Genomic DNA, 111,493 nt, shown 5'->3' with positions numbered 1-111,493 from the left:
GCAAAAGAAAGCCCGCTTTTAAAGCGGGCTTTTCTTTGCCTGCTGTTTTATCCGGCCTTTAAGAAACACTCTCTTTTGCAGCATCCGAAGCTTGCATATTCGTCGGGGTATACACCATCACCTGCAAGACGTCGGAGTGAAACTCGCGGCGATAAAGCACCAATACCACCCCGCTGCTCATCAACATGAACAACCAAGGGCTGACAAACCAGGCCAGCATGGTCATGCCGAAGTAATAAGCGCGCAGCCCAAAGTTGAACTGGTTGGCCGCCATCGAAATCACCCGCGCCGCCCGCAAGGCAAATGCATTGCGCTCCTGCTCCGACACGTGCCGCTCACCAATCATCGGCGCCGAGCCCACCAGCACCGCTGCGAAGTTGTACTGACGCATGCACCAGCTGAAAGTAAAAAACGCATAGACAAATACCAGGGCCAGGCACAGCAACTTGATCTCCGACATGCCTTGGGAGGCCTGCTGCACCATAGGAATGTCTGCCAGCAACGACACCGCCCGCTCGGAAGCACCGAGCACGGTCAGAATACCCGCAAGGATGATCAAGGTGCTGGAGGCAAAGAACGAGGCATTACGCTCCAGGTTGCCGATCACGCTGGCATCGGCGATGCGGTTATCGCGCAACAACATGCGACGCATCCAGTCTTCGCGGTACAGGTGCAATACGCTGGCCAGGCAGGCCGTATCCCGGGCTTTCCAGGTGGCATAACGGGTGTAGCCACCCCAGCACAGGATGAACCAGAGGGCGGCAAGCAGATGGACTTGATTGGTTTCGACGAACGACATGCGGGTCCTTGTACACAGGATGATAGGGCCGACACGGTCCAAATGTGGGAGCTGGCTTGCCTGCGATAGCGTCTTTGCAGTCACCACCGCGCCAACCGATGTACCGCCATCGCAGGCAAGCCAGCTCCCACACCGACCGGTGTTTTCAACTTGAGATTTTTGACGCCATCCCCAAAAAAAAGACACTGCCATCGACTCAAAAAAAATGCCCCGTATCGTTTGATACGGGGCATTTCAGTGCAGCACAAACCGCGGGTTATGCGACGGCTTCGCTACGCTTGCCCAGCATACGATCGATCACCACGGCCACCACCAGCGTCATCACTGATGGCACCAACCACGCCAAGCCTTGCTCGCTCAGCGGCAAGTTTGCCAATTGTGTAGGCATCCAACCCGCCAGGCCCGCGCCCTTGAGTGCGTCGATACAACCAAAGATGAATGACACCAACATCACCGGGCCGACGATACGGCCCTGTTCCTGCCAGAAGCCTTTGCAGAAACTCAGGGCTACCAGCACGATGCACGGCGGGTAGATCGCTGTAAGCACCGGAATCGAGAACGCGATCAGTTTGGTCAGGCCCAGGTTGGACACGAACAGCGAGAACAACGCCAGAATCACCACCAGTGTCTTGTAGGACAGCGGCAGGATTTTGCTGAAGTACTCGGCGCAGGCGCAGGTCAGGCCGACGGCAGTGACCAGGCACGCCAGGGAGATCAGCACGGCGAGGAAGCCGCTGCCCAGGGAGCCGAATGTGTGTTGCACATAAGCGTGCAGTACGGCTGCGCCGTTGCTGGCACCGGCAGCCACGGCATGGCTGCCCGAACCCAGGCGGAACAGGCTGATGTACACCAGCGCCAGGCCCACGCCGGCAATCAGGCCGGCGATAATGGCGTAACGGGTGATCAATTGGGGCGACTCGACACCCCGTGAACGGATCGCGTTGACGATCACGATGCCGAACACCAGCGCACCCAGCGTATCCATGGTCAGATAACCATTGATAAAGCCCTGGGAGAACGGTGCGGCCACGTATTCCGGCGTAGCGACGCCCACTTCACCGGCCGGCAACGCAAACGCGGCAATGCCGAGGATGGCCAGGGCGATGATCTTCAGCGGCGCGAGGAAGCGGCCCACGGTGTCCAGCAGTCGACCTGGGTACAGGGACACAAAGAACACCACCAGGAAATACACCGAGCTGTAGAGGAACAGCGCCAACGGGCTTTCACCGGTCAGTGGCGCCAGGCCCACTTCGAATGACACGGTCGCAGTACGCGGGGTAGCGAACAGCGGCCCCACCGCCAGGTACGCCGCCGCCGCCAGCAGGCCACCGGCGATCTTGCCGATCGGGCTGCTCAGCGCATCCATGCCACCACCGACCTTGGCCAGGGCAATCACGGTGACCACCGGCAAACCGACCGCGGTGATCAAAAAGCCAAGCGCCGCCATCCAGACATGGGGCCCGGACTGCAAACCCACGATAGGCGGGAAGATGATGTTGCCAGCGCCCACGAACAGGGCAAAGGTCATAAAGCCCAGCGCCAGGATATCCTGGCTTTTCAACACTTTCATTTGAGGAAATACCACACTACTGAATCGGAATTTAGAGAGGGCTTCCCTATGGATGAGGGAAATGCTGCCGGCCCTTATGGGGACCGACCGGTCTAGCGCGCAGCTTCCTTTTGGGATGCGGACGCATAAAGAGGCGGCTAGAGTACAGAATCAGGCTGACAAACGCACTGTTGCGGGGCGAACTGTCCGATAAGCGACATTTGAATGTCGCGTTTTCATACTTAATTGGGCAATGCTGGCCCCTGTGGGAGCTGGCTTGCCTGCGATGGCATCGACTCGATGTGTCTGATGCACCGAGGTGCCTGCATCGCAGGCAAGCCAGCTCCCACACGGGACCAAGTACATCCTCACTCTATTTCAGAATGCACAAAGGCCACCCGAAGGTGGCCTTTGTGTGGTGAAGCGTCAGCTAAGCGCGAGGCTTACTTGACAGCCCAACCGGTCAGCTCGGCCAGGGCCTTGCCGATGTCTGCCAGCGAACGCACGGTTTTCACACCTGCGTCTTGCAGTGCAGCGAACTTCTCGTCTGCAGTGCCTTTGCCGCCAGAGATGATTGCGCCAGCATGGCCCATGCGCTTGCCCGCAGGGGCAGTCACACCAGCGATGTAGGAAACAACCGGCTTGGTCACGTGTGCCTTGATGTAGGCAGCCGCTTCTTCTTCAGCCGAACCGCCGATCTCACCGATCATCACGATCGCTTCGGTCTTCGGGTCTTCCTGGAACAGCTTCAGGATGTCGATGAAGTTGGAGCCTGGGATCGGGTCACCGCCGATGCCGACGCAAGTCGACTGACCGAAACCGGCGTCAGTGGTCTGCTTCACAGCTTCGTAGGTCAGGGTGCCGGAACGGGAAACGATACCGACCTTGCCTGGCAAGTGAATGTGACCTGGCATGATGCCGATCTTGCATTCGCCTGGAGTGATCACGCCTGGGCAGTTAGGGCCGATCAGGACTACACCCAGTTCGTCGCACTTAACTTTAGCGTCCAGCATGTCCAGGGTAGGAATGCCTTCGGTGATGCACACGATCAGCTTGATGCCGCCGAATGCCGCTTCCAGGATCGAGTCCTTGCAGAAAGGAGCTGGAACGTAGATCACGCTGGCAGTGGCGCCAGTGGCTTCTACCGCTTCTTTCACGGTGTTGAACACTGGCAGGCCCAGGTGCTCGGTGCCGCCTTTGCCCGGAGTTACGCCACCAACCATCTGGGTGCCGTATTCAATGGCTTGCTGGGTGTGGAAACTACCTTGCGAACCGGTAATACCCTGGCAGATAACTTTGGTGTCTTTATTGATCAGGACGCTCATTACTTGCCCTCCGCAGCTTTGACAACTTGTTGAGCAGCGTCGGTCAGGCTGGTAGCCGCGATGATGTTCAAACCGCTTTCTGCCAGTACTTTAGCGCCCAGTTCAGCGTTGTTACCTTCAAGGCGAACAACAACCGGGATTTTAACGCCGACTTCTTTCACTGCACCGATGATGCCTTCGGCAATCATGTCGCAACGAACGATGCCGCCGAAGATGTTGACCAGTACTGCTGCGACGTTGGAGTCGGACAGGATGATCTTGAACGCTTCGGTAACGCGTTCCTTGGTAGCGCCACCACCTACGTCGAGGAAGTTGGCTGGCTTGCCGCCATGCAGGTTGACGATGTCCATGGTACCCATGGCCAGGCCGGCACCGTTGACCATGCAGCCGATGTTGCCTTCCAGGGCCACGTAGTTCAGTTCGAACTTGGCAGCGTGCGCTTCGCGCGGATCGTCTTGCGACGGATCGTGGAAAGTCTTCAGCTTGGGCTGACGGTACATGGCGTTGGCGTCGATGTTGATCTTGGCATCAAGGCAATGCAGGTCGCCGTCAGCCTTGATCACCAGCGGGTTCACTTCCAGCAGGGCCAGATCGTGATCCTGGAACAGTTTGGCCAGACCTACGAAGATCTTGGCGAACTGGGCAACTTGCTTGCCTTCCAGACCCAGCTGGAACGCCAGTTCACGACCCTGGAACGGCTGTGCGCCAACCAGTGGATCGATAGTGGCCTTCAGAATTTTTTCTGGGGTTTCGTGAGCGATTTTCTCGATGTCCACGCCACCTTCGGTGGAAGCCATGAACACGATGCGACGGCTCGAACGGTCAACGACAGCGCCCAGGTACAGCTCTTTAGCGATATCAGTGCACGATTCAACCAGGATCTTGGTGACTGGCTGGCCATTGGCATCAGTCTGGTAAGTCACCAGACGCTTGCCCAGCCACTGCTGTGCGAAGGCCTTGGCGTCTTCTTTGCTGCGAACCAGCTTAACGCCGCCCGCTTTACCGCGACCACCGGCGTGGACCTGGGCTTTGACAACCCACTCGCTGCCACCGATTTTGTCGCAAGCTTCTGCTGCTGCTTCCGGGGTGTCTACTGCGTAGCCCTTGGAAACTGGCAGGCCGTATTCAGCGAACAGCTGCTTACCCTGATACTCGTGAAGATTCATGCTTTTTACCGTCTTCGTTAGGTACTGCGCATTCGGCGCTGCGCTCATTATGAGTGCCGCACCACCTGTGACTGCTGCTTGCGCAACTTGCGGGGCTTATGGCCCGTAAAGCTGCGCAAGGCTGCGTCCAGCGGATATTCCGCGGTGAGTCTTGCGCGCAAGGCTCACGACGGGCAACTCCGCCGTGGTTTCTTATTATCTCGCTTAGCGCTTCTTCTTGTTGGCGATGTGGATGGCACCGCCATTCACTGCCAACGCTGCTTCGTGCAACGCTTCGGACAGGGTCGGATGGGAGAAGACCATCATACCCAGGTCCTCGGCACTGGTGCCGAATTCCATACCGATCGCGCCTTGCTGAACCAGTTCTGCAGCGCTTGGGCCAATCACGTGGACGCCCAATACGCGGTCAGTCTTGGCATCAGCGATGACTTTGACAAAACCACCGGTGTCGTTGGCTGCCATGGCACGGCCGGAAGCGGCGAACGGGAAGGTGCCGACGTTAACTTCAACGCCTTCAGCTTTCAACTGCTGTTCGTTCTTGCCGACCCATGCGATTTCCGGGTGGGTGTAGATAACCGACGGGATCAGGTCGTAGTTCATCTGGGTCTTGTGACCCTTGATGCGCTCGACGACCATGATGCCTTCCTCGGAAGCCTTGTGGGCCAGCATCATGCCACGAACCACGTCGCCGATCGCATATACGCCCGGTACGGTGGTTGCGCAGTGATCATCAACGTGGATGAAGCCACGCTCGTCGATGTTCACGCCGCTGTCGGAAGCCAGCAGGTCGTTGGTCACTGGACGGCGACCAACGGCAACGATCAGCTTGTCGAAGGTGATGGTCTGCTCGCCGTCTTTATCGGTGTAGGTCACCACGACTTCTTCGCCGTTGACCTTGGAGCCGGTGACACGGGCGCCGAGCTTGATGTCCAGACCTTGTTTGGTCAGGGTTTTCAGCGCCTCTTTGGAGACTGCAGTGTCGGCCGCCAGCAGGAACGTGTCCAGGGCTTCCAGCACGGTGACTTCAGCGCCCAGACGGGACCATACCGAACCCAGTTCCAGACCGATTACGCCAGCGCCGATCACGCCCAGGCGCTTAGGCACAGCCTGGAATTCCAGGGCGCCAGTCGAATCAACGATCACGTTGTTGTCAACTGGAGCAGGCGGAATGTCGATTGGACGCGAGCCAGGAGCCAGGATCACGTTTTCGGCTTCGATGACTTCAACCGAACCGTCTGGCTTGGTGACTTCGACTTTCTTGCCGGCCAGCAGCTTGCCGTGACCCTGAATGGAAGTCACACCGTTGGCCTTGAACAAGGTGGCAACGCCGGAAGTCAGGCCTTTGACGATGTTGGCTTTACGGCCGACCATTGCTGGCACGTCCATGGTCACGCCAGCATGGTTGATGCCGTGGATCGCGAAGCCGTCTTGGGCTTCGTGGAATTTCCAGGAGCTGTCCAGCAGCGCCTTGGAAGGAATGCAACCAACGTTCAGGCAGGTACCGCCCAGCGCCAGTTTGCCTTCCTTGTCGGTGTACTTTTCGATGCAAGCAGTCGAGAGGCCCAGTTGCGCAGCCTTGATGGCGGCAACATAGCCGCCAGGGCCTGCACCAATCACTACAACGTCAAATTTCTGTGTCATGAAAATAGATCCTCTATTTGCGACAAGCTTCTAGCCACAAGCTGCAAGCCAAGCTGCTTTTTCCTACAGCTTGTAGCTCGCAACTTGCAGCTGCTTCTATCAGATGTCCAGGAGCAGGCGAGCCGGGTCTTCCAGCAGGTTCTTGATGGTCACCAGGAACGTCACGGCTTCTTTACCATCGATCAGGCGGTGATCGTAAGACAATGCCAGGTACATCATTGGGCGGATCACGACCTGGCCGTTGATGGCCATCGGACGCTGGATGATGTTGTGCATGCCCAGGATCGCGGCTTGCGGTGGGTTGACGATCGGCGTCGACATCATCGAACCGAAGGTACCACCGTTAGTGATGGTGAAGGTACCGCCGGTCATCTCGTCGATGGTCAGCTTGCCGTCACGGGCTTTCTTGCCGAAGCCGGCGATGCCGCCTTCGATTTCGGCCAGGCTCATCAGCTCGGCGTTACGCAGCACTGGAACCACCAGGCCACGGTCGCTGGACACGGCAACGCCGATATCTGCATAGCCGTGGTAAACGATGTCGCCGCCGTCGATGGAAGCGTTGACTGCCGGGAAGCGCTTGAGTGCTTCGGTGGCCGCTTTCACGAAGAACGACATGAAGCCCAGGCGCACGCCGTTGTGGGACTTCTCGAACAGGTCCTTGTACTTGGAGCGCAGGGCCATGACTTCAGTCATGTCGACTTCGTTGAACGTGGTCAGCATCGCCATGTTCGACTGCGCTTCAACCAGGCGCTTGGCCACGGTGGCACGCACGCGAGTCATCGGTACGCGCTTCTCGGTACGGTCGCCGGCAGCGAACACCGGGGCAGCAGCCGCTGGAGCAGCAGCCTTGGCAGGCGCGGCAGCCGGAGCGTTCTTCTTGGCTTCAACCGCAGCAACCACGTCTTCCTTGGTCACGCGGCCGTCTTTGCCGGTGCCCTTGATGGAAGCCAGGTTGATGCCGTTCTCTTCAGCCAGTTGACGCGCAGCTGGTGCAGCGATTGGATCTTCGCCACCGGCTGCCGGTGCAGCGGCAGGCGCCGAAGCAGCCGGTGCAGCAGCAGCGGCGGCAGGAGCAGGAGCTGCAGCAGCGCTGCCCTCTTCGATCGAACCCAGTACCTGGTTCGACAGAACGGTAGCGCCCTCTTCAGCCACGATCGCGCCCAGCACGCCGTCAGCTTCGGCCAACACTTCCAGTACGACTTTGTCAGTCTCGATGTCGACGATCAGGTCGTCACGCTTGACGGCCTCGCCTGGTTTCTTGTGCCAGGTGGCAACGGTGCCATCGGCAACCGATTCCGGGAATGACGGGGCTTTGATTTCGATAGCCATTATCTGTAGGTCCTTAAAATTCGGTTTCAGTCAGCGCGAAGGCGTTAAACAGTGAAAGCATCTTGCAGCAGTTTTTCCTGCTGCTCGGCGTGCATCGACGCATAGCCACACGCAGGTGCAGCAGAAGCATCACGACCGGCGTACTCAAGGACCAGGGCCTTGTTGTGGTTGCCGATGCTGCGACGCAGATGATGCTGGCTGCTGTACCAGGCGCCCTGGTTCATCGGTTCTTCCTGACACCACACCACGTTCGTGAGGTTGGTGTAAGGCGCGATGATCTCCATGAGGTCATCTTCCGGGAACGGGTAAAGCTGCTCGATACGCACGATGGCGATGTCTTCGCGGCCTTCGGCACGGCGTTTTTCCAACAGATCGTAGTAGACCTTGCCGCTGCACAGGATCAGGCGAGTGACCTTGGCGGCGTCCAGTGTATCGATCTCTGGAATCACGGTCTGGAACGAACCTTGGGCCAGATCTTCCAGGGTCGAAACGGCCAGTTTGTGACGCAACAGCGATTTCGGGGTCAGCACGACCAGCGGCTTGCGCAGCGGGCGGATCACCTGGCGACGCAGCAAGTGGTAGATCTGCGCCGGGGTGGTCGGCACGCACACCTGGATGTTGTGCTCGGCGCACAATTGCAGGTAACGCTCCAGACGGGCCGAAGAGTGCTCCGGACCCTGGCCTTCATAACCGTGTGGCAGCAGCATGGTCAGACCGCACAGGCGGCCCCACTTGTGCTCGCCGCTGGTGATGAACTGGTCGATAACCACCTGGGCACCGTTGGCGAAGTCGCCGAACTGGGCTTCCCAGATCACCAGCGCATTAGGCGTGGTGGTGGAGTAGCCGTATTCGAACGCCAGTACGGCTTCTTCGGACAGGAACGAATCGTACAGGTCGAAACGTGGCTGGCCTTCGTACAGGTTCTGCAACGGGATGTAGGTGCCCGCGTCTTTCTGGTTGTGCAATACAGCATGACGGTGCGAGAACGTACCGCGGCCGATGTCCTGGCCGGTCATGCGGATTGGGTGACCTTCGAACGCCAGGGTCGCGTACGCCATGGTTTCGGCGTAACCCCAGTTGATCGGCAGGCCGCCGGCTTGCATCTTCTGACGATCTTCGTAGATCTTCGCCACCTGGCGCTGTACGACGAAGCCTTCGGGAATTTCCAGCAGCTTGGCGGACAGTTCCTGCAACGTCTTCAAATCGAAGGATGTATCGTGACGTGCAGTCCAGGTGTGGCCCAGGTACGGACGCCAGTCAACGAACAACTCTTTGTTCGGCTCCTTGACCAGGCTTTTCACTACATGCAGGCCATTGTCCAGCGCGTTGCGGTATTCATCGACTTTCGCCTGAACACGCGCATCGTCAACCACGCCGGCCTTGGTCAGGCTTTCGGCGTACAGCTCACGGGTGGTGCGCTGCTTGGTGATCTGCTGGTACATCAACGGCTGGGTGCCGCTTGGCTCGTCCGCTTCGTTGTGACCGCGACGGCGGTAGCAAACCAGGTCGATCACCACGTCACGCTTGAACTGCATGCGGTAGTCGACTGCCAGTTGGGTCACGAACAGCACGGCTTCCGGATCATCGCCATTCACATGGAGGATCGGCGCCTGGATCATCTTGGCAACATCGGTGGCGTACTCGGTGGAGCGCGCGTCCAACGGGTTGCTGATGGTGAAGCCGACCTGGTTGTTGATGACGATGTGAACGGTACCGCCGGTCTTGAAGCCGCGAGTCTGCGACATCTGGAACGTTTCCAGGACCACGCCTTGACCGGCGAATGCCGCGTCACCGTGGATGGAAATCGGCAGAACCTTCTCACCGGTGGCATCGTTACGACGATCCTGGCGCGCACGTACCGAACCCTCGACCACTGGCGAAACGATTTCCAGGTGGGATGGGTTGAACGCCATGGCCAGGTGAACTTCACCGCCGGTGGTCATCACGTTGGACGAGAAGCCCTGGTGGTATTTAACGTCACCGGAACCCAGCTCGACCTTCTTCTTGCCTTCGAACTCGTCGAACAGCTCGCGCGGGTTCTTGCCGAAGGTGTTGACCAACACGTTCAGGCGACCACGGTGAGCCATGCCGATCACGATTTCCTTGGTGCCGTAGGAACCGGAACGCTGGATCAGCTCGTCGAGCATCGGAATCAGGCTTTCGCCGCCTTCCAGGCCGAAACGCTTGGTGCCCGGGTATTTGGTACCCAGGTATTTCTCGAGGCCCTCGGCCGCGGTCACGCGCTCCAGCAAGTGGCTGCGGACATCGGCGGACAAGACCGGACGGCCACGCACGCCTTCCAGGCGGTGCTGGAACCACTGGCGCTGCTCGGAATCGGTGATGTGCGTGAATTCAGCGCCGATGGTGCGGCAATATGTCTGCTGCAACGCTTCGTGAATTTCGCGTAGGCTCGCTTCCTCTTTGCCGATGAACAGGTCGCCGGCACGGAAGGTCGTATCAAGATCGGCATTGGTCAAGCCGTAATGATTGATCGACAGGTCTGCAGGTGCAGGACGCTGCCACAGCCCCAGCGGGTCAAGCTGGGCTGCCTGGTGGCCACGCATACGGTAGGCCTGGATCAGTCGCAGTACTTCAACTTGCTTCTTCTCGTGCTCACTGCTCACGCTGCCGGCGGAAACCGGTTGGGCGCGGCGCTGGTTCTTTGCCAGCAGCACGAACTGATCGCGAATTGTTGCGTGCGATACATCGGTGGCAGCGTTGCCGTCTGAAGACAACGTCTGAAATTTGGTGCGCCATTCTTCTGGCACAGCGTTAGGGTCGTGCAGGTAGAGCTCATAAAGCTCTTCCACATAGGCAGCGTTACCACCTGAAAGATAGCCGCTGTTCCACATGCGCTGCATCACGCTTTCTTGCATGCTTGGTCACCCTCGATTTGGGGACACCACCGGCGAAAACACCGAGTTTGCTTGCAAAAGGCCAAGTGCAGCGACCAAAACAAGCCACTTAGGATCACGCTGATAGTTCGGGTACCAACCCGAATGCCCCTGCTTGTCTCATTTCTTCAAAATAAGAGCCGCGGCTTTGTAAGTCGCTGCTCAAGTTAAAACTACGGCGCCGGTTGAAGCCTGCGCCGCAGCATTTACGGGCACAACGGTCCTGCTTTACTACAACGTCAGTTACACGCCGCTGTGCAGCAGCATGTTACGGATGTGACCAATGGCCTTAGTCGGGTTCAGGCCTTTGGGGCATACGTTGACGCAGTTCATGATCCCGCGGCAGCGGAATACGCTGAACGGGTCATCCAGCGAAGCCAGACGCTCGGACGTCTTGGTGTCACGGCTGTCTGCCAGGAAGCGGTACGCTTGCAGCAGTGCAGCAGGACCCAGGAATTTGTCCGGGTTCCACCAGAAAGACGGGCACGACGTCGAGCAGCAAGCACACAGGATGCACTCGTACAGACCGTCAAGCTTCTCGCGCTCTTCCGGGGATTGCAGACGCTCGATGGCCGGAGCCGGCGTGTCATTCTGCAAGAACGGCTTAACTTTCTCGTATTGCTTGTAGAAGATGCTCATATCGACGACCAGGTCACGGATAACCGGCAAACCTGGCAGAGGACGAACGATCAGCTTGTTGCCTTTGACAACAGCAGACAGCGGCGTGATGCACGCCAGGCCATTCTTGCCGTTGATGTTCATGCCGTCGGAGCCGCAAACACCCTCACGGCAAGAGCGACGATAGGAGAAACCTTCGTCCTGCTCTTTGATCAGTGCCAGTACATCCAGCACCATCAGGTCTTTACCACCGGTATCGACCTGGAACTCCTGCATGAACGGCGCAGCGTCCTGATCAGGGTTGTAGCGATAAACACTGACTTTCAACATGGCAGCCACCCTTAGTAAGTCCGAATCTTCGGTTCAAACGTCGGCACCGTCTTCGGCGAGAAGTTCACGGCACGCTTGGTTACGCGCTTGTCACCCGGGAAGTACAGGGTGTGGCACAACCAGTTTTCGTCATCGCGATCTTCAAAGTCTTCACGAGCGTGAGCACCACGGGATTCTTTACGAACCTCGGCGGCGATCGCCGTCGCTTCAGCCACTTCCAGCAGGTTTTGCAGCTCAAGGGCTTCGATACGAGCGGTGTTGAACGCCTGGCTCTTATCGTTGATCTTGACGTTGGCGATACGCTTGCGCAGGTCAGCCAACTGGGCGATACCTTTCTGCATGTATTCGCCGGTACGGAACACACCGAAGTAGTTCTGCATGCAGTTTTGCAGCTCGCGACGCAGGGTTGCCACGTCTTCGCCATCTGTGCGCTCGTTCAGAGCGTTCAGGCGCGCCAGGGCCGCTTCGATGTTGGCGTCGGTGGCGTCATCGTATTCGATGCCGTCGGTCAGCGCCTTTTCCAGATGCAGGCCGGCCGCGCGACCGAACACTACCAGGTCGAGCAACGAGTTGCCGCCCAGGCGGTTGGCACCGTGAACCGATACACAAGCCACTTCACCTACCGCGAACAGACCATGGATGATCTCGTCCACGCCTTCGGCATTCTGGGTGATCGCCTGGCCGTGAATGTTGGTCGGTACGCCGCCCATCATATAGTGGCAGGTCGGAACGACCGGAACCGGAGCAACCACTGGATCAACGTGAGCAAAGGTCTTGGACAGTTCGCAGATACCTGGCAGGCGGCTGTGCAGCACTTCTTCACCGAGGTGATCGAGTTTGAGCAGTACGTGGTCACCATTCGGGCCACAACCGTTACCGGCGATGATCTCTTTAACCATCGAACGGGCCACGACGTCACGACCAGCCAGGTCTTTGGCGTTCGGAGCATAACGCTCCATGAAACGCTCGCCGTGCTTGTTGATCAGGTAACCACCTTCACCACGGCAACCTTCGGTTACCAGTACACCGGCGCCGGCGATGCCGGTGGGGTGGAACTGCCACATTTCGATGTCTTGCACCGGTACGCCAGCACGCAGTGCCATGCCGACGCCGTCACCGGTGTTGATCAGGGCATTGGTGGTCGAGGCGTAGATACGGCCTGCACCGCCAGTCGCCAGCACGGTAGCCTTGGCGCGGATGTAGGTGGTTTCACCGGTTTCGATGCAGATGGCGATCACGCCGACGAACTCGCCCTTGCCGTTCTTCACCAGATCAACAGCGTAGTACTCGTTCAGGAACGTGGTACCGGCTTTCAGGTTGCCCTGATAAAGGGTGTGCAACAGCGCGTGACCGGTACGGTCGGACGCAGCGCAAGTACGGGCAGCCTGCCCGCCTTTACCGTAATCCTTCGACTGGCCGCCGAATGGACGCTGGTAGATACGACCTTGCTCGGTACGCGAGAACGGCAGACCCATGTGGTCCAGCTCGAACACTGCGGCCGGGCCTTCCTGACACATGTACTCGATAGCGTCCTGGTCACCGATGTAGTCGGAACCCTTGACGGTATCGTACATGTGCCAGCGCCAGTCATCGTTCGGGTCGGCGGAGGCGATGGCGCAGGTGATGCCACCCTGGGCCGATACGGTGTGGGAGCGCGTCGGGAACACCTTGGTGATCACGGCAGTCTTGTGACCACCCTGAGCGAGCTGCAGCGCAGCGCGCATGCCCGCACCGCCGCCACCAATAATGATGGCGTCGAATGAAATAGTTGGAATGTTAGCCATGAATCAGATACCCCAAAGAATCTGCACACCCCAGACGAAGTAAGCGAACATCGCGACGCCGCATACTGCCTGGAAGAGGAAACGTACTGCAGTCGCGGACTTGCCAAGCGCCATAGGCGTCAGGTAGTCGGTCGCAATGGTCCACATGCCAACCCAGGCGTGTGCGCCCAGGGCTACAAGGGCCAGCAGACTGAAGATTCGCATCGCATTGTGGGAAAACAGGCCGTGCCACTGCTCATAGCCGATGCCCGGGTTTGCGACGAGGTATCCGATCAGAAAAATGAAATAAGCCGCGAGAACGACCGCAGACACACGCTGTGCCATCCAGTCATAGAGGCCCGAACGCGACAGATTCGTTACGCTGGTTACCATATCCAAACTCCTGCCAGAACGATCAGCACCACGGAAATGGCGATGATGATTTTCGAGCCCAGGCGGCCGCCTTCCAGCGTCTCACCGATGCCCATGTCCATGATCAAGTGGCGCACACCGGCTACCAGGTGATACAGAAGAGAGGACAGGAGGCCCCATGCTACGAACTTGGCCAGCGGGCTGGTCAAGCATGCCTTCACCTCGGCGTAACCTTCCTCGGAACCCAGGGATTTGCTCAATGCATAAAGCATGATGCCCAAGCCCAGGAACAGGATGATGCCGGAAACACGGTGCAGGAACGACGTAACGCCGGTGATGGGGAGTTTGATGGTCCTTAGGTCTAGGTTTACAGGTCGTTGGCTATTCACGGCTTTTTTTCACACTGAAGAGCCCCTAACAATCAGGGCAAAGTTGTTGGGGAGTGCGACTGGTCAGGTAAGCACCACCCAGGGAGTGCGACCCCCAATGAAAGCAAGCCCAAAAGCCCTTGGCGGTCGGTGGCCGAGTATAGACAGTTAGGTTACTAATGACAACGCGCACACCTCACCCTAATAGCTGATTGCGCTGGCGGGATAAAAGGCGTAAATGGCAGGCAATTTCGACGAAAAAGTACGGTTAAAGCCTTCTGGCGCAAGACTTTAGGCAAATTGACATCTGGATTTATATCAATATAGTGGTGCGGGCCCTGCGTGGGGGGTCTGTCTGATGATTTGAAGCATAAATAGGAGGCCACATGGCTGACAAAAAAGCGCAGTTGATCATCGAGGGCGCAGCCCCCGTCGAGCTGCCCATTTTAACCGGCACCGTTGGTCCCGATGTTATCGACGTACGGGGCCTGACGGCCACGGGCCGTTTTACTTTCGACCCAGGCTTCATGTCGACCGCTTCCTGCGAGTCGAAGATCACCTATATCGATGGTGACAATGGCATTCTGCTTCATCGCGGCTACCCGATCGAACAACTGGCTGAAAAGTCGGACTACCTGGAAACCTGCTACCTGCTGCTAAATGGCGAATTGCCAACAGCCGAGCAAAAGGCCCAGTTCGTCAGCACCGTGAAGAACCACACCATGGTTCACGAGCAGTTGAAGACCTTCTTCAACGGCTTTCGTCGCGACGCCCACCCGATGGCCGTCATGTGCGGCGTGGTCGGTGCCCTGTCGGCCTTCTATCATGACTCCCTGGACATCAATAACGCCGAGCATCGCGAAATTTCCGCGATCCGCCTGGTTGCCAAGATGCCGACCCTGGCCGCAATGGTTTACAAGTACTCCATGGGCCAGCCCATGATGTACCCGCGCAACGATCTGACGTACGCGGAAAACTTCCTGCACATGATGTTCAACACCCCGTGCGAGATCAAACCGATCAGCCCGGTGCTGGCCAAGGCAATGGACCGGATCTTCATCCTCCACGCCGACCATGAACAAAACGCCTCCACTTCTACCGTCCGCCTGGCCGGCTCTTCGGGTGCCAACCCGTTTGCCTGTATCGCCGCCGGTATCGCCGCACTGTGGGGCCCTGCCCACGGCGGTGCGAACGAAGCCGTATTGACCATGCTCGATGAAATCGGCGATGTATCCAACATCGATACGTTCATCGCCAAGGCCAAGGACAAGAACGATCCATTCAAGCTGATGGGCTTCGGTCACCGGGTCTACAAGAACCGCGACCCTCGCGCGACCGTCATGAAGCAGACCTGCGACGAAGTGCTGAAGGAACTGGGCATCAAGAACGATCCGCAACTCGAACTGGCCATGCGCCTGGAAGAGATCGCCCTGACCGACCCGTACTTCATCGAGCGCTCGCTGTACCCGAACGTCGACTTCTACTCGGGGATCATCCTCAAGGCGATCGGCATTCCAACCAGCATGTTCACCGTGATCTTCGCCCTGGCGCGGACCGTGGGCTGGATTTCCCACTGGAAAGAAATGCTCTCCAGCCCGTACAAGATTGGCCGCCCACGCCAGCTGTACACCGGCTACGAGTCGCGTGACATTACCAAGCTGGAAGATCGCAAGTAAGCACTTAGCGGCTTGCTTGTAATGAGAACGGCCTTCCTTAGTGGAGGCCGTTTTTGTTTGTGTGGCCTGATCTACCGCCATCGCAGGCAAGCCAGCTCCCACAGTCGATCGGGTTCACACAGTCAACCTGTGGGAGCCGGGCTTGCCCGCGATGAGGCCAGCCCAGGCAACACAAAAGACCCAGGCAAAAAAATACCCCGGCCTTGCGACCGAGGTATCTCTTATGCATCTGACGACTTAGTGATTAACCGCCCCACTCGCCCCCAGGCCAGTCTGCGAACGCACAAACTGCGGGAAATACAGCGCACGCTCCTTCTCTGCCGCCGCCGACTTGTCGGTGATGGAGAAGAACCAGATGCCGATGAACGCAATGATCATCGAGAACAGCGCCGGATACTCGTACGGGAAAATGGCTTTTTCATGGTGCAGGATCGAGACCCAGATGGTCGGGCCGAGGATCATCAGGCCCACGGCACTGATCAAGCCCAGCCAGCCGCCGATCATGGCGCCGCGGGTGGTGAGGTTTTTCCAGTACATGGAAAGCAGCAACACCGGGAAGTTACAGCTGGCGGCAATCGAGAACGCCAGGCCGACCATGAACGCAATGTTCTGGCTTTCGAACAGGATACCCAAGCCAATCGCCAGCACCGCCAGGGCGATGGTGGTGATCTTCGATACGCGAATTTCATCCTTCTCGTTGGCCTTGCCTTTCTTGATCACGCTGGCATACAGGTCATGGGACACCGCCGAAGCGCCGGCCAGCGTCAAGCCGGCAACCACTGCAAGAATGGTGGCGAAGGCCACGGCCGAGATGAAGCCCAGGAAGATACTGCCGCCCACCGCGTTGGCCAGGTGCACCGCCGCCATGTTGTTACCGCCAAGCAAGGCGCCTGCTGCATCCTTGAACGCCGGGTTGGTGCTGACCAGCAGAATCGCGCCGAAGCCGATGATGAACGTCAGGATGTAGAAGTAACCAATGAAGCCGGTCGCATACAGCACGCTTTTACGCGCTTCCTTGGCGTCGCTCACCGTGAAGAAGCGCATCAGGATGTGCGGCAGGCCGGCGGTACCGAACATCAGGGCCAAGCCAAGGGAGAATGCCGAGATCGGGTCTTTCACCAGCCCACCAGGGCTCATGATCGCTTCACCTTTAGGGTGAACCTTGATCGCCTCGGCAAACAGCGTGTTGAAGTCGAAGTTGACGTGCTTCATCACCATCAGCGCCATGAACGAAGCACCGGAGAGCAGCAGCACTGCCTTGATGATCTGCACCCAGGTGGTCGCCAACATGCCGCCGAACAACACGTACAGGCACATCAGGATGCCGACCAGGATCACCGCCACATGGTAGTCCAGGCCGAACAGCAGCTGGATCAACTTGCCCGCGCCAACCATCTGCGCGATCAGGTAGAACGCTACCACTACCAGCGAGCCACAGGCCGACAGGCTGCGGATCTGGGTTTGCCCCAGGCGATAGGACGCCACGTCGGCAAAGGTGTACTTGCCCAGGTTACGCAGGCGCTCGGCGATCAGGAACAGAATGATCGGCCAGCCCACCAGAAAGCCGATCGAGTAGATCAGGCCATCGTAGCCGGAGGTGAACACCAGCGCGGAAATCCCCAGGAAGGACGCGGCCGACATGTAGTCACCGGCAATCGCCAAGCCATTCTGGAAACCGGTGATCTTGCCGCCTGCCGCATAGTAGTCAGCCGCCGACTTGTTGCGCTTGGACGCCCAATACGTGATGCACAGGGTGGCGCCGACAAACGCGACGAACATCACGATGGCCGAGACGTTCAGCGGTTGCTTGTGCACTTCACCGGTCAATGCGTCCGCCGCCCAGACGGCCGGAGCAAACAGCGAAGCGCCGAATATAGCCAATAGACGCCGGATCATTGCGCAGCCTCCTTGAGAATCGCATTGTTCAGGTCGTCAAATTCGCCGTTGGCCCGGCGTACGTAGATGCCAGTGAGAATGAAGGCAGACACAATCAGCCCGACGCCAAGGGGAATGCCCCAGGTAATCGAGGAACCGGGGCTGATCTTGGCCCCCAGTATTTGTGGCCCGTAGGCAATCAACAGGATGAAAGCGGAGTAAAGCCCTAGCATGATCGCCGAGAGAATCCAGGCGAATCTTTCCCTTTTCCTGACCAGCTCCTTGAAACGCGGGCTGTTTTGAATCGAGAGGTAAATGCTGTCGTTCATTGTTTTTATCCTCGCAGCACAGCTTTTTTATTATTTTGGAACATATCCACTGTATGCGGCTGCGGAAGAGGTTCCAGACGACCTTAGTAGTAGATCGAGTGTAGCGAGGGATTGCCAAAGCGCAGGAAGATTTGAGGCGGTGCGAAACCAATGTGGGAGGGGGCTTGCTCCCGATAGCGGTGTGCCAGTCAAAAAATCTGTGGCTGACCTACCGCTATCGGGAGCAAGCCCCCTCCCACAGGGGTGCATCAGTGGCTTTTATTTAGCGGTCCACTCAGCGACGCGCTCAGGGTGCTTGGCCACCCAATCCTTGGCCGCGGCGTCTGGTTTGGCGCCTTCCTGGATAGCGAGCATGACTTCACCGATTTCATCCTTGGAGGCCCACTGGAATTTTTTCAGGAAAGCTGCCACTTCCGGCGCTTTCTTTTCCAGGCCCTTGCTGCCGATGCTGTTGACGGTTTCAGCAGCACCATAAATCCCTTTTGGGTCGTCCAGGAAACGCAGTTTCCACTTGGCGAACATCCAATGGGGCACCCAACCGGTTACCGCAATGGATTCCTGCTTGTCTTCGGCACGTGTCAGTTCGGCGATCATCGCCGCGCCCGAGCTGGCTTGCAGTTTGTAGTCCAGGCCGTATTGCTTGATGGCGTCGTCGGTCTTGAGCATCACGCCTGAACCGGCGTCGATGCCGACGATCTTGTTTTTGAAGGTGGTGTCGGTCTTGAGGTCTTCGATGGATTTGGCCTTGACGTACTCCGGTACGATCAAGCCAATTTTTGCATCCTTGAAGTTGGGGCCGTAGTCGACCACCTTGTCCTTGTTCTTGGTCCAGTATTCACCATGGGTCACCGGCAGCCAGGCAGACAGCATGGCATCGAGCTTGCCGGTGGCGACGCCCTGCCACATGATCCCCGTGGCGACCGCTTGCAGTTTCACGTCATAACCGAGCTTTTGCTTGATCACTTCCGCCGCCACATGGGTCGTGGCAACGCTGTCGGACCAACCGTCCACGTAACCGATGCTCAGGGTTTTGCTGTCGGCACTGACCAGTGTGGAGCCCATCGCAACTACCAGCGTGGCAGCTGCGCCCAAGAGTCGTCGCATCTTCATATGTACTTCCCCGAAAGTGCTGCGCCCGACGGATGCCGAGCGACATCAACCTGTTGTTATGCGGTGCACCGCGCCCCCTTCACGCGCATCGATCCGGTTGCTGAGGCATCAGTGGAGTACTGACAGTTTTATCATCAACCTGCGTAGGCCTTTGCCCTGCTCTGTGGGCGACCTTGGTTGAGCAAGAAACGACATCACATCGCCAGCAGGACGTTTTGTAGGAGTTATCTTCAGAATCCCGCCCGAAGTTTGCATGTCAAAATTATGCAGCCGCACTGGCACGCGCCAAATCCGGGTAAGATGCGCGCCTTTGCTCCCCCAGATAAGCCGACCATGCCTGCGACTGCCCGCTTTCCTGCCCTGCCCTATTTTCTTGCCTTGATCCTTGGTGTGCTTGCACTCGCTGGCTACTGGTATGGCCTCGGCCGGCCGGTAGTGCTGCCGGATGTAGCGAGCGCCAGCCACAAGTTGCAGTGTGCGTCCTACACGCCCTTCGACAAGGACCAGTCGCCGTTTGACCAGCCATTCAAGCTGCGTCCCGAACGCATGGATGCCGACCTGGCCTTGCTGGCCACACGCTTTGAATGCATCCGCACCTACTCCATGACCGGCCTGGAAGCCTTGCCGGACATGGCGCGCAAGCATGGTTTGAAGGTCATGGCCGGCGCCTGGGTCAGCAGTGATCCGGTGGCGACCCAGAAAGAAATCAACGAACTGATCGCGGCGGCCAACACCAATCCCGATATCGTCACTTCGGTGATCGTCGGCAACGAGGCGCTGCTGCGCAAGGAAGTCACGGCCAAGCAACTGGTGGCGCTGATCCATCAAGTCAAAAGCCAGATCAAGCAACCGGTCACCTATGCCGATGTGTGGGAGTTCTGGCTGCAACACCCGGAAATCGAGCCGGCGGTGGACTTCCTGACCATTCACCTGCTGCCGTACTGGGAAGATGAGCCGTCCGGCATCGACCAGGCGCTCAAGCATGTAGGCGACGTACGCCAGACCTTCGGCCACAAGTTCGCGCCCAAGGACATCGTGATCGGCGAGACCGGTTGGCCCAGCGAAGGCCGTCAGCGCGAGACTGCCGTGCCGAGCCGGGTGAATGAAGCCAGGTTCATGCGCGGCTTTGTCGCCATGGCCGAAGCCAATGGCTGGCGCTACAACCTGATCGAAGCGTTTGACCAGCCATGGAAACGTGCAAGTGAAGGCGCAGTGGGCGGGTATTGGGGGCTGTTCGATGCAGACCGCCAGGACAAGGGCATCCTCGCAGGGCCGGTGACCAATGTGCCGTACTGGTCGTTGTGGCTGGGCGTAGGCGCCGTGATTCTGCTCGGTACCCTGGCGCTCGGTGGCCGCATTCGCAGCAAGCGCTCCGCGGTGCTCCTGCCACTGCTCGGTGCGGTTGCTGCCTGCTCCATCGGCACCTGGGCCGAACTGACCCGCGTCACTGCGCGTTTCAACGATGAATGGGTATGGGCAGGCTTGCTGGTGGCCTTGAACCTGTTGGTGCTGGCCCACGCCGCCCTGGCCCTCAGCGCCCGTGACGGCTGGCGCGAGCGTGCATTCAACTGGCTGGAGCAGCGCGCTGGCTGGCTGGTGGCGATTGCCGGGTTTGCGGGGGCGGTGATGATGCTGGCGCTGGTGTTTGACCCGCGTTATCGCAGCTTTCCAAGCGCGGCGCTGGTGCTGCCAGCCCTGGTGTACCTGGTGCGCCCGGTGACCGGGCCGCGTCGGGAGATTGCGCTGCTGGCCTTCATTATCGGTGCCGGCATTGCGCCGCAGTTGTACCGCGAAGGGCTGTTGAATCAGCAGGCCTGGGGTTGGGCTGTGGTCAGCGTGCTGATGGTTGCGGCTTTGTGGCGTTGCTTGCGAGTGCGCAAGGCTTAAGATCGCTATCGCAGGCAAGCCAGCTCCCACATTTGACCGTGCTCACAGATAGAAATGTGTGAACCCAATCAACTGTGGGAGCTGGCTTGCCTGCGATGAGGCCACATCAGGCGCAGCCAGGCTTCCTGACCAACCGCAATCCCGCAATCACCACCGCAAACACCGCAAACGTCGTGTTGTACAACGCCAGTGCCGGCAACCCGAACACCAACCCCACTACTGCCAACGCCCATCCCGCACGCCCCGGTACAAAAAAGCCCAACACCGAGGTGATCAACGCCGCCCAGCCCAGCACCTTGAAGTGAATCATCAACCCAAGGTTCGCACGCACCTGGCACTCCCAGCGGCTGGCCTCCTCTGCGCAGAGGCCGACCCACTGCCCATCCTCCATAAAGCCATAACGTGCGGCATAACTGGCAGCCAGCCATAACGGCAGAGCAACAAGCAGCAAAATCAACGGCAAGCGGCGGGACATGGGGCACTCCGATAGGCAAAAACGGCGCTCAGCTTAATCCCACCGCGGCCGTTAGCAAGGTGTTCGCGCAGATATCTGTTCAACAATGCATGGCAAAGTGTATCGTCTGGCTGCTATTACCCCGATTCCGACGTTTTTTCCGACTTTTCGTGCCGCTGCCTGGCACTTCGGTGGCAACGCGGTGGTCATAGCCTGCGAATTTCATTCAGCACGTTTCCTCTTAGGGATTAAGTCATGCTCCGTTCCTTGCGCTGTGCTGCCTTGCTGGGCAGCCTATTTTTGAGTGCGTCAGCACTGGCCGTCGATATCGACCAGGCCAGCTATGGCTACCCTTTGACCAACCCGTTCGAAGCGACCATCGCCACCACGCCTCCCGACCTTCGGCCAACCTTGCCGACCGATGATGAGATCAACCAATCCGATTACACCCTGAATATGCGCCCCGAGCGTGAGTTCAGCCTGCCCGATAACTTCTGGGCAGTGAAGAAGCTCACCTATCGCATCGCCAAGCAGGACCGCGCCGCGCCGCTGATCTTCCTGATCGCGGGCACCGGTGCGCGGTTCGACAGCAGCATCAACGAATACCTGAAGAAGCTGTATTACCAGGCCGGCTACCACGTGGTGCAGTTGTCATCGCCCACCAGCTTCGACTTCATCAGCGCTGCCTCGCGCTTCGCCACCCCGGGTATCACCCAGGAAGACGCCGAAGACATGTACCGCGTGATGCAAGCCGTGCGCGCGCAGAACGCCTCGCTGCCGGTCACCGACTTCTACCTCACCGGCTATAGCCTGGGGGCGCTGGATGCGGCGTTCGTCAGCAAGCTCGATGAGACGCGCCGCACCTTCAATTTCAAGAAAGTGCTGCTGCTCAACCCGCCGGTCAACCTCTACACCTCGATCACCAACCTCGACAAGCTGGTACAGACCGAGGTCAAGGGCATCAACAACACCACCACTTTCTATGAACTGGTGTTGAGCAAACTGACCCGCTACTTCCAGCAAAAAGGCTACATCGACCTCAACGATGCGCTGCTCTATGACTTCCAGCAGTCCAAGCAGCACCTGAGCAACGAACAGATGGCCATGTTGATCGGCACCTCGTTCCGCTTCTCGGCTGCCGACATTGCCTTTACCTCGGACCTGATCAACCGCCGTGGCCTGATCATTCCGCCTAAATACCCGATCACCGAAGGCACCAGCCTCACGCCGTTCCTCAAGCGTGCCCTGCAATGCGACTTCGACTGCTACCTCACCGAGCAAGTGATCCCGATGTGGCGCGCCCGCTCCGACGGCGGCAGCCTGCTGCAACTGATCGATCAGGTCAGCCTGTACGCCCTCAAGGACTACCTGCGCGACAGCCCGAAAATCGCCGTAATGCATAACGCCGATGACGTGATCCTCGGCCCTGGCGATCTGGGTTTCCTGCGTAAAACCTTCGGCGATCGCTTGACCGTCTACCCGCTGGGCGGCCACTGCGGCAACCTCAATTACCGCGTCAACGCCGACGCCATGCTGGAGTTCTTCCGTGGCTAAATATCTTCTGCTGCTCGCCGCAATGTTGTGCGCAGGCGTGGCCAATGCCGACAACAGTAAGGCTCAAGAGCCCATCAAGGTCGATGCCGACGGCTTCAAGGAGCCGCTGACCAAGCTCAAGTTCAACCCGGGCCTGGACCAGCGTGAATTCGAGCGTTCCACGCTTACCGCGCTCAACGTCTACGACCCGCTGGAGTCGTGGAACCGCCGCGTTTACCACTTCAACTACCGCTTCGACCAATGGGTGTTCCTGCCGGTGGTCAATGGCTACCGCTACGTCACGCCGAGCTTCCTGCGCACCGGTGTGAGCAACTTCTTCAACAACCTGGGCGATGTGCCCAATCTGTTGAACAGCCTGTTGCAACTCAAGGGCCATCGCTCCCTGGAAACCACCGGGCGCCTGCTGGTCAACACCACCATCGGCGTCGCCGGCCTGTGGGACCCGGCAACGGCCATGGGCCTGCCACGCCAGAGTGAAGACTTCGGCCAGACCCTGGGCTTCTACGGCGTACCGGGCGGTGCCTATGTGGTGTTGCCGATCTTTGGCCCGTCGAACCTGCGTGATACCACCGGCTTGCTGGTGGACTACACGGCAGAATCGCAGATCAACTTCCTCAACGTGTCCGAAGTCAGCTCCAACCATCCGGAAGTCTGGGCCCTGCGCGCCGTCGATAAGCGCTACCAGACCAGCTTCCGCTACGGCCAGATGAACTCGCCGTTCGAGTATGAGAAGGTGCGGTATATCTACACCGAATCGCGCAAGTTGCAGATTGCCGAGTAATTCGCCCCCATGAAAAAGGCCATTCGATTGAATGGCCTTTTTTGTACGTGCTACGTCATGCCCTGAGTGCTTTCCAGCCCTTGCCCACGATGCTGACCGCCGCCAGCACCACAGCCCCGGCAATAATCCCCGCCACCGCATTCAGCAACGTCGGCATCAACCATGCCAGCGCCCCCGTGCTTTGGCTTACCGTTTCGATCCAATGATGCACCACAGGCACGCCATGGGTGAGGATGCCGCCACCGACCATGAACATCGCCGCCGTGCCGATCACTGACAGGCTCTTCATCATGTAGGGGGCCGCACTCAGGATCGCGCCGCCAATACTGCGCGCCACCTGACCCGGCTTCTGCGTCAGCCACAGCCCCAGGTCGTCGAGCTTGACGATACCGGCCACCAATCCATATACGCCGATGGTCATGACAATGGCGATACCCGACAGCACGATCACTTGCTGCGTCAGTTGCGCATCGGCGACGATGCCGAGGGTGATGGCAATGATCTCGGCCGACAGAATGAAGTCGGTACGGATCGCGCCCTTTATCTTGTCTTTCTCGAACGCCACCAGATCGGTTGCCGGGTCGGCCACCGCTTCAGCCAACTGCGCGTGTTCGGCTTGATCTTCAGCCTTGCTGTGCAGGAATTTGTGGGCGAGTTTTTCGAAGCCCTCGAAACACAGGTAGGCGCCGCCGAGCATCAACAGTGGTATCACCGCCCACGGAGCGAAGGCGCTGATCAACAGGGCCGTCGGCACCAGGATCAACTTGTTGATAAACGAGCCCTTGGCCACCGCCCACACCACCGGGATTTCCCGCTCGGCGCGCACGCCGGAGACCTGCTGGGCGTTCAGTGCAAGGTCATCGCCCAGCACGCCCGATGTCTTCTTGGCGGCCATTTTTGTCATCAGCGCGACGTCATCGAGTACCGCCGCGATATCGTCAATCAACACCAATAAGCTGCTTCCTGCCATGAACCGGACTTCCGTTAGAGAGAGATGACGCGAGCATAGCCCGGCGCACGGCCTTGCGGCCAGATTGTTGAGGCCTGCTGATGGCCGGTGCTACCATGCGCAACCGCCTGTCATGGCAAGGAAACGTCTGGTTTATGAGCAGCATTCGCGAGCGCAACAAAGAAAAAATCCTGCGGGCGGCGAGCGAGGAGTTTGCCGACAAGGGCTTCGCCGCGACCAAAACCAGCGACATCGCCGCCAAGGCCGGGCTGCCCAAGCCCAACGTCTATTACTACTTCAAGTCCAAGGACAACCTCTACCGCGAGGTGCTCGAAAGCATTATCGAGCCGATCCTGGCCGCTTCCACGCCGTTCAACCCCGAAGGGGAGCCCAAGGAAGTATTGAGCAACTACATCCGCTCCAAAATTCGCATCTCCCGCGACCTGCCGTTCGCCTCCAAGGTGTTCGCCAGCGAAATCATGCACGGCGCCCCACACCTGAGCGCCGAGCAGGTTGAACAGCTCAATGCCCAGGCCAAGCACAATATCGATTGCATCCAGAACTGGGTGGATCGTGGGTTGATCGCGACTATCGACCCTAATCACCTGATGTTCAGCATCTGGGCGGCGACCCAGACCTATGCGGACTTTGACTGGCAGATCTCAGCCGTTACCGGCAAGGCCAAGTTGGATGAAGCCGATTATGAGGCGGCGGCGCAGACGATTATCCGGCTGGTGCTCAAGGGGTGTGAGCCGGATTGATAGACCGCGGCGAGGCTATCGCAGGCAAGCCAGCTCCCACACGGATTTGCGCCGAACACAAAATGTAAAGTGGTCACAATCCCCTGTGGGAGCGGGCTTGCCCGCGATAGCGCCCATCCAGACACATCCTGCTAAAAGCATGCCGATCAGCCTTCGCCCCTCAGTCTAGCCTCTCAGAACACCATCTGAAGAGAGGCCAAGGAATGCCCGATCTCCCTGCTTCAAATCGCCTGCGCATCGGACGCTATAACGAATCCAACCGCATTTACCTGCTCACCACCAACACCCTTGAACGCGAGCCCATCTTCAGCGACTTCAAACTCGGCCGCCTGGTCGTACAACAATTCAGGATCGCTCAATATAAAGGGCTCGCAACATCATTGGCCTGGGTAGTGATGCCTGATCATTTCCATTGGCTTGTTTCTCTGGAGAAAGGTTCGCTTGCCGACTTGATGCGCCAAGTTAAATCCAAGAGCACCCGAGTGGTGAATGCGGTGGCGGGCCGCCAAGGTCGCCTCTGGCAGCCGGGCTTTCATGATCATGCCGTGCGTCGAGAGGAAAGCCTTGAGGGGATTGCACGTTACATCGTAGCCAATCCACTCAGGGCCGGGCTGGTAAAGAAATTTGGCGACTATCCGCTATGGGATGCCATTTGGGTTTGACTGTAGACCGAGTCGACTGCATCGCAGGCAAGCCAGCTCCCACACTGAGTGGGCTCACACAGTTAGATCTGTGAACACCGTCAATGTGGGAGCTGGCTTGCCTGCGATAGCTTACTCACAGTCAGAACGACTCAAGCCGACACCCCCGCATCCGCCATCAACCCCACCCCCTCAATCGCCGTGATCGCACACTGCTCGTCAATATCCGACGTATCCCCGGTGATTCCAATCGCTCCCAACACCACCCCCGACTGATCCCGTATCAACACACCGCCCGGCGCCGGCACCACACTGCCCTGCCCCAGGCTGTTCAACGCTGCGATAAACGCCGGCCGCTGCTGCGCATCCAGTGCCAGTAAACGTGAGCCCTTGCCCAAGGCAATCGCCCCCCAGGCCTTGCCGATGGCGATTTGCGGGCGCAGCAGGCTGGCGCCGTCTTCGCGCTGCAAGGTAATCAAGTGCCCCCCGCTATCGAGTACCGCGATGGTCAGCGGCGCTGCAGAAATCGTGCGACCTGCGGCGATGGCCTGGCCGGCCAATTGGGTGGCGAGTTTCAAGGTTAAAGCGCTCATGGTGCCGTCCTTCTTTTGTTATTGGAAAGCGGTGGAGTTCTGTTTGATCAGATGCTCGATCGAATAAATAGAACACAATGAAATTTGTTTTTGTATACAATATTTTCAAACAAAGGCTCCATACGTCGAAAAAAGCCGTTCCGACGAACGCAAAGGCCGTTTCATAAAATGCATTGACCTGCGCCGTCCGCCGTGAATACACTTTGAACAGAAACCACTTGTATACAATTACAAAACGCAAGAGGCACCAAAACCATGAGCAAAATGAGAGCAATCGAAGCCGCTGTCCTGGTGATGCGCCGTGAAGGTGTGGATACCGCCTTCGGTATCCCGGGCGCCGCGATCAACCCGCTGTATTCAGCCTTGCAGAAGGTGGGTGGCATCGATCACGTCCTTGCTCGCCACGTTGAAGGCGCCTCGCACATGGCCGAGGGCTATACCCGCACCAAGGCCGGCAATATCGGCGTGTGCATCGGCACTTCGGGCCCGGCGGGCACTGACATGGTCACCGGCCTGTACAGCGCCTCGGCCGACTCGATTCCGATCCTGTGCATCACCGGGCAAGCGCCACGTGCACGGATGCACAAGGAAGACTTCCAGGCCGTCGATATCACCAGCATCGTCAAGCCCGTGACCAAGTGGGCCACCACCGTGCTCGAACCCGGCCAGGTGCCCTACGCGTTCCAGAAGGCTTTCTATGAAATGCGTTCCGGGCGCCCAGGCCCGGTACTGATCGACTTGCCGTTCGACGTACAAATGGCCGAGATCGAATTCGACATCGACGCCTACCAGCCACTGCCCCTGGCCAAGCCCTTGGCCACCCGTATCCAGGTCGAGAAAGCCCTGGCGATGCTGGACCAGGCTGAACGCCCATTGCTGGTGAGCGGTGGTGGCGTGATCAACGCCGACGCCAGCGAGTTGCTGGTGGAGTTCGCTGAGTTGACCGGCATCCCGGTGATTCCGACCCTGATGGGCTGGGGCACCATTCCCGATGACCACCCGCTGATGGTAGGCATGGTCGGCCTGCAGACGTCCCACCGTTATGGCAACGCGACGATGCTCAAGTCGGACGTGGTGCTGGGTATCGGCAACCGCTGGGCCAACCGTCACACCGGCTCGGTGGAGGTGTACACCGAAGGGCGCAGATTCATTCACGTTGACATCGAGCCGACGCAGATTGGCCGCGTGTTCACCCCGGACCTGGGTATCGTCTCCGACGCCGGTTCCGCGCTGACGATGTTCATTGAAGTCGCCCGCGAATGGAAAGCCGCCGGCAAGCTTAAGGATCGCAGCGCCTGGTTGCATGACTGCCAGCAACGCAAAGCCACGCTGCACCGCAAGACGCACTTCGACAACGTGCCGGTCAAGCCGCAACGCGTGTACGAAGAGATGAACCAGGTGTTCGGCAAAGACACCTGCTACGTCAGCACCATCGGCCTGTCGCAGATTGCCGGCGCGCAATTTTTACATGTGTACAAGCCACGCCACTGGATCAACTGCGGCCAGGCGGGCCCGCTGGGCTGGACCATTCCGGCGGCACTCGGCGTGGTCAAGGCCGACCCGAGCCGCAAGGTGGTGGCGCTGTCAGGCGACTACGACTTCCAGTTCATGATCGAAGAACTGGCGGTGGGCGCGCAGTTCAAGCTGCCGTACATCCACGTGGTGGTGAACAACTCTTACCTGGGGCTGATCCGCCAGGCCCAGCGCGGCTTTGAAATGGACTACTGCGTGCAGCTGTCTTTCGACAACCTCAACGCCCCGGAACTCAACGGTTATGGCGTCGATCATGTGGCCGTCGCCGAGGGCCTGGGCTGCAAGGCGCTGCGTGTGTTCGAGCCGGGCCAGATCCAACCGGCCCTGCGCAAGGCTCAGGAAATGATCGAAGAATTCAAAGTGCCGGTGATCGTTGAGATTATTCTGGAGCGAGTGACCAATATTTCCATGGGCACCGAGATCAACGCCGTCAACGAATTCGAAGACCTGGCCCTGGTCGGCAACGATGCGCCGACTGCCATTTCCCTGCTCGATTAAGGAGAACCCTATGCCGCGCTTTGCCGCCAACCTGTCCATGCTGTTTACCGAACAGGACTTCCTTGCTCGCTTCAAGGCAGCCGCCGATGCCGGCTTCGAAGGTGTGGAATACCTGTTCCCGTACGAATTCAGCTCTGCCGATATCAAGGCACAGCTCGATGCCAACGGCCTGACCCAGGTGCTGTTCAACCTGCCGGCCGGTGATTGGGCCAAGGGCGAGCGCGGCCTGGCCTGCCACCCGGACCGGGTCGAGGAGTTCCGCGCCGGGGTCAAGCTGGCCATCGCCTATGCCCAGGTATTGGGCAACACCCAGGTCAACTGCCTGGCGGGTATCCGGCCACAAGGCGTCGATGACGAGACCGTGGAAAAAACCTTCGTCGCCAACCTCAAGTACGCCGCCGAGAAGCTGCAGGCGGCGGGTATCAAGCTGGTGATGGAGATGATCAACACCCGCGACATTCCGGGCTTCTACCTCAACAACACGGCGCAGGCTCTGTCGATTCGCGAGCAAGTGGGCAGCGCCAACCTGTTCCTGCAATACGACATCTACCACATGCAAATCATGGAAGGCGACCTGGCGCGGACCATGCAAACGCACCTGGGTGAGATCAACCATATCCAGCTGGCGGACAACCCGGGGCGCAACGAGCCAGGTACCGGTGAGATCAACTACCGCTTCCTGTTCGAGCATCTGGACCGCATTGGTTACGCAGGTTGGGTCGGCTGTGAGTACAAGCCGTTGACCACGACCGAGGCGGGTTTGGGTTGGCTCAAGACCCATAACGCCATCTGACAACTGACACAACATAAAACAATGTGGGAGCTGGCTTGCCTGCGATGCAAACACCTCGGTGTATCAGTCAGGTCCGGTTGATGCCATCGCAGGCAAGCCAGCTCCCACATTAAAAGAGGATTTTGATCATGGCTAAAATCGGATTTATCGGCACCGGCATCATGGGCCAACCCATGGCCGCCAACTTGCAGAAAGCCGGTCACCAACTGTTTCTCTCCGAGCACCACGGCAAAGCGCCCCCCGAGCTGCTTGCTGCCGGCGCCATCGCCTTGGCCAACCCGCAGCAGGTCGCCCAGGAATCGGAATTCATCATCGTCATGGTGCCCGACACCCCACAGGTCGAAGACGTGCTGTTGCGCGCCGATGGCGTGGCCGCCGGTCTGTCACCCAATAAAGTAGTGATCGACATGAGCTCGATCTCCCCCACCGCCACCAAGGCGTTCGCGGCGAAGATCAACGAAACCGGCGCGCAGTACCTGGATGCACCGGTGTCTGGCGGTGAAGTCGGCGCCAAGGCCGGTACCTTGAGCATCATGGTCGGTGGTGAACCGCAGACGTTCGAACGCGCATTGCCGCTGTTCCAGGCCATGGGCAAGAACATCACCCTGGTGGGCGGTAACGGCGATGGCCAGACCGCCAAGGTCGCCAACCAGATCATCGTCGCGCTGAACATCCAGGCGGTGGCCGAAGCCTTGCTGTTTGCCTCGAAAAACGGTGCCGACCCGGCCAAGGTGCGTGAAGCGTTGATGGGTGGCTTTGCGTCGTCGAAGATTCTGGAAGTACATGGCGAACGCATGATCAAGGGCACCTTCGATCCGGGCTTCCGCATCAACCTGCACCAGAAAGACCTGAACCTGGCATTGGCCGGCGCCAAGGAACTGGGGATCAACCTGCCGAACACCGCCGGCACCCAGCAAGTGTTCAGCACCTGCACGGCGATTGGCGGCGGTAACTGGGACCACTCGGCACTGATCAAGGGCCTGGAGCACATGGCCAATTTCTCCATCCGCGACAAGTAACCCACCTTGGAATGCAATCCAGTGTGGGAGGGGGCTTGCTCCCGATAGCAATCGGTCATTCAGCCACTATGTCGACTGATACACCGCTATCGGGAGCAAGCTCCCTCCCACATTTTGACCGCATTTCAAATCTGAAATGGCTGCACTCCTAACAACAAGAATCCCCCGGGAGCCCGCTTATGTCGGTCGATCCGCAACACCTGCTTCGCGAGCTGTTTGCCACAGCCATCGACGCCGCCCACCCCCGGCAAGTCCTTGAACCCTACCTGCCTGTTGACCGCAGTGGCCGAGTGATCGTGATCGGCGCCGGCAAGGCCGCGGCCGCCATGGCGCTGGTCGTCGAAGACTGCTGGCAGGGAGAGGTATCGGGCCTGGTGGTCACCCGCTACGGGCACGGTGCGCCGTGCAAAAAAATCGAGGTGGTCGAAGCGGCCCACCCGGTGCCGGATGCTGCCGGCCTGGCTGTGGCCCAGCGCGTACTGGCGCTGATCAGCAACCTGGGCGAAGAAGACCGTGTGATTTTCCTGCTGTCCGGCGGCGGTTCGGCGCTGCTGGCCTTGCCCGCCGAAGGCATCAGCCTGGCCGACAAGCAAAGCATCAATAAAGCCCTGCTCAAATCCGGTGCCACCATTGGCGAGATGAATTGCGTGCGCAAGCACCTCTCGGCGATCAAGGGCGGGCGACTGGCCAAGGCCGCTTGGCCGGCTACCGTGTACACCTACGCAATTTCCGATGTGCCGGGCGACCAGGCCACGGTGATCGCCTCGGGCCCAACCGTCGGTGACCCGAGCACTTCGCAACAAGCCCTGGCAATCCTCAAGCGCTATGGCATCGACGCTCCCGCCTCGGTGCGCAGTTGGTTGCAAAACCCCGCCTCGGAAACCGTCAAGCCTGGCGACCCGATACTTGCCCGCAGCCACTTCCAATTGATCGCCCGCCCCCAGCAATCCCTGGAAGCCGTGGCCGTGAAGGTCCGCCGGGCAGGGTTCAGCCCACTGATCCTCGGTGACCTGGAAGGTGAAGCGCGGGAGGTGGCCAAGGTGCATGCCGGCATCGCCCGGCAGATTGTGCAGCACGGCCAGCCCCTGGCAGCGCCGTGCGTGATCCTTTCGGGCGGCGAAACTACCGTCACCGTGCGCGGCAACGGCCGTGGCGGACGCAATGCCGAATTCCTGCTCAGCCTCACCGATAGCCTTAAGGGCATGCCCGGCGTTTACGCCCTGGCCGGCGACACCGACGGTATCGACGGCTCGGAAGACAATGCCGGCGCGATCATGACCCCCTGCAGCTACCGCCGTGCCGAAGCCCTCGGCCTGAGCGCCAGCGACGAGTTGGATAACAATAATGGCTACGGCTATTTCGCCGCCCTGGGCGACTTGATCGTCACCGAGCCGACCCGCACCAACGTCAACGATTTCCGCGCCATCCTGATCCTTGAGACTGCCAACCATGACGCCTGACAAGAAGGTCAAAATCCTCGCCACCCTGGGCCCGGCCACCGACGGTATCGATGACATTCGCGAGCTGGTGCAAGCCGGGGTGAATATCTTCCGCCTCAACTTCAGCCACGGTGAGCACGCCGACCATGCGCAGCGTTACCAGTGGATTCGCCAAGTGGAACGCCAGCTGAATTACCCGCTGGGCATCCTCATGGACCTGCAAGGGCCGAAGCTGCGGGTCGGACGTTTTGCCGAAGGCAAGGTACAGTTGATTCGCGGCCAGGCCCTGCGCCTGGACCTCGACCCGACACCCGGCGACCAACGCCGCATCAACCTGCCCCACCCAGAGATCATCGCGGCCCTTGAACCGGGCATGGACTTGCTGCTCGACGACGGCAAGCTGCGCCTGCGGGTGATCACCAAACACGCCGATGCCATCGACACCACCGTGCTCAACGGCGGCGAGCTGTCCGACCGTAAAGGCGTAAACGTCCCACAAGCGCTATTGGAACTCAGCCCGCTCACCGCCAAGGACCGCCGCGACCTGAGCTTTGGCCTGGAGCTGGGCGTGGACTGGGTGGCGCTGTCCTTTGTGCAGCGCCCGGAAGATATCCGCGAGGCCCGCGAGCTGATTGGCGACAAGGCCTTCCTGATGGCCAAGATCGAGAAGCCCTCAGCCGTGCAGCGCCTGCAGGAAATCGCCGAGTTGAGCGATGCGATCATGGTGGCCAGAGGCGACCTGGGCGTGGAAGTGCCGGCCGAAAGCGTGCCGCAGATCCAGAAAGACATCATCAGCACCTGCCGCCAACTGGGCAAGCCGGTAGTGGTCGCCACGCAGATGCTCGAATCCATGCGCTTCTCCCCGGCGCCGACGCGTGCCGAAGTCACCGATGTCGCCAACGCCGTGGCCGAAGGCGCGGACGCGGTGATGCTGTCGGCCGAAACCGCGTCGGGCGAGTACCCGCTGGAAGCGGTACAGATGATGAGCAAGATCATCCGTCAGGTGGAAAATGGTCCGGATTACCAGGCGCAACTGGACGTCAGCCGGCCCAAGGCGGATGCCACAGTGTCGGACGCCATCAGCTGCGCGATCCGGCGCATCAGCAGCATCCTGCCGGTGGCGGTACTGGTGAACTACAGCGAGTCTGGCAGCTCCAGCTTGCGCGCCGCAAGGGAGCGCCCGGTGGCGCCGATCCTCAACCTCACGCCGAACCTGTCCACGGCGCGACGCTTGAGCGTGGCGTGGGGCGTGCATTCGGTGGTCAATGATCGTTTGCGCCAGGTCGACGAGGTGTGTTCCACCGCGCTGGAAATTGCCCAGGCCCAGGGTATGGCGCAGCGTGGGGATACCTTGGTGATTACCGCAGGGGTGCCGTTCGGGCAGCCGGGGTCGACCAACTCGCTGCGTATCGAGACATTGCTCTAGCGCCTGTAGGGGCCTCATCGCAGGCAAGCCAGCTCCCACATTTGGATGTGTGAACACCGTCAAATGTGGGAGCTGGCTTGCCTGCGATGGGGACAACTCGGTCTCATTGAATACCTATCATGCACAACCACACCTGCCCCGACTGGGCCGAAGCCCTGCTCAACGGCTTCAGCCAGATTTTCCTGCAGCGCCACCCGCTGTGCGGCCTGCTGTGCCTGCTGGCGATCCTGATCGGCGCCCCGGACTTGCTGGGCGGTGCGTTGCTGGGCGGTGTCGCGGGGTTGCTCACCGCCCAGCGCCGTGGGTATCCCAAAGCTGAGCGTCAGGCCGGGCTGTATAGCTACAACGGCGTACTGCTGGGCTTGTTGATCAGCCAGCACTTTGCCTGGTCGGCGCTGGTGCCGCCGCTGATCCTGGCGGGCGGCGGCTTGAGCGCTATCCTCACCCGGCAATGGTTGAAACACGCCAGCCGGCCCCACAATTTGCCCGCCTACACTGCCCCCTTTGTTGGCCTCGGCTGGCTGCTGCTCGGCCATGTACCTCAAACTACGCTTGCGCCGGCCCAGGCCGACATGTTCGCGGTACTCACGGCGCCCTTTTCCGGTCTTGGGCAAATCATGCTGCTGGAGCAGCCCCTGGCGGGTCTTTTAATCGCCCTGGGTTTGCTGCTGGCTGACCGCCGTGCCGCCGCATGGGCCATAATCAGCGCCAGCATCGGTGTGCTGGCCGGCCTGTGGTTGAATGAGCCTTCAGGTGCCCTGCTCGGTCTGCACAGCTATAACCCGGCATTGGCGGCCCTGGCCCTGAGCCCGTTACGTCGCCAGCCCTGGTTACCGCTGCTGGGCATCGGCCTGGCCATCCTGCTCACGCCGGGCTTCACCGCCCTGCACCTGCCCGCACTGACTGCACCGTTTATCCTCGCCTGCTGGCTGGTGCGCGCCGGTCACCGGTTGCTTCACAAACCCCGCATGGACAGCCCGTTCGAATCCCCCTAGGCTTGCTCGATATTCGCTTCAGGCAGGATTTATGGACAGCAACAACGACTGGCGCCAGCGGCTCTACATCATGGTGTTTCAAAGCGATACCGTCGCCGGGCGGCGCTTTGACGGCATCCTGCTGCTGATCATCCTCGCCAGCCTGGTGATCGTGATGCTCGACAGCATCGACCAGATCCACCAGAACTACGCGGACGTGCTGGCCTATATCGAATGGGGCTTCACGCTGATCTTCGCCATCGAGTACGGCCTGCGCCTGTATTGTTCGCCCAAGCCGCTGCGCTATGCCTTCAGTTTTTATGGCCTGGTGGACCTGCTGGCCATCGTCCCCGGCATCCTCGCCCTGTACTACAGCGATGCGCAGTACCTGCTGATCATCCGCATCATCCGGATGCTGCGAATCTTCCGCGTGCTCAAGCTCAGCCCGTACCTCAAGCAAGCCAATTATTTGATGGCAGCGCTGCGCGGCAGCAAGCAGAAGATCGTGGTGTTCCTGGTCAGCGTGTGCACGCTGGTGACGGTGTTCGGTACCTTGATGTACGTGATCGAAGGCCCGGAACACGGGTTTACCAGCATTCCCAAGGGCATCTACTGGGCCATCGTGACCCTGACCACCGTGGGCTTCGGCGATATCGTGCCCAAGACACCGCTGGGCCAGGTGATTTCATCGCTGGTCATGATCACCGGTTATTCGATCATTGCCGTACCCACGGGCATTTTTACCGCCGAGCTGGCCAGTGCCATGCGTGGTGAACAGCTGCGTACCGAGTGCCCGGCGTGCAAGAAAGACAGCCACGAACCCAACGCCGCGTTTTGCTCGCGCTGTGGCAGCAATCTTTTCCATAAACTGGAATAAGCAAAGTTCGTTTTAATCTTTAAAGGTCTATGCAGGCCCGGCTATAGTCGCTGGCAAATTGCCTCCCCTCTTCTCGAACAACAAGGAATGAGCAGTGAAAAAAATCCTCAGCGCCTCTCTTCTGGCCGCCGGCCTGGCCCTGGCGGGCTCTGCCCAGGCAGCGACCACCCTGCTCAACGTCTCCTACGACGTGATGCGCGACTTCTATAAGGACTACAACGCCGCTTTTCAGAAGCATTGGGAAGCCGAGCACCCGAACGACAAGTTGACCCTGCAGATGTCCTTCGGCGGCTCCAGCAAACAGGCGCGCTCGGTAATCGACGGCCTGCCGGCTGATGTGATCACCATGAATATGGCCACCGACATCAATGCCCTGGCCGACAATGGCAAGCTGGTGCCGGACAACTGGGTCACGCGCCTGCCGAACAACAGTGCACCCTTTACCTCTGCGACCGTATTCATCGTGCGCAAAGGCAACCCCAAAGCCCTGAAAGATTGGCCGGACCTGCTCAAGGACGGCGTGCAGGTGATCGTGCCCAACCCGAAAACCTCGGGTAACGGCCGCTACACCTACCTGTCGGCTTGGGGTTATGTGCTCAAGAACGGCGGCGACGAAGAGAAGGCCAAGGCCTTCGTCGGCAAACTGTTCAAACAAGCGCCCGTGCTGGACACCGGTGGGCGTGCCGCGACCACCACGTTCATGACCAACCAGATCGGCGACGTGCTGGTGACCTTTGAGAACGAAGCAGAAATGATCGCCCGTGAGTTTGGCCGCGATCAGTTCGAAGTGATCTATCCAAGCGTTTCCGCCGAAGCCGAGCCGCCCGTTTCGGTGGTCGACAAAGTGGTCGAAAAGAAAGGCACCCGTGCTGCCGCTGAAGACTACCTGAAGTACCTGTGGTCGCCAGAGGGTCAGGAAATTGCGGCCAACAACTACCTGCGCCCACGGGATCCGAAGGTGTTGGCCAAATACACCGACCGCTTCCCGAAGGTGGACTTCCTGTCGGTGGAGAAAACCTTTGGTGACTGGCGCACGGTGCAGAAGACTCACTTCAACGATGGTGGGGTGTTTGACCAGATCTACTCCGGCCAGTGAATGATCTTGACTGAATAGACTCGATCAAAATTGTGGGAGGGGGCTTGCTCCCGATAGCGGTGTGTCAGCCAATGCCTGTGCTGACTGACACACTGCTATCGGGAGCAAGCCCCCTCCCACATTGGGTTTTGCATTGAGTCATTATTTCGCGGCATGACAGTTATCACGCCAAGCGGCCTACTCACTGCCGGCCCTTGCCTTTACTCTCTCACCCCATCGTCCTTCGCCTTACGAGCACGCCATGAACGCTACCTCTCACGCCACAGGCACCATGACCCGGAGCATGGTCATGCTGTTCGCGTTTTGCTGCGGCGCCATCGTCGCCAACATCTACTACGCGCAGCCAATCATCGAACTGATTGCCCCGGACATCGGCCTGACGCCGGCGATGGCCAGCCTGATCGTGTCGCTGACGCAAATCGGTTATGCCTTGGGCCTGTTCTTCCTGGTGCCGTTGGGTGATTTGCTGGAAAACCGCAGGCTGATGATCTTCACCACCGTGGTGGCTATCGCGAGCCTGTTGGGCGCAGCGTTCACCGAACAGCCCAACCTGTTCTTGCTGGTGTCGCTACTGATCGGTTTCAGTTCGGTATCGGTGCAGATCCTCATCCCGCTCGCCGCGCACCTGGCCCCTGCCGAGTCCCGTGGTCGTGTGGTCGGCAGCATCATGGGCGGCTTGCTGCTGGGCATTCTGCTGGCGCGGCCGGTGTCCAGCGTGGTGGCCGACCACTTCGGCTGGCGTGCGATGTTTATGGCCGCCGCCGCCTTGATGGCGTTTATCAGCGTGGTGCTGATGCTGACCATTCCAAAGCGTCAACCCGATCACAGCGCCAGCTACGCCCAATTGCTGCGCTCCCTGGGCACCTTGCTGCGTAAGCAGCCGGTATTGCGCCAGCGTGCGTTTTACCAGGCGTGCATGTTTGCCACCTTCAGCCTGTTCTGGACCGCTGCTCCACTGGAGCTGGCGCGCAACCATGGCCTGAGCCAAAGTGAAATCGCGCTGTTCGCCCTGGTGGGTGCCCTGGGCGCCATCGCCGCGCCCATCGCCGGTCGCCTGGCCGATGCCGGCCACACCCACCGCGCCTCGCTGCTGGCAATGCTGTTTGGCGCGTTGAGTTTCCTGCCCGCGTTCGTGCATCCGGTGTACAGCGTGATCGGCCTGGCAGTGACCGGCGTGGTTCTGGACTTCTGCGTGCAGATGAACATGGTCCTCGGCCAGCGCGCTGTATACGCCCTCGATGCCCACAGCCGCAGCCGCCTGAACGCGCTGTACATGACCAGCATCTTCATCGGCGGTGCGTTCGGTTCGGCAATTGCCAGCAGCGTGTATGAACACGGCGGCTGGCTGAGCGTGATGCTGGTGGGCAGCGCTTTCCCACTGGTGGCGTTGTTGCGTTTCCTTTCTGCATCGCGCCAGGTGAAGGTGGCAACCGCCTAAGAGCGCACCAACTTCTCCAGCGCCGCATCCGCCAGAAAGGAGGACCGGCTTTTGACCTTGTGCTCGCGCACATAACGGTCAATGCGCTGAATGACATAGCCGGGCAAGGTCACATTGACCTTCTCGGTCTTGCCAAGATAAGGCGAGATGTCCAGTTCCAACATGCCCCAGCCCATGCCCAGATAGTCTTCATGAGCGTGATGAGTGGCGACCGAGGTTGGCATCGGAATCACCCCACCCTCTGCGGCGATTTCCTGCAAAAGGATATGCGCCACTTCCACGGCGGCATTGTAGGCTTCTTCGAAACTGTCCCCGGCAGTGACCGCGCCTGGGATATCAGGGATCTGGATACCGGTGGCGGTGAAATCATCGCCCCATTCGATACAGATTGGGTATTGCATGAATGCTCTCCTTAAAACTGAAACAACCCGGCGCGCTTCCTGCAACTCCTTGATCAATAGCCTGCTCTGCACCGCTGCCTCCGTGGCTTGGCCTGAATAAAAGTAACCCTAGAGTTACCATTATTCAGGCGCAAAAAGCATCGCCCGGACTGGCGGCTGTTTTACCGAATGTTGAAAACTCAGGAAAAAATCGAAAACAGCCTGCTTATAAAACCCGTGAACGATGAAAAAACGTTCTGGATAAAGCTCCCCCCTGGCCTGGGACCCGGTTCGTGCGGCTGGTCTGTGTCTGGAGTCGGTTCTGGAATAGGCGTCGGGAGAGGTTCTGGAACAGGCGCGACAATGGTTTCAGGGGTGGGGAAAGGAATTACCGTTGGGGCCTGCCCGCTCCACACCACATCCGTCTGTTTGATCTGGCCTTGGCTGGTCACCAACAGATCAGCTGTGCCAGTGCCAGTCGTATCCACCGCCAGGGTGAAACGCCCCGTCGCCGAGTCATGCCCGAGCACCGCATCCCCCGCCCGGCCTTTGAATCGGTCGGAGAAATTCAGCGACTTGAGCTGCGCAGTCTGAAGCACTCCGGTCAGGTCAATCTTGTCGATCCCGCTTTGGAAGTCCTGGATGATGTCCGGGTTCTGCGGCGTTGAATCGACGACACGGTGATAAACGAACGTGTCCGCCCCAGCACCACCGTGAAGCTTATCCGCACCCCGGCCGCCCGTAAGACGATTGCCAGCTTCGTTGCCTATCAATGTATCGTCGCCGGAACCACCAATGGCATTCTCCACGCTCACGCCCTTGGCAATCGACACATTCCCCCGCAAGCCACCTACATCCGAGAACGTTTCGGCCTTGAGGCTGATGGTTTGGTTCTGGGTGAACCCGGAGAAGTCGAGCGTGTCGTTACCACCGCCGTCCCAAACGGTGAAAATCGGTTTGTCACTCCCGCGCTTGAGGCTATAGAACTCCCGAGCGGAGTTGGAGTTGAAGCCGTAGGTGGTATCGGTATTGCGGGTTTTGCTATTCGCCCCGTAAAGCCGCTGGGCCGCGGCGATATCATCCATCATCGGCGCTACCGGGCTGTGCCTGGCAAAATTATGCCCAGGCTGATAAGTCTCCGCCCAATAACTCATGACACTGCGTGCCTTGGTGTCCTGGGCATATTCGGCAGAGCGCTCGTAATTGAAGCCACCACCATCGTATCCACCCGGATGACTCAACCCGAGGGTGTGCCCCAGTTCATGGATCAACAAACCCAGGAAGTGGCTGCCCATGGTCGGGTTATGCGCACCGCTGGTGCCGATGTTGGCCTGGACTCTGGAGTAATGCCTGTTAGGCAGCCTTGCCCAGCCCGACGAACCCGACGTGCCCTTGATACTGATGGTGCCATCGGTGTTTGAGCCGTTTTCGACAAATTCGATATTGGCGACATCCGCCCAGTATTGCAGGGCTTGTCTGGCTCGCTCTTTCTGCGCGGCATTGAAACCGCCAGCAAAATTAAAGCCGACGACAACCTTGCCATCTTTATTGAGATCATGAAACTTGGATCCACTGCGCGTAATATGTTTCGCTGCCTGATCCGTGGTGAAGGTTTTTTTATTGTTTGCCCAGAGAACAACTGCGTTCTCAGCGGCTGATAACCGGGACTGCGACATCGCCGGAGCGCGCGTACGGGCAGAATGCCTAACAGGGATTTGCATGGTGTATTGATACTCTGAACAGTGAAGAGTTAACCGTCCATACATGAATTACCGACACTGACTTATCCGTGGCCAGCCCGATAAAAATCCCATATCAAAAACACCTTAACTACCGTTATTTTTTTGCGAAAGCATTTATTAAACACAACAGCAAAAAGTCCGTACAAGTATTAATCGGATCGACACACCCCTACATACCAATCGCCACAAAGGCGTTAAGCCACAGAAGAAACAGTTTTCAACAAATCAACTTAATTCAATCAAGAATTTTACTTAACAACATCAAGAAACCCACTCAAACATACCGAAGAAAACACGCTTGAGGTGAAGGCTTTTATCTGATCTGAAACATGATCAATGCCTACACACCTTGATTGCCCGCAGCTACCGAGTGCGCCTGATCCAGGCAGCACAGCAAGCGTTCGACGGTATGCACCAAGGGCCCGGAATTATCCAACACAAACAAACCCGCGCCGTTTCCGGCAATCAGCTCAGCGGTAAATCGCGCGTTGCGCGCCAATCGCTCTTCGATGTCCGCCAATGACTCACGCCCGCGTGCGATCAAACGTTGGCGCAATACGGCTTGATCGACCGTCAGCAGCAACACCAACAATGTCGGGTAACGCTCACGGGTCTGCGCCAGGTGGGCGCGAGAGCCATTGACCAGCACATCGTCCCCTGCGGCCAGCCACTCGTCGATTTCCCTGGGGATGCCATACGACAAGCCATTGGCCTGCCAGCTCAAGGCAAACGCGCCCTCGGCGTCCATCCGCGCAAACTCCTGCGGGCTCACCCCTTGCGCCGCTTCGCCGACTGCCTCCGCCGAGCGTGTGATCACCCGGCGCACCATGCGACAACCACGCGCCTGCAAGCGCAGGCGTGCGGCATCCAGCAGGCTGTCCTTGCCCGAACCCGATGGCCCGATGAGATAGATCAACCTGCCCGTCATCAAAACACCCTCTTGGCTTGTCTCCAGGCTTGTTGCGCCCCCGGCAACGCTTCGCAGCAACCGACCTGCGCCAGGTAGCGGCCACTGGAAAGTATATCCAGCAATTTTTCGCCAGCCAGGCCGGCGGCGGCCACATTACCCGAGTGCGCGCTGCCGCGCACCTGTGGGAGGGGGCAAGCCCTGCTGCAAGTCAGTTAAGACAGAACTGGCAACTGTGGCGAGGGAGCTTGCTCCCTCGCCACAGGTCATTGCGCGTACTGCTTGCTCAACCCCGGCGGCACGCCTTGCACATTGGTTTCTTCCCAGGGCCCGTTGGGGCTGATGGAACGGCTCCAGCCGTTGCTCCAGCGGTAGTAGGTACGCTGCCGGTAGAAGGTGTCGGGCTGGTCGTCGAGCACGTACACCTGCATCTTGCCGTCCCAGTGGCTGGCAGCCCCCGGTGGTGGAGCAAAGGTGGGTGACTTGCTTGGCAGTGGCTTTGGCGGCGGGGTCACCGGGCCGGAAGGCTTGGTACTCGGCTGAGTCGACGGGCCCGATGGCGGGATGGTCGGGCCGGTGGGTGCCGCAGGTGGGCGGTGGACCGCACAGGCGCTCAGGCCGAGTACCAGGCTGAGCAGGGTGATGCGTGCAAATGCGGTCATGGGCGTTTCCTCAGAATGACTTGTCCGGAGTGTCGATGGTCAATTGCTGCAGCGCAGTGGTGCTGCTGGCCAGCGGTTGGCTGCGGCCGATCCATTCGCCAGTGGTCGGTTGGCCGGCCCGGGATATGCGCGCAACCAGTTGGACTTCGGGGAAGTTGGACAGTTTCAACTGCGGCATCATCGCGTCGGCATCGCCCAGTTCGACGGTGATGGGCAGTTCGGCAACGGTGACGCGCTTGGCCGCCAAGGGTGCCGGTGGGCCGCTGACTGCACGGGCGAAGATGAACACAGTGTCGGTCGGCAAGGCTTTGGCTTTCGCTTCGGCGGACAGGTCTACACGCACGGTCATTACCGCCTTGTGCGCGACCGTACCGCCGCTCTCTTTAAGCTTCTCGCCAGCCCGGTCAATACCGCCTTGCAGCGCTACACGGGAGTTGTCCTGCGGTGGCAGTTGCGCCAGCAGACGGTTCCAGTAATCGATCGCTTCCTGATAACGCTGGCCTTCAAAAGCCGCGATCCCCAACAGGCCAAGGCTGGTGACTTCCTTGGGATCGAGCTTTAACGCCTCGTCGGTCAGCGCCTGCACCTTGGGCGACCACTGTTTATTGTCGGCAAAGTATTGTGCCTGGGCCCACTGGCCAAGCAATTCCGGCTGGCGCCCGGCTAAGGCTACGGTGCGTTCAAAGACTTTGGCGGCATCGGCGGAACGGTCCTGAGCCATGTAGGCGCGCCCCAGGAAATACAGGCCCTCGGCCGAATCCGGCTGGGCTGCCGCGGCACGCTCCAGGCGCTGAGTCATGTCGGCCATGGACACCGGAGGCTGTGAGAATTCACGGGTCAGTTCGACCTTGTCGCTCGCCCCATAATGCAGGTACAGCGCAACGCCAAGCACCGGCACCAGAAACGCCGCCAAAAACGGCAGCGGTTTGCCCAGGCGCGATTCACGGGGCTTTTCCACGCCCTCGGTATCGGCCAGCAACTCGCGAGCCGCCTCGGCGCGGCCCGTATCCAGTTGCACGGCGTTCAATACACCTTCGTCCTGCTGCACTTGCAGCTCGGCGACGCGTTCCTGATACAGCGCCACGTTCAGCGCGGTACGATCCTCTTCACGCTGGGCGCGACGGTCACGCAGTACAGGAATCAACAGGAAACTCAGGGCAATCAGAAGCAGCAAGCCGGCTGCGAGCCAGAAATCAATCATCAGTCTTGGTGTCCAGCAATTGGTCGAGGCGTTTGCGCTCTTCAGGGGACAGCGCATCGGAGCCATCAGTCGGCGCGGCGCGGCGACGGCGTACGATCACGGCCATGACCACAACGCCGGCCAGCAGCAGCCCGGCGGGGCCGAACCAGAGCAGCGCGGTTTTGCCGGTAAGGGCCGGTTTGTAGCGCACGAAATCACCGTAGCGGTCGACCATAAAGTCGATGATCTGCTGGTTATCCTTGCCCTCCCCCAACATGCGGAAGATTTCTTTGCGCAGGTCAGCGGCGATGGGCGCGTTGGAGTCGGCGATGTCCTGGTTCTGGCACTTGGGGCAGCGCAGTTCCTTGGTCAGGTCGCGGAAACGCTCACGCTCGGCGTCATTGGCAAATTCATAGGTGTCGATGGCGGCATGGGCCACACCGGCCAGGCCCAGGGCTAAAACAGCAGCGGTCAACCAACGCTTCATGGCTTGGCCTCATCGACCAGGGCCTGGTACTTGGCGGCCAGTTGCTCACGCCAGACTACCTCGTCGATCACGCCGACGAACTTGTCACGGATCACGCCCTTGGCGTCGATGAAGAAGGTTTCCGGCGCGCCATAGACGCCCAGGTTCAAACCCAGGTTGCCGTCTTCATCACGGATATCGAGCTGGTAAGGGTTATGAAACTCGGCCAGCCATTTCAAGGCCGCCGCATTGTCGTCCTTGTAGTTGATGCCGTAGATCACCACGCCCTTCTCGGCCAGTTTGTTCAGCACCGGGTGTTCGACGCGGCAGGAGATGCACCAGGTGGCCCACACGTTGACCAGCGCCGGCTTGCCCTGCAGGTCGGCCTGGGTCAGGGTCTTGTCACCCTGCACCGTCGGCAGGTTGAACGCGGGAAACGGCTTGCCGATCATCGCCGAGGGTAACTCGGCCGGGTCCAGGTACAGCCCGCGATACAGGAACACTGCCATCAGCAGAAACAATGCCAGCGGCACCACCATCAACCAACGTTTCATACCGCAGCTCCCGAAAGGCCCAATGCTTCACGCACACGGCTGCTGACCTTGACCCGATAACGCCGATCCAGCGCGGCGAGCAAACCCCCAAAGCCTGTGAGCAACCCGCCGAACCAGATCCAGCGCACGAAGGGTTTGACATGCACCCGCACAGCCCAGGCGCCGTCGCCCAAGGGTTCACCCAGCGCCACATACAGGTCACGGGTGAAACCGGCGTCGATACCGGCTTCGGTCATCATTGAACTTTGCACTGTGTACAGGCGCTTTTCAGGGTGCAATACGGCGATTTCCTTGCCATTGCGCACTACGCGCACGGTGCCTTTATCCGAGGTGAAGTTCGGCCCTTCGAAGTGCCTGGCACCTTCGAAGATGAACTGGTAACCGGCCAGGTCCATGGACTCACCTGGCGCCAGGCGCAGGTCGCGCTCGGCGCTGTTCTGGCTGGAGAGCACTACGCCCAAAGCGCACACGGCGATGCCAATGTGAGCGATCTGCATGCCCCAGTAACTGCGGGTCAGGGTGGGCAAGCCTTTGATCAGGCCTTTGTGGCGCGTCTTGTCGAAGATGTCCCGCACGCCGGCCAGCAACACCCAGGCTGCCAGCAGGAACGTGGCGAGTACCGCCCAATTGAAGTCGCCGTAGGCGAACCCGGCGATCACTGCCAGGGCCACGCTGCCCAACAGCACCGGCATCAACATGCCTGCCAGCCATTTCACCGGGGTGTCTTTCCAGCGCACCAGCACACCGACCGCCATCACTACCATCAACAGGCCCATCAACGGGATGAACAACGCATTGAAGTACGGCGGGCCCACGGACAGCTTGGCGCCGCTCAAGGCATCCAGCACCAGCGGGTAGAGGGTGCCGAGCAGGATCATTGACGCGGCTACCACCAGTACCAGGTTATTGCCCAGCAACAGGGTTTCGCGCGACCACAGGTTGAAACCGACCTGGCTCTTGACCACCGGCGCACGCAGGGCGAACAGGGTCAGGGAACCGCCCACCACAAACAGCAGGAAGATCAGGATGAACACGCCGCGTTCGGGGTCGGAGGCAAACGCATGCACTGACGTCAGCACCCCCGAACGCACAAGGAACGTGCCGAGCAGGCTGAGGGAAAACGCGGCGATGGCGAGCAATACCGTCCAGCTTTTGAATACGCCACGCTTTTCGGTCACTGCCAGGGAGTGAATCAGCGCCGTGCCCACCAACCAGGGCATGAAGGACGCGTTTTCCACCGGATCCCAGAACCACCAACCGCCCCAGCCGAGTTCGTAGTAGGCCCACCACGAACCCAAGGTGATACCGATACCGAGGAAAGCCCAGGCGACGATGGTCCATGGCCGTGACCAACGCGCCCACGCCGCATCCAACCGCCCGCCAAGCAAGGCCGCGATGGCAAACGCAAAAGCTACGGAGAAGCCCACGTAACCCATGTAGAGCATCGGCGGGTGCACGATCAGGCCGATGTCCTGCAACAGCGGGTTGAGGTCATGCCCGTCTGCGGGGATCTGCGGCAGGATGCGGCTGAATGGATTGGAGGTCATGATCAGAAACAGCAGGAAGCCGATGCTGATCATGCCCATCACCGCCAGGACTCGCGCCAGCATCACTTGCGGCAGTTGGCGCGAGAATACCGACACGGCAAAGGTCCAGCCGCCGAGGATCAGCGCCCACAGCAGCAACGAACCTTCGTGGGCGCCCCACACGGCGCTGAACTTGTAGTACCAGGGCAAGGCGCTGTTGGAGTTGTTCGCGACATAGGCGACGGAAAAGTCGTCGGTCATGAAGGCATAGGTCAGGCAACCGAAGGCGAACAGCAGGAAGGCAAACTGACCCCAGGCGGCCGGCTGCGCCAGGCTCATCCACAAACGATCGCCGCGCCAGGCACCGAGCAACGGCACCACGGCCTGGACCACGGCAAAGCACAGGGCGAGGATCATCGCCAGTTGGCCCAGTTCAGGAATAAACAATGCGGACGTCATCACTTAGCCCTCCTTGGCTGGGGTCGCGGGCGCGGACTGGCCACTGTCTTTCAGGGCCTTGGTGACCTCGGGCGGCATGTACTTTTCATCGTGCTTGGCCAGCACTTCGTCCGCCACTACCACACCATCGGCGTTGAGTTTGCCCAGAGCGACGATGCCCTGGCCTTCGCGGAACAGGTCCGGGAGGATGCCGCGGTAAGTGATGGTCACGGCCTTGTTGAAATCGGTGACCACGAAGGTCACGTCCAGAGAATCGCCGGAACGCTTCAACGAGCCCTGCTCCACCATGCCGCCGGCGCGGATGCGCGTGTCCAGCGGGGCTTCGCCGTTGGCGATCTGGGTGGGGGTGTAGAACAGGTTGATGTTCTGCTGCAGGGCGCTCAAGGCCAGGCCCACGGCAATGCCGACGCCGACCAGGATGGCAAGGATGATCAACAGACGCTTTCTACGCAGCGGATTCACTTTTCGGTCTCCCGGCGCAGACGTCGCGCCTCTTGTTGCAGGTAACGCTTGCGGGCCAGGATCGGCGCGGCAACGTTGAGGGCCAGCACTGCCAGGCAGATGCCGTAGGCGCTCCAGACATACAGGCCGTGGTGGCCCATGGCGAGAAAATCACTGAAAGAAGCAAAGTTCATCCCCGCGCTCCCAGGCTGGTTTGCACTTGGGCTTTGACCCAACTGGTGCGGGCTTCACGCTTGAGCACTTCAAGGCGCATGCGCAGCAACAGCACGGCGCCGAAGAAGCAGTAGAACCCCAGCACCATCAGCAGCAGTGGCGCCCACATTTGCACGGGCATCGCCGGTTTTTCGGTGAGGGTGAAGGTGGCGCCCTGGTGCAGGGTGTTCCACCACTCTACCGAGTATTTGATGATCGGGATGTTGATCACACCGACAATCGCCAGCACCGCGCAGGCCTTGGCGGCACTATCGCGATTGCTGATGGCGTTGCCCAGGGCAATCAGGCCGAAGTACAGGAACAGCAGGATCAGCATCGAGGTCAGGCGTGCATCCCACACCCACCAGGAACCCCAGGTCGGCTTGCCCCAGATCGCGCCGGTGACCAGCGCCACGGCGGTCATCCACGCACCAATAGGTGCAGCGCATTGCAGGGCCACATCGGCCAGTTTCATCTTCCACACCAGGCCGACGATGCCGCAAACCGCCAGCATCACGTAGCAGGACTGGGCCAGCATCGCGGCTGGGACGTGGATATAGATGATGCGAAAGCTGTTGCCTTGCTGGTAGTCCGGCGGCGCGAAGGCCAGGCCCCAGACCAGGCCGGTGCCGATCAGCAATACGGCGGCGACGCTCAACCACGGCAGCAGCTTGCCACTGATGCCATAAAACCATTTGGGCGAGCCGAGCTTGTGAAACCAGGTCCAGTTCATTGCATTTTCCATCACGGGTGCTTTTCGTCGTGGCGAAAAGCTTAGGGTCTTTACTGACTCAACGTCATTAACGCCGAGTCAGACCTCATTATTCACCGACGCTGATTTTCAGGCCGGCGGCTATAGCAAAGGGTGTCAGGGTTACCGCCAGGGCGGTCAGGCTACCAAGCCACAAGAGGTAACCGGTCGCCGGCATCCCCATGAGCGCGGCTTGCAAAGCGCCGCTGCCCAGGATCAACACCGGGATATACAAAGGCAGAATCAACAGGGCCAGCAGCAGGCCACCCCTTTTCAGGCCCACAGTCAAGGCGGAGCCCACCGCCCCCAACAGGCTGAGCACCGGCGTACCGAGCAACAAGGACACCAGCAACACGGGCAGGCATTCGACGGGCAAGCCCAGCATCATCGCCAGCAGCGGCGAGAGCAAGACTAGCGCCAGGCCGGAAAACGCCCAGTGTGCCAGTACCTTGGCCAGTACCAGAAGTGGCAGGGGGTGCGACGAAAGGACCCACTGCTCCAGGGATCCGTCTTCGAAATCACTGCGAAACAGCCCGTCCAGCGAGAGCAGGACCGATAAAAGCGCCGCGACCCACACCAGTCCCGGGGACAAGGTTTGCAACAGTTTAGTCTCCGGGCCGACCGCCAACGGAAACAGCGCGATCACAATCGCAAAGAACACCAGCGGGTTGGCCAGCTCGGCCGGGCGACGGCACAACAGCCGCGCTTCACGGGCCACCAACAGGGCAAACACACTCATGCCGACCACCGTCCGAGATCCAGCTCCCGGTAACCACCCGGCTTGCGCGCCAGGGTATGGTGGGTGGTGAGCACCACCAGGCCGCCCTGCTCGCAGTGCCGGGCCAAGTGCTCTTCGAGTTGGGCTACGCCCTGTTTGTCGAGAGCGGTGAAGGGTTCGTCGAGAATCCACAGCGGCGGGCCGGACAGGTACAAACGCGCCAGGGCCACGCGGCGCTGCTGGCCGGCTGACAGCGTGTGACAGGGCACATCTTCAAAGCCCTTGAGGCCAACGGCGGCCAGGGCCTGCCAGATGCTATCGCGGGTAGCAGGGTGATGCAGGGCGCTGAGCCAGCTGAGGTTTTCTTCGGCGCTGAGCACGTCCTTGATACCGGCGGCGTGGCCGATCCAGACCAGGTTGCGTGCCAGCTCGGCACGTTGTTCGTGCAGGGGCTTACCGTTGAGCCGAACAACACCCGCCGTGGGCTGCATCAAACCGGCCAGCAGACGCAGCAAACTGGTCTTGCCGCTGCCATTGGGGCCGCTGATTTGCACCATGTCGCCAGCCGCCAGACGCAGGTCGAGTTGCTCGAACAACAGGCGCAGGTCGCGTTCACAGGCAAGCGCTACGGCTTCAAGAAGAGGGCTGGTCAAGAGATCGCGGGCCTTTACGGTTCAAGTCGGCGGTGCAGCGGCCGTTATAGAGAGATGCACAATAACGACTTTGGCGACCGATTTTAGAGAGCTGGATCAAATAGTTGTGAGGTTTTTACCGCTCTCTTTGCAGACGGGCGGCATTATACATGCGATGCCCTACTCTAAAGAGGGCAATTTCCCCAGAGACGATGCGCACGATGACCGGTGAGATCAATCTTCCTCCACTGCCTCCAGCCTCAGCACCCAAGGCTGCCCCGCTGCCTGCGGCTGGCGAGTTGCTCAAGCTCCTGGAGCCACAGGCCGGGTTGATTGGCGCCGGAAAAACCGTAAACGCTGAAGTCATCGCGCTGAAACAAGGCAGTGAAGCCTTTCAGCTGTTGCTCAAGCTGACCCTTGAAGGTGGTCGCCAGACCCTGGTTCAAGCCAGCAGCGCCCAGCCCTTGCCCCTGGGCAGCAATGTGGCAGTGAGCCAAACGCCTGCGGGCAACCTGGCCATCAGCTTGCAGCAAGCCATGAGCGCCAACGTGGCCGCCCTCACCCGCCTCGACACCACACAAATGCCGGTGGGCACCCTGCTGCAAGCCAAGGTGCTGACCACCCAGATGCTGCCTCAAGGCTCAGCGCAAGCGGCGATCTATCGCTCGCTGGTGAGTGTGCTCAATAATGCCCTGGCCGGTACCACGCTGACGCTGGAAAGCCCTCAACCCTTGCGGGTCGGCAGCTTGCTCAGTGCCGTGGTGCAGAACGCGCAAACCCTGAATTTTGTGCCGCTGAGCGGGCTGAAAGACCAACTGGCCGTGACGCAGCAACTGGCGACCCAGCAAAGTCGCCAAGGCTCGCTGGATGCGGTGTTCACTGCCCTGCAGAACCTGCCCCGTGGCGACAACACCTCGGCCGAGCTGCGGGCCGCTGCCGAGCGTTTACTGGCAGCCTTGCCCGATCTGGCGCAAGTCAGCAATCCCAAGGTACTGGCACAAGTGGTGCAAAACAGCGGCGCCTTCCTGGAAGCCAAATTGCTCGCTGGGCAGAACCCACAAATCCCACCGCTGGATATGAAAGGCGCGCTGTTGCGCCTGGTCGCGGACCTGCTGCCCGCCCTGCCCGCCAACACCAACCTGAATGCGATCCTCGCCGCCAATACCCTGGCCCAGGTGCTGCCGCACTTTGTGCGCAGCCCGTTGAACACTCTCGGCCAGGTTGGCGCTCGGCAGATACCTGCCGGTTTCCCCTTGCCGGAGCGGCTGATCGCGAAACTGGAAGGTGAAGGCGACCTGGAAAACCTGCTGCGCCTGGCCGCCGGGGCGATCTCGCGCTTGCAGAGCCACCAACTGTCGAGCCTGGAACAGACCGGCACCACCGCCGATGGCCGCCTGCAAACCACGTGGCAGTTGGAAATCCCCATGCGCACCCTGCAAGACATCGTGCCGTTGCAGGTCAAGTTTCAGCGCGAGGAGCCTGCGCCCGACAAGGATCAGCCCGAGCGCAAGGATAAAAAAGATCCGAAGCAGATGCTCTGGCGCGTCGAGCTGGCCTTCGACATGGAGCCGCTGGGGCCGCTGCAAGTTCAGGCGCAGTTGTCCCAGGGCAAACTGTCCAGCCAGTTGTGGGCCAGTCGCCCTTTCACCGCCAGCTTGATCGAAAGTCACCTGGGCAGCCTGCGCGAGCGCCTGGTGTCATCCGGACTTAACGTCGGCGACCTGGATTGCCACCTGGGCACCCCGCCACGCGGTGCAAAAACCGGATTGGAACAACGCTGGGTGGATGAAACCGCATGAAGAACGCCGCCCCACCCCGTCAGGCCATCGCCCTCAAGTACGACGGCCAACAAGCCCCCACCCTGACCGCCAAGGGCGATGACGCCCTGGCCGAAGCGATTCTCAAGCTGGCACGGGAGAATGAAGTACCGATCTATGAAAATGCCGAGCTGGTGAAGCTGCTGGCGCGTATGGAACTGGGGGACAGTATTCCAGAAGAGCTCTATCGCACGATTGCCGAGATCATTGCGTTTGCATGGACGTTGAAGGGCAAGTTCCCGGTGGGCTACGACCCGGATGCGGGGCCGATGGAGCGGGATGTCACTGAGCGTGGCGACGATTACTGAGTAGCCACAGGCATACCAAGATCCACTGTGGGAGGGGGCTTGCTCCCGATAGCGTCATTACAGCCAACCTATCTGGGGCTGATACACCGCTATCGGGAGCAAGCCTCCTCCCACATTTTTTGATCTGTGTTCAGTTCAGGACTTCACTCAGAGGAATGAAATTGACCCGGTCGCCAATGGCCAATGTGGTCCCCTCCATCACCTCCACAAACCCCTCCGCCCACGCCGCACTGCGCAGCACCCCGGAGCTCTGGTTGCGATAGATAATCGCCTTGCCCTGCTCGATACGCCCGCGCAGGTATTCGCGGCGGTTGCCAGGCTTGGGCCAGTCGAATCCTGCCGGCACCTCGAAACGCAGCGGCTGCACCTGCGCCACGCCTTGGCGGCGCAGCAGGTACGGGCGCGCCAATAGCGCAAAGGTCACCAGGGTCGAGGCCGGGTTACCTGGCAGGCCGATCACCGGCACGCCACGAAAATGCCCGAAGGTCAGCGGTTTGCCTGGCTTGATCGCCAGCTTCCACAACGCCAACTCGCCCTCTTCACGCAAGGCAATGCCGAGGAAGTCCGCTTCGCCCACCGACACACCGCCGGTAGACAAGATCAGGTCGACGCTACCCAGGCCGGCCAAACACGTACGGGTCTGTTCCAGATCATCCGGCAGAATCCCCGCATCGATCACTTCGCAGCCCATGCGCGCCAGCCAGCTGCACAGCACGCGACGGTTGCTGTTGTAGATCTGCCCCGGGCCCAACGGAAAGCCTGGCTCGATCAATTCGTCGCCGGTCGACAGCACGGCCACGCGCGGGCGACGCACCACATCGAGCCGATCCCGCCCCAGAGACGCAGCCAGGCCCAACTCGATGGGCCCCAGGCGCGTTCCGGCGCTGAGTACGCACTCACCCAACGTAGTCTCCTGGCCCTGTGGTCGGATGTTGTCGCCCACCCGTAACGGCTCGGTGAAACTCACGCGCTGATCGGCATGAACCACCGCGTTTTCCTGCATTTGCACGCAGTCTGCGCCTTCGGGTACCGGCGCGCCGGTAAAGATCCGTGCGCAGGTGCCGGCCGCCAGCGGCTCGGGCGCAGTGCCAGCGAAAATCCGTTGGCTCACCACCAGCGGTTCCCCGGTCCAGTCCGCCAGGCGCACGGCGTAGCCGTCCATGGCACTGTTGGGCCACGGCGGCAGGTCGAGCGTCGAGATCAGGTCCTGAGCCAGTACGCGGCCATCGCACTGCGCCAGGGGCAGCACATGCTGGTCACGGATCGGCGCCGATTCCGCCATGGCGAGCAGCCGCTGCAAGGCTGCTTCCACCGGCATCAGTGCGCCGGTCTTGCCCGGCTTATCCACGGGATTCACAGGGTTGGGCCTGCTTCAGGTGCGGGACGAAATTGCATGGGCGGTGACGATTATCCAGTTGCTCGGCGAGGATGCCATCCCAACCGGTGCGCACGGCATTGGTGGAGCCCGGCAGGCAGCACACCAGGGTGCCATTGGCCAGGCCGGCCAGGGCGCGCGATTGCACGGTGGAGGTGCCGATATCGGCCACGGAGATCTGGCGGAACAGTTCGCCGAAGCCATCGACCTGCTTGTCGAGCAGGCAGCTCACGGCTTCAGGGGTGCTGTCACGGCCGGTGAAGCCGGTGCCCCCGGTGATCAGCACCACTTGCACCACGTCTTCGGCGATCCAGTGGGCAACCTGGGCGCGAATCTTGTAGAGGTCGTCCTTGAGCAGCACGCGCTCGGCCAGGTGGTGGCCGGCGGCGGTCAGGCGATCGACGAAGACCTGGCCGGAGGTGTCGGTGTCCAGGGTGCGGGTGTCGCTGACGGTCAATACAGCAATATTCAGGGGTACAAAGGGCGCATCGGCCTTGGCTTTCATGGCTCGGTCCAGTTGTCGAAAAAACAGCCCGATGTTATATCACAGGCCCCTCTTTACCTGCCGCAGTGGAACCGCCATGTCTCTTGAATCTTCACCCCTGCCTTGTTCGATTCTGTTGTTGGCCGGTGGTCGTGGCCAACGCATGGGCGGCCAGGACAAGGGGCTGCTTCAATGGCGGGGCGAGCCCTTGATTGCCCACCTGCAACGGCTGGCCAGGCCGCTCACGGATGACCTGATCATCTCGTGCAATCGCAACCTTGAACACTACGCGCCCTATGCCGACCAACTGGTCAGTGATGACAGCCCGGACTTTCCCGGCCCGTTGGCGGGTATCCGAGCAGGACTCTTCGCTGCACGCCATGAACATCTGCTGATCTTGCCGTGCGATGTGCCGCAGATTGATGAGCGACTGCTGGCCGACTTGCGTCAGATTGCCCAACGCAATCCGCAGGTTCCCGTCATGGTGCGTCATGGCGAGTTCTGGGAACCCTTGCTGTGCATTATCCCAACAGACCTGAAAGATCAGGTGGAACGGGCCTGGCAAGCGGGTGAACGCAGCCCGCGCAAGGTCCTGCTGCAACTGGGTGGCGTCGGCCTGGAATGCCCGGCCGATGACCCGCGCCTGGCCAATCTTAATACGCCCGAGCTGTTGCACCCACGGGCTGGCGTGTCAGAATGAGCCTTTCACAAGGAACTTTGCCGACGTCCCATACGTCACAAGGTCAGCAATTTAAAAGTATTTTCTCGGAGACAAACTCATGACTCAACGGACCATCGCCGCTCTCATGCTTGCACTGGGCCTCGCCACCCTCGCCGGTTGCGCCTCGCCAACAGTGATCACCCTGAATGACGGTCGCGAAATCCAGGCCGTCGACACCCCGAAATTTGACGAAGATTCGGGTTTCTACGAATTCCAACAGCTTGACGGCAAGCGCACCCGCATCAATAAAGACCAGGTTCGCACCGTTAAAGATCTGTAAGCCTTAACGCTTGCCAACAAGGCCCGCCTAGCGCGGGCCTTGTCGTTTGCGGCGTTTACCAGTCGAGGGTGATACGGCTGTGAAAACTGCGTTCTTCACCATTTAGCGGGTCGATGAAACGCACGCCCTGGGCCAGCAGCTTCAGGGGGTGGGCGTAGTCGTCCTCGGCGTCCTTGACCACAACGGGATAGAACGGGTCATTGCAGATACTCGCCCCGAGGGCAGTCATGTGTACGCGCAGCTGGTGTTTCTTGCCGGTCACCGGGAACAGACCGTAACGCCACAAACCACCCTTTTTCTCGCGCACTTCAACGGCCGTCTCGGTGTTGCTGGCGCCCGGCCCTTCCTGCATCCGAAAGAAGGGTTCGCCATCCACCAGGCGGCTTTTATGCACCAGGGGAAAGCTCAGATTCGGCAGGGCCGGGGCGATGGCTTCGTAGAATTTGTCGATACGCCGCGTGGGAAACAGTTGCTGGTACGCCGAGCGGCTTTGCGGGTTGGCCGAGAACAGCACCAGCCCCGCCGTGTGCCGGTCAATGCGGTGCAACGGCACCAGGGCGGGGTTGTCCAGGCGACGGATCAGGCGACGCAACAGGGTTTGCTCAACGTACTCGCCGGCGGGAGTCACCGGCAGGAAATGCGGCTTGTCCGCCACCACCAGATGTTCATCGGCGTACAGGATAGTTTCCTGTACCGGAATCACTTTTTCGTTGGGTACTTCGCGAAAGTAATAGATGCACAGGCCTTCCTTGTAGGCCAGGCCCAGGCTGATCGGGCTGCCATTGATATCCAGCACTCGTTCCCGGGCAATGCGGTCCAGCCACTGCTCACGGCCAATGGCCGGGAAGTGATCGCACAGGCAGTCGATCACCGTTGCCCAAGGCCCCGGTGGCAGATACAACGTGCTGGCTTGGTGCTGGGCGGCGGAAAAACCGGAAGTGGACATGCAAATGCTCGAACCTGGAAACAGGCGGGCATTATCCCGCATGGAGCGCGATTGAGCCTAGGGCCGTTCTCATGCCTTGGCCAGTTGGGCCCGCAGCACCGGCGAAGCGCTCGCCGCCTCGGTGAACTCCTTGAGCCAGCGCAGTACGTCCACTGCTTCCCAACGGCCCGGATCATAGAGCGCGTAGAGCAAGCCTTGATAACCCACCACATCCAACTGTTTGTGATAACCGGCACGCTGGAACAGCGCCTCGATTTCCGCAAAGCAGGTGTTGAAATGCACTTTGTTGAAGGGCGTCTTGCCTTCCGTGACCAGCCCATCGAGGCGCAGCTCGTTGACCGCGTCGCGCACCACATCGGCGGACATGCGATTGACGCTGCTTTTCAATTGTTCAACATTCACCACGGGCGTTCCCTCTATTCAATCGCTGTACGAATATACAGTAACGTAATATTCGCAAGCCCGCCATCGGATAAACGTCAGCGCAGAAAGGCAACGACCTGGCCGGTGTCGAACGGCCAGTCCAGTTCCGCCCCGGTGTCCATGCGGCGAAGCACCGGAATCCGCAGGCCGTAGTCTTCTGTCAGGTCATCTGGCTCAGTGATATCCACCAACTCCACCAGCAGCCCGTGCTCGACGAGCGGCATGATTTCGGCTTCGGCAATTTCACACAGATGGCAACCCAGGGTGCCGAACAGCTGGCATTCAGGAGGCATGACGAAAGAACCCGGTCAGAAAAACAAGTGACCATTCTAAACCCGCTCGCGCCGTGAAATCCCATTGCCGACAAAACACCTGACCCAGGTCACCATGGCCTATAACTGATTCAGCGATTCTCGCGGCTTTTTGCCCGTCCACCTGCAATGGAGATGCCTGTGTTTGCCAACCTGCTGATCATCCTGGCCTCATCCCTGGTGGTGATTGCGCTGTTTCGCCGGCTGCAACTGCCGCCCGTGCTGGGCTACCTGTGCGTGGGCCTGGCGGTGGGGCCGACTGCTTTGGACTGGGTGAACGACAACGAGGACCTGCCGGACTTGGCCGAGATGGGCGTGGTGTTTCTGCTGTTCTCCCTGGGCCTGGAGTTTTCCCTGTCGAAAATGTTCGCCCTGCGCCGCGTGGTGTTCGGCCTGGGCAGTTTGCAGGTGTTGGGATGCGGCGCCCTGCTCGGCGCTGCGCTGATGGGCTTGGGCCTGGCGCCGGGCATCGCGCTGTTACTGGGTGCAGGGTTGGCGTTGTCGTCCACGGCCATCGTCAGCAAGGAACTGACCAGTCTTGGGGAGATCTTCAGCAGCCACGGCCAGAATGCGATAGGCGTGCTGCTGTTCCAGGATGTGGTGGCGGTATTGCTGCTGACACTGGTGCCGGTGTTTGCCGGCAGCAGTGACCAAGCCTGGTACTGGGCATTGCCGCTGACCCTGGGCAAAACCGTGGTGTTGTTCGTCGGCCTGTTATTCGCCAGCCGCTGGTTGCTGCCGCGGTTGTTCCATGAGGTCGCCGCGTCCCATTCCGCAGAGTTGTTCGTGCTGCTGGCGCTGGTAATTGTCTTGCTCACCGCCTGGCTCACCCACCTGCTCGGCCTGTCCCCTGCCCTTGGTGCGTTTCTGGCCGGTATGTTGCTGGGCGAGAGTCATTATCGTCACCAGATAGAAGCGGATATCCGGCCGTTTCGCGACATTCTGCTGGGGCTGTTTTTCGTCAGCATCGGCATGTTGATCGACCTGCAGTTATTCGTCAGCCACAGCCTGTTGATCCTCGGCCTGACCCTTACGCTGATGTTGGTCAAAGGCTCTGTGGTGGCCGTACTGGTCAAGCTGCGTGGCAGCGACACTGAAACCGCCTGGCGCAGCGGCCTGGCCCTGGCCCAGGGTGGCGAGTTCTGTTTCGCGCTGATGGCGCAGATGCAGCAGAGCCGGTTGATTCCGGATGAGTTCAACGGCCTGCTACTGGCCGCCACGTTCTGCTCGATGCTGTTGACGCCGCTGCTGTTGCGCGCAGCGCCGGCCATTGCCCTGCGCCTGCATCGCAAGCCCAACCAGCAAGTGCAACTGGAGCACATCACCGCGCTCAACGCTCAGTTGCACGGGCACGCGGTGATTTGCGGTTATGGTCGGGTGGGACAATCGATCGGGCGGTTTTTGCGCCGCGAGCACCAGGCGTTTATCGCCCTGGATGACGACCCCGAACGGGTGCAGGAGGCCGCCACCGAGGAAAGCAGCGTGCATTATGGCGACTGCCGCCGGGGTGCCTTGCTCAGTGCCGTGGGCCTGGAGCGCGCGCGGTTGGTGGTGATCGCCGTCGACAACAGCGATGTCGCGCTGGTGGTGCTCAAGGAAGCGCGACGGATCAACCCACAGGTGCCGATCCTGGTGCGCACCCGTGATGACAGCCAGTTGGCTGAACTCAAGGCCGCGGGGGCCAGCGAAGTGGTGCCCGAGTTGCTTGAGTCAAGCCTGATGCTCGCGTCCCACGCCCTGATCCTGCTGGGCCTGCCGGACCAACAGGTACAGGCTCGGGTGGATGAAGTGCGGCAGAACCACTATCGCTTGCTGCACGGGTTTTATCCGCCGCCACACACTGATGAACAAGCGCCGATCAATCCTGACTGACCGCACCGATCTTGTGGATCGACAGGTCCGCGCCGTAATACTCCTCTTCCTGACTCAAGCGCAGCCCTTGCACGCGCTTGATCACGCCGTACACCAGCAAGCCGCCACCAAACGCCACCGACACGCCCAGGCCGGTGCCGATCAACTGGCTGATCAAGCTGACGCCGCCAAGCCCACCCAGGGTGGCCTGCCCGAAGATGCCGCAGGCGATGCCGCCCCACACGCCACACAAGCCGTGCAACGGCCATACGCCCAGCACATCGTCGATCTTCCAGCGTGCCTGGGCGGCGATAAAGCACCACACAAACAAGCCGCCTGCGACTACTCCGGTGACCAGCGCGCCCACCGGATGCATCAGGTCGGAACCTGCGCAGATCGCCACCAGCCCGGCCAAGGGGCCGTTGTGCAGGAATCCTGGGTCGTTACGGCCGATCACCAGCGCGGCCACGGTACCGCCAACCATGGCCATCAACGAATTGACGGCCACCAGGCCGCTGACCCCGTTGAGGGTCTGCGCACTCATCACGTTAAAGCCGAACCATCCCACGATCAGGATCCACGACCCCAGCGCCAGGAACGGGATGCTCGACGGTGCAAACGCCACCAGGCGCCCTTCGCGATAACGTCCATTACGCGGCCCCAGCAGCAACACCGCCGCCAGCGCCAGCCAGCCGCCCATGGCGTGCACCACCACGGAACCGGCAAAATCGTGAAAACTGGCGCCAAAGCTTGCAAGCAGCCAGGCTTGCAGACCGAAATTGCCGTTCCACACCATGCCCTCGAAGAACGGGTAGATAAACGCCACGATCAGTGCAGTGGCGCACAACTGCGGCGCAAACTTCGCACGTTCGGCTATGCCACCGGAAATGATCGCAGGGATCGCCGCGGCGAAGGTCAGCAGGAAGAAAAACTTCACCAGGCCATAGCCATGATCGGCGCTGATGACGGCTGCCGGTTGCATGAAGCTCACACCGTATGAGATCCAATAGCCTATAAAGAAATAGGCCAGGGTGGAGATGGCGAAATCGCTGAGGATTTTCGACAGGGCGTTGACCTGATTCTTCTGGCGCACCGTGCCGACCTCAAGGAAGGCAAAGCCGGCGTGCATGGCCAGGACCATGACCGCGCCAATCAGGATAAACAGGGTGTTGGAACTGTGGACGAGTGTATCCACCGCACTTTGCAGATTTTCCATGGAGGTTGGCAGGCCTGCATCAAGGCAAAAAGCACCAAATCGGTTCAAGCTGAGGGTTGGCGCACTAAATGGGTACCACCGGTTTCGTCCCTGTTGGGAGGGCACGAACCGCTTTAGCGCAGCGATCAACACAACTGACCGTTGCCGACAGGGTTTTTCCGCGGGTTTTAGTTATTTAGGGTAAGGTTTTTCAAGGCTTGCGCCCCGACCGCCCATATTCGGCGCGGGCCTCTGAGCCTGCGCACCAATGCAAAGCAAAAGCTGTACCACACAATTGCAGTGAACCTTCAGCGAACGCCGCGACTCGAAACCACACGTACAGATCAGCCACACACGGAGACAACCATGGCCGGTAAAACAGCAAAGACTGCTCAAGAGATACTGATGGCGGATTTTCAAACCCTGGTCAGTGATACCGAAAGGTTGCTGGACGACACCGCAGTGCTGGCCGGCGATCAGGCCGACGAACTGCGCACCAAGATCCACGAGAGCCTGCTCAAGGCCCGCGAGACCTTGCAACTGACCGAAGACTCCCTGCGCGAGCGCGGTCAGGCGGCCATCACCGCCACCGAAGACTACGTGCAAGCCAACCCATGGCAGTCAGTCGGCATCGCTGCCGGCGTGGGCTTTTTGATCGGTCTGCTGGCTACAAGGCGCTAATCATGTCTATCGGCGAATCCAGCTCATCAACGAGCGCACATTCTTCGGCAAGCGGTTCCACCTCCCGACGCCTGGGCGCCGCTGTGCTGGGCTTGCTGCACAGCCATGTCGAGTTGTTTGGCATCGAATTGCAGGAGCAAAAGGCCCGCACTGTCAGCCTGTTGTTGTTTGCCGGTCTGGCGTTGGTGTTCGCCCTGCTGTTGCTGGTAGGGTTGTCGACGCTGGTGATGATCCTGGTGTGGGATACCGGCTACCGCCTGACGGGGATCATCTGCCTTTGCGTGTTCTATAGCCTGGCCGCGGCCTTCTGCGGTGTGCGCCTGAAAGCGGCGGTGTTCGATGAATCCACGCCCTTCCACGCCACGCTCGAAGAGCTGGCCAACGACCGGGAGCGCCTGCTGCCATGAGCATGACCGAGATCCCGAAAAATACCTCCCGCCGGGAAATGCGCAAGACGCTGATCCGCCTGCGCATGGAAATGCACCGCCAGGAAATCCGTCATGAGTCCCAGCAACTGATGGCCCCTCTGCAGAAAATGCGCAACATGCGCCACAACTGGCAGGACAGCCTGGGCATCAAGCACGCGCCACTGTGGGGCGTGGCGGCGGTGACGCTGATGGGCTTTTTCACCGGCAAGGGCGCCAAGGGCGGCAGTATCAGCAGCGTGACACGTCTGGTGCGGCTGGGTGCAGGGTTGATCCCATTGATCAAATTGGCCATGCAAGGCTCGCGCAAAAGTTAAACCTTTGCCGGCGGTTAGCTTGCCGATACCAGTGGCCCGGCCCTCGTCAACGGGTGCCGGGCCTTTTTTCGCCCGCACCGCCGACCTGTAGATTTTTGCTTGCTCCGCCACGCCGGAAACGGGAAGCTGGCGGATGTCATTCACCGAACGGAGAGTAGTTGCCTTGGATTGGCCCACCCTGCTGAACCGCGAACGCCTGGGAAAACCTCTGCACAGCCCTGAAGAACTGGGCCGCAGCCCCTTTCACAAAGACCACGACCGCATTATTTTCTCCGGCGCGTTCCGGCGCCTGGGCCGCAAGACCCAGGTGCATCCGGTATCGAGCAACGACCATATCCACACGCGCCTGACCCATTCGCTGGAAGTCAGTTGCGTCGGCCGCTCCCTGGGTATGCGCGTGGGTGAAACGTTGCGCGGCGCCCTGCCCGACTGGTGCGACCCGAGCGACCTGGGCATGGTGGTGCAATCGGCTTGCCTTGCCCACGATATCGGTAACCCGCCGTTCGGACACTCTGGCGAGGATGCCATTCGCCACTGGTTCCAACAGGCCGCCGGGCGCGGCTGGTTGGACGACATGAGCAGCGCCGAACGCAATGACTTTCTCAACTTCGAAGGCAATGCCCAGGGCTTTCGGGTACTGACCCAACTTGAATACCATCAGTTCGACGGCGGCACGCGGCTGACCTACGCCACCTTGGGGACGTACCTCAAGTACCCCTGGACCGCCCGCCACGCCGACTCGCTGGGCTACAAGAAGCACAAGTTCGGCTGTTACCAGAGCGAGCTGCCGATTCTGGAGCAAATCGCCCATAAGCTCGGCCTGCCCCAGCTTGAAGAGCAACGCTGGGCCCGTCACCCGCTCGTATACCTGATGGAAGCGGCCGACGACATCTGCTATGCGCTGATCGACCTGGAAGACGGCCTGGAAATGGAGCTGCTGCAGTACGCCGAAGTCGAGTCGCTGTTGCTTGATCTGGTGGGCGATGACTTGCCGCAGACGTACCGCCAATTGGGCCCGCTTGACTCTCGGCGCCGCAAGCTGGCGATCTTGCGCGGCAAAGCGATTGAGCACCTGACCAATGCAGCGGCGCAGGCCTTTGTCGAACAGCAGGACGCCCTGCTCGCCGGCACGCTGCCGGGCGATCTGGTCGAGCATATGCACGGGCCGGCGAAGCGCTGTGTGCTGGATGCCAAGGACATGGCGCGCAAGAAGATCTTCCAGGACAAGCGCAAGACACTGCACGAAATCGGCGCCTACACCACCCTGGAAATCCTGCTGAACGCCTTCTGCGGCGCGGCCCTTGAACAACATGGCGGGCGCACGCCGTCATTCAAGAATCGGCGCATTCTGGACTTGCTCGGCAATAGCGCGCCGGATCCGGCCTGGCCGCTGCACGCCTCATTCCTGCGGATGATCGACTTCATCGCCGGTATGACCGACAGCTACGCCACTGAAATGGCACGGGAGATGACCGGGCGCTCCAGCCCTCAATAACGATCCGATCAAGCCGCCCGTTCCCTGAAACGAATCGCCCTACGATGGGAACAGAGCGGCCTGATCGAATTCGTACAGGCACCCGAAGAATAATCACGCACGCTCCTAACGGGCCAGCCGCGCAATTCCTACCGCCCCCATCGACGCTTGCATCACTGTGTGCACTTTTATGCCCAGACACTCTCTTCGTATTCTTTTGGTGGAGGATCACCCTTTTCAACTTCTGGCCACCCAGTGCCTGCTCAAAAGCTTCGGCTTCGAGCAACTGACACCTGTGGAAAATGCCGAGCAGGCCATACACACGATGAGTCGGTCCGAACACCCCTTCGACCTGATGCTGTGTGACCAATGCCTGCCTGACCTGCCGGGGCTTGAACTGATCGAAATCGCCAACCGCCAGCGCTTCATCACTGGCGCCATTCTGTTAAGCGGCTTACCCACACAGGAATTGATCAACCTGAGCAGGCAAGCCTTGCAACGACGTCTTCCACTGCTTGGCTATTTGTCCAAGCCCTTGAACAAAGATGAGCTGGAAAGGCTAATAGGTTAATTTTTAACTCTCTCATGTAGGAACTTAAACATCATTTTCAATGAAAAACACTATAAGGCCCGTCGTAAAATCCAAGGCCCCGTTTATTGGCGCAACCACCTTCAAATTGTTGATATACCCTGTAACGTCCCCCTAACAACTTGTAGGCTTTTGCCTTATTAAACGTAGGAACTTTCCTGTTTTGCATTTACTCCCTGTGAGCTTCATGCTGAGCCCTCATCTTCTGAGCTAATGTGCCCGCTTTATTTGCACCAGCATGGAATGTGATTATGAACTCAGTTTTTATTATCGATGACCACCGGTAATCCGGCTTGCCATTCGAATGTTACTGGAGCATGAGGGTTACAAGGTCGTCGGCGAAACAGACAATGGGTGCGATGCGATACAGATGGTCCGCGAATGCCTTCCAGACCTGGTGATTCTCGACATCAGCATCCCGAAACTCGACGGCCTTGAGGTGCTCTGCCGATTCAACGCCATGAACACCTCGATGAAAACCCTCGTGCTCACGGCGCAATGCCCTACGCTGTTTGCCACGCGATGCATGCGCTCGGGTGCCGAGGGCTATGTGTGCAAGGAAGGGGACTTGAGCGAGTTGCTGAGCGCCATCCGTGCGGTCCTGTCCGGCTACAACTACTTCCCCAGCCAGGCGTTGAACGGCCCCGGAACGGAAGGCCTGGATGTACAAGAACTGGAACTGTTCAAGACAGTCAATGACCGGGAGCTGATGGTCTTGCAACTTTTTGCACAAGGCCGCACTAACAAGGAAATAGCCAAAGGCATGTTTTTGAGCAACAAGACTGTCAGTACTTATAAAAAGAGGTTAATGCAAAAACTCAAAGCCAAATCCTTGGTAGAACTCATCGAGATGGCAAAACGAAACGCGCTAGTGTGAGAAAGCGGATGCCCAGGCGTATAAAGGACTATCTGATTATATTGAGTGCCGGTCTGTACTTCAGCACTGCCGTGCTCGCAGAGCACCAAACAAACCCGGAACGCTTCACCTTATTGAGTCGTGCGGGAGCCGTTCAACTCGGCACTCATTTTGACAAGGCTCAGCACCACTGGCTACAAAACAAACGCGAACTGGTGCTGGGCACCTCCGCGCCCGATTACCCGCCATTCGACCTGACGTCCAGCGGCTATGATTATGAAGGGCTGACCGCCGATTACGCGGGGTTGTTGGCCAAAGCACTCTCCTTGCCGGTCAACGTAATGCGCTACCCGTCCCGGGATGCAGCCATTCGAGCCTTGGAAACCGGGGAAATCGACTTGTTGGGCTCATCCAACGGTTTTGAGGCTGCGACACCGAACCTTATCCTCTCTGAACCCTACGCCGTGGACCAACCGGTACTGGTCACCCGCGAGGGAGAAACCCGTAGCCTCAACGAGGGCCTGGACGGGCTGCGCTTAAGCCTTGTCTACCATTACCTGCCGCTCAATGAGGTAGAAAAGCTGTACCCCAAGGCCATCATCCGCGCCTATCCGTCTTATCAGAACGCCTTGAATGCGGTGGCCTTCGACCAGGCGGATGTGTTTCTGGGTGACACCATTTCCACCCACTACATGATCAACAAGGGTTATCTCAAAAACATCCGCATGGCCAATTTCGGCAAGCATGAGGCTTATGGTTTCAGCTTCGCCATGCGTGAAGATAACCGCGTGCTGCTGAGCATTGTCGACGCGGTCCTGGCTGCGGTCCCCATCACCGAACGAGACAGCATCGCCAAACGCTGGAGCGCCGGCAGCGATATCCTGCTCACCGACAAGAAATTGCAACTGACCCAACGCGAAGAGCGCTGGCTTAAAGAGCATCCGGTGGTCAAGGTGATCGTCAATGAAACCTTCGCGCCTCTCACGTTCTTCGATGCGGACGGCAACTTTCGCGGCATTACCGCCGATCTCCTGGAGCTGATTCGCCTGCGCACCGGCCTACGCTTTTCGATTGTACGCGGGCGTGATGTCAACGCGATGATCGATCAGGTCACCAGCCAGAAGGTCGATATGATCGGGGCCATTGTGCCGAGCAACACAAGGGACTCGCAGCTCAATTTCAGCCGACCCTACCTGGAAAACTCCTACGTATTGTTGACACGCAAGGAGCCAGGGCCACCCGCGAACATCGCACAAATGGCAGGAAAGCGCCTGGCGATAACCCAGGGCAACCCCTTGATCGAGACCTTGACCAACGATTTCCCCCAGGTTCACCTGGTCGAAACCAGTGATACTTTCAGGGCATCGGAGTTACTCGCACAGGGCCAAGTGGATGGCGCAGTGAGCACACTGGTGATCGCCAACTACCTGCTGTCTTCCAAGGCTTTTCAGGACAAGCTGCAGATCAGCGCCAGCATTGGCACTACGCCGGCAACTTATACCCTGGCGACATCGCGCCACGCCACGGAACTGAGCTCAATCCTCGACAAGGCGCTGCTCAGCATCGCCCCGGATGAAATGGGCGTGATCAACAGTCGTTGGCGGGGTTACACCGCCGCGTCCGACAGCTACTGGCGCAACTACCATCAATTGATATCTCGAATCATCATCGGTACCGGGCTGTTGCTACTGATTTCCCTGACCTGGAACGCCTACATGCGGCGCCAGATAAAACACCGCAAAATGGCCGAACGGGCCCTGAACGACCAATTCGAATTCATGCGTGCGCTGGTCAATGAAACCCCCCATCCGATCTACGTGCGTGACCGCAACGGCCTGCTGCAAACCTGCAACGACAGCTACCTGCAGGTATTCGACGTCAAACGCGAAGACGTGATCGGCAAAAGCGTCACCCAGATGAGCATGGCCCTGGAGTCGGAGGCGGCGCAATACCATGCCGACTATCTGCGCGTAGTGGCCGAGGGCATTCCGCTGATCCTGGATCGCACATTGCATATCCACGAGCGCAAACTGACGATCTATCACTGGATCCTGCCGTACCGCGACTCCACAGGCGAAGTCCAGGGCATCATCGGCGGCTGGATCGACATCAGCGACCGACGCGAGTTGTTTGATGAGCTACGCGCCGCCAAAGAGCGGGCCGATGAGGCCAATCGCGCCAAGAGCACGTTCCTTGCCACCATGAGCCACGAGATCCGTACGCCCATGAACGCCGTGATCGGAATGCTCGAACTGACGCTCAAGCGCGCCGATCAAGGGCATCTCGACCGCCCAGCCATCGAAGTGGCGTACAACTCGGCCAAGGATCTGCTGGAGTTGATCGGTGACATCCTGGACATCGCACGTATCGAATCCGGCCGTCTCAGCCTGGCGCCGGAGCGCGTCAACCTGCGCGAGGTGATTGAGTCGGTGGTGCGTGTCTTCGACGGTCTGGCACGCCAGAAAACCCTCAGCCTGCTGCTGGAATTCAAGCCCGACCTGAACGATATCGAAGTGCTGATAGACCCTCTGCGCTTCAAGCAAGTACTGTCGAACCTGGTGAGCAACGCGATCAAGTTCACCGAGCAAGGCCAGGTGAAGATCAAAGTGGAAGTACAGCCGACCCAGGCACCGGAGCAGATCGAGCTGAAGCTGGTGGTGGAAGACACCGGCATCGGCATCAGCAGGGAGGATCAACTGCGTCTGTTCGAACCCTTTGCCCAAGCGGACAATTCCGGTCAACTGGCCAGGAGCGGCGCGGGGCTGGGGCTGGTGATCTGCCGCAGCCTGTGCGCCATGATGGGCGGCCAGTTGAGCCTGAGCAGCGTGCCCATGGTAGGTACCCAGGTGCACGTCAACCTGAGCGTACCCCGCCTGCAAACGATCACGGTGGTGGGTGAGCAACAGCCTGAAGCACCGGCCGCCACTCGGGTGCTGAATGTACTGGTGGTAGACGACCACCCGGCGAACCGCCTGCTGATGTGCCAGCAACTGGGCTACCTGGGTCATCAATTCACTGCCGCCGAGCACGGTGCTGCAGGGTTCCAGGCCTGGCGCAAGGAGCATTTCGACCTGGTGATCGCCGATTGCAACATGCCCATCATGAATGGCTATGAGCTGAGCCGTTCAATCCGTGAATATGAGCAACGCGAGCAATTGGTACCTTGTGTGGTGCTGGGCTTTACTGCCAACGCCCAGCCAGAGGAAAGACAACGTTGCGTGCAGGCCGGCATGGATGACTGCCTGTTCAAGCCCATCAGCCTGACCGTACTGGAACGGCAACTGGCGCAAATCGCTCCCAAACCTGCGAACCAGCGCCTGAACCTCGAGTGCCTGCAAGCGTTGACCGGCGGCGACCCGCAATTGAGTCGACGCCTGCTGGAGGAGCTGCTGAGCAGCAGCCGTGACGACCGTCAGGCGCTTGTCACGCTGTTGAACCGGCAGGCCCACCCCCCCGAGATCATTGAACAAGCCCACAAAATCAAGGGCGCTGCCCGTATCGTTCAGGCCCATTCATTGGCTGGGCAATGCGAAGCGCTGGAGCAAACCTGCGCTCGCAATGAAGAGTGGGCAACCATTGAAACCGGCATCAAGGCGCTGGAGCATCTCATGCTGGAACTGGAGAGGATGCTGCAGATTCAACTGGCCGAGCTGCAAGGCCAATAAACGCCCGGGCCCGCAACGGCAGGAGCGAGTCACTCGCTCCTGCACTCCTCTGCCTTGGCTTGCAGGTTCAGCAGTCGGTCAGCCGCAGGAAAATCGCCGCCAGCCGTTCAATCCCTGCCTGGTCCTGAGGTGTAAAACGGGCCAGCGAGGGACTGTCGAGGTCAAGCACGCCAATCAGCTGACCGTCTTTGACCAATGGCACCACCAACTCACTGTTCGAGGCGCTGTCACAGGCAATATGGCCTGGGAACGCATGCACATCCTCTACCCGCTGGGTTTGTCGTGAAGCCGCAGCAGCGCCACATACGCCACGGCCGAACGGGATGCGCACGCAGGCTATCTGGCCCTGGAACGGCCCAAGCACCAGTTCTTCATTGCGATTAAGGTAAAAGCCTGCCCAGTTCAGGTCATCGAGCTGGTTGAACAGAAACGCAGAAAACTGTGCACTGTTGGCAATAAAGTCACGCTCATCAGCCAGCAATGACTCCAGTTGTGCACACAGCATGGCGTAGCCATCGAGACCGCTGCCGGCCTGTTGTAAATCGATCATGGTTGACGTTCCAGCAATTTAAGACCTACCCAGTAACGGGCAAACTGATAGGCACAACGGCCATTGCGGTTGCCGCGCCCTGTGGCCCAGCGCACCGCGAGTACATCAAGCTGCTCATCGCGCTGCCACTGCAAGCCGGCCTTGCCGGCCAACTCGCCGATCCAGTGTTCCACCACATCCAGGAAATGCTCCTGGGAAAACGGATAGAACGACAGCCACAAGCCAAAACGGTCCGACAAGGCAATCTTGTCCTCTACCGCCTCGCTCGGGTGCAACTCGCCATCCACACGTTTCCAGTTGTCGTTGTCGCTCTGGTTCTCCGGCACCAGATGACGGCGGTTGGACGTGGCATACAGCAGCACGTTTTCCGGCGCCTGCTCCAGGGAGCCGTCCAGCACGCTTTTGAGCACGCGATAATCGCCTTCGCCGGCTTCGAACGAGAGGTCATCGCAAAACAAAATGAAGCGCTGCGGCAGTTTTATCAACTGTTCGACCACGCGCGGCAGGTCGGACAGGTGGTCGCGTTCGATTTCGATCAAGCGCAGACCCGCCGTGGCGTGCTGAGCCAGCAAGGCGCGCACCATGGAAGACTTGCCGGTGCCGCGAGAACCCCATAGCAGCGCATGGTTGGCGGGCAGGCCATCGAGGAACTGCTGGGTATTACGCGCCAGTTGTTCACGTTGCTTGTCGACGCCAATCAGGTCCGACCAGCGCATATCCAGGCTCACTTCCAGCGGCAACAGGAAGCCACTACGACCTTCGCGCTGCCAACGAGCGGCCAGGCATTGGCGCCAGTCGATAGCTTGGCGCGGGGCCGGCAATAAGGGTTCAAGGCGAGCAAGTACGGCGTCGGCCCGCTCAAGGAAGGCATTCAATCGAGAATCCATGATTATTCCTCTGGCAAGTTCTTGTAAAAGATGGCGTATTGGCAACCCTGCGGCAGACCGCATGAGGCTGCGTCAAAAAACGATTCGTGCCCGGCAAGCTGAAGCTTGGGGATGTTCAGCTATGCTTGCCGGGCGAAAGGAAACGTGAAGTGGTTCAACACTCGATGGATATCAAGTTCGCCCACCGCTTGTCTTATAAACAAGCCAGATTGACTGTGCTGGTCGGTTTCGTGTTGGGAACCTTGCTCAGTCTGATCCAAATCGGCATTGATTATGCCAGTGAAGACGCATCCATCAACCGTGAAATACGCTCACTGATCGAAATCAGCCATAACCCCGCGTCGCGTATTGCCTACAACATCGATGCCGAACTCGCCCAGGAGCTGACCCTGGGCCTGCTGCACTCCCCTGCCATCACCCGTGCGCAGCTGATCGACAACAATGGCGCGGTGCTGGCCGACGTCAACCGCCCGCGCAAAGAAAGCAACTATCGTCCGGTCAGCGATTTTCTGTTTGGCGCCAATCGTCAGTTCGAGGACCGACTGTTTCTCAACCATATGCCCAACGAATCCCTCGGCGTATTGCGCCTCGACGTTGATACCTATGCCTTTGGCAGCCGTTTCCTGCATCGCGCCGAGATCACCCTGCTCAACGGATTTACCCGCAGCCTGCTGCTGACCGGGATCTTGCTGGGCTTATTCTACGTAATGCTCACGCAACCGCTGGTACGTATTATCCGAGAGTTGAGTACCCGCAAACAGGCACGCCTGGATTGCCCGCCGGGGCATGAGCACGACGAAATCGGCGTATTGGTCGACGTCGCCAACCAGCAATTTGAAAACATGGAAACCGAGATCCATCAGCGGCGTCACGCCGAGGACCGCCTCACCGAATACCTGGGCCAATTGGAAAATATCGTTTCGGCGCGCACCCTTGAACTCAAGGCCAGCAACCAACGCTTGAGCCAATCCAATGATGAACTGGAAGCAGCCAGGATGACCGCGCTGGGGATGGCACAGGCACGGGCCGCGTTCCTGGCCAATATGAGCCATGAAATCCGTACGCCGCTCAATGGTTTGCTGGGGATGATTGCACTGTCGCTCGACAGCCCACTGAATGCCGAGCAGCGCCAGCAACTGTCGATCGCCCATGACTCGGGCAAAGTGCTGGTCGAATTGCTCAACGATATTCTCGATCTGTCCAAGTTCGATGCCGGCCAACTGGAACTGGAACATATCCCCTTCGACCTGGGCTCACTGGTGGAAGACACTGCCAACCTGCTGTCGCAGAATGCGGCGCCGAGTGTCGAGCTGACGTGCCTGATTGATCCACAGTTTCCCGCCCAGGTCATCGGCGACCCGACCCGGGTGCGGCAAATCGTCAGTAATCTGCTTTCCAATGCCTTGAAGTTCACGCGCTTCGGCCGGGTCGATGTGCGCCTGCGTGCCCTGGAAGGCAGGGTCAATATTGAAGTCTGTGATACCGGCATCGGTATCGCCCAGGAAGCCCAAGTGAAAATCTTCCAACCCTTCACCCAGGCCGGTGCGGGCATCACCCGTCAATTTGGCGGTACGGGTTTGGGACTGGCCTTGACGCACAATCTGTGTGAAGCCATGCAAGGCCGCTTGAGTATCAGCTCGGAGGTGGGCTTTGGCAGCCAGTTCTGCGCCGACCTCCCGCTACCCACCCATTTACCTGCCACGCGCTATACACCGCTCACAGGTGATGTAATCGCCATCACCCATGCCGGTGGCGGGTTGACAGAGCTGCTCACCACCCTGCTGCCCTCTTGGGGGCTGACACCAAGGTGCTATTCCCAAGACGATGATTTGAGCGCACTGGCCCCTGACCTGTTGATTACCGACTGCCCTGAATGCTTGTTCCGCTTGCGCCCGGCAATCAGCGCGCCGATTCTGCTGGTCACCGCCTATGGCAACTTCATGCCCAGTGAAGAAGTCGCGGCGCTGGCACCGCTGCAGCAACAAGCACGCCCATTGAGCCGTAACGCGCTGTACCAGATCCTGCAACGCAACCTGCGCAGCAGCACGCAACCGATCCTCGACCCGATCCAGATGGAAGCCGCGCCGCTGGCTCACCGCGCGCGCATCTTGTTGGTGGAGGACAACGCGGTCAATCAACTGGTGGCCAAGGGGATGCTCAGCAAGCTGGGGTGCGAGGTGATTGTGGCTGCCCATGGTGGGGAAGCGCTCAAGCTGCTTGAGGACCAGCGCTTCGATATGGTGCTGATGGACTGCAACATGCCGGTGATGGATGGCTACGAGGCCAGCCGGCAAATTCGCCGTAGCGGGCGCTGGCCAGACCTGCCCATTGTCGCCTTGACCGCCAATGCCCTGTCCGAAGAGCGCGAGCGTTGCCGGGCGGCGGGCATGAACGATTACCTGGCCAAGCCGTTTCGCCGCGAAGAGCTCCATGCGCTGCTGGAGTTGTGGGTACCGACGACGACAAGCCTCTGAGGCTGCGCCCGCACTATCGTGGTCATTTGAGCAAGGCTTCGATCTCCTGGCTCAGGTCCTGTGGCTTGGTCGTTGGCGCAAATCGCTTGACCTGCTTGCCGTCGGGGCCGATGAGGAACTTGGTGAAGTTCCACTTGATATTCTTGGAGCCCAGCAGCCCCGGGGCCTGCTTTTTCAACTGTACGAACAATGGGTGGGCATCGCTGCCATTGACGTCGACCTTCTTGAACAGCGGAAAACTGACACCGAAGTTCAGCTCGCAGAACTCGGCTATCGCGCCTTCGTTACCCGGTTCCTGCTTGCCGAACTGGTTGCAGGGAAACCCCAGCACCACCAGCCCCTGGTCCTTGTAGCGCTGCCAAAGTTGCTCCAGGCCCTTGTACTGGGGGGTGAAGCCACATTTGCTGGCGGTGTTGACCACCAAAATGGCCTTGCCGGCGAAATCGGCCAGGGTCTTTTGCTCACCCTTGATGGTGGTGCAAGGGATGCTCAGCAGGGAGTCGCTCATGGCAATGCCTCAATTCAGGGGAAGAAGTGATACGCGTACGCTTGACCGACTGGCATTCGGGCCTGTTTATCGCTTCAAGCCGAGCGCGGCACCAGGTCCAGGCACACCGAGTTGATGCAGTAGCGCAGGCCCGTCGGCGGCGGGCCGTCCGGAAACACATGCCCCAGGTGTGCGTCGCACTTGGCGCAGGTGACTTCGGTACGAATCATGCCGTGGCTGACGTCACGAATTTCGATCATCGCGCTGTCGGCAATCGGCTCATAGAAGCTCGGCCAGCCGCAGCCAGAGTCAAACTTGGCCCTGGAATCGAACAGCGGCTCATTGCAGCAGATGCAGTGATACACGCCGTCGGTCCTGGTGCCGTTGTACTTACCGCTGAAAGGCCGCTCGGTGCCCTTGAGGCGGCACACGTTGTACTGCTCAGGGTCGAGCATGGCCTTCCACTCATCAACGGTTTTCTGCAACTTTTCCATCGGTACACCTCGGCAACTGAAAAACCCTGATCTGTGTCTTTTCCATGGATCAGGCGGCACGTATGATTGCGCCTCTTCAAAACGCCAGTCTGGCACCCGCGCCAACGGCATTCAAACGTATTTATGGGGGCGAACCGCGCAGGATTCACCCTACGGTAGTGCCTACGCCGTCTGAATCGTTCATTTTCAGGATCACATCGCCATGCAGGTCAGCAAATCGAACAAGCTCGCCAACGTCTGCTACGACATTCGCGGCCCAGTGCTCAAGCACGCCAAGCGCCTGGAAGAGGAAGGCCATCGCATCCTCAAGTTGAACATTGGCAACCCGGCGCCGTTTGGTTTCGAAGCGCCGGACGAAATCCTCCAGGACGTGATCCGCAACCTGCCGACCGCCCAAGGCTACAGCGACTCCAAGGGCCTGTTCAGTGCACGCAAGGCGGTAATGCAGTACTACCAGCAGAAGCAGGTCGAAGGTGTCGGCATCGAGGACATCTACCTGGGCAACGGCGTGTCCGAGCTGATCGTGATGTCGATGCAGGCGCTGCTCAACAATGGCGATGAAGTGCTGGTGCCGGCACCGGACTATCCGCTCTGGACCGCTGCCGTGACCCTGGCTGGCGGCCATCCGGTGCATTACCTGTGTGATGAAGGCGCCGACTGGTTTCCGGACCTGGCCGACATCAAGGCCAAGATCACCCCCGACACCAAGGCGCTGGTGATCATCAATCCGAACAACCCTACCGGCGCCGTGTACTCCAAGGAAGTGCTGCTGGGCATGCTTGAACTGGCACGCCAGCACAACCTGGTAGTGTTCTCCGACGAGATCTACGACAAGATCCTCTACGATGACGCCGTTCACATATGCACCGCCTCCCTGGCTCCGGACCTGCTATGCCTGACCTTCAACGGCCTGTCCAAGTCGTATCGCGTGGCGGGCTTCCGCTCCGGATGGATCGCCATTTCCGGCCCCAAGCATAATGCCCAGAGCTACATCGAAGGCATCGACATGCTGGCCAACATGCGCCTGTGTGCCAACGTGCCGAGCCAGCACGCCATCCAGACCGCCCTCGGCGGCTACCAGAGCATCAATGACCTGATCTTGCCCCAGGGTCGCCTGCTGGAGCAGCGCAACCGCACCTGGGAGTTGCTCAACGCGATCCCCGGTGTGAGCTGTGTGAAGCCTATGGGCGCGTTGTATACGTTCCCGCGGATCGACCCGAAAGTCTGCCCGATTCTCAACGACGAGAAGTTCGTGCTCGACCTGCTACTGTCGGAAAAGCTGCTGGTGGTCCAGGGCACTGCGTTCAACTGGCCATGGCCGGATCACTTCCGCGTGGTGACTTTGCCACGTGTGGATGACCTGGAAATGGCCATCGGTCGCATCGGCAACTTCCTGAAGTCCTATCGCCAGTAAGGAAATTGACGCTGTACGACTCACATTGGGTCGTACAGCGATTATCTGGCAACACTTCTTTCTCGCTTACGCGCGGTGGTAGTTCACTCAGCCCCTGCCTGAGGCGTGCCCCCTGTAATCACGGGGCGGCAAGGCAAACTCACGCCGGTCATGGCCGACAATACAGGTCGGAAAATCCCTTCAGGGCCTTACGTTCACGCTGTAGGACACAGTTTGAAATAGTCGCTCGGTTGAATCACCCCATGCGGCACCTTATATACCCCGCAGTACGCGACATATTAAGCATGAGGAGAACCCTACAACCATGATGCGCATCCTGCTGTTCTTGGCCACTAACCTGGCGGTCGTGCTGATTGCCAGCATCACCCTGAGCCTGTTCGGCTTCAACGGGTTCATGGCGGCCAACGGGGTTGACCTGAACCTCAATCAGCTGTTGGTTTTCTGTGCGGTCTTTGGTTTTGCCGGCTCGCTGTTTTCGCTGTTCATCTCCAAGTGGATGGCGAAGATGAGTACCAGCACCCAGGTCATCACTCAACCTCGCACTCGCCATGAACAATGGCTGATGCAAACCGTGGAGCAGCTATCTCAAGAAGCAGGCATCAAAATGCCCGAAGTGGGGATTTTCCCTGCCTATGAGGCCAACGCCTTCGCTACCGGCTGGAACAAGAACGACGCGCTGGTGGCCGTAAGCCAGGGCTTGCTGGAGCGTTTTTCGCCCGATGAAGTCAAGGCGGTGCTGGCCCACGAGATCGGTCACGTGGCCAACGGCGACATGGTCACCCTCGCGCTGGTACAGGGCGTAGTGAACACCTTCGTGATGTTCTTTGCGCGGATCATCGGCAACTTTGTCGACAAGGTCATCTTCAAGAACGAAGAAGGTCGCGGCATTGCCTACTTCGTGGCGACCATCTTCGCCGAGTTGGTGCTGGGCTTCCTGGCCAGCGCGATCACCATGTGGTTCTCGCGCAAACGCGAGTTCCGCGCAGATGAAGCCGGCGCACGCCTGGCGGGCACCAGCGCAATGATCGGCGCGCTGCAACGCTTGCGCTCCGAACAGGGCCTGCCGGTGCATATGCCGGACAGCCTGACGGCCTTTGGCATCAACGGTGGCATCAAACAGGGCATGGCTCGCCTGTTCATGAGCCACCCGCCGCTGGAAGAGCGGATCGACGCACTGCGTCGTCGGGGCTGATAACCCAGGCAAGACAAAAAAGGGGCGATTGAATCGCCCCTTTTTCGTGGACGTGATTTACCGCCTGGTCAGCCGATAAACACGCTCATCAAGCCGAGTAACGCCGTCCGCCTTGAATTTGCTGCTTTCACTCAAAATGTCCCGCTCTTGCAGCGTGACCACATTCCAGTGCGGGCCCAGCAACGACTGCACTTCCTCATCCGGGACGGCGAAAGGCGGGCCAGCCCTTTGTGCCTGGTCGTAGTCGACAGTGATCAACAACCCCTCACAGACGGGGGTCAGCAGGGTATCGAGATGCTCGGTGTATCGCGAGCGCATTGGCTGCGGCAAGGCGATCAGTGCCGCACGGTCATACAGCGCTGTGCAATCAGCCACGGCACTTGAGTCAAGGGCGAAGAAGTCACCGCACCACACTTCGACCAGACCCGCCTGATACACCTTGAACACGCCTCTCTGATCGATCTGCGGCGTAAGCCCCTGCTCGCTGAAGAACGCCTCAACGGCTTGATCAGACACCTCCACACCCATCACGCGATGCCCGCGATCCGCCAACCACTTCATGTCCAGGCTCTTGCCACACAAAGGCACGAAAACCCTGGCACCATCAGCCAGGCCCAACGTTGACCAATGCCGCTGCAAGTAAGGATTAACGTCGGACTGATGAAAACCGATCTGATTGGTTGCCCAGCGTTCCTGCCAAATTTTTGCGTCCATGCATCACCTTGAAAAAATCGATCAAAAGACACTAAATCTTATATTAGATCTCGATTAATGATCTGAATGAAGATAGCCCCATATTAATCTTGAGGGCCCCTCTTATGTTCCCCAGCCTGTTTATCTCCCATGGCTCCCCGATGCTGGCCCTGCAACCCGGTGCCAGCGGCCCGGCGCTGCAGGCCCTGGCAGCCGCGTTGCCACGGCCCAAGGCGATTGTGGTGGTATCGGCGCATTGGGAAAGCCACGAGTTACTGGTGAGTGGCAGCGCCGCGCCCGAAACCTGGCACGACTTCGGCGGCTTCCCTCGCGAACTGTTTGCGGTGCAATACCCTGCGCCGGGTGATCCACAGCTGGCAAATGAAATTGTCGAGTTATTGCAGGCTGACGGCCTGACTGCACGCGTCGACAACCAACGGCCCTTCGACCATGGCACCTGGGTGCCCCTGTCGCTGATGTACCCGGCGGCGGATATTCCGGTGGTGCAAGTCTCCCTGCCAAGCCGCATGGGCCCGGCTTTTCAAACCCGGGTTGGACACGCCCTCTGCAGCCTGCGCGATCAAGGTGTGCTACTGATCGGCTCCGGCAGCATCACCCATAATCTCGGTGAGCTGGACTGGCGCGCCGGGCCGGAAACCATCACGCCATGGGCGCTAGCCTTTCGCGACTGGGTGGTCGAAAAACTCGCTGCCGGTGACGAAACAGCCTTGCATGACTATCGCCTCCTGGCGCCCCATGCAGTGCGCAGCCACCCCAGCGACGAGCATTTGTTGCCGCTGTACTTTGCGCGGGGTGCCGGAGGTGATTTCAGCGTGGCACATCAGGGCTTCACCCTCGGCGCCTTGGGCATGGACATCTACCGCTTTGGCTAACGCAAGTGCACATCCTGAAATCCCAGGCAAAAAAAATCCCCGAACCAGTCGGGGATTTTTTATGTGCGATCAATCAGCCCAGAGGCGGATCAATCTTCGCGGTAGCGACGCAGTTTGAGCTGCTTACCGGCAACGCGAGTGTCTTTGAGCTTGGCCAGCAGTTTTTCCAGGCCATCCTCCGGCAGCTCCACCAGGGAGAAGCTGTCACGTACCTGGATGCGACCGATGGCTTCACGCGCCAGGCCACCCTCGTTGAGGATAGCGCCCAGCAGGTTCTTGGCAGCGATACCGTCACGCGCACCCAGCGCGGTACGGCAACGAGCACGACCTTCAGCCAATGGAACCGGAGCACGACGTTCACGATCGCCACGCTCTGGACGGTCGCCGGAACGCTCTGGACGATCACCGCGCGGGGCGTTGTTCGGTACCAGTGGGCGCTCTTTCTCGATGGCAGCCAGGGTCAGGGCTTGACCATTGGTCGCTTTGCGCAGCAGGGCTGCAGCCAGGGCACGCGGGGTGCAACCGATATCGGCGGTCAGGCGGTCCAGCAGGTCGCCGTGGGTCGATTCAGCGTCAGCCACCAATGGCGCCAGGCTGTTGGTCAATTTCTTGATGCGAGCATCAAGAACGGCCTGGGCATCCGGCAGGCGTACTTCGGCAACTTTCTGACCGGTGACACGCTCGATCACTTGCAGCATGCGGCGCTCGCGCGGAGTCACCAGCAGCAGTGCACGACCTTCGCGACCCGCACGGCCGGTACGGCCGATACGGTGAACGTAGGACTCTGGATCGTACGGCATGTCAACGTTGAACACGTGGGTGATACGTGGAACGTCGAGGCCACGGGCAGCAACGTCGGTCGCCACAACGATGTCCAGACGGCCATCCTTGAGGGAGTCGATCACGCGCTCACGTTGGTTCTGGGCGATGTCACCGTTCAGCGCAGCGGCTTTGTAGCCTTTGGCTTCCAGGGCACTGGCCAGGTCCAGGGTCGCTTGCTTGGTGCGCACGAACATGATCAGGGCGTCGAAGTCTTCGACTTCCAGCAGGCTCAATACAGCCGAGGTCTTCTGGTCAGCGTGAACCAACAGGTGAGCCTGTTCGATCGCGGTAACGGTCTGGGTCTTGGTCTGGATCTTCACGTGTTGCGGATCGCGCAGGTGGCGTTCGGCAATGGCACGGATCGACTGCGGCAGGGTAGCCGAGAACAATACGGTCTGACGGGTCGGTGGCAGTGCCTTGAAGATGACTTCCAGGTCATCCATAAAGCCCAGCTTCAACATTTCGTCAGCTTCGTCCAGAACCAGGTGGTTCACGGTCGACAGGACTTTCTCGTCACGACGCAGGTGGTCGCACAGACGGCCCGGGGTGGCGACAACGATCTGTGCGCCGTTACGGATAGCCTTGAGTTGTGGGCCCATCGGCGCGCCGCCGTAAACGGCCACAACGGTTACGCCTGGCATTTGCTTGGCGTAGGTTTCAAAAGCGGTTGCTACTTGCAGCGCCAACTCTCGGGTTGGCGCCAGAATCAGGGCTTGCGGCTCGCGCTTGGCAGGATCGATGCAATGCAAAATAGGCAGTGCGAACGCGGCGGTTTTACCGGTACCGGTTTGCGCCTGGCCAATCATGTCCTGGCCGGCCATGATGATCGGGATCGATTGCTGCTGAATAGCCGAAGGTTCTTCGTAGCCAGTCGCGATGACAGCGGCGAGAATGTTCGGGTTAAGATTAAAAGCGGCGAAGCCGCCGGTTTCCTGGGTCATGGGTCTGCCTCTAAGTGCATCCGCAAAGACCCATGCTCCAAAGCTGCGCATGCCGTGTTGAGACTCAAGAGTCGCCCTGGCTGCTTTGTCGGCGGGGATTTGCGAAAACGAATGAATGAAAAAGATTCGTCAAGGGAGAGTCCGCTGTGCGGACGTGCAGCCGAAGCTGACTTCGGGGAATTGCGCTACCTAAACGCGGCCCGATTAAAGGCCGGCGCGCACTATACCGGAAATAGCTGAAAAAGGGAGCTTTTTTTATCGCAGCGCACTGATAAACCGCGCTGCGTCGCGGGCTTTGCAGATCTGTGCGCCAGGGTCTATTTTTCAAAGGCCCGGCCCTGCTGGTCATCAAGCTTAAACGGTTCACCCACCCACTCAGGCCCTTCGGTCTGAAACCCTACCCGCGCCCGAGGGCACACCCGATGAAACAAGCCAGCAGTAGCCGCGTCAGCCGTGCACTTGAGGGCCATGTTCTGTTGCTGGGCCTGGACCGCGTGGCCAAACGCAATGCCTTCGATCTGGATTTACTCAATGAGCTGAGCCTGGCCTATGGCGAATTTGATCGAAACGATGACGCCCGGGTGGCCGTGGTATTTGCCCACGGCGATCACTTCACGGCGGGGCTGGACTTGGCCAATGTCAGCGGCGTGATGGCGGGCGGCTGGCAACCGCCGCTGGGCGGGTGCGATCCCTGGGGCGTATTCGCAGGGCCCAGGGTCAGCAAACCGGTGATCGTCGCGGCCCAGGGCTACTGCCTGACCATTGGTATCGAGTTGATGCTGGCGGCGGATATCAACCTCTGCGCCAGCAATACACGCTTTGCACAGATGGAAGTGCAACGTGGGATCTTTCCGTTTGGCGGCGCGACAATGCGCTTGCACCAGATCGCGGGCTGGGGCAATGCGATGCGCTGGCTGCTTACCGGAGACGAGTTCGACGCCCATGAAGCCCTGCGCCTGGGCCTGGTACAGGAAGTAATGGCCAGTGAAGACCTGTTGCCCCGCGCCATCGAACTGGCCAACCGCATTGCTCGTCAGGCGCCGCTTGGCGTGCAGGCGACGTTGATGTCGGCGCGTCTGGCGCGTATGGAAGGCGAAGCTGTCGCAGCCGCCGCCCTGCCACCCATGGTGGATAAATTGCTCAACAGCGAGGATGCCAAGGAAGGTGTGCGGGCGATGATCGAGAAGCGACCGGGGGTGTTCAAGGGGATTTGAGTTGGCAATACCGTCGCGATCGGGGGCAAGCCCCCTCCCACATGTGTACGTGTAAACGGATCTGAAATGCGGTCGAATGTGGGAGGGGGCTTGCTCCCGATCGCGCCGGAGCACACAACTAGGTCGCCGGCCGAATAGCCTTGATCAACGGCTGCAACGAGTACCCCAATCGCGGCGCCAAGGCTTCGGCGCGGGCTGACAGGGCATCGAGGTCCAGTTCCTGATCCAGCTCGGAAGGCACCAGCAGAATCACATTGCCCTCCTTCACCGGCAGCTCCCAGTAGTGTCGGTGATACAACCCACGCAGCAATGCCGCGCCCAGCGGTTTACCATCATCGGTGGCCCACTGGTTGATCACCAGCCAGCCGCCGGGGTTGAGTTTCTTCTGGCAGCTTTCCAGAAAGGTCCAGGCCAGATGCCCCACACCGGGGCCGACATCGGTGTAGAGGTCGACGAAGATCAGGTCGGCCGATTCAGCGGTATCGAGCAATTGCAGGGCGTCCCCCACTCGAATGTACAAGCGCGGGTCGTCATCGAGCCCCAGGTATTCGATGGCCAGGCGCGGTACATCAGGGCGCAGTTCAATGGCCTCGACGTCTTCCAAAGGCAGAAACCTGAGGCATGCCTGGGTCAACGTGCCCGCCCCTAAACCGAGGAACAACGCGCTCTCCGGCTGCTCATGGCACAGCGCACCGATCAACATGGCCCGGGTGTAGTCATACTCCAACCAGCTCGGGTCGGCGGTGAACACGCAGCTTTGCTCGATGGCGTCGCCGAATTCGAGAAAGCGGTAATCGGCTACTTCGAGCACACGGATCATGCCGAAATCATCATGGACTTCGGCCAGCAGGCGCTCGACACGCTCCTCGGTCATCACTACTCCTAAGGGGTTACCGCTTGGCAAAGGCGCGATTGTCGGCCAACCGGCAGCAACAGGTCACGCACTAATTGCTGATAACATCAGCGTTATCCGTCAATCACCCAATCGAGTTCATGATGAGCCAACCTTGGAGCCCCGACAGCTGGCGCGCCCTGCCAATCCAGCAACAACCCCAGTATCCGGACGCTGCACACCTGTTGCAGGTGGAGCAGAACCTGGCCAGCTACCCGCCGCTGGTGTTTGCCGGGGAAGCCCGTGAGTTGCGTCGCCAGTTTGCCGAAGTGACCCAAGGCCGCGCCTTCCTCCTGCAAGGTGGCGATTGTGCCGAGAGTTTTGCCGAGTTCTCCGCGGCAAAAATCCGCGACACCTTCAAGGTGCTGCTGCAGATGGCGATTGTCATGACCTTCGCTGCCGGTTGCCCGGTGGTGAAAGTCGGACGCATGGCCGGCCAGTTTGCCAAACCGCGCTCGTCCAACGATGAGACCATCGACGGTATCACCCTGCCTGCCTACCGTGGCGACATCGTCAACGGCATCGGCTTCGATGAAAAAAGCCGTGTGCCGGACCCGGACCGCCTGTTGCAGTCCTACCACCAGTCCACCGCCACCCTCAACCTGCTACGCGCGTTTGCCCAAGGGGGGTTCGCCGACCTGCACCAGGTGCACAAGTGGAACCTGGACTTTATCGCCAACTCAGCCCTGGCCGAGAAGTACAGCCAACTGGCCGACCGCATCGACGAGACCCTGGCCTTCATGCGCGCCTGTGGCATGGACAGCTCGCCGCAATTGCGCGAAACCAGCTTCTTCACCGCCCACGAAGCGTTGCTGCTCAACTATGAACAAGCCTTCGTGCGTCGCGACAGCCTGACCAACGACTACTACGACTGCTCGGCCCATATGCTGTGGATCGGCGACCGTACACGCCAGTTGGACGGCGCCCACGTCGAATTCCTGCGCGGGGTGAACAACCCGATCGGCGTGAAAGTCGGGCCGAGCATGAACCCGGACGATCTGATCCGCCTGATTGATATCCTTAACCCGAACAATGACCCTGGTCGCCTCAACCTGATTGCGCGCATGGGCGCAGGCAAAGTCGGCGACCACTTGCCCAACCTGATCCGCGCCGTACAGCGCGAGGGCAAGCAGGTGCTGTGGAGCTCCGATCCGATGCACGGCAACACCATCAAGGCCAGCAGCGGCTACAAGACCCGCGACTTTGCGCAAATCCTCGGCGAAGTGAAGGAGTTCTTTCAGGTGCACCACGCCGAAGGCAGCTACGCCGGCGGTATTCATATCGAGATGACCGGGCAGAACGTCACCGAATGCATCGGCGGCGCACGGCCGATTACCGAAGACGGGCTGTCGGACCGCTATCACACCCATTGCGACCCACGGATGAATGCCGATCAGTCGCTGGAGCTGGCGTTTCTGATTGCCGAGACCTTGAAACAGGTCAAACGCTGATCAACATCGCCGCCCTTAATCGGGCGGCATCGGGTCGCTGGCAATTGAGCTGGACCTGCTCCAGCCCCAGCCAGGCGGCCATTCGCCGCAGGTTGACGGCCAGCGCCAACATGCCTTCGTCATCCAGCCCCGATTCTTCTTCGTGCACTGCATGCACCGCCAGCCGCCCGTGGGCACGCTCGGCGCGCAGGTCGACGCGCGCAGCGATCCGCTCATTGTGCAAAAACGGCAGCACGTAGTAGCCATACACCCGCTTGTCTTGCGGGGTGTAGATCTCCAGTCGATAGCGGAAATCGAACAGGCGCTCGGTGCGGCTGCGCTCCCATATCAATGAATCGAACGGTGACAGCAAAGCGCTCGCCGCCACTTTGCGTGGCACTTTGGGCTCCGGCAGACAGTACGCTGGTTGCTTAAAGCCTTGCACCTGGCACGTCAGCAACTGCCCGTCCTCGACCAGTTCGGCCAAGCGCGGGCGGCTGTCCGCGGGGTCGAGACGGAAATAATCGCGCAGGTCCTTTTCGGTGGCGATACCCAGCGCCGTTGCGCTATGCATCAGCAAGCCGCGCTGGGCTTGAGCCTCGCTCATGGACGTTTGAAGAATCTCGCCCGGGATCACACGCTCCGGCAAATCATACAGTCGCTCAAAACCTCGGCGCCCCGCGACGGTGACCAAACCGGCGGCGAACAGCCATTCCAGTGCGTGCTTCTCATCACTCCAATCCCACCAGGGCCCAGCACGCTCCTCTCGGGTCGACAAACTGCCCGCACCCAAGGCGCCCTGTTGCTCGACGCTGTGCAACACACGCCCAATAGTCGCCTGCTGCTCACGGCCAAAACGCGCCATCTGCGCATAGATGCCCTGCCCTTGCCTGGCCCGCTCCATGCGCCAGCGCATCAGCGGGTACATCGCCATCGGCAACAGCGACGCCTCATGCCCCCAATACTCGAACAATGAACGCCGCCGCCCCTGGCTCCAGGCTGCTTGCTCAAGGAGCAACGGAGTGTACTGGCCAAGGCGGGAGAACAACGGCAGGTAGTGGGAACGCACCAATGCGTTGACCGAGTCGATTTGTATAACGCCCAGGCGTTCGATCAGCCGGTTGAGGTGCGCAGCTTTTATCTGGGCAGGCGCCTGGCGCCCCGAGAAACCCTGGGCGGCCAGCGCCATGCGTCGAGCTTGCTTGAGTGAAAAGGACAGGTCGGCGGGCATGGCAATCTCCATAAAAGCTCGCTCCCTACCCTACTGCATCCTGGCTTACTTTCGCAGCGGGTCTTCCCAGAAATGCCGATGGCTTTCCTGCTCGACGTCGGCGCGGTTGAGCCCGATATCCTTGAGTGCGTCATCGCTCAAGGTCGCCAGCAAGTTGCGCTCCTGATGCAATAACTGCCAACGCGCAAACCTGTGGAACAGCTCGGCAAACGCCCCTTTATTCAGCAATACAGAACCTTTCTGGCCTTTCATCTTCTCGCCCTCCAGTGGGGATGACGAAAGTGTGTGCCTGCCGCTATGATCAATCCAACGAATGTTTCTTATGCAATACATCTCGGAGATTGATCCATTGTCCGGCTACCCGAGTATCGACACTGACGTGCTACGCACCTTCGTGGCCATTGCTGACCAAGGCGGCTTTACCCGCGCCGGTGAGTTGGTCAACCGCACTCAATCGGCGGTGAGCATGCAGATGAAACGCCTGGAGGAGGATGTGTTGCAGCGCAAGCTGTTCGAGCGTGATGGCCGACAGGTTCGCCTCACGCCCGAAGGCCAGGTGCTGCTGGGGTATGCGCGGCGCATCCTGAAACTGCACAGCGAGGTGTTCAATACCCTGCGCGAGCCACATATGGTGGGGCTGGTACGCATCGGCACGCCGGATGACTACGTCATGCGTTTTTTGCCGGGAATCCTGAAGCAGTTTTCCAAAGCTTACCCACTGATTCAGCTTGAGATGCACTGCGAGGCGTCGTCTGTATTGATGCAACGGCGGGACCTGGCGCTGACCGTCATCAGCCGCGAGCCTGGTAATGATATCGGTGAGTTGCTACGCACTGAACGCATGGTGTGGGCTGCGTCACCGTGCTTCTGTGCCGATGAGCACGATGCCCTGCCACTGGCGATTTCCGGCGATGACTGCCTGTACACCCATTGGGCACGCGCCGCACTGGATGCGGCCGGACGGGATTATCGCCTGGCCTATCACAGCTCCAACGGCGCGGCGATCCAGGCGGTGGTCAGTGCTGGCCTGGCGGCGATGGTCAGCATGGAAAGCCTGATCACCGACGACCTGCGAGTGCTTGGCAGCGAAGAAGGCTTTCCCCCGCTGCCGTCGATGAATCTGCGCTTGCTGCGCAACCCGCAGATGACGTCGCCGATCACGGAATGCCTGGCGGAGTACATCGTTGAAGGCTTCAAACTTTAAAGGTCAGCATCACCGCGCACACCACTAAAAAACCACAGAACAGGCCGCGCAACAGGCGCTCCGGCATGGCGTGCGCGACTTTCACACCCCAACTGATACTGAGCAGGCCACCTACCGCCAGTGGCAGGCCGATCATCCAGTCCACCTCGTGGTGCCAGGCATAAGTGACCAGGGTCACGCTGGTGCTGGGCAGCGCCAAGGCCAACGATAAGCCTTGGGCAACCACTTGGGTGGTGCCGAACACACTGGTGAGTACCGGCGTGGCGACCACCGCGCCACCCACGCCGAACAATCCGCCCATGGAGCCGGACGCCGCGCCCAATACCCCAAGCCACGGCCATGAATAGCGCATCTGCGCCGTGGGCGGCGCGTTGCGGGTGAACATGCGCAGCAGGTTGTAGGCCGACAGCGCCACCAGGAACGCAATAAAGCCGATACGCATTGCGCCCGCATCCAGCCCCACCGCCCAGATAGATCCCAGCCAGGCAAAGCAGAATCCCATCACGCCCAATGGCAAGGCGTGACGCAATTCGATGCGATTACGCTGGTGATAGCGCCACAGGGCAAGCATCACATTGGGCACCACCATGACCAAGGCGGTGCCCTGGGCGATCTGCTGATCCAGGCCGAACAGCACGCCCAGCACCGGGATAGCAATCAGCCCGCCGCCAATGCCAAACAGCCCACCCACCGTGCCCAGGGCCGCGCCCAATATCAGGTACATCACTAAATCCAACACCGTGCTACTCCGTCATCCCAAGCCTTGCATGCTACGCAGTCGGCTCTAGCGCGGAAACGCACAGCAACGCACAATGGCTATGCCAATCTCGCACAAGCGCTAGCCAATGAACCCCAATACCCTCACCGAACAACTGGGCCTGTTTCTGGACGTATTGGAAACCGGCAGCTTTTCCGCCGCCGCACGGCGCCATCCGCTGACGCCCTCCGCGGTGGCTAGGCGTATCGACAGCCTGGAAAGCTCAGTGGGCAGCCAGCTGTTCCAGCGCAGCACCCATGCGGTGCTGCCGACACCGGCGGGTTTGGCCTTTGCCGAACGGGCCCGGCGGATCGTCAGTGAGTTGCAACTGGCGCGGGCGGAAGCAGTGTCCCTGAGCCACGCGCCGGAAGGCTTGATCCGGGTGGATGCACCTGCGGCATTCGGTCGACGGCACCTGGCACCGGTGATTGCGGATTTTTTGAACGTGTACCCGGGCCTGGACGTGCACCTGCACCTGATCGACAGCTTTGTCGATATGCAGGGCGCACACCTGGGCAAGGTCGACCTGGTGCTGCGCGCCGGGCATATCGTAGACACGCGGTTGATCGCTACCCCGCTGGCGAGCATCGTGCGTATCGCCTGTGCCAGCCCGGCCTACTTGAAGAGCCGCGGCACACCGACCCATCCTCGAGAACTGAGCGAGCATGACGGCCTTGACTGGGATGGCCTGGCGCCGATGTTTGCCTGGCGCTTTGAGCATGACGGGCGCCGCACCACTTATCGTCCGCGGCGTATCCGCCTGAGCGCCAACAACGCTGAGGCCCTGCTCAGCGGTGCGCTGGCGGGGCTGGGCATCGCGCATTTGCCTACCTGGCTTGCCAGTGAATACCTGGTACGGGGTGAGCTGCTGCCGCTGTTTTGTGAAAACGGCCTGCCCAGCCCGGAGACCGCCGGCATTTATGCGCTGCGCCTGGAACAACAACCCAACGCCCGTAGCCGATTACTCCTTGAATACCTCAAGTCGCGCTTCAGCCCAGTGCCGCCTTGGGATTTGGCCTTGCAAAGCGGCCTGATCTGACCCGCCAGGCAAAATTACCTGGCGCATTAAAGATTTGCCCGCTAGATTCCAGCGCAGACACGCTTTTACGAGGCACCCCAATGAGTAAAAACCCTGATCCCTGCCAATCGCTGCTGCTGGACAATCAGCTGTGCTTCGCCTTGCATTCCACCTCGTTGCTGATGACAAAGGTGTACAAACCCTTGCTCCAGGCGCTCGGCCTGACCTACCCGCAGTACCTGGCCATGATGGTGCTGTGGGAAGAGGATGGTTTGACCGTCAGCGAAATCAGCAGCCGCCTGCTGACGGACCCCGGTTCACTCACGCCATTACTCAAACGCCTGGAAGCCGAGGGCCTGCTTAGCCGCACCCGTAGCCGCGAAGATGAGCGGGTGGTGGTGGTAGAGCTGACCGACGCCGGGCGTGCCTTGCAGGGCAAGGCCAAGGATGTGCCCCAATGCATCCTGGGCGCCAGCGGGATGCAGCTTGCGCAATTGCGCAAGCTGCAGGCCGACCTGATCGCGTTGCGCGGCAATCTGCAAAGCGCTATTTAGAAAACAGCAAATCACTTGAATGTGGGAGGGGCGGTGCGCCCTTCCACATTAAATTTCAGCAAGTCAAAAACATTTATCTTGCGCGCAAAACATTAGCGCTATACATTGGCCCTACCAACTACTTAGCGCGCAAATATTTAGCGCTAACAATCAAAGAGGAACGCCCCATGCAAACGCTCTATACCGCTGTAGCCACCGCCACTGGCGGCCGTGATGGTCGCGCTGTTTCCAGCGATAACATCCTCGACGTCAAACTCTCCACCCCCAAGGAACTGGGCGGTGCTGGTGGCCAGGCTACCAACCCGGAGCAACTGTTCGCCGCGGGCTACTCCGCTTGCTTTATCGGGGCGCTGAAATTTGTCGCCAGCCAGACCAAACGCAAAATCCCGGATGACGCCTCTATCACCGCCCACGTTGGCATCGGTCAGATCCCCGGCGGTTTCGGCCTGGACATCGACCTGCACGTCAGCCTGCCGGGCCTGGCCCAGGAGGATGCGCAAAGCCTGGTCGACGCCGCCCACCAGGTATGCCCTTATTCCAACGCCACCCGTGGCAACGTGGATGTGCGCTTGCATGTAACAGTCTGATAAACAGACGCCCACAAAAAAGCCCGACACCAGGTCGGGCTTTTTGCGTACCGCCGGGGCCAGAATTACTTCTTGGCGCGACCTTTGTACGAACCACCTTCGCGGGTGTCGATCTCGATCAGGTCGTCGATTTCGATGAAATCGGCCACTTGCAGTTCGGTACCGTTGCTCAGCTTGGCAGGCTTCATCACCTTGCCCGAAGTGTCGCCGCGAGCGGAACCTTCGGTGTAGGCAACCTTACGCACGATGGTAGTCGGCAGCTCTACGGACACCAGGCGCTCTTCGAAGAAAATCGCTTCGCAGACGTCTTCCATGCCTTCTTCGATGAACGGCAGAACGGCTTCGATATCTTCAGCGTTCAGCTCGTACATGGTGTAGTCGGTGGTGTCCATGAACGTGTAGGTGTCGCCGCTGATGAAGGACAGGGTCGCTTCCTTGCGGTCGAGGATCACGTCGTCCAGTTTGTCGTCAGCGCTGTAGACGATCTCGGTCTTGTAACCGGTCAGCAGGTTCTTCAGCTTGGTCTTCATGATTGCGCTGTTACGACCAGACTTGGTGAACTCAGCTTTCTGAACCAGCCAAGGGTCGTTTTCGAGACGGATCACTGTACCGGGTTTCAGTTCTTTACCAGTTTTCATTGCATATATCCGAAATTTGGATGGGATTTACAAAAATCAAGGTGGCGTATCATATCCAACTTTCATAAAACTGTACCAGCGCCGTCGCAAGATCGGCCTGCAAGCCTTGTTCCAGACACCAGTTCTGCGCGTGCTCATTCACCTCGGGCCAGTGTTCCAGCAGCATTTTCCAGGACTGTGCCATGTCGCCATCAGCGTTCCAGGCTTGCCAAAGCGCAAAGACAGCCGCTTTGGCGGCAGGCGAGAGTGCAGCGGTGTACAACTCAAGGAAGGCATCCAGTTTGTCCAGGTGGATGTCTTCATCCTGGCGGTAGATATGCCACAGCAACGGCCTCCCCGCCCATTGGGCGCGCACGAAGGAATCCTCACCGCGCACGGCGTTGAACTCGCAACACCACAGCAAATGGTCATATTGCTCCTGGCGCATGAATGCAATGACCTGCACCGTCAGCGCCCCGCGTACCTGGATGTCTCCCGCCGACAGGCTGGTCACGCCCAACCAGCGTTGCACATCCCCCAGAATTCGCCCTTCCGGCACCAGCAAGTGAGTGGCACGCCCATCCTTGGCGAGCACGTCCAGCCAACCGGCCAGCCCAGGATTCTCATAGGCAAACAATGAGATCAATCGTGCCCCGCCCACAGGAGACACGCCCAGGCTCTGCAGGAATTGTCGTTGCGCAACGTCATCCTGCTGAAAAGCCTGGCGTCGCTCCACCAACCCGGCTTCACGCAGCAAACCACCGGTACCAGGACGAAAGCCGGGGAAGAAAAAGTACTTCTGCACCCCCTTGAACTTCACCGAAGGCAGGCGATGACAACCCACCACCCAGTCTTCTGCGCTGAGGTAATCCAGGTTCATCCACAACGGCGGGCGCTCACGCTCGGCCATGCGCTCCATGTAGTGCGGCGGCAGCTGGCAGGCGAATGCAGCAATCACCACATCGGCCGACTGCGCGCCCGGCCACTCGGCCGGCCAGTGCCGCACCTCTACGCCCTCTTGCCATTGCTGGTCCATCTGCACATCAATGTGCGGGCACATGCGCTCGAACGCCCGCAGGTCATCGACCCACAAGCGCACCTCACAACCATGCTCCGCCACCAACTGTCGGGCCAGGCGCCAGGTCACGCCGATGTCGCCGTAGTTGTCGACGACGCTGCAAAAAATATCCCAGCGGGCTTTCATTCCGGGCTCCATCGTCCAAAGGCTCGATTGTCCGCATAAATGCGCTGATGCAGAAGGCTTGATCGCGATTATTCTGCACGGCGGCTGTGCGACAATCGGCACCACGCCGTCAATGTCTGCAAGGAGGCCATCATGTCCGACCGTCAGCTGTCACTGTTCAAGCTGTGCATCGCCATTGCCGCAGGCGTGTGGCTGGGGTTTATCGCCATTGCGCTGACCGCCTGGCTGGCAACTCGCTATCTGTTTCCCCAAAGCCTGGCACCCGTGGCCCAGGCGGTTCAGCAGTTGGGCGAGCCGGCCGCAGTTGTGCCGCAGCCACCGAACCGCATGTTCGAACAGTATCAACAAAACCTGCAAAAGCAGGAACAACAACAGGCCCTGGACCAGGCCCGCAGTAATGCGCGCAACCTGTCCAACCCCAAATGCCAGTTCTGGCTGCAACAGGACCAGAACGCCCCCAGTGAAAAGACTCGGGCCAATGTCCTGCAATTTTGCGATTGAAGACCATGAATAAACACGCCGTCCTCCAGTTGATCCTGGAAAAACTCACCGCCGACCTCGATATTGCCCAACGCGCCGCGCAGACTGCCTACGAAACCGCGACCCACGAAGAAAACATCGCCGAGAACAAATACGACACCCTGGGGTTGGAGGCGTCATACCTGGCGGCCGGGCAGGCCAAGCGGGTCGAGGAGATCAAGCAATCGCTGACGCTGTGCCAGAACCTTCAGTTGCGAGGGTACGATGAACAACGCGGGATAGAAGTCGGGGCGCTGTTGGGCCTGGAAGACGAGAACGGTCGCCAGCAATGGCTATTTTTGGCGCCGGATGCGGCAGGGTTGAAAGTCGATGTGGTCGGGCAACCGGTGACCGTCATCACCCCGCGCTCGCCCCTGGGCAAAAGCCTGCTCGGCAAGTTTGAAGGCGATGAGGTAGAAATTCTGGTGGCAGGCGCCCGGCAACACTTTATGGTTACCGAGGCCCGATAAATCACTCAGTGGACGGGCAATTCAACGCCGTCGAACAAATCTTCCAGCTCTTGCTTGTTGTGGCACTGGATCGCCTTGGCCATGACTTCGCGGGTCAGATGCGGTGCGAATTTCTCGATGAAATCGCACATGAACCCCCGCAGGAAGGTGCCGCGACGGAAGCCGATCTTGGTCACGCTCGACTCGAACAATTCGCTGGCATCCAGCACCACCAGGTCTTTGTCGAGGTTGGTGTCGACCGCCATCTTGGCGACGATCCCGACGCCCAGGCCCAGGCGAACATAGGTTTTGATCACGTCGGCATCCGCCGCGGTGAACACCACTTTTGGCGTCAGACCACGATGACTGAACGCTTCGTCGAGCTTCGAACGACCGGTAAACCCAAATACATAAGTCACAATCGGGTATTCGGCCAGGGCTTCCAGCGTCAGCTTCGGCAGCTTGGCCAAGGGGTGCCCCTGGGGCACGACCACGCAGCGGTTCCAGCGGTAGCACGGCATCATCACCAGGTCGCCGAACAGCTCCAGGGCCTCGGTGGCGATGGCAAAATCGACGGTGCCATCAGCGGCCATCTCGGCGATCTGCATCGGTGAGCCCTGGTGCATGTGCAGGGCTACGTCTGGGTATTGCTTGATGAAATCGCGAATCACCGGCGGCAATGCATAACGCGCCTGGGTGTGGGTGGTGGCGATCGACAGGGTGCCCTTCTTTTCGTTGGAGAATTCCTGGGCGATCTGCTTGATGCTCTCGACTTTACGCAAGATCTCGCCAGCGGTGGTGATGATCCGCTCGCCAGCCGGGGTGACGCGGGTCAGGTGCTTGCCACTGCGAGCGAACACTTCGACGCCCAACTCGTCTTCGAGCAGGCGGATCTGCTTGCTGATACCGGGTTGCGAGGTGTAAAGGCTTTGAGCGGTAGCGGAAACGTTGAGGTCGTGGTGCGCCACTTCCCAGATGTAGCGCAGTTGTTGAAGCTTCATATCAATCCCTCAAAGCAGATAGACGCCACGGGTATCAGCGACGATATATAACTATATTAAAGGTTAGACAGATAAATCTAGAACTTTTTATCGTTTTTACCGATCAGCTATCTTCGCTGCGTCTACGCTGCAGCGACGGCACCAGATAAACCGGCACCGGAGACAGCTGCAACACGCGAGCAGCGGTGCGCCCCAAGGGCACGGCCACGCCGGTTGCCTGGCTATGACTCCCTACGATCAGCAAGTCGACGGAAAGTTTTCGCAGTTGGTCGAGAATCACCTCGCAGGTATCCCCTTGGATCACCCTGACCGAACGAATCAATTGCAGGTCCTGCTCCCCTTCTCCCAACTCATCGCGAAAGCCGTCCAATACGCGCTGTTCGATGGTCGCCATGACCGTGCTCACCCCCTGGCTCTGCCACTCGCTCAGCGCCTTCTCATCAAGGTAGCTCTGTAATACTGATTCGGCGAACAACCCGATGGGCTCGACCACATGGATCACATACAGGTCAGCCTTGAACGTTCGCGCCAGCGCCAGCGCATGTTGCATCACGTACGGCGCATACAAACCCAGGTCCGTGGCATACAACATCGAACGAATCATAGAACCTCCTGGACTGCCAGGATGGCGGAGATTGAATGAGCTTAGCAGCTAGCTCTCGGTCTGGATTCTCAACTCGTTACTGATGCCATGGGGCACATGCCCGGTGGCCACCACCTCCCTGGCTTTCTCGCAATGCCCGGCCTGGTCATCAAAAAATACATCGGCCGCAAAGGCCTCCAGGAAGGCGGATTTTTCCAGCCCCCCGAGAAACAGCGACTCGTCCAGGCGGATATCCCACTCACGCAGCGTACGAATTACACGCTCATGGGACGGCGCCGAACGTGCAGTGACCAGCGCCGTGCGGATCGGGCAGGCGTCATCGGCAAACTCGCGCTGCAACAGGTTGAGCGCCGCCAGGAAGCCTTTGAACGGGCCGCCGTGCAACGGCTGGCGCGCCGACTCCCGCTCACTGGCCTGAAAGGCTTCCAGCCCGCCAGCCTGGTAGACACGCTCGGACTCGTCGGAGAACAACACTGCGTCGCCGTCGAATGCGATGCGCAGTTCTTCGCTCGAAGCCCGACGCGCACCGCCCGACAGAATCGTCGCCGCGGCAAAACCGGCATCCAGGGCGCTGCGCACATCTTCAGCATGGGTGGAGAGAAACAGATGACAACCGAAGGCCGCCAAATAAGGATAAGGACTACGCCCGCCGACGAAAGCGGCGCGCGAAATGTCCAGGCCGTAATGCTGGATCGAGTTGAACACCCGCAACCCGGTATCGGCACTGTTGCGCGACACCAGTACCACCTCAACCCGCGCACGGCCCAAGCTGGCATTCAGGCTCAGCAGTTTTTTGACCAGCGGGAAGGCATCGCCGGGCTCGAGGGTTTCTTCCTCGTGTTCGATCTGGTATTTGCGGTAAGCCTCAACACCTTCAGCCAGGTAGACCTTGTGACTGTCACTGAGGTCGAACAGCGCCCGCGAGGAAATCGCCAGCACCAGCTTGTCACCTAACCCCTTTGCCATGGTGTCTCCCCCCAATCAGCGATTGTGCCGATCAATAAAACTCAAGGCCTGGAACAGCGCCTGCATACGCGGCAGCTCGCAACCGGCCGCCCTCGCAGCGGCCAGGGGCCGGGCGTAGATCGCCGCCAATTCCAATGGGCGCTTATGCACGTGATCGTGATACATGCTGGGCAAGTAATCGTCCATGGTTTCGGTCATGGCAAACATCTGCCCTGCGTAGCTGACGGGAATTTCATGGCCGCAGGCACGGGCGCCTTGCACCACTTCGGCCATCAAGGCCTGGATCAATTCGCGGCTGGACTCATCCGCCATCATGGCCTTGGTTCCCGTGCCCAGCAACACAGACAGGCCGTTATACGGCACGTTCCACACCAGTTTATGCCAGCGCGCCTGATGCACGTTGGCCATGGCCTGGGACTCGATGCCGGCCCGGTGAAACAGCCCCGCGCCTTCTTCGACAATTGCCTTTTGCTGCGCCTCATCGTTGGCAGCCGTACCGCTGTGATACCCCAGGTTGACCCGGCCCAGTGCCTGATGCTCGACCACACCCGGAGCGGACCGGTACACGCCGATGTAGCACAGCCCGCCGAGCAGGTGCAGCGACGCTGGCAAATGTTCACGCAGACTGTCCTCCACATCGAGGCCGTTTTGCAGCAGCACCACCTTGGCATCCGGCGCCGCGACCTGGGCGATAGTAGGCGCCAGGTCCACGTTGCCGGTGGATTTGGTGCCCACCAACAGCCAGTCGCATGAAGGCATGTCGGCGGCGCAGGCATAGGCCTGAACCGGATGCAGGTGCAACGGGCCATGCACCGTGCTGTTGACATGCAGGCCCTGTTGACTGACCGCTGCATATTCGCTGCGCAACAGGAAATGCACGTCGAAGCCAGCACGCGCCAGCATCAAGCCGTAGTAACCACCAATGGCACCCGTGCCAATAATGCCAATGCGTGGCGACGGGGATGAAAGGGCTGTCATGGCAAATCCTCTGGTGTGCGTGTGAGCGCCTGGTTTACACATTTGGCGAGGTCGGATGCCGTAAGCCGTGTCTGTAATTGCCCGAGGAACTGACCCTCGCACACCAGGAACAACGCCGGCAAATGAAAGATCTGGTAGCGTTCGACTGCACCGCCATTGTGCCCGGCATCAACCCAGCACACGCGGTCCACCGGCAGCGGCCAGCTCGGCAGTTGCTGGCGTGCCCAACGGCAACTGGAGCAGCCGACACTGGTAAACACTACCAGCGAAATACCTGGCAATCCCAGCAATTGCTGGTCAATATCCAGGTCGGTCAATTCCAGTTCCTTCACTATACTGCTGCCACTGCCGTCAACCGGACGGCGCTCGGAGTCCGTGTACATGGGTCGTTTTTTACCTCACCCTGATGATGTCGCTGTCGAGTTGATCCAACGTCCCTCTCCTGCCCTGCCCCGTCAACGCCTGCACACTATCGGCCGCGGCGGCGTCGCCTGCAATTGGCCGCGAGCCTGGCGCCCAGGCACGGCGGTCGACCTGCATATCCCCTCCCTGGGGCCCAGCGCCCGTTATCCGGGCTATGTAGCCTGGTGCCGCAAAGGCGAAAACGCTTATCGCGTCGGTATTTGCTTTACCGATGAGCACGCCTTGTTCGGTGCCCGAATGGGCGAGCAAGTGTGCCAGATCGAACGTTACTGTCGCCTGCACGAAAACACCGAGCCAACACCTGCGCAACTGGAAGCCATGGCCCGTGACTGGGTGTCGCGCCACGCCGCCGAGTTCTCCAATGAGGCCGTTGTGCAATCGGCGCTGGATTAAACCGGGCTTTGCCCATTGTCGCGGGCCCGTGTTACGCGCTAAGGTTCCTCCCCCCTGCATTCAAATCATGCTGTGCCCGCCGCACGGGGATGGCTGGCGGCCGGCACCCGTGACCCTGGCGAGTAACACGATGGCTGATTTACCGATCAATGACCTTAACGTCGAATCCAACGAGACCCTGATCACACCCGATCAGCTCAAGCGCGAAATCCCCCTGAGCGACGCTGCCCTGCAGACCGTCACCAAGGGTCGCGAAGTCATCCGTGACATTCTCGATGGCACCGACCACCGTCTTTTCGTGGTGATCGGGCCTTGCTCGATCCACGACCTCAAGGCTGCCCACGAATACGCCGAGCGTCTCAAGGTGCTGGCCGCGGAAGTGTCCGACACCCTGTATCTGGTGATGCGCGTCTATTTCGAGAAACCGCGTACCACCGTCGGCTGGAAAGGCTTGATCAACGACCCGTACCTGGACGACTCGTTCAAGATCCAGGACGGCTTGCACATCGGGCGCAAACTGTTGCTGGACCTGGCTGAAATGGGCCTGCCCACTGCCACCGAAGCGCTGGACCCGATCTCCCCGCAGTATCTGCAGGACCTGATCAGCTGGTCGGCCATTGGCGCACGCACCACCGAATCCCAGACCCACCGCGAAATGGCGTCCGGCCTGTCTTCGGCCGTAGGCTTCAAGAATGGTACCGACGGCGGTCTGACCGTGGCGATCAATGCCTTGCAATCGGTCTCCAGCCCTCACCGTTTCCTGGGTATCAACCAGGAAGGTGGCGTCTCCATCGTCACCACCAAGGGCAACGCCTACGGTCACGTAGTGCTGCGCGGTGGCAACGGCAAGCCCAACTACGATTCGGTCAGTGTCGCACTGTGCGAACAGGCGCTGAACAAAGCCAGGATCAAGCCAAACATCATGGTTGACTGCAGCCACGCCAACTCCAACAAGGACCCGGCCTTGCAGCCACTGGTGATGGAAAACGTCGCCAACCAGATCCTGGAAGGCAACCAGTCGATCATCGGCTTGATGGTCGAAAGCCATTTGAACTGGGGTTGCCAGGCAATTCCAAAGGATCTGGCCGATTTGCAGTACGGCGTGTCGATTACCGATGCCTGCATCGACTGGGCGGCTACCGAAAACACCCTGCGCAGCATGCACGCCAAGCTCAAGGACGTGTTGCCCAAGCGCAAACGCAGCTGAACCACGCATTTTTCTGGATCAGACGCACACAAAAACGCCGGGCTAAGCCCGGCGTTTTTATTGGCAGCTGGTCAGTTACAGCTTTGCGGCATGGCGCTGGTGGCGCTCCATGTAGCGTTCGACATACGAGCACGACGGGATCACCGTGTAGCCGGCCTCTTCGGCAAACTTCAAGGCTTCTTCTGTCAACGCGGCGGCAATGCCTCGTCCGCGCAGCGCGTTGGGCACGAACGTGCGATAGATATCCAGCGTCTGCTTCCCGAGGTCCATATAGGTCAGATAGGCACGATGACCGTCCACATTGGTCTCGAACTGATGACCAGCCTGGTCATGGTGGATGGACAACGCCTCGCTCATCACTACTCCTCGCGGGTCTTGAATATTGACCCTACCTTACCGATGTTTTTCCGGCGAAGGAACATCTACGCCACCCCGTGCCGGTTTCGACAACGAGAAAACCCTGAGCGCTCACAGCCAGCACGTAGGGAATAGTAGGCACCAATCCTGCAATTGCTCAAGGCGCACTCATCATTCCCTGCCCCGGCTGGATATATAGAAAGGGCCTCGATCAACCGTTGACCGATAGCCTGAACATTGCCGGCAGTTGAAGCTTGAGACGAACTGCCGCTCTTTAAGTCACCTCTAGATGCGCAAAAGATGCCAGCCGGAGTAAAGCCGATGGCAACGAAAGTGCCCGCTTCGATATATAAATTTTCATCTGTTTACAAGGCTTAACACATGCGGGCCGGCCCTTTCAGCCTGGATCCAATGTCGATCGAGATGAAAAAAATTGGACAGTTTTCATACAAACCTTCAAAAGGTTAGCCAAAATAGATTCGGCACAGGAATTTTTTTTGCTTCTTGCGCAACGTCAGTTTACTTACTACAAGTAATGGGTAGTATGTACGCCGGCTATTAGCTCACTCTGAGCAAGTAGCCATCTAATTGAAAGTCCTTGAAGGGGAACACGATGAACAACGTTCTGAAATTCTCTGCTCTGGCTCTGGCCGCAGTTCTGGCTACCGGTTGCAGCAGCGTCTCCAAAGAAACCGAAGCTCGTCTGACTGCAACTGAAGACGCAGCAGCTCGCTCCCAGGCTCGTGCAGACGAAGCCTACCGTAAAGCTGATGAAGCTCTGGCTGCTGCTCAAAAAGCACAACAGACTGCTGACGAAGCTAACGAGCGCGCTCTGCGCATGCTTGAGAAAGCAAGCCGCAAGTAATAATCCTTCGGGGTTGTTATCAAGCCGATCCATTTATGGGTCGGCTTTTTTTTGCCTCGCGCTTGACGCGCCTACAGGTCGGCCGGCGTGCTGGAGGCCACCGGCGCCGCGCCCGGCACGCCAATCTCGGTCGGCAAACCATCCTCGGCCGCGACCACATCACGCACCTGGTCCCAGTTCACGCGCAGGTTGTTGGACAGGTCTTCACGCTTGAGCAACGCGTTGATGACCGCCGTGTGCTTGTCGACCACCGAAGGCGTGCCGTCATCGTTCAACGGGGTATGAGCTTCAAGGTAGACCTTGCCACCACTGCTGCCGAACTTGTAGGCGTCGTTGATAATGCGTACCGAGGTGCCCACCGGCACCATGCCGGCCATTTCCAGTACGTTGTTATTGAACATGCGGAAACAGCCGTGGCTGGTACGCGTGCCGATACCAAATTTCATGTTGGAGCCATGGATCAGGTAACCCGGCGTGCCCAGCGTGAACTTGAACGGCCCCAGCGGGTTATCCGGACCGGCAGGCACCACGTTGGGCAGCGGGTCACCGTTGGCGGCGTGCTCGGCCTTGATCGAGGCCGGTGGCGTCCAGGTCGGGTTCGGCGTTTTGGCGATGATACTGGTGTGGGCGATCGGCGAGCCCCAGCCTTCACGGCCGATGCCCAGCGGGAAGGTGTAGACGACGTCCTGGCCCTTTGGATAGTAGTAGAGCCGGTACTCGGCCAAATTGATCACAATGCCTTCCCGTGGCCCCGGCGGCAGGATAAAACGTGTCGGCAGCACAATATCGGTGCCCGCGCCCGGCAGCCAGGCATCGACGCCGGGGTTGGCCGCAACCATTTCCGAGTAGCCCAGGTCGTACGTGGTGCCCAGGTCGGCAAAGGTATCTTCGTACTTGGCCTTGATGACCTGGACCTGACCGACAATGTCCTCGCCTGGCGGCGGCAGGGGCAACTGCAAGGCTGCCGCCGAACCGGCCGCACAAAGCGCAGCGAGAGACAGGCAGCAGGTGACGACGGAAAGGCGCGACAACATCCGGAAAATCCTTCGCAAGACGACGGGTAGGGAAAAATTGATTGTATACGGCTTCGCAGCGCCAGGCTTCAAGCTGTTTTATAGCTCGAACCGCAGCTCCGGCCAGATCGGCGGCGTGCCGCGCTTTTGCGATTCCAGAATCGCCCGGCACAACGGGCACAGGCGCTGATCCTGGAAGATCGAGCGATTCACCGACGACCAGCGTGGCTGCGCCGGCAATAAAGTGCCACAGAGCGTGCGGTCGATCGAGCCGCCCAACTCCAATTGACGCGCCACCAGATGCACCCGAACTTCCTGACAGGCGAACAGATCCAGCTGCTCGTCCGGCTCGATCAGTTGGTAGTTAAACAGGGACCAGGCAGGGCGCGACATCGAGGGCTCCAAATCAGGGGGGCGCCACCTTAGCCGAAAGCCTGCCGGTAGAAAAGCGTCATAACAGCGGTTTTAGCGCCGGCCAGACATTTTCCAGCAACTTGCCTTGGGCCGCGACCGCCGGGTGCAATTGATCAGCCTGCATCAGCTCTGGATGACCGCCCACCCCCTCAAGGAAAAACGGCACCAGGGGAATGTCATTTTCCTTGGCCAACTCACCATAGACTTGTGCAAATGCGGTGGTGTATCGAGGCCCGTAATTGGGTGGCAACTGCATACCCAGCAGCAGCACCTTGGCACCGCCAGCCTTGGACTGGTCAATCATCGACGCAAGATTTTGTTTCAATTGCGCCGGCGGCTGCCCGCGCAAGCCATCATTGCCCCCAAGTTCGATAACCACTACGTCAGGCTTATGCTCTGCAAGCGCCGCAGGCAGGCGTGCGAGGCCACCCGCACTGGTGTCGCCACTGAGGGATGCGTTGACCACTTTGTCGTCAAAACCCTCCTGCTTGAGCCGTTGCTCCAGCAGCGCAACCCACCCTTTGCGGGTATCCAGGCCGAAACCGGCACTGATACTATCGCCAACGATCAGGACTGTACCCGCCGCTGCGTTCTGGGCCATGCACATCAAGGCCAGGCCAGCACTCAAAAACCACATTCGCATCGGATTCTCCATGGGCGCAAGCATTCTCACCGCGCGAAACCTTAGCAAAGTGGTTCCCAGCGCGGAAGGTGAACTGACTATCCTGCACGAACTGAGCCTGGAACTGAACAAGGGCGATAGCCTGGCTATCGTCGGCAGCTCCGGTTCCGGTAAATCCACCCTGCTGGGCCTGCTGGCCGGCCTCGACCTGCCCAGCAGCGGCGAAGTCACTCTGGCGGGGCAAGCCTTGAGCACGCTTGACGAAGACCAGCGTGCACGCATCCGTGCCGAACATGTGGGTTTCGTCTTTCAATCCTTCCAACTGCTCGACAGCCTCAACGCACTGGAAAACGTGATGCTGCCGCTGGAGCTGGACGGCCGCAAGGACGCCCGCGAGCGTGCCCGGCATCTGTTGGAACGTGTGGGTCTGGGCCAGCGCCTGACCCACTCGCCGCGCCAACTGTCCGGTGGCGAGCAGCAACGGGTCGCCATTGCCCGCGCGTTTGCCGCCGAACCGGACGTGCTGTTTGCCGACGAACCCACCGGCAACCTCGACAGCCATACCGGCGAGCGCATCAGCGACCTGCTGTTCGAGCTCAATAAAGAGAGCGGCACGACCCTGGTACTGGTCACCCATGACGAGCGCCTGGCCCACCGTTGCCGACGCCTGATCCGCCTTGAAGCCGGCCTGATGGTCGCGCCCCTGGAGCCTTGATGGCACGTTTGCCGCTGTTGCGCCTGTTCAGCCTTGCCATGCGCCAGTTACTGCGCGACGCCCGCGCAGGTGAACTGCGCGTGCTGTTCTTTGCCCTGCTGGTGGCCGTGGCGGCCAGCACCGCCATCGGCTACTTCGGCGCGCGCCTCAACGGCGCCATGCTGTTGCGTGCCACCGAGTTCCTCGGCGCCGACCTGGTGCTCGAAGGCAGCTCACCTGCCCGCCCCGAGCAAATCAGGTCCGGGGCCGAACTGGGCCTGGATCACGCCCGCATCGTGGAGTTCTCCAGCGTTATCGCCACGGACAATGGCATTCAGCTTTCCAGTATCAAGGCCGTCAACGAGCAGTACCCCTTGCGCGGCGAGTTGAAAAGCAGCGCCGAGCCCTTCGGTACGCAAACGCAGGGCGGCGGCCCCAAACCCGGTGAAGCCTGGGTGGAAGCAAGGCTGCTGACCGCGCTGGACCTGAAAGTCGGCGACAGCATCGATGTCGGCATGAAGACCCTGCGCCTGGCGCGTATCCTGACGTATGAGCCCGACCGGGCCGGCAACTTCTACAGCCTCACGCCCAGGGTGATGATCAACCTGACCGACTTGGACGCCACCGGAGTAGTCCAGCCAGGTAGCCGTGTGAGTTACCGCGAACTGTGGCGCGCCCCGCAAGGCAGCACGGCGCTGCAAACCTATCGCGACTTGATCAAGCCTGGCCTTGCCGCCAACCAGCGACTGCAGGACTCGCGCGATGGCAACCAGCAGATCGGCGGCGCCCTGGGCAAGGCCGAGCGCTACCTGAACATGGCCAGCCTGGTGGCCGTGCTGCTGGCCGGCGTAGCCGTGGCACTGTCGGCCAACCGATTCGCCAGTCGTCGTTTCGATGCCAGCGCGTTGTTGCGCTGCCTGGGATTGTCACGACGTGAAGCCATGTTGCTGTTCAGCCTGCAACTGAGCGTACTGGGCTTGCTGGCAAGCCTGGTCGGCGCCCTGCTCGGCTGGCTGGCGCAATTTGGTTTGTTCTATTTCCTCCACGACCTGCTGCCCGCCGATGTGCCGCCGGGCGGATTGCTGCCGGCCGTCGCGGGGATCGGCACCGGGCTGGTCGCCCTCGCAGGCTTCGCCCTCCCACCACTGGCGGCACTGGGGCGCGTACCGCCGCTGCGGGTATTGCGCCGCGATTTGCTGCCCATCCCCTCAAGCACCTGGATGGTCTACGGCGCGGCGCTGTTTGCCTTGGGCCTGATCATGTGGCGCCTGAGCCTGGACCTGGTATTGACCTTCGCTCTGCTGGGCGGCGGCGTGGTCGCGGCATTGATCCTTGGCGGCTTGTTGCTGCTGATGTTGCAAAGCCTGCGACGCCTATTGGCTCGCGCCTCCTTGCCCTGGCGCCTGGGCCTGGGCCAATTGCTGCGCCACCCGCTGGCGGCGGCAGGCCAATCCCTGGCCTTTGGCCTGATTCTGCTGTCCATGGGATTGATCGCACTGTTGCGGGGCGAATTGCTCGACACCTGGCAAAATCAACTGCCCAAAGACGCGCCCAACTACTTCGCATTGAATATCCTGCCGGCCGACAAGGACACCTTTGGCGCCCGCCTGCTGGAAGTACAGGCGCAAGCGGCACCGTTGTATCCGGTAGTGCCGGGGCGATTGATCAGCATCAACGGCGAACCCGTGCAAGAGATTGTCAGCAAGGACTCCAGTGGCGACCGTGCGATTCAACGCGATCTGAGCCTGACCTGGGCTGCCGATTTACCTCCGGGTAACGCCCTGACGGCAGGCGCCTGGTGGTCGGCGCAACCAAGCGATGAGATTCCTGGCGTGTCGGTGGAAGCCAAGGTGGCCGAGAGCCTGAAACTCAAGCTCAACGACCATTTGCTGTTCACCATCGGCGGGGAAAACCGCGAGGCACGGGTCACCAGCCTGCGGACCATCAACTGGGATAATTTCCAGCCTAACTTCTTCATGATCTTCCAGCCCGGCACCTTGAAAGACTTACCCGCGACCTACCTGACCAGTTTCTACCTGGCACCCGGTCACGACCAACAGATCGTCGATCTTGCACGGGCCTTCCCGGCTGTCACTATCCTGCAGGTCGAAGCGTTGCTGGAGCAGTTGCGCAGCATCCTTGCCCAAGTGACACTGGCGGTGGAGTACGTGCTGTTGTTTGTGTTGGCGGCGGGCATGGCGGTGTTGTTCTCCGGCTTGCAGGCCACTCTGGACGAACGCATCCGCCAGGGAGCCTTGCTGCGAGCCCTGGGTGCCGAGCGCAAATTGCTGATCAAGGCGCGACGCATCGAGTTCGGCCTGCTGGGTGCCGTCAGTGGCCTGCTGGCGGCATTGGGCACCGAACTGGTGACGTGGGTGCTGTACCGCTACGCCTTTGACCTGGCGTGGCACCCCCACCCGTGGCTGCTACTGCTACCCGTGATCGGGGCCGTGCTGATCGGCGCTGCCGGGGTATTCGGCACGCGTCGCGCACTGAATGCCAGCCCGCTGACCGTATTGCGCGAAGGCTGAGACCTGGCTGGCCCGTGCTCGGTTCAGAGCACGGGCCATTATGCCTGCTTCACATATTCAATCCTGGTGATCCACCAGCACACCTCGCCGCCTGGGGTGTGCACGATTGCCTCATCGTCCACCTCCTTGCGCAGCAGAGCCCGTGCCATGGGCGAGTCGATGGAGATGTAATCCATTCGGTCATAAATCTCGTCATAACCCACGATACGAAAACGCTTGGTGTCACCCTGTTCGTTTTCGATTTCGACCCATGCGCCGAAAAACACCTTGCCCTCCTGCTCGGGCATGTATTCCACCACGCGCATATCTTCCAGGCGTTTACGCAGGTAGCGCACCCGCCGGTCAATCTCCCGCAACAGTTTCTTGTTGTACTGGTAGTCCGCGTTTTCACTGCGATCGCCCAGGGAGGCCGCCCAAGTCACTTTGCGCGTGGTGTCCGGACGCTTTTCCCGCCACAGGTAATCCAACTCTTTTTTAAGCGCTTCATGGCCTTCTTTGGTAATCAGCTTGGTACTCAAACGCTTGCATCCCCAGGCAGTGTCCAATGGTGCCAAATACGCCAGGCATCATGCCCAGGCGTTGGCTGGCTGGGGGTGATGATAAATGAACCTGGGCGGCGAGCCCATCGGCTTATCCCTGGCCATCCAGGACCTGATCCAGGCCAAAGAGCGTCCCGTGCAGATGCTGGCGCACTCCTGACAGCTGCGACATCATCATCGCCAGCTTTTCCGCCTTTTGGTTGACCTCTGATTGCTGATCCTGCAATTGAGTATGACGCTGCTCCAGCTCTCGGTGTTTTTCGTCCAATAGGCTTTGCTGCTCTTGCAGCCGCATCTGCCACTGCTCAAGTTGCTCTTCCTTTTCGAGGACAGCGCGTTTTTTTTGCGTCAGCTCCTGAGCGACCTTGGCGAGATTGCTCAGGGTGCTATCCATCTCAAGCAAAGACTCTTGCTCCAGCGGCGCAGGCTCCTCAAACGGTGGGACTTCAGGCTGTTCAACCTGAAAAGGCACCTTAACTGCCTCAGCGGGCGCCTGCGGCATCTGCACAAACGATGGCACCGGTTCTTCCACGATATCTTCAACCACAGGCTGTGGCGCAATCCTGGGTGGGGTTGGGTTGCGTGGCGGTGCAACCATTTGCGATGAGAAGCGGATCGACGGCACGATCACCGTACTACTTTCGATGGCAGGCAACGCAGGGGCTGACATGCCCAAGGTAATCACCTTCATCACCAATGCTTTCTTGATGATCACCGAGTGGTGATCCTCGGGTCGGGCAGGCGGCAACCTGCACCCCTTCAGGTCAATGAAATGGAACGGAACCTGGGGCTCGGCAGCCGGAATCGCCTTGGAGCCAGGTGCAGCCGCCTGCGTCAGAACCTGCTTGAAGACCTGCATCGCCACCTGCAAATCCTCCTTCGAATCAACGCCGCCCAGGAAGTAGCGTTCAAGCTTTTTACGCAGAACCGCGATGTAGACCCTGGAATGACCAGGTTCGGCTTCTTCATCGAGGCTATACACAAGAAAGTTCGACGCCGTTTGGGCGACAGCAAACCCACAGAGCAACGCACCGTTTACAGGTGCCTGCGCATCGCTGCGCTCAAGAACAAGAGTACGTAGAAGCATCATGGCGATCAGGCCTCGTTACAAAAGAGAAAACCTTATATAAACATCAGATAAACATCCGAACATTAATAAGCCCTCCAAACAAAACAATTGTTTCAGCGAATTATCGAGCCGAACGTAGGATTCTTCTTATAAGTCGCGCCGTGCGTTCCCAACCACAACTAATGAACGTACTCTTTTTAAGGCCCTTCCCTATACAGCGCCGCTTCGCACACGCCCCGAACACTTATTCGGTAACGACATGATCGAGATAAGCAACTTAACAAAACAGCTGGGCAGAACAAGCGCAATTACCAACATCTCCTTCAGTGCGCAGCATCAGGAATGCGTGGGCCTGCTGGGAGAAAGTGGCGCAGGGAAAACGACCTTATTGAACTTGATCGCCGGTACGATCAAACCGACTTCTGGGCAAATCAATATTCTGGGGTTCAATACCCAAACTCATTCACTTCAAGCCAAAAAAGCCATTGGCTATCAACTTCAAGGCGGACTCACCCACCATAGAATGTCCGTCAAAAACATGCTTAATTTTATTGCGGCCATTCGTGGTTTGAGGGGCCTGGAAAAGCGCAGCCAGGTAGAGCAGGTAGCCGCACGGCTGGACCTGATGCCCGTGCTCGACTGCCCCGCCGACATACTGCCCCCTGATTTGAAGCGCAGGGTTGCATTGGCCCAGGCTTTAGTCCACTCCCCAAGCCTGCTCCTGCTCGATGAACCCACGCAAGGGCTATGCCCTGATCAACGGCTCAAGTTCAGCGCACTCATCAAGTCCCTGACCGAGGACATGACGGTCATTATCGCCTCCCGCCACTACCACGAACTGACGGACATGTGCACCCGTGCCCTGGTCATCGCCGGTGGCCGCCTGGCCGCCGATGCTTCGCTGGCGGATCTGCAGCGCAGTTCCCGGCATTTCCAGGCGGTGACCCTGGCATCAGACAGCCCCTTGGATTTACTCGCACTTGCCGTATTACCCGGTGTCGCGGGCATCGAGGAGGACCGACATGCACAGGGCAAGGTGACTGTCCTGGCCATGCCCGGGCACTCCATCTTCCCCTCGATTAACGCGCTTATCGCACATCGCGGCTGGAACATAACGTCTTTGAGCCTGGAGCCGGGTCGCCTGGGCGATGTCGTTCACCATCTGAGCCAGGAGATACCTGCTTGAGACTGCTACCTGTTATTTTCAAGCGTCAACTCGCCAGTTATGCCTGCTCACCAAGCACTTACCTGAGTGTGGCGGTTTTCCTCGTGCTGTGTGCGACATTGGGATTGGACACCCAGCAATGGATGGAGCGAAACAGCAGCGATTTGCAGGCTTTCTTCGAACTGCACCCCTGGCTTTATCTATTGTTGGTCCCCATTTTATCGACGCAGTTGTGGTCGGATGAATACAACAGCAGCTTTTGCGACACGCTGAAATCCTTGCCTGTCACCGCCACTGAACAGGTGGTCGGAAAATTCATGGCAGCCTGGACCGTCTGCGCCATTGCCTTAATGTTTAATTTCCCTTTGGTGATCGCGGTCAACTATTTGGGCACACCGGATAATGCCGTTATCGCGTCACAATTCCTGGCCAGTTGGTTGTTGGCCGGAAGTTATCTCTCGGTGGGCTGCTTCATCTGTGTACTTGCCAAGCAACGCATCATTATTTTCCTGCTCACACTGGGCTTATTGCTGATTGCCAGCGCGCTTTCCTCAATGCTGGATGCACTTGATAGCCAGACACCCATTTGGATTATCGACAGCCTGATGTCCCTTGACCCTATTGCTCGCTTTAGCACGATGGATAACGGCAAACTGACACTGCATGACGGCTTTTACTTTATAAGTATGATCCTGGCTTTTCTCTTTGCGACGACCATCACACTCAACTACAAGAACAGCTGAGAAGGAAAGCCACTGATGGGATCCGCTCTTCGTGCGGGTATGACCTTACTTGTCATATCGCTACTGTTTCTGGCCTTCAATCTGGTCTGGGTACCGAAACTACCCAATATCCGCTGGGACTTTTCACACACACAAATCCATACCTTATCGTCATCAACGCGCCAACTGCTGACAACACTTGAAACCCCACTGGACCTGTATTACTTCAATGCTATCAATGCCCCTCAACGGAGCCAGGCAGTGAGTCGTTACGGCCGTCGCGTTGAAGACATGCTCAAGGAAGTCGAAAAAGCGGCCAACGGCATGATCAATCTACATGTCATCAACCCAACGCCTTTTTCAGAAGACGCTTACAAAGCCGGTTTGTTTGGCCTGGATGACACGCAAGGATTCCTAGGCCTTATTGGCACCCGTGCCGGCCATAGCGCGCAACGCATTGACCTGTTCAATCCCGAGCATGAGTCATTGCTTGAATATGAAATCAGCCACCTGCTCCACAAACTCATGCACCCTGAACGTCCCACTATCGGCCTGCTGTCGGGACTGGCGCTACATGAACCTGCCGGCGAACTACTGGAACAGATGCGCGAACAATTCAACGTGGTGGAACTGGCATCGACCATCGCTCAAGTGCCGTCATCGATAAGTACATTGATGGTCGTACAGCCCGGTGCCCTGCCCGAGCAGGCTCTGTATGCCATTGAGCAAGCGGTAATGAGAGGCGCAACGCTGATGGCCTTTATCGACCCGGTGAGCGAGATAGCTGCGCAAGCCATAACGACCAACGCCAGGCTGGATTCGCTGCTCACTGCATGGGGTATACAAATGCCTGCGGACAAGCTGTTGGTCGATAATATTTACGCCTCATCGGCTACGCCCGGCCCCGGAATGCCAAAGGTACTGCACCCAGCCAGGCTGGAACTTCCACGGCAGGCAATGAACCCGACAGACCTGAGCACCTGGAACCTGGATGCCGTGACCGTGTCCAGCAGCGGCGCCCTCTCCCTGTCCAACAAAAATCGTACGCTGCTGACCCCCTTGCTACAGAGCTCCCGGCAGTCCGCACTGCTGGATGCAGGGCGCTTTGCTTCTGCGACCACGTTCGACTCACTCATCGATGAAACCGCCACGACAGGAGAGCGCCACGTGATTGCCGCCCGTGTCGAGGGCCCCGCTTATTCGGTATTTCCCGACGGCCTCAAGGGCCAGCCACCGGGGATGCAACACGCCGAGCAGATCCAGGTGGTGGTCGTGGCCGACACTGACGTGCTCGCGGACGCTGTCAGCAACGCTCAGCCCAACGGTAATGCGCAATTTGTATTGAATACCCTGGATAACCTGGCAGTTCCGGAGATACTCAGGCGCATCCGACCGCGCGTCATCACCCAGCCACTGCACAGGCTCGAACACATGCGCGAAGAAGCCGCACAGGCTTATCGCAAAAGTGCGGTTGAACTGGAGCGACGACAAGAGCTCACAGAGCAAGCATGGCAAAGGCTGAATCCAGGGCACGCAAGCCTGGTCACACAGGCCGTGGATACCAACACCCAGTTGCAGGCACTCAACAAGGAACGCCTGCAATTGCCCATCGAGTTGCATGCACTCAAAGCCCAGGCATACGCGCCCTTGCAGCGTTTCGAGCGATACCTTAAAGGGCTGATGATCGCCACGATGCCGTTACTGTTATGCCTGATTGCCTGGGGACTTTCCCTCCACCAACGTCGACGCCGATCAGCCGCGCCAGCGGTCTATGACTGACGGCTCAACGCCGCGCAATCAACCCCTGGCGGGCAATACGCGTCAGTTGGTGAATCACTTCATGGGCGTCGCCGGCATTGGGCGCCTGGATCACTGCAAGGTCGAAACTATTGCTGGCAAAACGAGCCAGGGATTCGCCGTCCTCGACAAACTGGATCAGGAACGCCGAGGGCCGACCGCTACGGCGTGGCCAGCCGTCCAGATAACGCAGGAGCGTCGGCTGGTGTTTACCACCCAGGAGGATTTTTGGATTGCGTTGAGTCAGGTCCGCGGTAACCGGGGCCAGGCGTATGAGAGGGCGTGGTGCATTCATCGTGTCGTGTCTCTGCCTCAAAAGTCTGCGGGCAGGTGAGAGGCAACACCGAACCAGCGCTTTAGCGGTATTTCGAAGAGCGCCCTGGGTGAGGATACGGACTTCTGTCGGGCTGCATTGAGTCCCAGTGGCGCCCCGCAATTAGCTGTTTAAATCGGCGCATGAACAGCATCCTAGAGAAGCCGGTGGGGCAGTGTCAAGAATCCCGAGCAACGAAAAGGCCCGCAGATGCGGGCCTTTTCCGGGACATGCAAACAGATCAGTCAGTGATGGCGCGATCAACCGACAGTTTGCCCGCACCTTCGAGCAATACCGCCAGCGCCCCGCCGAGCAAAGCCAAAGCAAATTCATACCCGTTGTTGGCCATGAACAAGCCGTTATGGATATGCACCGAGAAGATCGCAACCAGCGTGAGGAAGGTCAGGCCCAATGCTGCCGGGCGAGCGAGCAAACCAATGATCAGGGCCAGGCCGGCGAAAAACTCGGTACCGCCCGACAACACTGCCATCAGGGTACCCGGCGTCAGGCCGAGGCTTTCCATGAATTGGGCAGTACCCGCCAGGCCGCCGCCGCCAAACCAGCCGAACAGTTTTTGCGAACCGTGAGCGGCAAAGATGATGCCGACGAAGATGCGCAGGATAGTCAGGCCGTAACCGGCGCGGGTGGACAAGACGCGTGTAATCATTGGGCTCATTTAAATAAATCCTTTTCCAGGTAGGGGTTGGTTGGCCGCTATATTAATCAGTTTAAACAATGACAAAAGCGCAAATATTGCCTAATTAATATCGATAAATTTGATTATTTGCGTAAGGCAATTTTTGCTGCAGGCGGCTCCAGGGACTCTCGCTCCCGGTCGAACGCCAAGTAATACTTGTTGACGCTATTAACATAGCTGACGCCGCCCATCCCCACCTGCTCCATGGCGATGCGTTCAACCTGGAAGAACCATTGATTGGGGTTCAGCCCGCGGCGCCTGGCCTCGGTGCGCATCCCCTGGACCCGCTCCGGGCCCATGTTGTAGGCCGCCAGCACAAAAGCCATGCGCTCGCGCTCGTTGAGCTTGGGGCTGGAGAAAAATTTACGCCGGATCAACGCCAGGTAACGTGCGCCAGCTTGCACATTGCTATCGAGACTCTCGATGTTGTTGACCCCCACCCGTTGCGCCGCCGAAGGCGTGATTTGCATCAGGCCGGTCGGGCCGCCGCTATTGCGTGCGCCTGGGTCCAGGGAGGACTCCTTGAACGCCAACGCCGCCAGGTTCAGCCAGTCCATCCCTTGCTCGCGCGCATGTTTTTGCAGGACCGGGCGCAGTTTTTCCAGACGCTGGCGGTCGGCGCGCGCCAGCGGGTTGCGCACCTGATAGAGGCGTCGGTAGATACGCTGGAACGCCACATCCTGATCGGCAGGGGTTCGATAGGTCTTGAGAAATCGGTCAATGCTGGCGCGCAGCATCGAAGCGTCCTGGCGCACGAACCAGAACTCGTCACCCGGTTCGCTGATTACCACCTGCTTGTCAAAGCGCAGCTTGGGCAGGATTTTCGACCAGCGCTCGGCAATCGGTTTTTCAACGATCGTCAGGTGAAAAATCCCGGCCTGCACCATCTCCAGTACATCCTCTACCGCCAGGCTAGGGTCAACCCACTCCACCTTCACCGGCGCTCGTTTGTGCAGCGCCAGTTTCTGATTGACCTGACTGATGGCATCCGCCGCCGCACTGCCGGTGGTCAGCGTCAACGTGCGACCAGATAATTGCTCCAACTTGGTAAATCGTCGCTCTCCCTTGACGCCGACCAGCCACAACGGCACATCGCTGACAATCGGCTCGCTGGCGCTGATTTTGTGTATGGCCTTCACATCCAGCAACTCGCCGGGCGCCACCAGGTCGCCTTCGCCACGGGCCAACGCGCCGAGTAACTGGTCCTTGGCCTTGGGGATGATCTTGAGGTTGATTTCCTGGCCATCGCGGGCGTGACCGTTGAGGTACTGTTCGAAGGCACGCAACCGATGGTATTCGACGCCGATGGCCTGGCCCTGCACTTCACCGGAGCTGTTGCGGCTCTGGTTGACCAGTACGCGCAGGGTGCGACTGGAACGAATTTGCGCCAGGTCACGCACCTTGCCAGGCTTGGTGACTTCCAACGGCCCGTCCAGACGTGCGACCGCCGCCATGGGCAGCAGTAACGTCAGGCACAACACAAGCATCGCCGAGGGTCGGATCATCCGCTCTCCGGAAAGAATACTGGCCAGCGCCTTCACGAATAACAAAGTGCTGGAGGTCAGAAACAGAGCGCTCTATGCGCTGGCAAGGCGCGCAACGGCGACACAGTGACAGGCAACTGGCCAACCACAATGTCGCTTGCTACGTTCAAAGACAGCGATAACGCGTTGTAGTTCTTGGTTTTTCTTATAAATCTACAGCTCTGATATGCTTTCCGGCCGCAGGCGGAGATAGCACCATGCAACTCATTGATATCGGCGTCAACCTGACCAACCCCAGTTTCGACGAGAGGCACCAGGCTGTCCTCGAACGCGCCTACGCCGCTGGCGTGCAGCAATTGGTGCTCACCGGCACCAGCATCGAGGGCAGTGAACAGGCCCTGGAGCTGTGTGCAAAACTTGATGAAAGCGGCCAGCGCTTGTTCAGTACCGCTGGCATCCACCCTCACTCTGCCAGCGACTGGAACGGCGACAGTGCACAGCGCCTGCGTAGCCTGTTGGGAGAAAGTCGGGTGCGTGCCGTGGGCGAGTGCGGGCTGGATTTCAACCGCGACTTCTCCCCTCGCCCCCAGCAGGAAAAAGTCCTCGAACACCACCTGGCCCTGGCCGTCGAGCTGAAACTGCCGGTGTTTCTCCACGAGCGCGACGCCAACCAGCGCCTGCTGGAGATCCTCAAAGACTACCGCGACCACCTGCCCGCCGCCGTGGTGCACTGCTTCACCGGTGAACAAGCGGCGCTGTTCAGCTACCTGGACCTGGACTTGCATATCGGCATCACCGGCTGGATCTGCGATGAACGCCGTGGGACGCACCTGCATCCGCTGGTCAGGGAAATTCCCAGGGGCCGCCTGATGCTGGAAAGCGACGCGCCGTACCTGCTGCCGCGCACCCTGCGCCCCAAGCCAAAAAACGGTCGCAATGAACCGGCGTACTTGCCCGAAGTCCTGCGCGAAGTGGCCTTGCACCGTCATGAAACCCTCGAAGACCTGGCATTGCACAGCACCGCCTGCGCCCGCCGTTTTTTCGGCTTACCTGATGTGGATTGATGCCGTGCATTGACGCATGTCAAAAACGCTTTTCTGAGTAGCGGCACAATAATGGCACCTTGCCAATACTGTTTCCGCTATCAGAGAAAACCTTCCATGGGTGCCTGGCTTAGCAATATCTCGCTTAAGTACAAATTCTGGGCCGTCAATGCGGTCGCCTTCATTACCACCCTGCTGCTGGTGCTGTACGCGGTACAGCTTGAGCAACAGGCACGCAGCCAGGCATCCCAGGCTTCGGCCCAGGCTCAGGGGCGGTTGCTCAGCGCCTGGCCAGCCGACAAAGCCCTGCCCACCGGCGAGCAATGGCTGGCCTATGCCCAGGGGCAAATCCCACAATTGGGCGACCAGCCTCTTCCAGCCTTGAGTACTGCCAGCGGCTGGGTCGAACTCAATCACATGCCGCTGTTGGGCAAAAACCCACTGATAGGCGCCGAGGTGATCGATCGCGTTGACGGTCAACACGTCGCCGTCCTCGCCTACGCACCCAGCCTTGGCCAAGTGTTCAGCGAGCGCTTCGCCAACTATGCCGTCGCCGTGGCAATCCTGATGCTGGCCATGCTCGGCGCCTCACAACTGTTGATCCGCTTCCTGCTCAGCCAACTCAACACCCTCAAGGACGTGATGCTGCACGTCGAGAAAACCGGCGACCTGTCGGCACGCGTGCCCTTGGCCTGCAAGGACGAAGTCGGCCAGATGGCCAGTGCATTCAACGCCATGCAGGCCGGCTACCAGCGCGTGGTCAACACCGTGGCACGCACCGCCCGGCAACTGGATGACGGCGCCGCACGCCTGGCCAGCAGCATGAACGAGGTGCAGCACGGTATGCTCGGCCAGCAGAGCGAAACCGACCAGGCCGCCACCGCCATCAATGAGATGACCGCCACCGTCCACCATATCGCCCAGCACGCCGGCGCTACCCGCGACCTGTCCCAGACCGCCGACACCCTCGCCGGCAGCGGCCAGGAGGTGGTCATCCGCGTACAGCGTTCAATCGCCGGGCTGTCCAACGGCGTACAACAGACCGCCGAAATGATCCAGAAACTGGCCCAGGACAGCCAACAGATCAACGGCGTGGTCGGGGTGATCCACAGCATCGCCGAACAGACCAACCTGCTCGCCCTCAACGCCGCCATCGAAGCCGCCCGCGCCGGGGAAATGGGCCGAGGTTTCGCGGTGGTTGCCGACGAAGTTCGCAACCTGGCCAAGCGCGTGCAAAGCTCTACCGACGAAATCACCCGCATGGTCTCGGCATTGCAAGCCGGTACTCGCGATGCGGTGGACTTTATGCAGGAAAGCTCATTCAAGGCCGACGACTGCGTACAACAAGCCCAGGAAGCTGGCGCCGCACTGGCGCAAATCACCGGTGCCGTGGCGCAGATGCGCGAAAGCAATACTCAGATCGCCGTCGCCGCCGAACAGCAAAGCCATGTGGCCGAAGAGATGAACCGCGCCGTGGTGAGTATTCGCGATGTCACCGAAAACACTGTACAGCAGACCGTGTCGTCGGCGACCACCAGCAATGAACTGGCGACGTTGGCGGGTGAGTTGAGCAAGGCGATTGGGCAGTTGAAGCTGTAAGACTGTTCCACCTGTAATCCGATTCCTACCACCAAGCCTCGGTTTACCTGAAGTTTAGGCGAAACTTCCTCGCCATCCCCGCGAATAACGCCGACTTCTTTTACCCAAGAACCGCTGCAAAGTCCCTCGCCTGATCAAACAGTGCGAGGGATTGCAGATGGTTGTTTTCGTTAGAGCCCTGGTTGACGGGGCTGGCTCTTGATTCCGGTGATCGCTGGCTTTGTGTTGGCCCCCATGGATCCCAAGGCGCCGGATGTCACTCGCGTTC

The 111,493-nt window shown here is 59.6% G+C and carries 110 protein-coding genes and 2 pseudogenes; 49 read left to right on the top strand and 63 right to left on the bottom strand.

Annotated elements, in window-relative coordinates:
• Positions 1 to 58: 58 nt before the first annotated feature.
• From E3O56_RS24155 to sdhC, 11 genes are all read right to left on the bottom strand, one after another.
• Entirely contained in the window at positions 59 to 799 is a 741-nt protein-coding gene (locus E3O56_RS24155; RefSeq protein WP_005786585.1) for a DUF599 family protein, read from the bottom strand.
• 256 nt (positions 800 to 1,055) lie between these two features.
• The gene (gene brnQ / locus E3O56_RS24150; protein ID WP_005786584.1) at positions 1,056 to 2,369 is read right to left on the bottom strand and encodes a branched-chain amino acid transport system II carrier protein; all 1,314 of its coding nucleotides are present in this window, start codon (positions 2,367 to 2,369) and stop codon (positions 1,056 to 1,058) included.
• A 422-nt stretch (positions 2,370 to 2,791) separates the two neighbouring features.
• Positions 2,792 to 3,673, bottom strand: a complete 882-nt coding sequence (gene sucD / locus E3O56_RS24145) for a succinate--CoA ligase subunit alpha (protein WP_003190013.1) — start codon at positions 3,671 to 3,673, stop codon at positions 2,792 to 2,794.
• Positions 3,673 to 4,839 (bottom strand): ADP-forming succinate--CoA ligase subunit beta, encoded by a 1,167-nt coding sequence (gene sucC, locus E3O56_RS24140; RefSeq protein WP_003190011.1) that lies wholly within the window; start codon positions 4,837 to 4,839, stop codon positions 3,673 to 3,675. The genes sucD and sucC overlap by 1 nt, the downstream gene beginning before the upstream one ends.
• Positions 4,840 to 5,043: 204 nt before the next feature.
• Entirely contained in the window at positions 5,044 to 6,480 is a 1,437-nt protein-coding gene (lpdA, locus tag E3O56_RS24135; protein WP_005786578.1) for a dihydrolipoyl dehydrogenase, read from the bottom strand.
• 99 nt (positions 6,481 to 6,579) lie between these two features.
• On the bottom strand, positions 6,580 to 7,809 hold the full coding sequence (gene odhB, locus E3O56_RS24130; protein ID WP_032877091.1) for a 2-oxoglutarate dehydrogenase complex dihydrolipoyllysine-residue succinyltransferase: 1,230 nt from the start codon (positions 7,807 to 7,809) through the stop codon (positions 6,580 to 6,582).
• A gap of 44 nt (positions 7,810 to 7,853) precedes the next feature.
• On the bottom strand, positions 7,854 to 10,685 hold the full coding sequence (locus tag E3O56_RS24125; protein ID WP_005786575.1) for a 2-oxoglutarate dehydrogenase E1 component: 2,832 nt from the start codon (positions 10,683 to 10,685) through the stop codon (positions 7,854 to 7,856).
• A 261-nt stretch (positions 10,686 to 10,946) separates the two neighbouring features.
• The gene (locus tag E3O56_RS24120; protein ID WP_005786573.1) at positions 10,947 to 11,651 is read right to left on the bottom strand and encodes a succinate dehydrogenase iron-sulfur subunit; all 705 of its coding nucleotides are present in this window, start codon (positions 11,649 to 11,651) and stop codon (positions 10,947 to 10,949) included.
• 11 nt (positions 11,652 to 11,662) lie between these two features.
• A complete protein-coding gene (sdhA, locus tag E3O56_RS24115) occupies positions 11,663 to 13,435 on the bottom strand; it encodes a succinate dehydrogenase flavoprotein subunit (protein WP_005786572.1) in 1,773 nt (590 codons plus the stop codon).
• A 3-nt stretch (positions 13,436 to 13,438) separates the two neighbouring features.
• Positions 13,439 to 13,807, bottom strand: coding sequence for a succinate dehydrogenase, hydrophobic membrane anchor protein (gene sdhD, locus E3O56_RS24110; protein WP_003172805.1), 369 nt, complete (start codon positions 13,805 to 13,807; stop codon positions 13,439 to 13,441).
• Positions 13,801 to 14,175 carry a succinate dehydrogenase, cytochrome b556 subunit gene (gene sdhC / locus E3O56_RS24105; protein ID WP_003190005.1) on the bottom strand — a complete coding sequence of 125 codons (375 nt, stop codon included), beginning with the start codon at positions 14,173 to 14,175 and terminating at the stop codon, positions 13,801 to 13,803. The genes sdhD and sdhC overlap by 7 nt, the downstream gene beginning before the upstream one ends.
• Before the next feature lie 365 nt (positions 14,176 to 14,540).
• Between sdhC and gltA the strand changes: the two genes are divergently transcribed.
• A complete protein-coding gene (gene gltA, locus E3O56_RS24100) occupies positions 14,541 to 15,830 on the top strand; it encodes a citrate synthase (RefSeq protein WP_005786568.1) in 1,290 nt (429 codons plus the stop codon).
• A 237-nt stretch (positions 15,831 to 16,067) separates the two neighbouring features.
• On the opposite strand, the gene E3O56_RS24095 is transcribed toward gltA, so the two are convergent.
• The 3 genes from E3O56_RS24095 to E3O56_RS24085 form a co-directional block, all read right to left on the bottom strand.
• Positions 16,068 to 17,726, bottom strand: a complete 1,659-nt coding sequence (locus E3O56_RS24095; RefSeq protein WP_005786566.1) for a cation acetate symporter — start codon at positions 17,724 to 17,726, stop codon at positions 16,068 to 16,070.
• Entirely contained in the window at positions 17,723 to 18,034 is a 312-nt protein-coding gene (locus E3O56_RS24090) for a DUF485 domain-containing protein (RefSeq protein ID WP_005786564.1), read from the bottom strand. The genes E3O56_RS24095 and E3O56_RS24090 overlap by 4 nt, the downstream gene beginning before the upstream one ends.
• A 258-nt stretch (positions 18,035 to 18,292) precedes the next feature.
• A complete protein-coding gene (locus tag E3O56_RS24085; RefSeq protein WP_032877092.1) occupies positions 18,293 to 19,144 on the bottom strand; it encodes a glycine betaine ABC transporter substrate-binding protein in 852 nt (283 codons plus the stop codon).
• 333 nt (positions 19,145 to 19,477) lie between these two features.
• Here E3O56_RS24085 and E3O56_RS24080 point away from each other — a divergent pair, with 333 nt between their 5' ends.
• The gene (locus tag E3O56_RS24080) at positions 19,478 to 21,031 is read left to right on the top strand and encodes a glycosyl hydrolase family 17 protein (RefSeq protein WP_103735079.1); all 1,554 of its coding nucleotides are present in this window, start codon (positions 19,478 to 19,480) and stop codon (positions 21,029 to 21,031) included.
• Between the two features lie 106 nt (positions 21,032 to 21,137).
• Here the strand turns inward: E3O56_RS24080 and E3O56_RS24075 are convergent, their stop codons facing one another.
• Complete coding sequence (locus E3O56_RS24075; RefSeq protein WP_148852278.1) at positions 21,138 to 21,506, bottom strand: hypothetical protein; 369 nt, start codon at positions 21,504 to 21,506, stop codon at positions 21,138 to 21,140.
• Between the two features lie 234 nt (positions 21,507 to 21,740).
• On the opposite strand from E3O56_RS24075, the gene E3O56_RS24070 reads away from it, so the two are divergent.
• Both E3O56_RS24070 and E3O56_RS24065 read left to right on the top strand, forming a co-directional pair.
• On the top strand, positions 21,741 to 23,039 hold the full coding sequence (locus tag E3O56_RS24070; protein ID WP_032877094.1) for a serine/threonine protein kinase: 1,299 nt from the start codon (positions 21,741 to 21,743) through the stop codon (positions 23,037 to 23,039).
• The gene (locus tag E3O56_RS24065) at positions 23,032 to 23,820 is read left to right on the top strand and encodes a VacJ family lipoprotein (RefSeq protein WP_103735077.1); all 789 of its coding nucleotides are present in this window, start codon (positions 23,032 to 23,034) and stop codon (positions 23,818 to 23,820) included. The genes E3O56_RS24070 and E3O56_RS24065 overlap by 8 nt, the downstream gene beginning before the upstream one ends.
• Positions 23,821 to 23,875: 55 nt before the next feature.
• Here E3O56_RS24065 and E3O56_RS24060 read toward each other — a convergent pair whose 3' ends face one another.
• Positions 23,876 to 24,790, bottom strand: coding sequence for a DUF808 domain-containing protein (locus E3O56_RS24060; RefSeq protein WP_078820720.1), 915 nt, complete (start codon positions 24,788 to 24,790; stop codon positions 23,876 to 23,878).
• Positions 24,791 to 24,924: 134 nt separating this feature from the next.
• Between E3O56_RS24060 and E3O56_RS24055 the strand changes: the two genes are divergently transcribed.
• Together E3O56_RS24055 and E3O56_RS24050 are read left to right on the top strand one after the other, a co-directional pair.
• Complete coding sequence (locus E3O56_RS24055) at positions 24,925 to 25,530, top strand: TetR/AcrR family transcriptional regulator (protein WP_148852281.1); 606 nt, start codon at positions 24,925 to 24,927, stop codon at positions 25,528 to 25,530.
• Between the two features lie 203 nt (positions 25,531 to 25,733).
• Positions 25,734 to 26,192 carry a transposase gene (locus E3O56_RS24050; protein WP_032877097.1) on the top strand — a complete coding sequence of 153 codons (459 nt, stop codon included), beginning with the start codon at positions 25,734 to 25,736 and terminating at the stop codon, positions 26,190 to 26,192.
• Between the two features lie 131 nt (positions 26,193 to 26,323).
• On the opposite strand, the gene E3O56_RS24045 is transcribed toward E3O56_RS24050, so the two are convergent.
• Positions 26,324 to 26,764, bottom strand: coding sequence for a heme-binding protein (locus E3O56_RS24045; protein ID WP_005786547.1), 441 nt, complete (start codon positions 26,762 to 26,764; stop codon positions 26,324 to 26,326).
• Between the two features lie 255 nt (positions 26,765 to 27,019).
• Between E3O56_RS24045 and gcl the strand changes: the two genes are divergently transcribed.
• From gcl to E3O56_RS24000, 9 genes are all read left to right on the top strand, one after another.
• Positions 27,020 to 28,795: a glyoxylate carboligase gene (gene gcl / locus E3O56_RS24040; RefSeq protein WP_032877099.1), complete on the top strand. Its 1,776-nt coding sequence runs from the start codon at positions 27,020 to 27,022 to the stop codon at positions 28,793 to 28,795.
• Between the two features lie 10 nt (positions 28,796 to 28,805).
• On the top strand, positions 28,806 to 29,588 hold the full coding sequence (gene hyi, locus E3O56_RS24035) for a hydroxypyruvate isomerase (RefSeq protein ID WP_032877100.1): 783 nt from the start codon (positions 28,806 to 28,808) through the stop codon (positions 29,586 to 29,588).
• A 128-nt stretch (positions 29,589 to 29,716) separates the two neighbouring features.
• Entirely contained in the window at positions 29,717 to 30,607 is an 891-nt protein-coding gene (locus E3O56_RS24030) for a 2-hydroxy-3-oxopropionate reductase (RefSeq protein WP_248129099.1), read from the top strand.
• 179 nt (positions 30,608 to 30,786) lie between these two features.
• Positions 30,787 to 32,067 (top strand): glycerate kinase, encoded by a 1,281-nt coding sequence (locus E3O56_RS24025; protein ID WP_078820718.1) that lies wholly within the window; start codon positions 30,787 to 30,789, stop codon positions 32,065 to 32,067.
• Entirely contained in the window at positions 32,057 to 33,472 is a 1,416-nt protein-coding gene (gene pyk, locus E3O56_RS24020) for a pyruvate kinase (RefSeq protein ID WP_032877103.1), read from the top strand. The genes E3O56_RS24025 and pyk overlap by 11 nt, the downstream gene beginning before the upstream one ends.
• A gap of 119 nt (positions 33,473 to 33,591) precedes the next feature.
• A complete protein-coding gene (locus E3O56_RS24015; RefSeq protein ID WP_248129098.1) occupies positions 33,592 to 34,467 on the top strand; it encodes an urea transporter in 876 nt (291 codons plus the stop codon).
• A 31-nt stretch (positions 34,468 to 34,498) separates the two neighbouring features.
• The gene (locus E3O56_RS24010) at positions 34,499 to 35,323 is read left to right on the top strand and encodes an ion transporter (RefSeq protein WP_005786531.1); all 825 of its coding nucleotides are present in this window, start codon (positions 34,499 to 34,501) and stop codon (positions 35,321 to 35,323) included.
• A 94-nt stretch (positions 35,324 to 35,417) separates the two neighbouring features.
• Entirely contained in the window at positions 35,418 to 36,419 is a 1,002-nt protein-coding gene (locus E3O56_RS24005) for a sulfate ABC transporter substrate-binding protein (protein ID WP_005786529.1), read from the top strand.
• A gap of 241 nt (positions 36,420 to 36,660) precedes the next feature.
• A complete protein-coding gene (locus E3O56_RS24000) occupies positions 36,661 to 37,857 on the top strand; it encodes an MFS transporter (protein ID WP_081883284.1) in 1,197 nt (398 codons plus the stop codon).
• Here E3O56_RS24000 and E3O56_RS23995 read toward each other — a convergent pair.
• The 14 genes and pseudogenes from E3O56_RS23995 to ccmA all read right to left on the bottom strand — a co-directional run bounded on the left by E3O56_RS23995 (position 37,854) and on the right by ccmA (position 48,509).
• Positions 37,854 to 38,258: a type II toxin-antitoxin system HicB family antitoxin gene (locus tag E3O56_RS23995; protein ID WP_032877106.1), complete on the bottom strand. Its 405-nt coding sequence runs from the start codon at positions 38,256 to 38,258 to the stop codon at positions 37,854 to 37,856. The two genes, E3O56_RS24000 and E3O56_RS23995, sit on opposite strands and share 4 nt — an antisense overlap.
• Positions 38,259 to 38,437: 179 nt before the next feature.
• Positions 38,438 to 39,913: a M10 family metallopeptidase C-terminal domain-containing protein gene (locus E3O56_RS23990; RefSeq protein ID WP_236648026.1), complete on the bottom strand. Its 1,476-nt coding sequence runs from the start codon at positions 39,911 to 39,913 to the stop codon at positions 38,438 to 38,440.
• 406 nt (positions 39,914 to 40,319) lie between these two features.
• Positions 40,320 to 40,907, bottom strand: a complete 588-nt coding sequence (gene phnN, locus E3O56_RS23985) for a phosphonate metabolism protein/1,5-bisphosphokinase (PRPP-forming) PhnN (protein WP_032877108.1) — start codon at positions 40,905 to 40,907, stop codon at positions 40,320 to 40,322.
• A pseudogene (locus tag E3O56_RS23980) lies at positions 40,907 to 41,068 on the bottom strand (hypothetical protein); the annotation flags it as partial. The gene phnN and the pseudogene E3O56_RS23980, both read right to left, overlap by 1 nt.
• Before the next feature lie 84 nt (positions 41,069 to 41,152).
• Positions 41,153 to 41,548, bottom strand: coding sequence for a hypothetical protein (locus E3O56_RS23975; protein WP_005786516.1), 396 nt, complete (start codon positions 41,546 to 41,548; stop codon positions 41,153 to 41,155).
• Between the two features lie 10 nt (positions 41,549 to 41,558).
• A complete protein-coding gene (ccmI, locus tag E3O56_RS23970; protein WP_078820713.1) occupies positions 41,559 to 42,749 on the bottom strand; it encodes a c-type cytochrome biogenesis protein CcmI in 1,191 nt (396 codons plus the stop codon).
• On the bottom strand, positions 42,742 to 43,215 hold the full coding sequence (locus E3O56_RS23965; protein ID WP_005786512.1) for a cytochrome c-type biogenesis protein: 474 nt from the start codon (positions 43,213 to 43,215) through the stop codon (positions 42,742 to 42,744). The genes ccmI and E3O56_RS23965 overlap by 8 nt, the downstream gene beginning before the upstream one ends.
• On the bottom strand, positions 43,212 to 43,748 hold the full coding sequence (locus E3O56_RS23960) for a DsbE family thiol:disulfide interchange protein (RefSeq protein WP_005786510.1): 537 nt from the start codon (positions 43,746 to 43,748) through the stop codon (positions 43,212 to 43,214). Before E3O56_RS23960 ends, E3O56_RS23965 begins: the two co-directional genes overlap by 4 nt.
• Positions 43,745 to 45,733 carry a heme lyase CcmF/NrfE family subunit gene (locus E3O56_RS23955; RefSeq protein ID WP_032877111.1) on the bottom strand — a complete coding sequence of 663 codons (1,989 nt, stop codon included), beginning with the start codon at positions 45,731 to 45,733 and terminating at the stop codon, positions 43,745 to 43,747. Before E3O56_RS23955 ends, E3O56_RS23960 begins: the two co-directional genes overlap by 4 nt.
• Positions 45,734 to 45,736: 3 nt before the next feature.
• Positions 45,737 to 46,195: a cytochrome c maturation protein CcmE gene (gene ccmE / locus E3O56_RS23950; RefSeq protein WP_005786506.1), complete on the bottom strand. Its 459-nt coding sequence runs from the start codon at positions 46,193 to 46,195 to the stop codon at positions 45,737 to 45,739.
• On the bottom strand, positions 46,192 to 46,368 hold the full coding sequence (ccmD, locus tag E3O56_RS23945; protein ID WP_078820712.1) for a heme exporter protein CcmD: 177 nt from the start codon (positions 46,366 to 46,368) through the stop codon (positions 46,192 to 46,194). The genes ccmE and ccmD overlap by 4 nt, the downstream gene beginning before the upstream one ends.
• Entirely contained in the window at positions 46,365 to 47,120 is a 756-nt protein-coding gene (locus E3O56_RS23940) for a heme ABC transporter permease (protein WP_228309587.1), read from the bottom strand. Before E3O56_RS23940 ends, ccmD begins: the two co-directional genes overlap by 4 nt.
• An 88-nt stretch (positions 47,121 to 47,208) precedes the next feature.
• Positions 47,209 to 47,877: a heme exporter protein CcmB gene (ccmB, locus tag E3O56_RS23935; protein ID WP_005786500.1), complete on the bottom strand. Its 669-nt coding sequence runs from the start codon at positions 47,875 to 47,877 to the stop codon at positions 47,209 to 47,211.
• Entirely contained in the window at positions 47,874 to 48,509 is a 636-nt protein-coding gene (ccmA, locus tag E3O56_RS23930; protein ID WP_103735067.1) for a cytochrome c biogenesis heme-transporting ATPase CcmA, read from the bottom strand. Before ccmA ends, ccmB begins: the two co-directional genes overlap by 4 nt.
• Positions 48,510 to 48,709: 200 nt before the next feature.
• Between ccmA and E3O56_RS23925 the strand changes: the two genes are divergently transcribed.
• Positions 48,710 to 50,287, top strand: coding sequence for a flagellar hook-length control protein FliK (locus E3O56_RS23925; protein WP_216090954.1), 1,578 nt, complete (start codon positions 48,710 to 48,712; stop codon positions 50,285 to 50,287).
• Entirely contained in the window at positions 50,284 to 50,613 is a 330-nt protein-coding gene (locus E3O56_RS23920; protein ID WP_032877115.1) for an EscU/YscU/HrcU family type III secretion system export apparatus switch protein, read from the top strand. The genes E3O56_RS23925 and E3O56_RS23920 overlap by 4 nt, the downstream gene beginning before the upstream one ends.
• Positions 50,614 to 50,743: 130 nt before the next feature.
• Here the strand turns inward: E3O56_RS23920 and glp are convergent, their stop codons facing one another.
• Positions 50,744 to 51,970 carry a gephyrin-like molybdotransferase Glp gene (gene glp / locus E3O56_RS23915; RefSeq protein WP_248129097.1) on the bottom strand — a complete coding sequence of 409 codons (1,227 nt, stop codon included), beginning with the start codon at positions 51,968 to 51,970 and terminating at the stop codon, positions 50,744 to 50,746.
• Positions 51,954 to 52,493 (bottom strand): molybdenum cofactor biosynthesis protein B, encoded by a 540-nt coding sequence (moaB, locus tag E3O56_RS23910; RefSeq protein ID WP_032877117.1) that lies wholly within the window; start codon positions 52,491 to 52,493, stop codon positions 51,954 to 51,956. The genes glp and moaB overlap by 17 nt, the downstream gene beginning before the upstream one ends.
• A gap of 76 nt (positions 52,494 to 52,569) precedes the next feature.
• On the opposite strand from moaB, the gene mobA reads away from it, so the two are divergent.
• Both mobA and E3O56_RS23900 read left to right on the top strand, forming a co-directional pair.
• Positions 52,570 to 53,172 (top strand): molybdenum cofactor guanylyltransferase MobA, encoded by a 603-nt coding sequence (mobA, locus tag E3O56_RS23905; RefSeq protein WP_148852293.1) that lies wholly within the window; start codon positions 52,570 to 52,572, stop codon positions 53,170 to 53,172.
• Positions 53,173 to 53,251: 79 nt separating this feature from the next.
• Positions 53,252 to 53,473: a YgdI/YgdR family lipoprotein gene (locus tag E3O56_RS23900; RefSeq protein WP_005786486.1), complete on the top strand. Its 222-nt coding sequence runs from the start codon at positions 53,252 to 53,254 to the stop codon at positions 53,471 to 53,473.
• Positions 53,474 to 53,528: 55 nt separating this feature from the next.
• Here the strand turns inward: E3O56_RS23900 and E3O56_RS23895 are convergent, their stop codons facing one another.
• The 3 genes from E3O56_RS23895 to E3O56_RS23885 all read right to left on the bottom strand — a co-directional run bounded on the left by E3O56_RS23895 (position 53,529) and on the right by E3O56_RS23885 (position 55,135).
• Positions 53,529 to 54,419 (bottom strand): pseudouridine synthase, encoded by an 891-nt coding sequence (locus E3O56_RS23895; RefSeq protein ID WP_248129096.1) that lies wholly within the window; start codon positions 54,417 to 54,419, stop codon positions 53,529 to 53,531.
• A gap of 69 nt (positions 54,420 to 54,488) precedes the next feature.
• Positions 54,489 to 54,824, bottom strand: a complete 336-nt coding sequence (locus E3O56_RS23890) for a hypothetical protein (RefSeq protein ID WP_003189932.1) — start codon at positions 54,822 to 54,824, stop codon at positions 54,489 to 54,491.
• Between the two features lie 74 nt (positions 54,825 to 54,898).
• On the bottom strand, positions 54,899 to 55,135 hold the full coding sequence (locus tag E3O56_RS23885) for a glutaredoxin family protein (protein ID WP_216090952.1): 237 nt from the start codon (positions 55,133 to 55,135) through the stop codon (positions 54,899 to 54,901).
• A gap of 153 nt (positions 55,136 to 55,288) precedes the next feature.
• On the opposite strand from E3O56_RS23885, the gene E3O56_RS23880 reads away from it, so the two are divergent.
• Positions 55,289 to 57,025 carry a monovalent cation:proton antiporter-2 (CPA2) family protein gene (locus tag E3O56_RS23880; RefSeq protein ID WP_143508419.1) on the top strand — a complete coding sequence of 579 codons (1,737 nt, stop codon included), beginning with the start codon at positions 55,289 to 55,291 and terminating at the stop codon, positions 57,023 to 57,025.
• On the opposite strand, the gene E3O56_RS23875 is transcribed toward E3O56_RS23880, so the two are convergent.
• On the bottom strand, positions 57,012 to 58,220 hold the full coding sequence (locus E3O56_RS23875; RefSeq protein ID WP_032877119.1) for an ammonium transporter: 1,209 nt from the start codon (positions 58,218 to 58,220) through the stop codon (positions 57,012 to 57,014). The two genes, E3O56_RS23880 and E3O56_RS23875, sit on opposite strands and share 14 nt — an antisense overlap.
• Positions 58,221 to 58,565: 345 nt before the next feature.
• Here E3O56_RS23875 and E3O56_RS23870 point away from each other — a divergent pair, with 345 nt between their 5' ends.
• The 7 genes and pseudogenes from E3O56_RS23870 to E3O56_RS23840 all read left to right on the top strand — a co-directional run bounded on the left by E3O56_RS23870 (position 58,566) and on the right by E3O56_RS23840 (position 66,206).
• Positions 58,566 to 58,880, top strand: coding sequence for a YqjD family protein (locus tag E3O56_RS23870; RefSeq protein WP_005786475.1), 315 nt, complete (start codon positions 58,566 to 58,568; stop codon positions 58,878 to 58,880).
• Between the two features lie 2 nt (positions 58,881 to 58,882).
• On the top strand, positions 58,883 to 59,287 hold the full coding sequence (locus tag E3O56_RS23865) for a phage holin family protein (RefSeq protein WP_005786473.1): 405 nt from the start codon (positions 58,883 to 58,885) through the stop codon (positions 59,285 to 59,287).
• Complete coding sequence (locus E3O56_RS23860) at positions 59,284 to 59,622, top strand: hypothetical protein (protein WP_032877120.1); 339 nt, start codon at positions 59,284 to 59,286, stop codon at positions 59,620 to 59,622. Before E3O56_RS23865 ends, E3O56_RS23860 begins: the two co-directional genes overlap by 4 nt.
• Before the next feature lie 163 nt (positions 59,623 to 59,785).
• Positions 59,786 to 61,117, top strand: a complete 1,332-nt coding sequence (locus E3O56_RS23855; protein ID WP_005786469.1) for a deoxyguanosinetriphosphate triphosphohydrolase — start codon at positions 59,786 to 59,788, stop codon at positions 61,115 to 61,117.
• 169 nt (positions 61,118 to 61,286) lie between these two features.
• Entirely contained in the window at positions 61,287 to 61,667 is a 381-nt protein-coding gene (locus tag E3O56_RS23850; protein ID WP_032877121.1) for a response regulator, read from the top strand.
• A gap of 269 nt (positions 61,668 to 61,936) precedes the next feature.
• Positions 61,937 to 62,562: pseudogene (locus tag E3O56_RS23845) on the top strand (response regulator transcription factor).
• Between the two features lie 8 nt (positions 62,563 to 62,570).
• Entirely contained in the window at positions 62,571 to 66,206 is a 3,636-nt protein-coding gene (locus E3O56_RS23840) for a transporter substrate-binding domain-containing protein (protein WP_248129095.1), read from the top strand.
• Positions 66,207 to 66,273: 67 nt separating this feature from the next.
• Here E3O56_RS23840 and E3O56_RS23835 read toward each other — a convergent pair whose 3' ends face one another.
• Positions 66,274 to 66,756, bottom strand: coding sequence for a GAF domain-containing protein (locus E3O56_RS23835; RefSeq protein ID WP_032877122.1), 483 nt, complete (start codon positions 66,754 to 66,756; stop codon positions 66,274 to 66,276).
• On the bottom strand, positions 66,753 to 67,643 hold the full coding sequence (locus tag E3O56_RS23830) for an ATP-binding protein (RefSeq protein ID WP_248129094.1): 891 nt from the start codon (positions 67,641 to 67,643) through the stop codon (positions 66,753 to 66,755). Before E3O56_RS23830 ends, E3O56_RS23835 begins: the two co-directional genes overlap by 4 nt.
• A gap of 164 nt (positions 67,644 to 67,807) precedes the next feature.
• Here E3O56_RS23830 and E3O56_RS23825 point away from each other — a divergent pair, with 164 nt between their 5' ends.
• Positions 67,808 to 70,117 carry a response regulator gene (locus E3O56_RS23825; protein ID WP_032877124.1) on the top strand — a complete coding sequence of 770 codons (2,310 nt, stop codon included), beginning with the start codon at positions 67,808 to 67,810 and terminating at the stop codon, positions 70,115 to 70,117.
• A gap of 22 nt (positions 70,118 to 70,139) precedes the next feature.
• On the opposite strand, the gene E3O56_RS23820 is transcribed toward E3O56_RS23825, so the two are convergent.
• Both E3O56_RS23820 and msrB read right to left on the bottom strand, forming a co-directional pair.
• Positions 70,140 to 70,625 carry a glutathione peroxidase gene (locus tag E3O56_RS23820; RefSeq protein ID WP_005786456.1) on the bottom strand — a complete coding sequence of 162 codons (486 nt, stop codon included), beginning with the start codon at positions 70,623 to 70,625 and terminating at the stop codon, positions 70,140 to 70,142.
• Between the two features lie 74 nt (positions 70,626 to 70,699).
• The gene (gene msrB / locus E3O56_RS23815; protein WP_248129093.1) at positions 70,700 to 71,098 is read right to left on the bottom strand and encodes a peptide-methionine (R)-S-oxide reductase MsrB; all 399 of its coding nucleotides are present in this window, start codon (positions 71,096 to 71,098) and stop codon (positions 70,700 to 70,702) included.
• A 202-nt stretch (positions 71,099 to 71,300) separates the two neighbouring features.
• On the opposite strand from msrB, the gene E3O56_RS23810 reads away from it, so the two are divergent.
• Both E3O56_RS23810 and htpX read left to right on the top strand, forming a co-directional pair.
• Complete coding sequence (locus E3O56_RS23810) at positions 71,301 to 72,512, top strand: pyridoxal phosphate-dependent aminotransferase (protein ID WP_248129092.1); 1,212 nt, start codon at positions 71,301 to 71,303, stop codon at positions 72,510 to 72,512.
• A 304-nt stretch (positions 72,513 to 72,816) separates the two neighbouring features.
• Positions 72,817 to 73,704, top strand: a complete 888-nt coding sequence (gene htpX, locus E3O56_RS23805; protein ID WP_005786451.1) for a protease HtpX — start codon at positions 72,817 to 72,819, stop codon at positions 73,702 to 73,704.
• A 57-nt stretch (positions 73,705 to 73,761) separates the two neighbouring features.
• Here htpX and E3O56_RS23800 read toward each other — a convergent pair whose 3' ends face one another.
• On the bottom strand, positions 73,762 to 74,418 hold the full coding sequence (locus E3O56_RS23800) for a thiopurine S-methyltransferase (protein WP_032877126.1): 657 nt from the start codon (positions 74,416 to 74,418) through the stop codon (positions 73,762 to 73,764).
• Between the two features lie 104 nt (positions 74,419 to 74,522).
• Here E3O56_RS23800 and E3O56_RS23795 point away from each other — a divergent pair, with 104 nt between their 5' ends.
• The gene (locus E3O56_RS23795; RefSeq protein ID WP_148852295.1) at positions 74,523 to 75,290 is read left to right on the top strand and encodes a class III extradiol ring-cleavage dioxygenase; all 768 of its coding nucleotides are present in this window, start codon (positions 74,523 to 74,525) and stop codon (positions 75,288 to 75,290) included.
• An 89-nt stretch (positions 75,291 to 75,379) separates the two neighbouring features.
• Here E3O56_RS23795 and E3O56_RS23790 read toward each other — a convergent pair whose 3' ends face one another.
• On the bottom strand, positions 75,380 to 77,053 hold the full coding sequence (locus tag E3O56_RS23790) for a DEAD/DEAH box helicase (protein ID WP_005786445.1): 1,674 nt from the start codon (positions 77,051 to 77,053) through the stop codon (positions 75,380 to 75,382).
• Positions 77,054 to 77,475: 422 nt separating this feature from the next.
• On the opposite strand from E3O56_RS23790, the gene E3O56_RS23785 reads away from it, so the two are divergent.
• On the top strand, positions 77,476 to 78,267 hold the full coding sequence (locus E3O56_RS23785; protein ID WP_005786443.1) for a crotonase/enoyl-CoA hydratase family protein: 792 nt from the start codon (positions 77,476 to 77,478) through the stop codon (positions 78,265 to 78,267).
• A gap of 118 nt (positions 78,268 to 78,385) precedes the next feature.
• On the opposite strand, the gene E3O56_RS23780 is transcribed toward E3O56_RS23785, so the two are convergent.
• Positions 78,386 to 79,141 (bottom strand): spermidine synthase, encoded by a 756-nt coding sequence (locus E3O56_RS23780; protein WP_005786442.1) that lies wholly within the window; start codon positions 79,139 to 79,141, stop codon positions 78,386 to 78,388.
• Positions 79,142 to 79,263: 122 nt separating this feature from the next.
• On the opposite strand from E3O56_RS23780, the gene E3O56_RS23775 reads away from it, so the two are divergent.
• A complete protein-coding gene (locus E3O56_RS23775) occupies positions 79,264 to 80,610 on the top strand; it encodes a 3-deoxy-7-phosphoheptulonate synthase class II (RefSeq protein ID WP_032877128.1) in 1,347 nt (448 codons plus the stop codon).
• Here E3O56_RS23775 and E3O56_RS23770 read toward each other — a convergent pair.
• Positions 80,600 to 81,820, bottom strand: coding sequence for a winged helix-turn-helix domain-containing protein (locus tag E3O56_RS23770; RefSeq protein WP_248129091.1), 1,221 nt, complete (start codon positions 81,818 to 81,820; stop codon positions 80,600 to 80,602). The two genes, E3O56_RS23775 and E3O56_RS23770, sit on opposite strands and share 11 nt — an antisense overlap.
• A 45-nt stretch (positions 81,821 to 81,865) precedes the next feature.
• Complete coding sequence (locus E3O56_RS23765) at positions 81,866 to 82,072, bottom strand: DUF1127 domain-containing protein (RefSeq protein ID WP_005786437.1); 207 nt, start codon at positions 82,070 to 82,072, stop codon at positions 81,866 to 81,868.
• Between the two features lie 70 nt (positions 82,073 to 82,142).
• On the opposite strand from E3O56_RS23765, the gene E3O56_RS23760 reads away from it, so the two are divergent.
• Positions 82,143 to 83,024, top strand: a complete 882-nt coding sequence (locus E3O56_RS23760) for a LysR family transcriptional regulator (RefSeq protein WP_032877130.1) — start codon at positions 82,143 to 82,145, stop codon at positions 83,022 to 83,024.
• Here E3O56_RS23760 and E3O56_RS23755 read toward each other — a convergent pair.
• Positions 83,014 to 83,763, bottom strand: coding sequence for a sulfite exporter TauE/SafE family protein (locus E3O56_RS23755; RefSeq protein WP_032877131.1), 750 nt, complete (start codon positions 83,761 to 83,763; stop codon positions 83,014 to 83,016). The genes E3O56_RS23760 and E3O56_RS23755 overlap by 11 nt on opposite strands.
• 106 nt (positions 83,764 to 83,869) lie before the next feature.
• Between E3O56_RS23755 and E3O56_RS23750 the strand changes: the two genes are divergently transcribed.
• From E3O56_RS23750 to E3O56_RS23740, 3 genes are all read left to right on the top strand, one after another.
• Entirely contained in the window at positions 83,870 to 84,820 is a 951-nt protein-coding gene (locus E3O56_RS23750; protein ID WP_005786433.1) for a LysR family transcriptional regulator, read from the top strand.
• Between the two features lie 80 nt (positions 84,821 to 84,900).
• A complete protein-coding gene (locus tag E3O56_RS23745) occupies positions 84,901 to 85,353 on the top strand; it encodes a MarR family transcriptional regulator (RefSeq protein WP_005786431.1) in 453 nt (150 codons plus the stop codon).
• 167 nt (positions 85,354 to 85,520) lie between these two features.
• Positions 85,521 to 85,940, top strand: a complete 420-nt coding sequence (locus E3O56_RS23740; RefSeq protein ID WP_005786430.1) for an organic hydroperoxide resistance protein — start codon at positions 85,521 to 85,523, stop codon at positions 85,938 to 85,940.
• Positions 85,941 to 86,005: 65 nt separating this feature from the next.
• Here the strand turns inward: E3O56_RS23740 and E3O56_RS23735 are convergent, their stop codons facing one another.
• On the bottom strand, positions 86,006 to 86,578 hold the full coding sequence (locus E3O56_RS23735; RefSeq protein ID WP_003172723.1) for an elongation factor P: 573 nt from the start codon (positions 86,576 to 86,578) through the stop codon (positions 86,006 to 86,008).
• 49 nt (positions 86,579 to 86,627) lie between these two features.
• On the bottom strand, positions 86,628 to 87,761 hold the full coding sequence (gene earP / locus E3O56_RS23730; protein WP_103735056.1) for an elongation factor P maturation arginine rhamnosyltransferase EarP: 1,134 nt from the start codon (positions 87,759 to 87,761) through the stop codon (positions 86,628 to 86,630).
• 132 nt (positions 87,762 to 87,893) lie between these two features.
• On the opposite strand from earP, the gene E3O56_RS23725 reads away from it, so the two are divergent.
• A complete protein-coding gene (locus tag E3O56_RS23725) occupies positions 87,894 to 88,262 on the top strand; it encodes a hypothetical protein (protein ID WP_005786426.1) in 369 nt (122 codons plus the stop codon).
• A gap of 5 nt (positions 88,263 to 88,267) precedes the next feature.
• The gene (locus E3O56_RS23720; RefSeq protein ID WP_005786425.1) at positions 88,268 to 88,750 is read left to right on the top strand and encodes a GreA/GreB family elongation factor; all 483 of its coding nucleotides are present in this window, start codon (positions 88,268 to 88,270) and stop codon (positions 88,748 to 88,750) included.
• Positions 88,751 to 88,755: 5 nt separating this feature from the next.
• Here the strand turns inward: E3O56_RS23720 and cysB are convergent, their stop codons facing one another.
• The 5 genes from cysB to E3O56_RS23695 all read right to left on the bottom strand — a co-directional run bounded on the left by cysB (position 88,756) and on the right by E3O56_RS23695 (position 92,661).
• Positions 88,756 to 89,730, bottom strand: coding sequence for an HTH-type transcriptional regulator CysB (gene cysB / locus E3O56_RS23715; RefSeq protein WP_005786423.1), 975 nt, complete (start codon positions 89,728 to 89,730; stop codon positions 88,756 to 88,758).
• A gap of 103 nt (positions 89,731 to 89,833) precedes the next feature.
• Complete coding sequence (locus tag E3O56_RS23710; RefSeq protein WP_032877135.1) at positions 89,834 to 90,334, bottom strand: universal stress protein; 501 nt, start codon at positions 90,332 to 90,334, stop codon at positions 89,834 to 89,836.
• A 48-nt stretch (positions 90,335 to 90,382) separates the two neighbouring features.
• A complete protein-coding gene (locus E3O56_RS23705; protein WP_005786420.1) occupies positions 90,383 to 91,300 on the bottom strand; it encodes a 5'-nucleotidase in 918 nt (305 codons plus the stop codon).
• Between the two features lie 15 nt (positions 91,301 to 91,315).
• Positions 91,316 to 92,278: a putative 2-dehydropantoate 2-reductase gene (locus E3O56_RS23700; protein WP_103735055.1), complete on the bottom strand. Its 963-nt coding sequence runs from the start codon at positions 92,276 to 92,278 to the stop codon at positions 91,316 to 91,318.
• Positions 92,275 to 92,661, bottom strand: coding sequence for a hypothetical protein (locus E3O56_RS23695; protein ID WP_005786417.1), 387 nt, complete (start codon positions 92,659 to 92,661; stop codon positions 92,275 to 92,277). Before E3O56_RS23695 ends, E3O56_RS23700 begins: the two co-directional genes overlap by 4 nt.
• Between E3O56_RS23695 and E3O56_RS23690 the strand changes: the two genes are divergently transcribed.
• Positions 92,660 to 93,094: a pilus assembly protein PilZ gene (locus E3O56_RS23690; RefSeq protein ID WP_078820697.1), complete on the top strand. Its 435-nt coding sequence runs from the start codon at positions 92,660 to 92,662 to the stop codon at positions 93,092 to 93,094. The two genes, E3O56_RS23695 and E3O56_RS23690, sit on opposite strands and share 2 nt — an antisense overlap.
• A 130-nt stretch (positions 93,095 to 93,224) precedes the next feature.
• Complete coding sequence (locus E3O56_RS23685) at positions 93,225 to 94,301, top strand: 3-deoxy-7-phosphoheptulonate synthase (protein WP_228309578.1); 1,077 nt, start codon at positions 93,225 to 93,227, stop codon at positions 94,299 to 94,301.
• A 75-nt stretch (positions 94,302 to 94,376) separates the two neighbouring features.
• Here the strand turns inward: E3O56_RS23685 and E3O56_RS23680 are convergent, their stop codons facing one another.
• Positions 94,377 to 94,658, bottom strand: coding sequence for a GNAT family N-acetyltransferase (locus tag E3O56_RS23680; RefSeq protein WP_003189869.1), 282 nt, complete (start codon positions 94,656 to 94,658; stop codon positions 94,377 to 94,379).
• 613 nt (positions 94,659 to 95,271) lie between these two features.
• Here E3O56_RS23680 and oprI point away from each other — a divergent pair.
• Entirely contained in the window at positions 95,272 to 95,523 is a 252-nt protein-coding gene (oprI, locus tag E3O56_RS23675; RefSeq protein WP_003172710.1) for an outer membrane lipoprotei OprI, read from the top strand.
• 71 nt (positions 95,524 to 95,594) lie between these two features.
• On the opposite strand, the gene E3O56_RS23670 is transcribed toward oprI, so the two are convergent.
• The 3 genes from E3O56_RS23670 to E3O56_RS23660 form a co-directional block, all read right to left on the bottom strand.
• Positions 95,595 to 96,557: a L,D-transpeptidase family protein gene (locus E3O56_RS23670; RefSeq protein WP_078820695.1), complete on the bottom strand. Its 963-nt coding sequence runs from the start codon at positions 96,555 to 96,557 to the stop codon at positions 95,595 to 95,597.
• Between the two features lie 78 nt (positions 96,558 to 96,635).
• Positions 96,636 to 96,929, bottom strand: coding sequence for a hypothetical protein (locus E3O56_RS23665; protein ID WP_003189866.1), 294 nt, complete (start codon positions 96,927 to 96,929; stop codon positions 96,636 to 96,638).
• 58 nt (positions 96,930 to 96,987) lie between these two features.
• A complete protein-coding gene (locus tag E3O56_RS23660) occupies positions 96,988 to 97,593 on the bottom strand; it encodes an arylesterase (RefSeq protein ID WP_032877139.1) in 606 nt (201 codons plus the stop codon).
• Between the two features lie 10 nt (positions 97,594 to 97,603).
• Between E3O56_RS23660 and E3O56_RS23655 the strand changes: the two genes are divergently transcribed.
• Together E3O56_RS23655 and E3O56_RS23650 are read left to right on the top strand one after the other, a co-directional pair.
• Entirely contained in the window at positions 97,604 to 98,287 is a 684-nt protein-coding gene (locus E3O56_RS23655) for an ABC transporter ATP-binding protein (RefSeq protein WP_005786391.1), read from the top strand.
• Positions 98,287 to 100,797, top strand: coding sequence for an ABC transporter permease (locus tag E3O56_RS23650; protein WP_032877140.1), 2,511 nt, complete (start codon positions 98,287 to 98,289; stop codon positions 100,795 to 100,797). Before E3O56_RS23655 ends, E3O56_RS23650 begins: the two co-directional genes overlap by 1 nt.
• Positions 100,798 to 100,835: 38 nt before the next feature.
• Here the strand turns inward: E3O56_RS23650 and greB are convergent, their stop codons facing one another.
• Positions 100,836 to 101,315 carry a transcription elongation factor GreB gene (gene greB / locus E3O56_RS23645; RefSeq protein WP_103735053.1) on the bottom strand — a complete coding sequence of 160 codons (480 nt, stop codon included), beginning with the start codon at positions 101,313 to 101,315 and terminating at the stop codon, positions 100,836 to 100,838.
• A gap of 112 nt (positions 101,316 to 101,427) precedes the next feature.
• Entirely contained in the window at positions 101,428 to 102,426 is a 999-nt protein-coding gene (locus E3O56_RS23640; protein ID WP_032877141.1) for a hypothetical protein, read from the bottom strand.
• A gap of 238 nt (positions 102,427 to 102,664) precedes the next feature.
• Here E3O56_RS23640 and E3O56_RS23635 point away from each other — a divergent pair, with 238 nt between their 5' ends.
• Genes E3O56_RS23635 through E3O56_RS23625 form a run of 3 tightly spaced genes read left to right on the top strand, consistent with a single transcriptional unit; the run spans position 102,665 to position 106,071 of the window.
• Complete coding sequence (locus E3O56_RS23635) at positions 102,665 to 103,591, top strand: ABC transporter ATP-binding protein (protein ID WP_032877142.1); 927 nt, start codon at positions 102,665 to 102,667, stop codon at positions 103,589 to 103,591.
• On the top strand, positions 103,588 to 104,313 hold the full coding sequence (locus E3O56_RS23630; RefSeq protein ID WP_103735052.1) for an ABC transporter permease: 726 nt from the start codon (positions 103,588 to 103,590) through the stop codon (positions 104,311 to 104,313). Before E3O56_RS23635 ends, E3O56_RS23630 begins: the two co-directional genes overlap by 4 nt.
• A gap of 15 nt (positions 104,314 to 104,328) precedes the next feature.
• Positions 104,329 to 106,071 (top strand): Gldg family protein, encoded by a 1,743-nt coding sequence (locus E3O56_RS23625; RefSeq protein ID WP_248129090.1) that lies wholly within the window; start codon positions 104,329 to 104,331, stop codon positions 106,069 to 106,071.
• Between the two features lie 4 nt (positions 106,072 to 106,075).
• On the opposite strand, the gene E3O56_RS23620 is transcribed toward E3O56_RS23625, so the two are convergent.
• The 3 genes from E3O56_RS23620 to E3O56_RS23610 all read right to left on the bottom strand — a co-directional run bounded on the left by E3O56_RS23620 (position 106,076) and on the right by E3O56_RS23610 (position 108,604).
• Entirely contained in the window at positions 106,076 to 106,384 is a 309-nt protein-coding gene (locus tag E3O56_RS23620) for a class I SAM-dependent methyltransferase (RefSeq protein WP_248129089.1), read from the bottom strand.
• A gap of 259 nt (positions 106,385 to 106,643) precedes the next feature.
• Entirely contained in the window at positions 106,644 to 107,078 is a 435-nt protein-coding gene (locus tag E3O56_RS23615; protein ID WP_032877146.1) for a DoxX family protein, read from the bottom strand.
• 104 nt (positions 107,079 to 107,182) lie between these two features.
• On the bottom strand, positions 107,183 to 108,604 hold the full coding sequence (locus tag E3O56_RS23610) for a transglycosylase SLT domain-containing protein (protein WP_148852301.1): 1,422 nt from the start codon (positions 108,602 to 108,604) through the stop codon (positions 107,183 to 107,185).
• A 236-nt stretch (positions 108,605 to 108,840) separates the two neighbouring features.
• On the opposite strand from E3O56_RS23610, the gene E3O56_RS23605 reads away from it, so the two are divergent.
• Both E3O56_RS23605 and E3O56_RS23600 read left to right on the top strand, forming a co-directional pair.
• On the top strand, positions 108,841 to 109,647 hold the full coding sequence (locus tag E3O56_RS23605; RefSeq protein WP_032877148.1) for a TatD family hydrolase: 807 nt from the start codon (positions 108,841 to 108,843) through the stop codon (positions 109,645 to 109,647).
• Between the two features lie 96 nt (positions 109,648 to 109,743).
• Positions 109,744 to 111,225, top strand: coding sequence for a methyl-accepting chemotaxis protein (locus E3O56_RS23600; RefSeq protein ID WP_032877149.1), 1,482 nt, complete (start codon positions 109,744 to 109,746; stop codon positions 111,223 to 111,225).
• Positions 111,226 to 111,493: the final 268 nt, after the last annotated feature.

This window comes from Pseudomonas sp. W2Aug9, from assembly GCF_023127755.1.
GTDB classification, from domain to species: domain Bacteria; phylum Pseudomonadota; class Gammaproteobacteria; order Pseudomonadales; family Pseudomonadaceae; genus Aquipseudomonas; species Aquipseudomonas synxantha_A.
Note: the sequence above shows the minus strand (reverse complement) of the source record. Positions and strands in the feature narration are given on the sequence as shown.

What these genes read in the sequence shown, in the direction of transcription:
- E3O56_RS24155 (WP_005786585.1), bottom strand. Translation starts at nt 799, where the DNA reads ATGTCGTTCGTCGAAACCAATCAAGTCCATCTGCTTGCCGCCCTCTGG.
- brnQ (WP_005786584.1), bottom strand. Translation starts at nt 2,369, where the DNA reads ATGAAAGTGTTGAAAAGCCAGGATATCCTGGCGCTGGGCTTTATGACC.
- sucD (WP_003190013.1), bottom strand. Translation starts at nt 3,673, where the DNA reads ATGAGCGTCCTGATCAATAAAGACACCAAAGTTATCTGCCAGGGTATT.
- sucC (WP_003190011.1), bottom strand. Translation starts at nt 4,839, where the DNA reads ATGAATCTTCACGAGTATCAGGGTAAGCAGCTGTTCGCTGAATACGGC.
- lpdA (WP_005786578.1), bottom strand. Translation starts at nt 6,480, where the DNA reads ATGACACAGAAATTTGACGTTGTAGTGATTGGTGCAGGCCCTGGCGGC.
- odhB (WP_032877091.1), bottom strand. Translation starts at nt 7,809, where the DNA reads ATGGCTATCGAAATCAAAGCCCCGTCATTCCCGGAATCGGTTGCCGAT.
- E3O56_RS24125 (WP_005786575.1), bottom strand. Translation starts at nt 10,685, where the DNA reads ATGCAAGAAAGCGTGATGCAGCGCATGTGGAACAGCGGCTATCTTTCA.
- E3O56_RS24120 (WP_005786573.1), bottom strand. Translation starts at nt 11,651, where the DNA reads ATGTTGAAAGTCAGTGTTTATCGCTACAACCCTGATCAGGACGCTGCG.
- sdhA (WP_005786572.1), bottom strand. Translation starts at nt 13,435, where the DNA reads ATGGCTAACATTCCAACTATTTCATTCGACGCCATCATTATTGGTGGC.
- sdhD (WP_003172805.1), bottom strand. Translation starts at nt 13,807, where the DNA reads ATGGTAACCAGCGTAACGAATCTGTCGCGTTCGGGCCTCTATGACTGG.
- gltA (WP_005786568.1), top strand. Translation starts at nt 14,541, where the DNA reads ATGGCTGACAAAAAAGCGCAGTTGATCATCGAGGGCGCAGCCCCCGTC.
- E3O56_RS24095 (WP_005786566.1), bottom strand. Translation starts at nt 17,726, where the DNA reads ATGATCCGGCGTCTATTGGCTATATTCGGCGCTTCGCTGTTTGCTCCG.
- E3O56_RS24090 (WP_005786564.1), bottom strand. Translation starts at nt 18,034, where the DNA reads ATGAACGACAGCATTTACCTCTCGATTCAAAACAGCCCGCGTTTCAAG.
- E3O56_RS24085 (WP_032877092.1), bottom strand. Translation starts at nt 19,144, where the DNA reads ATGAAGATGCGACGACTCTTGGGCGCAGCTGCCACGCTGGTAGTTGCG.
- E3O56_RS24080 (WP_103735079.1), top strand. Translation starts at nt 19,478, where the DNA reads ATGCCTGCGACTGCCCGCTTTCCTGCCCTGCCCTATTTTCTTGCCTTG.
- E3O56_RS24075 (WP_148852278.1), bottom strand. Translation starts at nt 21,506, where the DNA reads ATGTCCCGCCGCTTGCCGTTGATTTTGCTGCTTGTTGCTCTGCCGTTA.
- E3O56_RS24070 (WP_032877094.1), top strand. Translation starts at nt 21,741, where the DNA reads ATGCTCCGTTCCTTGCGCTGTGCTGCCTTGCTGGGCAGCCTATTTTTG.
- E3O56_RS24060 (WP_078820720.1), bottom strand. Translation starts at nt 24,790, where the DNA reads ATGGCAGGAAGCAGCTTATTGGTGTTGATTGACGATATCGCGGCGGTA.
- E3O56_RS24055 (WP_148852281.1), top strand. Translation starts at nt 24,925, where the DNA reads ATGAGCAGCATTCGCGAGCGCAACAAAGAAAAAATCCTGCGGGCGGCG.
- E3O56_RS24050 (WP_032877097.1), top strand. Translation starts at nt 25,734, where the DNA reads ATGCCCGATCTCCCTGCTTCAAATCGCCTGCGCATCGGACGCTATAAC.
- E3O56_RS24045 (WP_005786547.1), bottom strand. Translation starts at nt 26,764, where the DNA reads ATGAGCGCTTTAACCTTGAAACTCGCCACCCAATTGGCCGGCCAGGCC.
- gcl (WP_032877099.1), top strand. Translation starts at nt 27,020, where the DNA reads ATGAGCAAAATGAGAGCAATCGAAGCCGCTGTCCTGGTGATGCGCCGT.
- hyi (WP_032877100.1), top strand. Translation starts at nt 28,806, where the DNA reads ATGCCGCGCTTTGCCGCCAACCTGTCCATGCTGTTTACCGAACAGGAC.
- E3O56_RS24030 (WP_248129099.1), top strand. Translation starts at nt 29,717, where the DNA reads ATGGCTAAAATCGGATTTATCGGCACCGGCATCATGGGCCAACCCATG.
- E3O56_RS24025 (WP_078820718.1), top strand. Translation starts at nt 30,787, where the DNA reads ATGTCGGTCGATCCGCAACACCTGCTTCGCGAGCTGTTTGCCACAGCC.
- pyk (WP_032877103.1), top strand. Translation starts at nt 32,057, where the DNA reads ATGACGCCTGACAAGAAGGTCAAAATCCTCGCCACCCTGGGCCCGGCC.
- E3O56_RS24015 (WP_248129098.1), top strand. Translation starts at nt 33,592, where the DNA reads ATGCACAACCACACCTGCCCCGACTGGGCCGAAGCCCTGCTCAACGGC.
- E3O56_RS24010 (WP_005786531.1), top strand. Translation starts at nt 34,499, where the DNA reads ATGGACAGCAACAACGACTGGCGCCAGCGGCTCTACATCATGGTGTTT.
- E3O56_RS24000 (WP_081883284.1), top strand. Translation starts at nt 36,661, where the DNA reads ATGAACGCTACCTCTCACGCCACAGGCACCATGACCCGGAGCATGGTC.
- E3O56_RS23995 (WP_032877106.1), bottom strand. Translation starts at nt 38,258, where the DNA reads ATGCAATACCCAATCTGTATCGAATGGGGCGATGATTTCACCGCCACC.
- E3O56_RS23990 (WP_236648026.1), bottom strand. Translation starts at nt 39,913, where the DNA reads ATGTCGCAGTCCCGGTTATCAGCCGCTGAGAACGCAGTTGTTCTCTGG.
- phnN (WP_032877108.1), bottom strand. Translation starts at nt 40,907, where the DNA reads ATGACGGGCAGGTTGATCTATCTCATCGGGCCATCGGGTTCGGGCAAG.
- E3O56_RS23975 (WP_005786516.1), bottom strand. Translation starts at nt 41,548, where the DNA reads ATGACCGCATTTGCACGCATCACCCTGCTCAGCCTGGTACTCGGCCTG.
- ccmI (WP_078820713.1), bottom strand. Translation starts at nt 42,749, where the DNA reads ATGATTGATTTCTGGCTCGCAGCCGGCTTGCTGCTTCTGATTGCCCTG.
- E3O56_RS23965 (WP_005786512.1), bottom strand. Translation starts at nt 43,215, where the DNA reads ATGAAGCGTTGGTTGACCGCTGCTGTTTTAGCCCTGGGCCTGGCCGGT.
- E3O56_RS23960 (WP_005786510.1), bottom strand. Translation starts at nt 43,748, where the DNA reads ATGAAACGTTGGTTGATGGTGGTGCCGCTGGCATTGTTTCTGCTGATG.
- E3O56_RS23955 (WP_032877111.1), bottom strand. Translation starts at nt 45,733, where the DNA reads ATGACGTCCGCATTGTTTATTCCTGAACTGGGCCAACTGGCGATGATC.
- ccmD (WP_078820712.1), bottom strand. Translation starts at nt 46,368, where the DNA reads ATGAACTTTGCTTCTTTCAGTGATTTTCTCGCCATGGGCCACCACGGC.
- E3O56_RS23940 (WP_228309587.1), bottom strand. Translation starts at nt 47,120, where the DNA reads ATGAACTGGACCTGGTTTCACAAGCTCGGCTCGCCCAAATGGTTTTAT.
- ccmB (WP_005786500.1), bottom strand. Translation starts at nt 47,877, where the DNA reads ATGAGTGTGTTTGCCCTGTTGGTGGCCCGTGAAGCGCGGCTGTTGTGC.
- E3O56_RS23925 (WP_216090954.1), top strand. Translation starts at nt 48,710, where the DNA reads ATGACCGGTGAGATCAATCTTCCTCCACTGCCTCCAGCCTCAGCACCC.
- E3O56_RS23920 (WP_032877115.1), top strand. Translation starts at nt 50,284, where the DNA reads ATGAAGAACGCCGCCCCACCCCGTCAGGCCATCGCCCTCAAGTACGAC.
- moaB (WP_032877117.1), bottom strand. Translation starts at nt 52,493, where the DNA reads ATGAAAGCCAAGGCCGATGCGCCCTTTGTACCCCTGAATATTGCTGTA.
- mobA (WP_148852293.1), top strand. Translation starts at nt 52,570, where the DNA reads ATGTCTCTTGAATCTTCACCCCTGCCTTGTTCGATTCTGTTGTTGGCC.
- E3O56_RS23900 (WP_005786486.1), top strand. Translation starts at nt 53,252, where the DNA reads ATGACTCAACGGACCATCGCCGCTCTCATGCTTGCACTGGGCCTCGCC.
- E3O56_RS23895 (WP_248129096.1), bottom strand. Translation starts at nt 54,419, where the DNA reads ATGTCCACTTCCGGTTTTTCCGCCGCCCAGCACCAAGCCAGCACGTTG.
- E3O56_RS23885 (WP_216090952.1), bottom strand. Translation starts at nt 55,135, where the DNA reads ATGCCTCCTGAATGCCAGCTGTTCGGCACCCTGGGTTGCCATCTGTGT.
- E3O56_RS23880 (WP_143508419.1), top strand. Translation starts at nt 55,289, where the DNA reads ATGCCTGTGTTTGCCAACCTGCTGATCATCCTGGCCTCATCCCTGGTG.
- E3O56_RS23875 (WP_032877119.1), bottom strand. Translation starts at nt 58,220, where the DNA reads ATGGAAAATCTGCAAAGTGCGGTGGATACACTCGTCCACAGTTCCAAC.
- E3O56_RS23870 (WP_005786475.1), top strand. Translation starts at nt 58,566, where the DNA reads ATGGCCGGTAAAACAGCAAAGACTGCTCAAGAGATACTGATGGCGGAT.
- E3O56_RS23865 (WP_005786473.1), top strand. Translation starts at nt 58,883, where the DNA reads ATGTCTATCGGCGAATCCAGCTCATCAACGAGCGCACATTCTTCGGCA.
- E3O56_RS23860 (WP_032877120.1), top strand. Translation starts at nt 59,284, where the DNA reads ATGAGCATGACCGAGATCCCGAAAAATACCTCCCGCCGGGAAATGCGC.
- E3O56_RS23850 (WP_032877121.1), top strand. Translation starts at nt 61,287, where the DNA reads ATGCCCAGACACTCTCTTCGTATTCTTTTGGTGGAGGATCACCCTTTT.
- E3O56_RS23840 (WP_248129095.1), top strand. Translation starts at nt 62,571, where the DNA reads ATGCCCAGGCGTATAAAGGACTATCTGATTATATTGAGTGCCGGTCTG.
- E3O56_RS23835 (WP_032877122.1), bottom strand. Translation starts at nt 66,756, where the DNA reads ATGATCGATTTACAACAGGCCGGCAGCGGTCTCGATGGCTACGCCATG.
- E3O56_RS23830 (WP_248129094.1), bottom strand. Translation starts at nt 67,643, where the DNA reads ATGGATTCTCGATTGAATGCCTTCCTTGAGCGGGCCGACGCCGTACTT.
- E3O56_RS23825 (WP_032877124.1), top strand. Translation starts at nt 67,808, where the DNA reads ATGGATATCAAGTTCGCCCACCGCTTGTCTTATAAACAAGCCAGATTG.
- E3O56_RS23820 (WP_005786456.1), bottom strand. Translation starts at nt 70,625, where the DNA reads ATGAGCGACTCCCTGCTGAGCATCCCTTGCACCACCATCAAGGGTGAG.
- msrB (WP_248129093.1), bottom strand. Translation starts at nt 71,098, where the DNA reads ATGGAAAAGTTGCAGAAAACCGTTGATGAGTGGAAGGCCATGCTCGAC.
- E3O56_RS23810 (WP_248129092.1), top strand. Translation starts at nt 71,301, where the DNA reads ATGCAGGTCAGCAAATCGAACAAGCTCGCCAACGTCTGCTACGACATT.
- htpX (WP_005786451.1), top strand. Translation starts at nt 72,817, where the DNA reads ATGATGCGCATCCTGCTGTTCTTGGCCACTAACCTGGCGGTCGTGCTG.
- E3O56_RS23800 (WP_032877126.1), bottom strand. Translation starts at nt 74,418, where the DNA reads ATGGACGCAAAAATTTGGCAGGAACGCTGGGCAACCAATCAGATCGGT.
- E3O56_RS23795 (WP_148852295.1), top strand. Translation starts at nt 74,523, where the DNA reads ATGTTCCCCAGCCTGTTTATCTCCCATGGCTCCCCGATGCTGGCCCTG.
- E3O56_RS23790 (WP_005786445.1), bottom strand. Translation starts at nt 77,053, where the DNA reads ATGACCCAGGAAACCGGCGGCTTCGCCGCTTTTAATCTTAACCCGAAC.
- E3O56_RS23785 (WP_005786443.1), top strand. Translation starts at nt 77,476, where the DNA reads ATGAAACAAGCCAGCAGTAGCCGCGTCAGCCGTGCACTTGAGGGCCAT.
- E3O56_RS23780 (WP_005786442.1), bottom strand. Translation starts at nt 79,141, where the DNA reads ATGACCGAGGAGCGTGTCGAGCGCCTGCTGGCCGAAGTCCATGATGAT.
- E3O56_RS23775 (WP_032877128.1), top strand. Translation starts at nt 79,264, where the DNA reads ATGAGCCAACCTTGGAGCCCCGACAGCTGGCGCGCCCTGCCAATCCAG.
- E3O56_RS23770 (WP_248129091.1), bottom strand. Translation starts at nt 81,820, where the DNA reads ATGCCCGCCGACCTGTCCTTTTCACTCAAGCAAGCTCGACGCATGGCG.
- E3O56_RS23765 (WP_005786437.1), bottom strand. Translation starts at nt 82,072, where the DNA reads ATGAAAGGCCAGAAAGGTTCTGTATTGCTGAATAAAGGGGCGTTTGCC.
- E3O56_RS23760 (WP_032877130.1), top strand. Translation starts at nt 82,143, where the DNA reads ATGCAATACATCTCGGAGATTGATCCATTGTCCGGCTACCCGAGTATC.
- E3O56_RS23750 (WP_005786433.1), top strand. Translation starts at nt 83,870, where the DNA reads ATGAACCCCAATACCCTCACCGAACAACTGGGCCTGTTTCTGGACGTA.
- E3O56_RS23745 (WP_005786431.1), top strand. Translation starts at nt 84,901, where the DNA reads ATGAGTAAAAACCCTGATCCCTGCCAATCGCTGCTGCTGGACAATCAG.
- E3O56_RS23740 (WP_005786430.1), top strand. Translation starts at nt 85,521, where the DNA reads ATGCAAACGCTCTATACCGCTGTAGCCACCGCCACTGGCGGCCGTGAT.
- E3O56_RS23735 (WP_003172723.1), bottom strand. Translation starts at nt 86,578, where the DNA reads ATGAAAACTGGTAAAGAACTGAAACCCGGTACAGTGATCCGTCTCGAA.
- earP (WP_103735056.1), bottom strand. Translation starts at nt 87,761, where the DNA reads ATGAAAGCCCGCTGGGATATTTTTTGCAGCGTCGTCGACAACTACGGC.
- E3O56_RS23725 (WP_005786426.1), top strand. Translation starts at nt 87,894, where the DNA reads ATGTCCGACCGTCAGCTGTCACTGTTCAAGCTGTGCATCGCCATTGCC.
- E3O56_RS23720 (WP_005786425.1), top strand. Translation starts at nt 88,268, where the DNA reads ATGAATAAACACGCCGTCCTCCAGTTGATCCTGGAAAAACTCACCGCC.
- cysB (WP_005786423.1), bottom strand. Translation starts at nt 89,730, where the DNA reads ATGAAGCTTCAACAACTGCGCTACATCTGGGAAGTGGCGCACCACGAC.
- E3O56_RS23710 (WP_032877135.1), bottom strand. Translation starts at nt 90,334, where the DNA reads ATGATTCGTTCGATGTTGTATGCCACGGACCTGGGTTTGTATGCGCCG.
- E3O56_RS23705 (WP_005786420.1), bottom strand. Translation starts at nt 91,300, where the DNA reads ATGGCAAAGGGGTTAGGTGACAAGCTGGTGCTGGCGATTTCCTCGCGG.
- E3O56_RS23700 (WP_103735055.1), bottom strand. Translation starts at nt 92,278, where the DNA reads ATGACAGCCCTTTCATCCCCGTCGCCACGCATTGGCATTATTGGCACG.
- E3O56_RS23690 (WP_078820697.1), top strand. Translation starts at nt 92,660, where the DNA reads ATGGGTCGTTTTTTACCTCACCCTGATGATGTCGCTGTCGAGTTGATC.
- E3O56_RS23695 (WP_005786417.1), bottom strand. Translation starts at nt 92,661, where the DNA reads ATGTACACGGACTCCGAGCGCCGTCCGGTTGACGGCAGTGGCAGCAGT.
- E3O56_RS23685 (WP_228309578.1), top strand. Translation starts at nt 93,225, where the DNA reads ATGGCTGATTTACCGATCAATGACCTTAACGTCGAATCCAACGAGACC.
- E3O56_RS23680 (WP_003189869.1), bottom strand. Translation starts at nt 94,658, where the DNA reads ATGAGCGAGGCGTTGTCCATCCACCATGACCAGGCTGGTCATCAGTTC.
- oprI (WP_003172710.1), top strand. Translation starts at nt 95,272, where the DNA reads ATGAACAACGTTCTGAAATTCTCTGCTCTGGCTCTGGCCGCAGTTCTG.
- E3O56_RS23670 (WP_078820695.1), bottom strand. Translation starts at nt 96,557, where the DNA reads ATGTTGTCGCGCCTTTCCGTCGTCACCTGCTGCCTGTCTCTCGCTGCG.
- E3O56_RS23665 (WP_003189866.1), bottom strand. Translation starts at nt 96,929, where the DNA reads ATGTCGCGCCCTGCCTGGTCCCTGTTTAACTACCAACTGATCGAGCCG.
- E3O56_RS23660 (WP_032877139.1), bottom strand. Translation starts at nt 97,593, where the DNA reads ATGCGAATGTGGTTTTTGAGTGCTGGCCTGGCCTTGATGTGCATGGCC.
- E3O56_RS23655 (WP_005786391.1), top strand. Translation starts at nt 97,604, where the DNA reads ATGGGCGCAAGCATTCTCACCGCGCGAAACCTTAGCAAAGTGGTTCCC.
- E3O56_RS23650 (WP_032877140.1), top strand. Translation starts at nt 98,287, where the DNA reads ATGGCACGTTTGCCGCTGTTGCGCCTGTTCAGCCTTGCCATGCGCCAG.
- E3O56_RS23640 (WP_032877141.1), bottom strand. Translation starts at nt 102,426, where the DNA reads ATGATGCTTCTACGTACTCTTGTTCTTGAGCGCAGCGATGCGCAGGCA.
- E3O56_RS23635 (WP_032877142.1), top strand. Translation starts at nt 102,665, where the DNA reads ATGATCGAGATAAGCAACTTAACAAAACAGCTGGGCAGAACAAGCGCA.
- E3O56_RS23625 (WP_248129090.1), top strand. Translation starts at nt 104,329, where the DNA reads ATGGGATCCGCTCTTCGTGCGGGTATGACCTTACTTGTCATATCGCTA.
- E3O56_RS23620 (WP_248129089.1), bottom strand. Translation starts at nt 106,384, where the DNA reads ATGAATGCACCACGCCCTCTCATACGCCTGGCCCCGGTTACCGCGGAC.
- E3O56_RS23615 (WP_032877146.1), bottom strand. Translation starts at nt 107,078, where the DNA reads ATGAGCCCAATGATTACACGCGTCTTGTCCACCCGCGCCGGTTACGGC.
- E3O56_RS23610 (WP_148852301.1), bottom strand. Translation starts at nt 108,604, where the DNA reads ATGATCCGACCCTCGGCGATGCTTGTGTTGTGCCTGACGTTACTGCTG.
- E3O56_RS23605 (WP_032877148.1), top strand. Translation starts at nt 108,841, where the DNA reads ATGCAACTCATTGATATCGGCGTCAACCTGACCAACCCCAGTTTCGAC.
- E3O56_RS23600 (WP_032877149.1), top strand. Translation starts at nt 109,744, where the DNA reads ATGGGTGCCTGGCTTAGCAATATCTCGCTTAAGTACAAATTCTGGGCC.